The following is a 115,343-nucleotide window of genomic DNA, read 5'->3' as shown; positions in this document are numbered from 1 at the left end:
TTAATGGCATGTAACGCATTATCGCCTGCTTCCTTGATACCGTCACCGATATCTGCTTCCATCTGATAATGATAGAGAGGATATTCCTTACCTTCCAATGTCACACGTCCCACTGTTTCCTCTTTTTTCGGAACAGTAGGGGCCGCATCTTCTGCAACGGAAGATGTAGGCAAGAGAAGAAACAACAGCACTAAACAAAAGCCTAGGCCTTGTTTAAGGGTTTGCATCCAATCCCTCCTTATTTGCAGTTAATGCAGGCTTCCCTGTCAAACTTCTCTGATATATCTTCACGGACGATATCCAAACTATTGCTTTTATCAATTTTCCATTCATCATCTTTTTTTCTAATCAACAATTCGTCTTTAACTGCATTTGCTCCAATAGGACTTTTAAAATCGGTAAAAACATAATACTGCTCTAAACTTTCGTCATAATAAATTTCATACCGGATATTTCCATACTTTAATCCGGAATCCTTTTTATCTCTAGATTTATGAACTTCGAAAGAACCTTCCTCGTAAAGGAGTTCCTGTTCTCTTTCATAGTCAGTATCAAAATAAGCCTTTTCCCATTCGTAAGCTAGTTTCGAAATATCTTCAGAAGTTGATGCGCCTTGATTACAACCGGATAAAAGTGCCATCAAAGCAATATAAGGGATGAATATTCTTTTCACATGAACGCCTCCTCGGTCTCTGCCCTTCCACGATCACTTTCTTTTGTATTGAAGGCGCTGATCCACTCATCAAACAAGACATCCGTCTGAATCTTGGCCGTTCGCCCGTACATATCCTCAATAATGCATTGGCCTTCCGAAAGGTTTTTCAGCATATCCCGGTTGGCCTTGTTATCTTCCATCCCGAGGAATTCAATGATGTTCCCAGCTTCTTCGGTTGTTTTCGCTTTAAAGGCAAACTTCGTGCCTATATTCTCTTTGATCTGTGGTTTGTTATATTCATAGGTGGACTGTGTGACGATATAAACGGCAGAACGTAAGGAACGTCCTGTACGAAGTAATTCATTGATTAGGCGATCCCCGGCACCCGTATTCATGAGCATCCATGCTTCCTCAAACACCGTCATCTTGACGACCGAATCATCCCGCGCGAATTTCGTTGCGAACTTGGCCAGTGGCTGCATGAGGGCAACGGCAATGTGTTCATCCCTCGTAGCCGCCCTTTCGCCTTCGTCCGGAAGATTTAAGTTTTGAATCTGCAAGATATTCACTTGCTCATCAAGACTGATTCCGACAACATCACCTTCTGAAAACATCAGTTTTGCAACCCCGTTTGTTCCAATCTCATAAAGTAGATCTCCCACATTTTTGATGTCTTGATCCTCGACTGCCTGCAAATAACGTACGACTTTCAGAAGGCCTGGCTTCTCTTCCTGTTGAAGGACATGACGAACCCCTTTATAAATGGCCGTTTTCACATTCCTTTCATTCGATTGAAGCTCCGATAAGTATTCAAGCACGCTAACGGCTGCATCCTGCGCCTCTTCCCCTTCAAGGAAGGTAAGTGGATCTAGCTTTCCAGCATCCTTCTTCTCGCTTGATAGAGTGATATAGTTGAAACTCTCAATTAATTCTTGAAAGAAGGGGGCGGTACGCTTCATTTCAGGCGTGAGGGCTTGCTTGAATTTCTTTTCCACCTCGTCCTTCGGGTCCGTCATCAGGACTTTCGCTCCGAAAAAGACGGCATTTAATAAAATATCTTTTAGTAGATATGATTTCCCCATCCCTGTGGGTCCCGAGATGGTCACATGCGGGGAGGAATACTTGGATCCCTTTAAGCCCAAGTGGGCTAGGAACGGATGGTAAAAGACGAGAGAGGGAGAGCTTTCCATACTTTCCCCATCATGCGATAAATTCTTACCAAGATAGAATCCCACGGTATTTCCGATTTTTCGTGTAAGGGAGAAAAGGGATTCGGCAAAGGATTCAGGCGTAAGGATCTGCTCCCAATCCCCTGCTATAATTTTGGCTGCTGGTAACGATTGATGGAATAAAAGGAGTTGGTCGGCAAGTGGCTGCACAAGTTCAATTTGCTGATCCTTAAAATCTGATTTGAGCCTTCTAGCTCGTTTTCGGACTTCTTCTTTGGTTGGACCATATACAACAAAATGGATGTGCGTTCTAAGAAGTGGTTTTCCTTGGTTTTTAATTTCATTTTCAAGTTCATGCAGGAGCTCACGTCCTGTATTGATTAAACTGTCGTCATCCTCATTCGCTTCAATCAATTGAGCGTCCTGATCGCGAAATCTCTTTTTGATGGTATTGGTTTGGTTCTCATCCTCTTTTTTTCTTTTGTAAATGGTCCGCATATTGACTTCTACCGGAAATTGATAGGATTGAAAAAAGTAAGCCCACTCCTTATGGCTTAGATCAACCGGAAATTCTGAAACTGGAAGGAAAGCACACCATGATTCATCATCCAGTTGACTAATATGGAGATACCCGGCTTTCCCTGGGTCGAGAATGCCTTCTGTCAGGCTGTAGACACTTCCGTCACCGTCAGGCTGTTTCTGACCCCTTACGAACTGGTGACGGATGATATAGCGTAATTCCTTTTCTTTCACCCTGAAAGCTCCTAGATAATGATTTAAGGTCGTAAAAGCATCTTCCTCGGATTCCTCGAACATACTGGCTGTAAGATCGTCCACCTCATGCCCTTCAAAACCGGCAAGTTTTTGCAAATAACGGTTCATGCTTTTAAAGGAAGAAGTAAAGGTGCTGATGATCGTTTCATCCAGCTCCCTTTTCTTTAACTTCACGCCTACAAAAAATTTGTACTCGACGATATGTTTAGCTTCTTCACGTAAGATTTCCTTTGCCCGTTCCGCATAATATTTTCCTGTTTCGGCATATTTGCCTTCATATTGTTGTTGCAGGTTGTCCATACGCTTATCAATATCAACGGGTATCGGCACGATTTTATAGTCAATTTCCTCGAAGGCCGCCAATTGCCAAGCGAGCCTTTGAAGACGGTTCACCAGATTATTTTCAGCCTCATGCTCATTCACGCCTACCGTATTTTCATGGAGTCGATAGTAAGACCAAGCCTCCATCTCATGCGTATAGATCACATTGTCTTTATAAGATTGAATCGGAAATTGGATCACGGGATCACCCCCTTATTGGAATCGCTCGTATGACTGTGCTTTCTTCACCTGTGGTTGGTATACGGGTTTATGGCTGCTGTAACTAAATCGTTTCGAATACAAATATCGGAAGTACCCAATAAAGAAACGATCAAGTCGTTTACCATCCAATTTGCTTCGACAGATTGCGCCTGCGATCATCCAAGGCAACACGGCATAAAAAGCCAGCTGCAACGTCGTTGGAAGGACTTGGTTGATGCTCCCTCTGAAAAGAAAGAAGACACTGAAAAGCATGAGGGCAACCATGATTTGCCTAATCTCAATCCCTTTGGAAAAGACGAGGGATTTTTCATTTTTTCCAATTTTCCAAATTTTCAAGGGATATTTAAAGAATTTCCGGTAGCTATAAGCAGCTGACCTCATGAAAGCCCTCCACTTTTCACTTGATTCCAAATGGCATTGGCCATGCTTTCGAATTCACCCGGATTAGAGACAATCACATAGCAAACGACTGCAAAGATGAAGCTAGAGAAGAACATGCCCCAACGTTGGGATATGAAAGCTCGAACAATCATGACAACCATAACAATGAACAAGACCGCCGCTACCTGAGACGACACGTAATCTGTAAGACCTGTAATATCTGGCATGAAAATCATCCTCCTTTAGTGTGTTTTAATTCATGAACATAAAATTTATTATTTTGCTTGCTCACAACCAGGGTAAACGGGTGCTTCGATTGTAGCCCCGTATTCGTCTCTTGTAAGAGGACCAGCGTCTTCACGATGTATTGCCCTTTTTTCTCCCCGTCATAGACCACAAAGCCTTCCAGGCCCTTATACTCGTATAGGTCTTTAAGAGACTCGGGGGTTTCCATGAGATACGACATTTCCTCAGTAGAATTAGTCGTATAAGAAGTGAAAAATTGTGTCGCGAACTGCTGAAGTTCACTCTCTACCTCAGTATTCTTGTCTGCCTTGTCGGTTTTATCAGCAATGGCCGTCAATCGAGTCTCATTCGGAAGAGCTTGATAGTACGGCTGTTCCATTACGTTAAAGAAATTCCCGTCTGTGCCAAGCCGAACGACAATCATTTGCTGTTTCTTTCCTAGCGATTCATCTTTCCTAGTGGTCTTTTCTTCTTTCACGACCTCTACTTTGCCGTTTTTGTTTTTCTTCTTCACTTCCACCTGTTCTTTTTTCTCGACGATCTTGAAAAGTTCATATTCTATACGATACACATAACTGGCCGCTGCTTCCGAAATATCTTTCACATCATATAAACTAGCACTCTTCAAAACTCGTTTCCCTTTAAACTCAGAAAGGTTTTCCAACTGTCCAACTTCTAACCCTTCTGCAAGAAAGCTTTGGAGTGCCTTGGATCGTTCTTCTCGCTGCTTTTCGTCATCGGGTACGTTGATATAAGTATCAATAAACTGTCTGGAATAATCTTCACCAGCTGGTGAATTGGCGAAACCCACTTCATTCAGGCTCGCGATCTGTGCCGCGGCTTTATCTTGGTATCCATTAACCTTCTCGTTCAGGAAGCCTGTCCGGGACCATGATAGAAAGGTCAAAAAGATCACCCCTAAAAGTACAACCCAGAATACAAAGCTAAAGGCCATTCGTCCATTAAATCGCGACGACTTGAGTCGTCTTTCATCTTTCATCACTTTCTTGCGCCCTCGGTCTGCATTATTCTTCACCCCATGCTTGAGCGTATCAAGAAGCTTCATTTGGTGGAATCCCCCCTAACTCTAGTGCGTTTCGAACATAGACTCGTCGGAAATAGGTATCACCCATATCTTCTTCTACCATTTTACGATTGATGAAAATTTCACCGATTTGCAAATTCTTGATCTCGCTCGGATTCGCCTTGAACCGTTCTACATCCCGAACCGTTCCCATCGTTGCTTCATAACGGATCCGGGGATATTTTTTTTCGATCTGCTGCGTTATTTCCTGGTCGGAATACGTACCAAAAACTTGGGCGATCCGTTCGGCGTCTTTGGAGGAATTGACACGGCCTGTTGCGATAATATTGCAGTTGGAAATGATTTGCTCCGGCATGATCGGGTCAATGGCATCAATATCGGACAACGTTTGGGTGGAGATAATGCACTCAAAGCCAGCAGAACGTGATTTATTGACGATATCCACGATCCTGCGGTCACCATAGGCAGAAAACTCATCATACACACCAAAAATCGATTTACGCCCTTGGGCTTGTCTATAAGCTACCAAACTATTTACATCCAAAATGATCATTTTTCCAATCTTTTTAATGTATTCGGCATATCGGCTTCCGGAAATGCTGAAAATGACGACGTCGTTATGATCCGTAATTTTTTGAAGATCAATGCCGTTCTCCCTTTCCACAAATAAATGACCAAGATCGGATTCTAGGAGCTCACCCAGTTGCATTTTCAATCGTGTCAGGCATCCCTCCACAATTTCTTCCGGAAATTCGTCATCTAACACCTTTTTTATACGCTGCATGCCCTCTTCAAGCTTTGTAACATATCGCTTCCGTTTTTCTACCACCATTTTTTTGACCGTTTCTTTCTTTGGTTCCGCATTGGCTATAAAACCGCTTAAATCGTCATCCGTTGTAGATGGCGCCTGCCTTTCGACGATGACTTCTTCCTCTACTTCCACCTCGAACTCTTCTTCGATTTCAACTTGGCTGCTATGTTCCCTGAAAAATTCGCTCATGTATTTATGATTGGTTAATTTCGCAATCGTCTTGATGTCTCTTGGAACCCCTGCCTCATCAATCAACTTGACCACCAATTGCAAATAACGGGAAGCAATATCGGTATAGTAAGCCCCATCCCCTTCATTCGAAAAGCTAAAAAGCGACATGAGCTTATCTCGTGTTTCGGTTGGGGTACCATTCTTGATCGGATTGTACGTGAGATTGTCCATTTCGGAAAATAGATACACTTTCCTGCCATAGGCTTCACACAAGGCCTTAAATTCAAGCATCGACTTCCTTTCGCCCTTCCCATCCATGAAAATAACCGGTTTTTCCTGTTGCAAAGCCGCTTCCATTAGGGAGGCAATCAACGTAGTCTTTCCAGTACCGGTTCCTCCTGTTGCTAGCATGTGATAATTGAGCTCTTTTGAATGAAGCGTTACACGCTCTTTAAAATCGGAGTACCCGACAAACACTTCTTTGGACGGTTTATGTCGATACTGTTTCTGCTTCTTATTCAAAAACTTCACTCGTTTTTTGCGGAAAGCCTTATATTTCTGCTCTTCTTTTTGCTTCTTCACCTCACCAGATTTGGTGGTCACTCGCTTTTTCCAAAAGTATTTGGCGAAGATAAAAAATCCAAATGAGAATAGAAAGGCTAAACCGAGTAAAACAAGATAGGAAGTACTGGTCACGGCAATGGTGTCCCCCTGATTGAGGAATCTTTCCAAAGCATCTGACATATAAGGAATGTTCATGTCTGAAATCAATCCAAAATAACTGAGGAGCCGCCCTGTTTGAAATTGCCAAAACAAAAGGATGACTCCGGCTGCAAGGATAACGTAGGAGATCCAATCCCGCTTAAAGAGGGTAAGGATCGCAAAAATCAGCATTCCAAGCATGGCAGGAAGAAAAAACAAGACTCCAATTATGCCGATTAATCCATAAATCACTAGATCGCCAACGATCTGATCGGTTTCAGTCTGCTTCGGCTCTCCCTGGCTTTCCATCGGTTCCAACCGGCAACACCTCTTCCCAACGTTCTTCCAAAATGATAGAAGGTACATTACGCACAGTAATCTTGCTGGCATTAATTAACCGCTGTTTGGCCTGATTGATCACATTATGAATTTTTACGTCATTCGCAAAATAGATCACCTGATCGTAGGAGTAAAGCTGATGGTCCTGTCGTCCACCGGAAAGCATGTCATCAAACATCTTAAACTTGTAATCATAGCGTTTACGATCTTTCTTGCTCAATTCCAGCTCAACCCAAGTGGTAGTCACATTCCCATCTGTTCCTTTAAAAAAGAAAACGGCATCTGGTATGCGGTCTCGATTATCATTGTAGGCCTTCAATTTACTTCGATTATCTCCTTCTCCTATCATAGAAAAACGAATTTCTCTCTCTGTCCGATATTTAAAGTCAACGGCCTGCTTTTCCGATTGTAGTTCGTAAAAAAGAATCAAGTCGGTAATAAGAAGATCATGCTGCATGGTGTAGATCGTTGCCTTATTTGGAACAGTTACATTGACATTCGTTAATTTCCTGGCCTCAATCGTTCCAAGATATACCCCTACTTTATGTGCAATGCGTTCATGCTTGACAAACTTTTGGCCTTCTAATTTTCGTAGCCTGCGATAAACACGGTGAATGTTCGGCTCCCTGAATTTCAACATGATTTGTTTGGCCGTCACCATACCATTCCTCAAAATAAACGATAAATACTCCAAATCTTTCTCTTTCAACGAAGTGTACTTTAGCATTACCAAAAATATCATCCTCTTCTAGAAAATATAGAAACCACTCTCCCTCTTAAAGTTTACCAAAATAGTTATTATTTTCATAAATAAAACCGCAAGTAAAACCACAACTAATAAAATAAATGATTGAAGTATTTTCAGGCCCAGCCAAAACACTACATCTAAGAAAAATCCATAAAACAGTTAAGCTCTTATTTAGTCAACAACCACAAGAAGAATGGATTAAAAATGTATGTTTATACAATCCTTTAAAATAATATTGCCCTTGTTAAACCCTCTACATTAATCTCCCATTCCTACCATTTCTCCACTTTCTTATTCCCTTGACCTTGAAATAGATCTTGAACTTTTTTATTCTTGAACTTGATATTTGACCTTGAACTAAATCACTTGAACTTAATTCTTATCTCTTCAACTACCTAACCATCACTCCTCCACATTATCTAATAATCTAACCTGACCACCCCCATCACACTTTGAATACCTACGCCTTTAGTTGAGTAGCAGAAGACCTCGGCTATGTTTACGTAGTATGGGCGAGGTCTTCTGCGGGTAACGAGAATGAACAGGGGGTGTTCGCCCCTTGTGTGATTGGGGTGGTCGTCGTTTTAAGACCACAAATAATAAAGACATTCATTACCCTTCCATTTACGTATAGGAATCTATATTATTTGCTATTTTTTTACTTATTTTCAGTCTACTAGACGTACATTTGTTTGGCAATGATTGTAAAGAGAATTGATTAAAAATTACCATATTTTTGGATGTTAACTTGTGTAGTATCACCTACACGGACTTAAAATCTAATACTAAAATCACCTACTCATAAAACACAATAAGGACTAAAGATACCTAGTTTAAGTTTCTTGATGAAAACAACTAAAGGATACTGAAGATGTAAGATCATCTTTTTAGATCCCAAGAAAACCCACAAACTAAGCACCCTAATATGCAGTAAATAATGAATAAAAATAAATAATTAACAGTTAACCAAGCGTCTACTACTCTCCCCACAAAATTCATTTTCTAACCATGCAAACACCATTACATGCCCTGAATAAAATTAAGTAAACAAGATTGATCATCAAAACTTTAACACCCCAGCCCCAAAACACGACAAGTATAAGAAACAGCAGTAGTTCTTAGAAAACCAAGAAGAAGGATACTATAGATATGTAATGGCAGACTGGCTTATTATTTTCAAGAAGTCATCTTATCCGGCGGAGAAGCCCCGGAACTATACATTATGTCCACTTCATGCGTCAGCAATTCGGCTTCCAATGTGGGTATTGGAAGGGCTGCAGTAAATTGATTCGGATGGGGCAGCAATTCGGCAAACGTCAGCTGGGATTGGCGAATGTGATTTCTACGTAACAGCAACAAGCTCCTGAATAGCATGGAACGGCTGGCCAGTTTAGTGACTGCCCCGCGTCCGCGGCCTATCGTAAACTTTTTGAGTTTACTAGATTGCTTGCAGACCTCTTTAAGCGTGGATAGGGGCATCCCAAAGATTTCAGCAAGGTTTTTCAAAGACGCCCCCAAAAATGGCCTTTCAGGGCTTGTGTGAGTCTCCAGATAGGCTATGATATCCTCTTCCCACTCCTTATAATGGGAACGTACACGTTCTTCACGTGGCTTTTTGAATTTATACCACCCTTCCTTTCCCTTGAATTTAGCTTGTCCATCTGTCCAAAGGTCCAATAAGCCTTCCACATATGAACGTTTTACGCCCTTATATTTGCCTGAATACGCACTCTTCAGGATACGTTCGAATTCTCTTTTATTAAGTGGTTGTTTCAGGTTACTGTTGAATTGATCAAGTTCATCATAAGCTTCTTCGATTGCCTTACCACTCGCATAATTGGCAAGTGCAAGTGTCATGAGCGCATTATTACGGCTGGAGCCATAATGCCCCTTCTCGATGTGTGTAGCACAAATAAGCGCACGATACCAGTCCGAGGATGTTTGATCGATTGCTGTTGTATTCTTGTTGTAGACAACACGCAGGAAGTTCCTATTCTCCTGCTCTTCATACTTTTTGGACCAGGTAAGCAATAGGCTTGTATTGGCAGGTTGGTCATAGAAGTCCAGTACATTATCTTCTCTAGGGATGCGGTAGAAGCCGAAAGGGATACATCCAGTATCGACCGGTACATATTTCTTAAGCGCCTTTCGAATATTTTCCGACAGGCGCTCGGCCACTCTTAAAGCCTTGTAATCGTGTTTTTTGTTTATGTGGAAGGGAGTTTCCAGGACAAAGAAGACCTGGAATCCCCTTGGCGTTTCCAGCAGAAGATTTGGCCTTGGCAATCCCAATTCTTCACATCCAAGATAAAGGGCGTACAAATCCACTTCCTTCGAATCTATATCAAGTCCTATGACATGGATTTGTTTAAGGTTTTCACGCTGATGCCCCTTGATGATGCGGTTTTTAAAATCATAGTATGTACCACCTCGGTAGGTATTGGGTGTCCAGTGTGACAGGGTTTGATACTTTTCCTGTAGCGTTTCATAAGAGGTCACGACGTAGCCTTTTCCCTCCACAAGTTCGGCCTTGGATGGCGATACAAAGACCACGCCTTTATGATTCTTGGATTCGCTTATAGATTTCTCGTATGCAACCACCCTGCTTATAGGCTGGCGGGTACCCTTTTTTTTGTATAGAAGCAATCCATCATGGGTCATAAATTGTATGATGTCAACGATTGAATGGAGACCTCTTTTATGATTTTCTGCCAATGGAGTTCCCATGATTCGCACCTTCCTCCTAATACTTGAATACAAACAGCCAAAGTTAATATAAATTGCACCGATTTCCACTTCTTGCATGGAACTTTTTGTTGAATAAAGTATATCGAACTCGACTTTTGAAAAAGGGTGCTCTCTAAGGGAAATGCACCAAAAATAAAAATGCCCCTGAGACCTAGAGCCCCAAGGGATAGAAAAAAATATTAAATTTTTTTATTATGCAGGTTCCGCTCGCTTTTTGCACCAAAAAGGCCGATAATGGACCAATTGTGCACATATATCAAATTGAATGGGTTACTGAAAAAGCCTGTCATATCGAACTTTATTAACGTTGAGCCAAAAGTGATGCCAAACAGGTTCCGCTCACCTTTGTGGGCTTGTGGTGCATTTTTGATATACAGGTTCCGCTCAATCTCTAAATATTTCATCAAAAGTTGAGTGCAATTTTAAGATAACAAAAGTAAATCGATGCTGAATGGTTGTTTCACCAACGTTTGACCCTCCTACACAGGTTCCGCTCACTTCGTCTCCGAAAATATAAGTTTGGTGCATTTCTTTCATAAGATAGTACACAGGTTCCGCTCGAATTCAGTGAATTGGTGCATATTTTACTCAACTTCCCTAAAGCGATTTCAAAATAGAATTTTTCTAAGAATTCATATTCACTAAAAATGTGCCACATATAGGGTATATGTGGTGCATTTATTCTATAAATGGTACACAGGTTCCGCTCACAGCTAGAATAATGGTGCATTTCTTTGAATGCTGAAGTTCATTTGAAAAATAAAAAAGTGATAATAATGAAGAGGCAAACTATTATCACTTTTTCTTTAAAGCGTTCAGCTAGGGAATTCCTTATTAATTGAGGTGTTTAGTTAATTAGACTGTAACTGGTGCATTTGCACCATTATTTCGAAACCTGTGTAGTAAATGGTGCATTTACTCTTCGAAATGTGGTCCACTCTTGTTATAATGATAAGAAAGTGGTGCATTTTAGATGAAAAGGTTCTAATCTTTCCACCCAAGGATTCCTGCAATAGAGAGGATGGGGTTGTTGTTGAGGTATCACGATATACATGATCGTATGATTTTAAACTATGAGTTTCTGAAAATTTCTATTTTCGAAGAAACCAAGATTTTGTTTGAAGATCGTCCTTATATTTTGGATAAATGGAAACAGGAAGCCTATCGTATGACGGAGGAAGAGGTAAAAAATCAGGTTCCGGGCTTTACCATGGGACCAAGTTTCCGAGCCTTATTTTCCTTGTTCACTCAAACGTTATACTTCGAAAAACTTATAACAAAAGAAATGATAAAAAAGGCCGTGGACAGTTATCAGGATACAATCAAGGTTATCTTGGCCGGCCATTTCATACATGAATTTCCGATGGATGAGATAAAACGCAGTACCAATGAAGAGAAAATAAGCGAAGCCTTGAGCCGCCACTATATCTATTCAAGCATGGATATTGATTATCATTTAATGAGAGACATCGTGACAAAGAAAAAGGACTTTAAAAAAGGAGAGGCTGGTCTCTTGGCAACCGAGATTATAGACAATCGTGGACAGGTTAGGGGATTGGCTGAAATAAGGCCCCCAGAATCACAGAAAGCTGAGCTAGCCTCCGATCAACAGGAAATGTGGCTTGAACTGATAGAATCTACTATAAATTCATTGGATGAAATGACCGCCGACCTCTTTGACTTAATTACATATTTATGGATGGTCTCGCCCAAGTCCGTTGACGGGTATATTGAATTCCATAGCAATGATGCCTTACAGCTTAGGAACCTGAAGAAAAGGACAGCACAAGGACGGGAACTGGACTTCCGCGAGGAAGATCGCTTCAATATCATGAAACGGGTTGCTGCACTTTCAAGCATTTGGATCTCTCTGGGCAATCAACAGGTAAAAGTGATCAACACCCAGGATATCCAGGACAATGAACTTTATGAATTCAAGGATTTCCAGAGAATGTTCGAAATCGGGAAAATCCGTGTTGCTTATGATAAAAAGACCGGGGAAGCGAAAGGGATATATGCGGTACAGGTAAAGCCATCCCCTGTTCTTACCCCTTACTTAGATGGACCCAATCGCACACTTGGCTTGTTGGATTTAAAGGTGTTTCAGTATAGCCACTACACACAGCGCGAACACAAGCGATTGACCCGCTACCTAAATCTACAGTGGAAAATCAGGACCATTAGAAGGTCCTTGCATCAGCCGTTTAAGGTCTCTACCCTATTGAAAATAATGGACATATCCAGTCGATATAATGGAGTGCAAAAAAGGGATAAGTTTGAAAACGTTTTGGATGAATTGCAAAAGGACAGCGTGATCAGTAGCTGGAGCTACACCGAGGAGATCGATGAGGAACAAGTTGGAAAAAAAGGATGGTTCCAAGGCTATTGGACCAAGTTGAACGTGCTTATTCTACCAACGGACATAGTCGTTAAAGAGAACCAGAAAAAAATGATGATAGATTCAAACCGCTTGGTGAATGAGGAAATTATTGAACGGATGAATCAGATAAGTCACGAAAATTCGATTTCAGAAGACCTTTTTTTCTCCCAGGACTTTTCACTAAATGAGTTGGCTCCGACACTTGAAATAGAAGACTCCTTTGAGGTTCCGTCCAAAGTGACCTCCGTGATCACCAGTAGCATTCCGAAGACAGAGCAGCAGGCGTTTCATTTTGGACCGGAAAAGGAATTGGCGCTTTCTCCTGAGACGATGAGAGAGATGATGGACTCCCAAAATATGAGTATCCGACAGACAGCAGAGGAAATCGGCATTTCCCACTCTACCCTTTCGCGATACCTCAGAAAGGAAAATAAGCGTCAAAACAACAAGAACGATGAAAAAATGCTCAATTGGATAAAAGAAAAATCCAAACGACAAAACTCTAATTGATTAATCGTTAGAGTTTTGTCGTTTTGTTTACTCCCTACGTGGAACAGGGAATTTTCAATTGCATGCAATTTGCATTCAAATTTGACAGTTGCATACAAAAAGCATACAATGAGATTAGATTTCAATGAAAATAAATGAAACCGAGGAGGAATTTATTAAAAATGGCTAGATTTGTATCAGTTGATGTTGGTAATGATGCGGTTAAAGGATTCTTGGGAAGTATTGAAAATCGTGTATACATACCAAACGTCATTGCAGAAGTGCAGGACCGGGAAATTGTGGAGATGGAAAAAAACATATTGAATGGATTACATGTGGAGATTACTTCATCCGCCTTAAAAAATAAAAACGGAAGTTTTGCAGTCGGAAAGTTAGCATCCAAGTATCCAAATAATGACGAATTAACGCCAGATCAAGATAAATCCGAGAGTGACCAACCTGTCATCATGCTATTGACAACCCTTGCTTATGATGCCGTGGAACAATTTCCTGAAGAAGATGGTGTTATTGAAGCAACTTATTACTTATCAACAGGATTGCCCTTGGATGAAACTAAACAAGGAAAAGCTAAAGACTTCCGAAAAAAATTAAAAAACTCCCAACATGAAGTAAAATTCTTAAAAACCCCTTCTCTAGAAGGTAAAATAGTTCGGATTAAATTCGAGCAAATCCTTGTGAATACGGAAGGATTCGCAGCATTTGTGGATTTAACAACAAATAATGACGGTTCTACCAAAAACGAAGAACTCATGGGAAAAACAATCCTCATCAACGATATTGGGGGCTTATCAACAGACTCAGCCATCATTACCGATGAAGCTGAAGTGGATAATGAATACAGCAATGGAATAAAAAGAGGTGTATCCACCTATTTGGATAATATTATCAAGAAAGTGTATTCCAAATACAAATACACTATTAAAAGTAGACGCACACTCGTAGAAATCATCACGAATGAACAGCCTGATGAACAATATCATATCTGGGTTAATGGGAATAGAGTCTCCATAAAAGATATTATTGATGAAGAATTATCCGTTTTAGCCAAAGAAGAATATAAATTAATTAAAGATATGTGGCGGAATGTACCAGACATAAGGCTGGCATATCAAATTGGTGGCGGATCCTTGGTGTTAAAACCTTACTTGAATACCCTGAATCAAGCTGACAAAAACTACCCTCTCCGTTTCGTTTCGGAAGATGATAGCGTATGGATGATTACACGAGCCTATTTTAAAATTCTGCTTATGTATTTACAAAGTAAAGGGATATCTACACAAGACGTGGCAGCTGCAAAAGAGTGATATAAATCCATGGAACAATTTGAACCTGGAAAAACCATCTCTTTTCGCTTACCCTCTGACACCCCTTTACATGTCAGTGAGTATTTAATAAACAGGAAAAAGAAATTAGGCAGGAAATTCAGTAGTGAAATAGCTCCGATCTTTGTTAAGGCGATTTCGCAAAAAGCATTGGGGAATACAGATAGTGATCAAATCACCATTAGTCTGCCCGAAGGTTTGACAGATGAACAAAAGGAATGGATGAACCATCCTAATACAAGGGCATTGATTAGTCAACTTCTTTATCAGGTAGTGACCAAGTCTAATAAAGCCTTTGAATTTAATCAGACTCCTGAAAATAAGCAAGAAGAAAAAAACGCCTTTAAAGCAAATGCAGCCATTCAAAAATTTGCACAAAAAACATTCTTAGATTTTGACGACGACGACTAACCCTATCCTTTGATGGGGTTTTTCCTGTTATAGACAAAATCAGTCAAAATCAGAGAAAGGACATTGCTTATATAAAGTCAAATACATATAGAAAGCTTTATAGAGCACAAACAACCTGTATTCTTTTAGAATGTTACTCCTCCCCCAAGGTTGCACCAAACGAATCACTTTATATAGACCACTTGTGTTCTGTAAACTATATATAGTCTATAAATTTAACTGGATTTAAGCTACAGATGGTCGATTTAAAGGAACTATCTACCCTCTGCTCCCTAACTGGCTATGACTTTAAATAAGATCAAATGAAAAATAATAATTCAAAGTTGGCCATCTTATAATTCTTTTTTATTTTGTTATTCGTTACTAGTCTTGTATAATATTATTATTCATGTGGTCCATTTGTATTTTGTGTTCCATATATAGTCTATAATTTAGAGGCTACATTTAGCCCATATATTTACTAAATCTAGATAGATAGTTTTCAAGTTTTAAAACAATATTTCTTATCTAACTTATTATAGAGCACATATACTCTATAATCTACAAATGGTCTATAAACTATTACTATATATAGCCTACATAAACTTGGATCCATAACTAGACCATTTTTTTAATCTTATTCTTTCTACTGTTTAACTGCTACTGTAAATGTAACACTTACTAATGTAGACCATTTATGTTTTGCATTCTACATATAGGCTATAATATAGAGGCCATATCTATACCTTATATTCCTTGTTTCTAACTTAAAAAAGGGTTCATAGAGGGCACATATACTCTATAATCCATAAATGGTCTATAAAGCATCAATATATATAGCCTACATGAATCTGGAACTTCAGCTAGGTAATTATATTAACCTTTTTTATTACTGTTATTTAACTGCTACTTCAATTATAACAGTTACTAATGTAGACTATTTGTGTTTTGTATTCTACATATAGACTATAAACCAGAGGCTACATTTCAATACTAAAAACCAATTTCCAGGCATGAGTTTTCGAGTCTACGATCAACGGTCATTTTCTTACTTAATTAGAAAAAGGATATAGAGCACACATACTCTATACTCCATAAATAGTCTACATAAACAGAGCATCTTATTATTCTTGCTATACTACCGGTAAAACCGTTATATATGTAGACCATTTGTGCTTTGTGTTCTACATATAGTTCATTATTTAGAGACTTTTAATAAATAAGACAAAAAAATAAATTTAGGAGGTTCAAAAATGTCAGAAGAAACCTTTTGGAAAATTAGCGATTTTGTAGAAACGTTAAAAACTCATCTGAACAATCAAAATATACATATTAATACAGTGGACGGTTGGTTTAAACGGTTAGAGAAAGAACGCCTTCATTATATTAATCGTACTCTAGAAACCAATGAAAAAGTGTACGATGAATTAGATTTAAAAATTGCAATGTTTATAAAGAAGAGAAGGGAAGAAAAGTGGGCCTTATCAGCGATTTCAAATGATCTCTCAAACTTTTTTGAGTTAAGAGCATTCCCTGTAAAAAAAGAGAAACCTGCTCCATATGTAGACAATATGGAGACTTTGAAAAAACAGATAACAGAAGAAGTGAAGAAAACTTTTGAAGAAATGGCTACCGCAAAAGTCGAAGAGTTGAAAAGCCAATATGAACTGTTACTAAACGGCTTGCCCAAACCACCATCTATAGAAGAAAGAAAGAACCAAAGCTTTCAAGCGATGGTGATCCAGAGAAAGATTGAAAGTTCACTGGAAGAGGAGGCGAACCAGGCATGGTCCAACTTGCCTGAGGATCAACGCCTTAAGAGGGTGGGGTTTTTTAGAAAAGACATCGATTTGGAGAAAAAGGACCAGTTTGTCCGTACTTATATCAATGAACGTTTTGTGGATCGGTTGAAAAAAGAAATGGAACTTGATAAGTGAGTCATGGAAGGCCTTTTAATATCTAGCCCCAAAAATCAACCCTGGATGGATTCGGCCTATTTTTGGCGAATCCATCCAGGGTTGATTTCTTAGTTTTAATAAAGGGGGTTGTAAACTAGCTGTTTCTAAAAATGACCGTACATAACCATAATTTAATGGTAAGAATATTTTCATTCTCTAATCCAACAGATCCACTTAATATAACAGTAAATACTACAGTTTTCCAATAATATTTCATGGTTTCAATTATGGACGTAAAGAAATGGAGGGGCTTAATTGAAAGACGTCTTAGAGAATATAGCAAGACATGAAAACCGATTATCGCTGGAAACGTTAAGGGATCATTCCCGTTTTTTTAATTAGAGAGTACTTAAATCAATCACAATCATTGAGACCTAAATAAGGTCTTTTTTTATTACAATTACTTTACTTAAAGGGTTATCCTAGTCTTTTGATAACCTCGTTGCCCTCCAAATCTCGTCATACGGTTTGCTAGGGGAATTATAGAAGTGCAACTGTTATATAGTAGCACCTTACTTTACAAAGTTAATCTTGGACATCAATTAAGGGCTCTAATTCGAGATGATAGTTTACATTGATTTTCATATTACTCCATTTTTCAAACCATTTTTCTTCACTCATCGGTTTAGTGAAGGGCGTGAACGTTTTAGTTCCAATCTGTAGTGGATCAACGTTCCACTCCTGATTCTTGTAAAAATGCCTTTGTTTTGGTTTAAACGGAAAATCAAAATTCACCTCATTAAGAGGAGGAAGATTATGCGGATTTGTGAATTATGCGGCAGTGAGCAGGAAATGGAAACAGAAGAAACTGAATCAAAAAGAATCAGAATTCTTCATGTTTGTGAAAACTGTCAGAATGACAGAGCTTTCGACTATTTTGACAATTAAAAGAAGACGTGAGAAAAGGGAATCCGATTGTGGAATTCCCTTTTTTATAGCAAGGCGGAGCAAGCAATTAGAAACACAACGATTTACGACTTTCTTTTACTTTCTGATAAGCACTTACAGCTCTCCAATTTTTTCTCGCAGTACAAAAGAAGGTGTCTTTCAGCTATGGATTCCGTTGGGTTTTATATTAGGTTTCTTTTACTTGTTACGCAGTAAAAGAAACCATCCATCTAAAATGAAAGCGTGTATTTTAGGACTTTGCATAGCCTTATATCAGTTAATTCTTCAATATGTTAGGTAGTTTTTGGTATTTCACTATCGGGTGCTTTAGCTGAAGATCGGAGTTGTCTTTAAGGCAGCTTTTTTGTATGAAAGCACATTAGTAAAAAAGCCATGCTAAAATAAACCCTCCATATTCTCATTTTTTTGATGGGGGTAAATGTACTAGTTCGTTATTTTAACTGGTTATGCAGTTTGTTGTTCAGATGGAGCGATTGTATAGCCTTACTTTTTTAGGTATTCGATCATTTTTAATTCTTTGTTATTTTGTTTTTCTTCAAGGTGATTTGAGCCTAGTTCATGATAAGGTTCTCCTGTTTTTAAGATGTTGTAAGCAATCGTTACTAGTAAATGGGCAGAAGCGATTCGTCCCTTCATTTTTCCTTGCCGTTTGGTAATCCTTTTTCGTTGTGAAGCCATTCGATTATTTTGCCTTGATGTCGCTAATACACATTCTATGGCCATCGTTTTTAAAGCTTTATTTCCTGGTGTGGTTTTACTCGTTTTTTTTTACCAGCACTTTCGTAATTTCCAGGACTCACACCAGCTCAAGAGGCAAGATGTTTAGCTGACTTAAATACGGACATATCTACACCCATCTCCGCAATAAAAGTAGCTGCGGCAGCTTTGATCACACCAGTATACCATCCCATAATTCTACTTCCTTGCGATAAGGGGACAGGAGTTGATCGATTTGTTTTTCCAATTCTTATATGGTTTGTTCTAAATAACCTATATGCTCCCAATGGTAACGCGCAACATATCACGATGATGACGGCGAATACGGCCATTAATTGCATTGGTAATGTCAGTAATACTTGCTTTTGTTCGCCAATCCACCATTTTTCGAAGACCATCGGTCTCTATTTTTTCACCGTTTAGAATCGCTTCAAGGATACGGCGTCCCGATACACCGAAAATATCTGATAGAACGGATGTTAGCTTGATATTAAGCATCTTGAAGAATTTTGTGAATGCGATTCTGCTCTGAGGTGCGATGATGAATCAATTTTTTTAGATAACGAGTAAGATCTCGTAAATCACGAATATCCTCTGGTGGGACAAAATTGCTTTCAATAAGTCCGCATCTTAGAAGCTTGGCAAGCCATTCGGCATCTTTCACATCAGTTTTACGCCCTGGAACATTTTTGACATGTCTGGCATTGGCCAGAACAAGGTGAAAAGAACCTTCAAGTATATTCCATATTGGTCAACAGCCTAATCTTATATAGGAGTTGTTTTTATGTTTGGTATTGTCTTGATATTGCTTATAGCTTCTGCTGGGGGAGTTATTGCTATTACCGGCTTCTTCGTTATATTAGATTGTGGGGAGCATTAAAATTTAAACTCCATTCGATGATTTAAGAGAGCCTTTTGGCTCTTTTTATTTTGAAAAAGTTTTAACTTTGTAAATTTGTGTTTTGCTGTCCGAACCTACCCCTACAGGGATTATTTCTTTAGGATCATGGTCCTTTGCTTACTCTAAGCTATATTTATATTATGTAAACTGGAGAGGATAAAGTTTTCACTTATTATAAAACGGATTTACATAAATATGGGGATGCCTTCACATAATATAGAAGGATTTAAATTCCTTAGTAATAGGGAGGTGATTAGATGTTCTTCAAAAAACGAAAGATTAGAAATAATAAAGACAAACAGGCCGTGACTGAGAATTCACAAGATATTGGCCAGCTGTTTGCTAAGGCTAAAAAATCCAGTGATTTTAAACAATTTCCACTTACGGATGAATCGGGACATTTAATCATTTCTTACTACAATACACTGGTCGATCAACAACAACTCCAACTGAAAATTTTACTGATTTTCCGAGAGACTCCTTTTAAACTAGACAGGCTAGAGAAAATTGATGACATAAAGAAAATCATCGCAATAGAAGATATTGTAATAACGGATAATGGGAACGAAGCTGAATCAAAGTTACTTAAAGGGTATGCGATACTTCAAATGAAGGAAAATGATCAAAGGGTTGCTTTAATTCTCTTATCTAATGATAAAGCTGGATTGCGTGAACAAAATAACGTTGAAAATGAGTTTAGTGTGGTGGGTCCACAAATTGGGTTTCTAGAGAATATTGATGTAAATATACATTTATTAAGACAACAAATAAATACAACTGATCTAATTACGAAGGAAGTAAACATTGGTTCTACTTCAAATACTCGAGTTATTATTGCTCATATTGATGGGATTACGAGTGAGCAGCATGTTAATACCATGACCCAACGGCTTCAAGATATTGATTTTGATGTCATTTTTGATACTTCTCAGCTGCATCAATTTATAGAAGATAATTCCCTTACACCGTTTCCTTTGCTTCTTCCAACTGAACGTGTGGATAGGGCGGTTCAATCTCTTATTAACGGACAAGTAGCTGTTTTAAGTAGTGGGTCGCCATATGTCATTACAGGTCCTTCTACGATCATTGATTATTTTATTTCACCTGAAGATTACTTTCTCCCATGGATTCTTGGATCTTTTTTTCGTTTAATACGGATATGCAGTGTCCTTTTCTCCATTTTTGGAACATCTATTTATATAGCCGTTATCACTTACCATTACGAGATGATTCCAAACGATTTATTCGGTTCACTTAGTGTTTCTCGTTATAATGTCCCGTTTCCACCGGTATTAGAGGTGATTTTTCTGGAATTCACGATTGAACTATTACGTGAAGCGGGAGTCCGGTTACCTACAAAAGTAGGACAAACATTGGGAATAGTGGGCGGTATTGTTATCGGCCAAGCGTCAGTTGAGGCGGCCCTTACAAGTAATGTCTTACTCATTATAGTCGCCTTATCTGCCTTAGCTTCCTTTACTACCCCCATTTATAAAATGTCGAACACTATACGTTTTTTACGTTTTCCTTTAATTCTCTTCGCATCTATTTGGGGGGGACTAGGTATCGTTATCGGGATTGCCTTTTTAATCACTCACCTTACACGGTTAGAATCTTTAGGAACACCCTATACCGTTCCATTTTATCCTTTTAGGCCAGAGGATTTAACGGACAGCCTGATCCGTTCCTCTTATAGTAAAACATCCAAAAGGCCAAATTATTTACGTCCTAAATCAATTTGGAGATACCACCCAGATAATCACAAAAAAAAGAAAAGTGATTTTGATGAATAATCAGGAAAGGGTCATAAAGGTGAAGTAAATGAAATTATGTTTTCTGTTAACTTTTAGCTTAACTTTCTTTTTATCAGGGTGTGGTATACATGAGAGGATCATTGATGAAGTTCAGATAATTGAAGCTCTAGGATATGATCGGGAAGAAGGCAAAGTTAAAGGAATTGCTCTTTACCCTACTTTCGCAGAACAGGGAAATATCAAATTGAAGATTTATAAAACGGTGTCTGATTCATATGAAGACATACTCCCGAGACTGAATGCAAAATCAGCCTATCCTATTGAGACAGGAAAATTAGATTTTGTATTGTTCGGCAAGGAATATGCCACACAAGGGATCGAAGATGTTATCACTAATTTTGCCCGAAATCCAAATACGGCGAGTCGAATGCAGTTGGGCATTGCTGAAAACACAGCCGAAGATATACTTCAATCCAGTAAACATGTGAATCTTTCATTCCATTTAAGTGAAAAAATCAATCAAAACATTGAAAGTGGTAATTTGCCAAAAATGAATCTGCACATGTTTTTGAACAATTTTCATCAAGAAGGGAGGGATCAAATTTTACCTTACTTTATCCTAGAGGAAAATCAAATTAAAATTGACGGGTTAGCCTTATTAAAAAACGGGAAGTACATAAATCATATTAATTTAAGACAGTCCTTAATTCTAAAAACATTAATTGATGGGTCTCAAAATGGACAATATAAAACCAAAATCACGCAAAATAAAAAGGAAGGTTTTATTCTCTTGAAAAACCTGGATGCAAAAACTACATATACGGTTGAGAAAAGCGAAGACATTCCGAGTATATTCATCGATTTAACCATCCATGCAGAGATTGAAAAAGCATCATCCTGGTTTGATTTGAAAAAAGATAAAGATATTGTAAAATTGGAACGAATTTTAAATGCACACTTTAAGGAAGAGGTCCAACGTTTAATTTCACTGGCACAAGGATACAATGTTGATCCCATTGGGTTGGGAGAAAAGGTTAGAGCCACCTCAAGAAATTGGGACTATCAACGGTTTATGGAGATATACCCAGAAGTAAAAACCACTGTACACACAAATATTGACATCCTAAATACAGGTATTGAAGAGTAAGTCTGCATGATAAGAGGAGGAACCACGTGAAATCATTACTAGACGAACGACATTTAGTATCTTCCTTTTACGTTTTCTTTCTGATCTACACGAATATTATTGGCATAGGAATCATGAGTTTTCAACGAGAAATAACGAAGGACGCAGGTTATGATGCATGGATTTCCATCATTTTATCAAGTATAAGCATTCATATACTAGTTTGGATGGTCTATCGTATTCTTGGAATTGCTAAAAATGATGTCATACATGTTCACAAATTTTGCTTTGGAAAATGGATTGGCGGACTGTTCAACATTTTTGTGATTTTCTACTTTCTTATATTAGCGTTAATTGTTTTCCGTGTTTATGTTGAAGTTGTTCAAGTTTGGCTGTTTCCCTTAATGAAGACCTGGCAAATAAGCCTCATTCTTCTAGTCCTCATTTATTACGTTGTATCCGGTGGATTCCGCGTGATTACTGGAATGTGTTTCTGGGGAACTATCATACCCTTTATTATCCTGTTTCCCCTTAATTTTTTTTCATTGGAATTTGCCAATTTTCACAATTTATTACCCGTCTTTAACCACTCTGTGAAGGAAATCGTATCATCCTCTAAAGCTATGTTGTTTCAGTATGTTGGCTTTGAGACCTTATTCATGTTCTACCCATTCATAAAAAATCCAGACAAATCACAAAAATGGGCCCATTTTGGACTTTTGTTCTCAAGCTTACTTTATCTAATAGTAGCACTCATCACATTTGTTTTCTTTAGTGAAGGACAATTAAACCATACAATATGGCCAACATTAGCTCAAATGAAAATTGCGAAATTCCCTCTAATAGAAAGAGTCGAATTTATCGTTGTTTCGATTTGGTTACTTCTCGTATTACCCAATATCAGTGTGAAAATATGGGCAGGTTGTCGTGCTATTAAGAAAGTAATAAATGTGAAACAACGTATAAGTCTGTTCATTGTACTGGTCCTATTCTTTATTATAGCTAATGTGCTCAAAGAGAGGAGTCAAATAGAGCGATTGAATGAAATGTATTCAAACATTGCTTTTTACTTTGTGTATCTATATATCCCTTTTCTCTTTTTGTACATTCATATTAAGCATAAAATAACTAAGTAGGATAGAAAGCTTCTAGAAACTTATAATACAATCTGGGCAGATCGTTTTGTAAGGATTCAACAGAAAAGGTCAGCAGTTACATTGGGGAAGGTGAACCATTCCAAATCACAGAAATTACAATGGATGATCCTAAACTAAGTGAGGTTTTAGTTCGCCTTATTGCGTCGGGGGTTTGTCACACTGATGTGGAGTTAGTATAGTTTCATGGACACATTTTAGTTAAGTCCTTACAATGATTTTTGAGAGGATGTGTCCGTCTTGGAACGTAAGAATACAGGTGAAAAATATAATAATGAATTCAAGAAGACTATTGTAGATCTTGGGTAATTCGGTCAAAGAATTAAGCGGCGAATATGGCGTATCAGAAGTTACCATTTATAAATGGGTTAAAGAATTTATCCCTATCGGTTTAGGGAAAGAGTCTATGACTCCAAAGGAATTAGCTGCCATACAGAAGGAAAACCTTCGGTTAAAGCAAGAAGTTGAAATCTTAAAAAAGGCTATGGCCATATTCGCGAAAAAGTAACCGAGACAGATCTTACCGAATTTATTGAGGAAGACAAGAAACAATATCCCATACAGAAGATGTGTGAAATACTAGAAATCCCAAGAAGCAGCCATTATCAGTCTCCTCAACTTGTCGTATCCAATCGCGAACAGGAAAACCAAGAGCTAACGCAGAAAATTCATCTCATCTACTTAGAAAGCAAGGGACCTTAGGGTGCTCCCAAGATACATAAAATCTTATTAACCAAAGGGTTTTCCCTAAGTCTAAAGCGTGTTCAACGCCTAATGAACAAAGCGAGTATTCGTTCTATCAGGAAGAAAAAATACCGTCCTTATCCATCAAAAGAAAAGATTATTCAGTTAGATAATTTGCTTAAACGAGACTTTACTACCCAGACCATTAATGAGAAATGGGTAGCTGATATTACGTATATCCACACGTTAAAAGACGGATGGTGTTATTTAGCTTCTGTATTGGATCTTCATTCTAAGGAAATAGTAGGGTATTCCTTTTCACGTTCTATGGCGACAGAACTGGTCATAAAAGCTTTCGATAACGCTCACTCTTCACAAAAGCCATCGGAGGGCTTAGTTCTTCATACGAATCTTGGCTCACAATATACAAGCAGTGAGTTTACTCAACATACCCAGAATCATCATATTAAGCGAACCTTTAGCCAGAAGGGTTGCCCGTACGATAATGCAGTATTGAATCTTTTCATGCGATATTAAAGAAGGAAGAAGTCAACCATGTACAGTATCTAGACTACCAAACAGCTAAATTAGCGATATTCCAATTTATTGAAGGTTGGTAAACCGAAAAAGAATTCACAGCAGCTTAGGATATAAAAATCCACAAGCCATTGAAGATCAAATTACAAATACAGCTTAAGATTTAACTTTTTTGTGTCCAAAATATTGACTCAAATCCATGGCTTTGGTAAATCTTTAAAGTATTTAATAATTATTTATTAGGGATTTCTTAAGAATCAACTTGTCTAGCTTTTCACTATATTCAAGTGTTTCCTGATGATTTAGACCTTTCTTAACACCAGTTTCTATAAGTAATTTTCTTAGGCTCTTTATATTTAATTCTAACTCTCTATACATTTTTATTTCGCACATTTTGAATACTCCTTTGTGGGTAACTAATTTCTATTTTAGGATTATATTACAATTATGTAATTATTAAAATGTTTTTTCTTAAACTTGCTAATAAGTAGGGAAATCGACATAAAATTATACTGCAATACGTCACAGTAGAAACAAAGAAAATCGTGAATGGTTGCAAGGTCTTCGAAAGAATTTTTCCCTACAGCTTGAAGGTCATAACCTGTGTGAACGCAGATATAATCTACTCCAAGTTTATCCAGTTCTTTCGCACGACCTTCAATGTCTTTAACTGCGATCATATCAGCAAGGATTTGTTTACCTTGTTTTTTTGCTTCTTCTACAGCACCTTTAATGGACTCGTCTTCAGCTGTACCAAGAATGGTGATGATGTCAGCGCCTGCTGCAGATGCTTGGCTAACTTCATATCAGCTGCATCCATGATTTTAAGATCAGCTAAATGATAGCTATTTACTAACGGTACGATACTCAGTATACTGGGTATGTTACTAAATTGAAAGTATGCACTATTTTATCATATAGTAACAAAAAGTATACTATGGGACATAATAAGAGTTGGAGGTGAAATAAATGCCGAATCTTGGGGAAAAAGTGTTTAATTGTGAAAAAGAATTGACTCTTTCGATTATTGGCGGAAAATGGAAAATGTTGGTATTGTGGCATCTAGGAAAAGAAGGAACCAAACGTTTTGGTGAACTAAAGGCCCTCATGCCTGGTATCACTCAAAGAATGCTTGTTAATCAATTGCGTGAACTTGAAGACCATTTGATTGTTCATCGTGAAGTCTATCCTGTCGTTCCGCCAAAAGTTGAATATTCACTCACTGAGTATGGAAGAAGTCTGATGCCTATTCTGGATGCTATGTATGACTGGGGTAAAGATTATATTGAGAATGTATTAGAAAAAGAAACAGAAAACAAATCGTCTATTCAGTAAAAAAGAGTTTCTCCTAGGGGTTCGAAAAGTGTAAAAAAGTTCATATACTAACAAACCACGGTTAGCTATCTTAATAAAGATGCTGTCCGTGGTTTTTTTTGTATCTCTACGTATTTAAAAGGTTGAAAAAACACAACATATAATAAAGGAATCAGTTACTTGGTATTGGATTCATGTTTATAGTGTTATTTTTAACACTATGTTATACCAATGTATCTATATGTTAATAAAGAACGTACTTTCAAAAGTATAACTTACGTAATATACTGATTTTGCTCAAGTAATAGCGAGCTTAAAGAATACTACCAAACCTTAAGAGAATACTACTACAAGCATGGTGAGATGAAGTGAAACTTCATTTAATAATTTATACATGTTGTTGCTTTTGACGAAAGGAGAGATCCGCATGGGAAAGTTCAAAACTAAGCAGCGAAAAGTTTGTGAAAGATGTCTAACCATCACCATAAATAATGAAACCTGTCCAAAATGTGGACATTCTCAATTAAGAGATATCATTATTACCGGACAAGCTGGGAGAAACAAACGAATCTTACATCCAAAAGTAGGATAACGCAATAGCGAAAACCCTTGTTGTTTTTGTAGGGAAAACGAAGAAAATCAGACATTTTTCTATTTGAAAATGTGGAGGAATGAAAAGTGGATTCTATGACGTTTGTCTTATTTGGGGCAACTGGGGATTTAGCTAAGCGGAAAATCTACCCTGCCTTGTTTAATTTATATTTGAATCAAAAATTACCAGATTCTTTTTTGATCATTGGTGTAGGAATAGACGAAATGTCTGATGTTGATTTTCAAAACCATGTAACAGACTCGCTATACACTTTTTCTAGACACTTGATAAATGATAAATCCGAAAAACAAGAATTTGTAAAGGCATTTCGTTATTGCCAGTTAGATTTCACGAATACTGAAGGGTATAAGAAGTTAGTTGAATTCGTTCAACAAAATGAAAAAGACCAGATTATTGAAGAGAATAGAATGTTCTATCTTTCTGTTGCTCCTGAATTCTTTGATGTAATTGCTTTAAACATAAAGAAGAGTGGCTTAGGTTCGACAAAGGGATGGAAACGATTGATTATCGAAAAACCATTTGGGTATGACTTAAAATCTGCTGAAGATTTAAACGAAAAATTAAGCAAAGCTTTTGAAGAAAACGAAATTTTTCGGATTGACCATTATCTCGGAAAACCAATGGTTCAAAACCTTGAAGCCTTGGAATTTGCCAATCCTGTTCTGCAATCACTTTGGAACAATCGGTTTATTGCCAATGTGCAAATTACGGCTAGTGAAACGGTTGGTGTAGAAGAGAGGGCTGGTTATTATGACCAAGCAGGCGCTATTCGTGATATGGTTCAAAATCATATGCTACAGCTGTTGATGATGACAGCCATGCATCTCCCAAAACAGATTAGTGCAAAAGATATCCGTAATGAGAAAAGAAAAGTTATGGAATCTCTGCGACCATTACAGAAAAATACTGTAGGTATCCACGTCGTTCGTGGCCAATATGGATCAGGTGAAATAAACAGTACACCAGTAGTCAGATACTTAGAAGAACCTGGCGTTGATGCTTCTTCTAAAAACGATACATTCATTGCCGCTCGTCTTTGGATTGATAATTCCTTCTGGGACGGGGTCCCATTCTATATCCGGACAGGAAAAAGAATGACGGAAAAATTAACGCGGATTGTGATTGAATTCAAAAACCCATTAAAGAATTTGTATACCAATGAAATCCAAAATGCTGAACCCAATCTATTAGTTATTAATGTAAGTCCTAATGAAGGTGTTTCGTTGCAGTTAAATAGTAAAAACCCGATAAATGGAAAGTTAGAACCTATTGTTGTTGATTTTTCAGCGAGTAAAAAAGACGTGCCCGAAGCATATGAACTCTTAATATTTGATGCTCTGCGTGGAGATTCTACCTTCTTTGCTCATTGGAACGAAGTGAAATTATCTTGGAAATGGGTACAGCCTATTTTAGAGACATTTGAGGAAAATATTGTTCCACTTCATTCGTATCAATCTGGATCGATGGGACCAGAAGCTGCTCATCAATTATTGGAACAGGATGGTTATAGATGGTGGTAAAAGAAAGATTATGATTATACTTTGAATCCATTCTGCTATAGATGAAAAACTCAAAAAATATAGAAATACTCAAGGAGGATTAATGATGAAGGTCGGATTAATTGGATTAGGAAAAATGGGGCTAAACTTAGGAAAGAACCTAATTGACCATAAACATGATGTAGTAGCATTTGATCTAAATACAAATACTATTGAAGAAATTAAAAAATACGGAGTTGAAGGAGCATCCAGTTTACAAGATCTTGTTCAATCATTAGAAAAGCCACGAGTTGTTTGGATAATGGTCCCACACTCCGTCGTTGATTCAGTTATTAGTGAAATCACACCATTTCTAAGTGAAGGAGATGTCGTCATTGAAGCTGGTAATTCGCATTATAAGGAATCCATTCGTCGTTACGAACAGTTGAAGAAAGTTGGAGTGAGCTTTATGGATGCCGGTACTTCTGGGGGGATGGAAGGTGCCCGCTATGGTGCTTGTTATATGATTGGTGGAGATCCTGAAGCATGGAGCATTGTCGAGCCGATTTTTAGAGATACAGCTGTAGATAATGGGTATTTATATGCTGGGAAATCTGGTAGTGGCCACTTCTTAAAAATGGTCCACAATGGAATAGAATACGGAATGATGGCCGCCATTGGTGAAGGATTCGAAGTCCTGGAAAAAAGCGATTTCGATTTTGACTATGAAAAAGTGGCACGGGTGTGGAATAACGGTTCTGTCATCCGCTCATGGCTCATGGGATTGACAGAACGCGCATTTTCTAAAGATGCAAAATTAGATGAAATTAAGGGCATTATGCATTCTTCTGGGGAAGGGAAATGGACAGTTGAAACCGCTTTGGATCTTCAAACAGCTACCCCTGTTATCGCTATGTCTTTACTAATGCGTTACCGTTCATTAGACAATGATACATTTACAGGTAAAGTGGTAGCTTCCCTTCGTAATGAATTTGGCGGACATGCTGTGGAAAAATCATAAAGCCATCTGCTGTATATGTCTTTCGTTAAAATGAGCCGGAAATTCATTGGATTTTTAGTTTGGTATATCCCCAAAATTGGTATATTTACTTAAGTCGTTGATAGTGCTAACTATGTTAATTGAAGCGGAAGGAGCGAGACTCCTCGAAAATGCATTCACATTTTCTCGTGCGGTGCCTATTCACGGATGATGATTCAACGTCCTGCGGGAAAAACAGGACAAGGGAGACCCCGCAGCCGCACAGCGCCGAGGAGGCTCCCGGCTCGCCCGCGGAAAGCGAGCACCTGGAGCCAACAGACAAGTTTAACAGAGCAAAAAAATAAAACAATAATATTGAGGTGTGACATCATGAACATATTTGATGCAAAAATCATTAACACACAATATGGTTTAGAAACCTATTTAGACATGGTGAAGAATATCGAAGTAAAAGAACTCCATTCTCCATCAGATAATGAGCCCTTTTATGAAATAGTATTAGGGATAGAGTATTTTCTTCTAAGGGACGGAAAATATTATGATAGTGAAAGGAATTATTTTCGGATTCAAATGAGCGAAGATTTTAATTCAATTACGTTAAGAGAGACAGATACCGAAAGTTTATTTGCTGTCAAAACCGAACACGAGAGAGACTCAACTAAGCTACTGGTTGGAGAATGGCTTATAAAAACCAATGCTTTCAAGCAAGTAATAAGTGAACTGATCCAACAAAAGAAAATGGAGAATGTTCAAAATGAGGGAGACACTCGAAAAGTATTAGGAACGATAAGATTCTTGGAAATATTACTTGAAATCAAAACAGAAGACATACTAAGTGCCAATGTAGTGAGGGACCATTGAGTTTTCTTAATACTAACTATCTTTTAATGTACGCTATTGATAATTACACGGTCCCACTAAGGATTTTTCAAAATTGAAAAGGGGGAGTTTAAATGTGTTTTTAAAAACTCCCTTATATACTGTAGAAAAGGAGAATGCACTAACATGAAACGTTTTACTATGCCGAGAGACCTTTTTTAGGGAAAAGGATCTCCGATTGAAGCAGCTAAGCTAAATTTGATTGAAAGGGGAAGTAATGTATGACTATTTCGTTTGATTACTCCAATGCATTAGCATTTATGAAAAAGAGTGAAGTAGATAATCTAAGTGAATTTGTAAAAGTGGCTCATAAAATGCTACATGAAAAAACAGGCCCCGGCTCTGATTATCTTGGTTGGGTCCATTTGCCACTAAACTATGATAAGAGTGAATTTGAAAGAATTAAACAAGCTGCTGAAAGAATCAAGAAACATTCAGACGCAATGGTTGTAATTGGTATTGGTGGTTCGTATTTGGGTGCAAGATCAGCTATAGAAGCTTTGTCCCATAGCTTTCATAACCAAATGAACGATAAGACAAAAGTGTATTTTGCCGGTCACAATATCAGTTCTACTTATATATCTCATTTATTTGAACTATTAGAGGGGAAAGATATCTCTGTTAACGTCATTTCCAAATCAGGAACAACGACAGAGCCAGCCCTTGCTTTCCGTATTTTTCGTGACTATATGGAGAAAAAATACGGAAAAGAAGAGGCGAGAAAACGTATTTTTGCCACTACAGATCAGGAAAAAGGAGTATTAAAAAAGCTCGCGGACAAAGAAGGATATGAAACGTTTGTTATTCCGGATGATGTAGGTGGAAGGTATTCTATGCTAACAGCAGTTGGTCTCTTACCAATTGCCGTAGCAGGACTTGATATTGATCATATGATGGAAGGGGCAGCAGCAGCAGCCCGTAAATACAACAATTCTGATTTATTGACAAATGAGAGCTATCAGTATGCTGCGGTCCGAAATGTACTCTACAATAAGGGAAAAGCAATTGAAGTGCTTGTTAACTATGAGCCCTCCCTTCACTACGTATCGGAATGGTGGAAGCAGCTGTTTGGGGAAAGTGAAGGAAAAGATCAAAAGGGGCTATTCCCTGCTTCCGTTGATTTTTCAACGGATTTGCATTCCATGGGGCAATATGTACAAGAAGGTCGACGAAACCTTTTAGAAACGGTTTTACAGATTAAGAAACCTCGAATTGAAGTGACTATTCAGGAGGATCCAGAAAATATTGATGGATTAAACTTCCTGGCAGGTAAGACGATGGATGAAGTCAACAAAAGTGCATTTCAGGGTACCCTTATGGCCCATATAGATGGAGAAGTACCTAATCTCGTGATTGAACTGGATGAAATGAATGAATACACTTACGGTGAGATGGTTTACTTTTTTGAGAAGGCATGTGGGATTAGTGGCCATCTATTAGGAGTTAACCCATTTGACCAGCCTGGAGTCGAAGCATACAAGAAGAATATGTTTGCTTTACTTGACAAACCTGGTTTTGAAGCAGAAAAAGCTACTCTCATGGAGCGTTTATCAAAATAATGATTGGTTTTGTATTAATAAAAATATTGTTACCAAAAACCATATTTTTTGTAACAATATTTATGAGAAATACTGATGCTTGATTTTACTAATTTTATAGGTTACCAAAAATAATTACCAAAAGTTTTACCAAATACTTTGCAAAAATGATGTCTCTTGTACAATTAGATTATTAAATTGTGCAGGAAGCTTCTTTATGATAATCGGTTATGCTCGAGTTTCGACAGTTGACAAAATTTAGACCGACAAATTATATTACTTTCCGAGTGCGGCTGTAAAAAAATGGTTCAAGAGAAATTTACTGGGACTACAAAGGAGAGAGATGGACTTTACTCTTTGCTAGATGTAATAAGTCGTCTGGATGCTTGTTCCCCCTTTTAATCTCATGACTATGTATACTTTAAAAATTTGTGGTAAATCTTTTCGTATTGTTTCTCGCGTTACGTTTAACTCTCTGCTTAGTTCCAAAATTTTGACTGTTTTAAATTCATGTAGTTGTTTCATGATTTCACTTTGTCTATCTTGTGGAAGCATTTCTCCACCTCCAAATTTTAACCTTACTTTTCACTCGTGAAATTTGGTTCTGGTGCAAAAATAATGAAATAGAACATAATAGTAATATCCTGTTAACTTTGGGATTAAGCAGCTACTCCGAACAACTTATGAATGAATTCAACCTCATTTTGGGCAGAATTTGCCCGTTGATGAGGTTGATCTTTTTTAACCATATGCATAGCTTCGATACCACTCAAAATATAGGTGGCTGTTCGAAACGATTTCAATCTTAACATGGAACGGACCCGTTTTTTTATAAAACGATGATCTTGTTCCACAATGTTGTTCAGATACCGTATTTGTCGTACTCGTATGCCTTCTGGCATACTTTTTTCTTCTTTTAACTCTTGAATCGCTACAGGATAAACTGGGTTCTTATCAACCGTAATCACACGTGGAGTTGTAGAATGGCAAGTAGCCAAGGCTTTCTTAAAAAAGCGCTTGGATGCTTGTTTATCTCTTAATTCACTTAGATAAAAATCAATCGTATTCCCTTCTGAATCAACTGCACGATACAAATACATCCATTTTCCTTTTACTTTTTTGTATGTTTCATCTACTCTCCACGAGTCATTGGTCTGCTTGAGATGCCGACGAATTCTCTTATCTAAATCAGGGCCATATTGATGTACCCAACGCATAATCGTTGCACCAGGGTTTTTTGGATCTGTATTCTAATGAGGTTATGTAATTAAGCTTTTGACCATTTCGATTTAAGTTCAACCCCAGCAGCCTTCAAGGTTGTATAAAGCGGACAGCGGGAATCGGTAATTCTCTGTAATTCAGCTATCCTTTCTTCAGTTTCACTTGTTTGTACTTTGGTATCAATAGTCACCTTTTCGAAATAAGGCTTAACGTTTGGATCCCCCATAAATCCCCTTCGATCGACAACGCCACGAATATCAAATTCAATTCCTTGAAGGTCAAACTTTAGTTCCTTAGCCACTACATTTGCAACGACATTTTCACAGCCAGACAAAGCGCATAGGAAAGTAGTTAATGGGTCGGGACCTGTATCCTCCCCTCCCATTGCAGGTGGCTCATCAATAGTGATTGTATGTTGGTCAGATTTTGCAATAGTTTGCATTCCCTTAGATTTTCCAGTTACATGAAAGTTTAATTTATTTTCCAAAAAAATCATCCTTCCTTTACGCTCATTTTGGAACAGACTTATTCTGTCCCAAATAGAATATAGATATTCACGTATAGGAAAAAAAGATGACCTCAATAAGAGAGTCCTGTAAAAAGTCCCGATTTCTCAAAGGCAGTATTAAAAAGAGCACCCAATGAATGTTTTTATATTTATTATGTGCTCTTTTTTCTTATTTTACTTTCAAAGCCTCCTCCAGGTTACTGGGAGGCCTTTTTCACATTGACCGTGATGCAGTCAGGCAAGTTTGTATTCGCATGCCAAATAAACTTTGCCCTGGTTAAACCATGAACCCTTTTCATTTCCGCATTCTTATGTTCAATTAGCAAGCGCACCTTTTTCCGTTCCTTGTAGTCATCCGATTCAAGGAATTTCATCTGCCTTTTATGTTCTTCGGATTTAATTGAAATCGAATAGGTTTTGCTTTTTCCCCGTTCTTGCCTTTCTGGTGGTCCACTGTCCGGCTGGACATTGAACCTGGTCTTTTTCCTTATCGTACCTAAAAGAGGCCTCTTCACGTGTTCCATAAACAGATAGATTCAATGGGATATAGGCTTTTATCTTTTCCTGAATAGGCTGTATCTGCCGAATACATTTTCAATTTCAAGGGAATGTTTCTGGCTTGCTTCTACCAGGGATTTGAACTATTTCCCATCATCTTCTATTTCCAGGCGTTCAGTTACACCCCGTAATCATTTCTTCTTCAGTCAAAGCGAGATGGCTTTTATATCCCGTGAAATTTTTGGTGGTGGATTTCCAGGCAAAGCGGGCATCGGGATCCACGGCAGACTGAATTCCCTTTTTCGCTAATAGGCATTCGTCTTCCACAATTTGTTTGGCAATTGTCATCTTTTCGTTTATGGCGCCTTTGGCGTAAGGAATTTTTTCTTCGACCATTTCGACGAGTTCAGCCAGATAATGAAGCATTTCTTTGGCAAGTGTTTCATCGGAAGCTTCTTCGAGCTTGGGTAAAGTAGGCAATTCCTGATATACCTTTTTATTTTTCTTTTTAACAGCTCGTATTAACCTGTTCGCTGCTTCGTCAATACTTTGATTCGCTTTTGCTTGGATGCATTCATAAGAATGGGTGGAATCTAGGATGATAGACTTTGATTTAATCAGCCCTTTATCAATACATTGATTTATTATGGCGTCTACAACCTTTACTACATTATCGGCTCCAAGCCGGTGATTTCTAAACCGGCTTAATTGGGAAGGGTCGGAGGACATCCTCCGGATTTAATCTAAGAAACCATTTATAAGCAAGATTAACCCGGGCGTTCTCTATCACTGTATCATCAGACAGTCTATAAAGCGCCTGAAGAAAGAGCAGGATAAAAAGTAGTTCATGAAATAGAACAAAAAAACACATTTATTTTGTATGAAAGATGGTAGTATTAGAATGGCAAACCCCTTTATAAATCATTACTTGCATAGGGTATACTGTTTAGGAAAGGATGTGGTTTATCATGGATACAATGAAGGCGGTAGGACTTACCCGGTACCTTCCAATTGGAAATCCAAAAAGCCTGGTAGACGTAGTTATAGAGAAACCAAGAGCGACGGGTCGTGACATTTTGGTTAAAGTAGTCGCCATATCGGTCAATCCGGTTGACACCAAGGTGCGGGCGCCTAAAGACAAAGTTGAAGAAGTTTCTAAAATTTTAGGTTGGGATGTAGCAGGAATTGTTGAAGAGGCGGGACCGGATTGCTCGTTGTTCCGTCCAGGTGATGAAGTTTTTTATGCTGGTAGTATTGCACGACAAGGCGGAAACAGTGAATATCATCTGGTTGACGAACGAATCGTTGGACGCAAGCCCGCTTCCTTGAATTTCGCGGAAGCAGCAGCCCTTCCTCTAACCTCTATCACAGCTTGGGAAGCGTTATTTACCCGAATGTTAATTTCCCAAGATCCGCGTGCCAATGAAGGAAAGTCCCTGCTGATCATTGGGGCAGCCGGGGGTGTAGGGTCCATTGCCACTCAGCTTGCAAAACAAGCGGGGCTTACTGTAATCGGGACTGCTTCCCGGCCGGAAACTGTCAATTGGGTTAGATCAATGGGCGCCGACTATACCATCGATCACCATGACCCGCTACTTCCGCAGCTTCAAGCAATTGGGTTTCCAAACGTACCGTACATTTTCTGCCTGAATGCTTTGGAGAAACACTGGGCCGGCATCAGCGAAGCCGTTTCTCCCCAAGGGGTTGTATGCGCAATTGATGATCCGACCTCTCCGCTTGACCTCAAACTGCTCAAGCAAAAAAGCGTCACCTTCGTGTGGGAGTTTATGTTTACGCGCTCGCTTTATGAAACGGACGATATGATTGAGCAGCACCTGTTGCTTAATCGGATCGCTGATGCAGTGGACCATCAAAAATTGAAGACAACGCTCGCCGAAGTGCTTGAACCCATTTCAGCAGAGAATCTTCGTAAAGCCCACAAGTTATTGGAGAGCAATAGGACGATTGGCAAAGTTGTTCTAGAGGGTTTTGTTTAAAAACCTGTTCGTGGAAAGTACAAAATAATAGAATTCCGTTGCCCGATAAATCGGTGATACGATTATAAGCAATGGGAAATAAATAAAAGGCCGACTGCTGTGAACTACACCCCAATTGCTAGACTTAACTAACAATTGGAGGTGCAGTTCACAGCTAAGTGGAAAGCACCGGCAAGAATTTTATCAAAAGTATTTTTAGTTACAAAAGTAACGCCAAGCAGCGTTGCTTTTGTAACTCTTGCACCCGTTCGTAATATAAGGTTAGCCAGATTTTTCTGGTTGACCTTTTTTCATATGGTCTTAATATAACGGTAGTCGGGGTAGAACGTCGCACCCGTGGGATTTAATCCCGTCAGCTAAACTGTTTACCCCCTACTTGTATAACCATGTTTCAGGCTGGTTGGGACAACGATCCCGTTTAACAAGCGAACCTATGACATTACAAAAAGCCCTAGGGGATACAGACTAATATTGTATTTCTAGGAGGAGATAAAGTATGAATTCAGTCATTGGTCTGGATGTATCAAAAGGAGAAAGTCAGGTACAGGATTTTTATATAAGGGTAAACCATATCGTAAGAGCATTAGTATTAAACACGATCTTGAAGGTTTAGGGACATGAGGTGGAGAGAGCAGCTGGCGGTTATCAACCTTCGGTTGTTTTAGAATCAACTGGGCACTATCATACTCCCGTTATTCAGTTTTTAGAGGAACAAAAATATGTTTATATTATTGTTAATCCCCTTATCTCACACAGGGGTAGCGTCAGGAAAATGCGGATTTACAACGTTAAGCCGATTTTCCTGACAATTACCTGGTTTTTAACAACGTTAAGTAATTATTAATGGTCTTAATGAATCTGCCGAGACAAATTTTTCTGATTTAAAATGGTATTCTCCTAGTAAATTTATGTGTTCCCATCCTAAAGGAGACATTTGGTGTAACAAGTCTTCATTAAAATCTCCTAATTCCTTTTTATGTTCCACTGCTTTAGTAAGGTGTAGGGTATTCCAAACACTTATAGCATTGATAATAATATTTAACGCACTGGCTCTTTGTAGTTGATGCTGTATCGTTCGGTCCCTAAGTTCCCTTTGTTTTCCAAAGAAAATAGCTCTTGCGAGTCTATTCATAGCTTCTCCTTTGTTTAAGCCTTTTTGAATCTTTCGTCTTAAAGATTCACTAGTTAGGTAATTAAGAATAAAAATCGTCTTTTCGATCCTTCCCATCTCAAGTAAGGCTGTAGCTAAACTGTTTTGCCTCGAGTAAGAGCCTAACTTTCCCATAATAAGTGATGCTGAAACAGTTCCTTCTCTTATAGAATGAGCTAATCGTAAAACATCCTCATAATTTTCTTTAATAATTTTTATATTGATTTGACCGCGTAAAAAGGACTCTAATTTTGGATACTCGTTTGCCTTTTCTAATGTAAAAAGTTTTGAATCTGAAAAATCTCGTATTCTTGGGGCGAATTTAAAGCCTAATAGGTGCGTTAATCCAAAAATTTGATCTGTATAGCCAGCTGTGTCAGTGAATTGCTCTTCTATATTTAAGTCGGTCTCATGATGCAATAAACCATCTAGAACATGAATAGCATCTCTTGAATTGGTATGAATAATTTTTGTGTAATACGATGAGAACTGGTCACTGGTAAATCGATAAATTGTAGTTCCTTTTCCTGTTCCGTAATGAGGATTTGCGTCTGCGTGCAAGGATGAAACTCCAACCTGCATTCTCATTCCATCTGACGAAGAAGTTGTACCGTCACCCCAATAGGAAGACAAATTTAGCTTGTGATGAAAATTCACTAATACGGCTTGCGCCTTATTCATGGCATCTTCATGCATTCTCCATTGAGATACATATCCCTCACATAACAATTGGTCCTGATGGTCAATGGCTAAATATAGTTGAATATTGAATCATTTCTTAATGAACTACCATGAAAATAGATTTCTGGAATTTAGGGGAAAAGGCAATACTTAAGAAGACGCGAAGGGGCTTGGTAAGGGCAGACCAAGAACAGCTCCGAAGGATCCAGAAGAAAAAATCAGACGTTTAGAGGCGGAGAACGACATGCTAAAAAAGCTCTTAAAGATGTAAAAGGGGGAATGAAGGCAGTAACGACAAGGAAAAAGTATGAGGTAATTAGGGAAATGTCCAAGGAACACTATCCTATTCAGTTATTATGCGAAATTGCACATATATCAAGAAGCGGATATTACAAATGGTTAAAACGTAAAATATCCCCTTCTGAAAAGCAACTGGATGATGTAGAGATTAAGAAAAAAATTATAGGATGCTACAATAAACTCAAAGGAATCTATGGGTATCGAAGAGGAAAATGTATGGCTGGATTAAACCTACGGTTTAAACCTGAACCACAAGCGTGTCCAGCGTCTTATGCGGGAGCTAGAGTTAAAGTCCCTTTTCCGAAAAGGAAACCTTATTACGGGAAGAAAGAAGCATATGTCATTTCTAAAAACCTTTTAATAGGGATTTTCATGCATCCAGATTTAATGAGAAATGGGTAACTGACATTACATATTTGATTTTTAATAGACAGAGACTTTTCCTATCCACCATAAAAGACCTCTATAACAATGAAATCATTTCTTACCAAGTCAGCCGGAGAAACGACTTAAAACTTGTAATAGTAACAATAAAAAAAGCAAAGAAAAAACGGAATGTTAAAGGAACTCTTCCGCATTGCGACCAGGGGTACCAATACACTTCCCACCAATACAATAACCTATTTGAAAAAATATAAAATGCAATCCAGTATGTCAAGAAAGGGAAACTGCTGGGATAACGCTTGTATGGAGAATTTCTTCAGCCACTTTAAATCGGAGTGTTTCTATATGAACTCTTTCGGTACCTCTGAAGAGGTTCGAGGTGCTGTAAGTATGTATATTCGATTCTATAACCATCATCGCTTCCAGAAAAAATTAAACAACCTGAGTCCATATCAATATAGAACACAGGTTGCTTAATTGGTCTTTTTTATTTCTGTCTATTTGACTGGGGTCTCTCCACAATACAGAGATCATCTTCTTTAGGCTGCCTAATCCCTTTTTTAAAAATGTCCTTTACAAAGGGTACACTTTACAACTAGCCTACTTCTTAACCAATATAGACAAGAAGAGACGATCGCTTCTCAATTAAGGATTAGTTGACCATAATCCTGAAGTCTTTACTAGGACTCTTGGATGAAGCTTTAACCCGGCTACAAGCAGCTCTGCTAAATCCTCTGGTTGCATAACATTTTCAGGATTTCCACTAATAAGATTGGTTTCAATGGCCAAATCAGTTGCAACTGTACTTGGTGTTAATGCCGTTACACGGATATTATGCTTTCTTACCTCTAGCATGAGTGATTCCGTTAGTCCTAAAACAGCAAATTTAGAAGCGCTGTAAGCACTTGTAACAGGTGCTCCTTTTTGGCCCGCAGTAGAGGAGATATTCACAATATCTCCTGATTTTCTTTCAATCATATCAGGTAAAACGGCTCTTGTTACATTATATACACCCATCAAGTTTACTCGGATGATGTTTTCCCATTCTTCAGGAGTTAAATCAAGAAAACCGCCAAATTTAGCTATACCTGCATTGTTGATTAAAATATCAATAGAACCTAGGTCTGATTTGATGTGTTCAACAGCTTGATGAACTGCTTCAAGATCGGCTACATCTGCTGTTGCTGCTGAAACGTTCACATCATATTGCTCTAGTTCCGCAGTTACCTTTTCAAGATTTGACATCGTTAATCCAATCAATCCTAAATGAACTCCTTCTTTTGCTAAAGCAATCGCAGTAGCACGCCCGATTCCTCTGCCTGCCCCAGTAATTAAAGCAGTTTTTCCTTTTAATGAAATCATGCTATCATTCCTTTTTAAAAAATTTTAGAATAATTGTTAATAATAACAAAATAATGTTTTAAAGACTAACCAAAAGACCGCAAAGTTTCTTTAGTATGTCTGCGGTCTTTTGGTTATTACATTCTTAGGACTATGTTTTATTCAAGATTGGCATGTCTGCCATACATCTTATTGGTATCTAATCCCTTTTTCTCCATGAATCTCAAGATGACGGCATCATAAAAAAGTAAAAGGGTCTGCTCAAATAGTGAGCCCATTGGTTGGATGGTTTTATAATCGCCCTCTGATTGGTCTTTCGGGGATCCAGGCAATTTAATGGTGATATCTGCAAACTGTCCAATAGTGGAATCAGGGAATATCGTGACAGTTGCAATTTTACCACCAATGCTTTTTGCTTTTTCAGCCATGGAGACTAAGCTTTTCGTTTCCCCGGATCCGGATCCGATGATTAAGATATCCTCTTTTTCAAAGTTGGGAGTTACAGTTTCACCGATTACATAAGAATCAATTCCCATATGCATCATCCGCATGGCGAAGGATTTGGCCATGAATCCTGATCTGCCTGCACCGGCGACAAAAACCTTTTTCGATTCAAGTATCCCGTTGACGAGTTTTTCAGCTTCTTCATCTGCGATTAAGTCAGCTGAATGATTAAGCTCTTTTAAGATTTCTGCTAAATATTGAGTCGTCTGCATTTTAGGATTGACCTGCTGTAACCGTTTGTTCTTTGATCATTTGTTGCATTTTGGCAGCAGCAGCTTTTTTATCAGCTTGTCCAGTAATCCCGCCGCCTACAATGACAAGGTCTGGATTTACTTTAATGACTTCTGGAAGTGTTTCTAATTTAATGCCGCCTGCGATGGCCGTTTTAGCATTTTTAACCACACTTTTGATGGTTTGTAGATCTTCAAAAGAATTTTTTCCGACTGCTTGAAGATCGTAGCCCGTGTGAACACAAATATAATCCACGCCCATAGTATCCACTTCTTTAGCACGTCCAGCAAGGTCTTTTACCGCAATCATATCGACAAGGACTTTTTTACCCTGTTTTTTCGCTTCTTCTACAGCACCTTTAATCGACATATCTTCAGCCGTTCCAAGAATAGTGATGATATCAGCACCTGCTTCGGAAGCTTTCATCACTTCATATCCAGCAGCATCCATAATTTTCAGGTCTGCTAATACTTTTAAGTTAGGGAATGCTTCTTTTACTGCCTTTACAGCATGGAGACCTTCGTTGATCACAACCGGTGTTCCGATTTCTACGATATCAATATGCTCCTCTACTTCTTTTATCAATTCGATTGCTTCTGGAATGTTGACTAAATCTAATGCTAATTGTAATTCCATCTATGTTTCACTCCTCATAATTTTTTAAGTTTGTTGCACAGTAGTAATTATGCCCATTACTCACTTTCATTTCTCCTGGCAACCGTAACCAATGCTCTTGTTAACAATGGTACAGTGTAAGTATAATGTGTATATTAAAAGTGTGAAAGTACGCACTTTTAATATACATAGTGTTAAAAAGTATACTATTAGTTATTCTATATAGAAGTGGAGGTGAAACAAATGTCACGTATTCAGGAAAAAATGTTTAACTGTGAAAAAGAATTAACGCTTTATGTTATTGGTAGTAAATGGAAAATATTGATTTTGTGGCATTTAAGAAAAGAGGGAACGAAGCGATTTGGTGAGCTGAAGGCTCTTATGCCGGGCATTACTCAACGATGCTTGTTAACCAATTACGCGAGCTAGAAGAAACCTCATTGTTGAACGAAAAGTCTATCCTGTTGTTCCGCAAAAAAGTGGAATATTCATTGACCGAACAAGGAAAAAGCTTAATGCCAATACTCGATTCCATGTATGAATGGGGTAAAAATTATATGGAGAATGTGATGGATACTCCTGCCAATAAAAGTGCGTCTATTAAATAGCAATCGTTCTAAAAAGAGGGGATTTAAAAAAAACCACAAGTAGACTTTTAATAAGTCAAGACTTGTGGTCTTTTTATTTGCAATGATCCAGTGCATAAAGGAAATAAAGGAATACAATCTGGAAAAAGGTAAATAATAATCCTGTAAAGGATTTTAGCTGAACTGTTTTATAGTAAGGAAACATGAATAATACATATTTTCAGGTGAGATGATGAAAAAATTTGTTGAGTATGTTTTTTTAACTTTGGGGGCGTCAATCGTTGCTATGGGATTAGAAACGATGTTAGCACCAAACGGGCTAGTAGATGGTGGTGTAACAGCGTTATCGATTATGGCCAATGCTTTATGGGGAATCCCAATTTATGCTGTATTTTTGGGCTTAAATATTCCTATCTTAATTTTTACAGCTAAAGAAGTGGGTAAAACCTTTGTAATTAGAACTCTATATGCAAATATCATTACTACCGTTGGTTTAGTACTATTTAAATCGATTCCTCCTATTACTAAATCTGAAGTTCTAATTGTTTTATACGGTGGGGTAATCTTAGGAGTTGGGATAGGAATCGTTGTAAAATTTGGCGGTGCAATAGATGGCACTGAAATGCTGGCGATTTGGTTTAACCAACACTATCGATTTCCGATTGCCTCATTTTTATTAGTCGTAAATGCTTTCATATTTACGATTGCGGCGGTTGTCTATACATTGGAACAGGCCATGCTTTCTCTAGCAGTTTTTTATATAGTGACGAAAATGATTAATTATGTTTTAGATGGATTAAATCATGGAAAATCTGTCATGATCATTTCAGAAAAACCTGATGAAGTTGGAGATAGTATTATCAATCATTTAAATATCAGCATCACATTTTTATATGGAGAAGGCGGTTTTTTAGGGGAAAGAAAGAAGGTTATTTATTGTATTACGAACAGGTTTCTTTTTTCCAAATTAAAAAGTGTCGTTTTAGCAGCAGATCCATCAGCTATTATGGAGGCGTCCTATGTTTGTGAAACATCTGGTATAGATAGGTCGCTTATACAACCGAAAGCAAATCCTTCTAAATAATAAAGCTTAATATTTGCTTATATTAATTAGCCTCATGTCGATACTTGTGTATATCGCCCGTTATAAACCAATCCTCAAAGCTTTGATAAATGAATGTGCAAACGACAAGGGCAAAGAGTCAGCAGTAAGCAAAACATTACAACGAGTCGTGAACCCAAGGATATTCCTTTATTTATCATGAGTCGATAAAACTATTATTTAAATAATGACTCCAAGGTAATTTTGAAAGATCTTCGTAAATAACGAAGATTTTTTTATTTTAAATCCTCTAATTGAAAATCTCACAACACCATATGGTATATAAAAGTATACTAAGTATATTTTTAAACATTATATAATAAAAAAGTGCGTACTTTTAATTATTTGTTGTAGATATTATACTAATATCAATGCAGCAACCAATCTTTTTTAAGCGGCAATTGTTAAGATGAAAAGGGACATATACCATTAGGCCTTTTAACAGGGGAATGAAGAATTCTCCTTTGTATTTTGAAAATAAAATCGGATTTAGGATAAATCTAATCTTTCTAAACTGTAACAACTTCCAATACAGTTGTTAGGTGGAAGTTATACGCATTATTAATGAATGCAGAAAGGAATGAAACGATAAGTGGAAGGAAAAAAGCAAAACATCGAAAAGTTTGCGAAAGATGTTTAACGATCACTACAAATGATTAATGTCCTCAATGTGGCTATGACCATTTCCGGAAAGTCATTTTCATGGTGCAAGTTGGGTGAAATAATCAAGTGTATAAAGCGGATGCAGGGTAGCGAAAGTCTTCAAACATTTAGATCGTAAAAAATTTGATGTGCCTTATATGGTTACCATAACCAACAATTAATCAAGTATTAGAGTAGGTACCTACCTTTTCTATTGCAAAATGTTTTGAAAAATGGAGGAATGAAAAGTGGATTCTATGACCTTTGTTTTGTTTGGAGCAACGGGTGATTTGGCCAAAAGAAAAATTTATCCGGCTCTTTTTAATTTGTTTTTAGATAAAAAGATGCCCCAGTCATTTTCAATTATTGGGTTAGGCAGGAGAGAACTATCGGATGGTACATTTCAAACAAATGTAGAACATTCATTAAGAACATTTTCTAGACGCTTTATCGAAGATAAAGCTAAATTAAAAGAATTTATCGACGCGTTTCGTTACAGCCAATTAGATGTAACGGATGTGGAAGGGTATCAAGAACTGCTTAATTTGGTTCAGAGGCGTGAACGGGAGTTAAACATTCCTGAAAATCGATTATTCTATCTGTCTGTTGCACCCGAGTTTTTCGATGTAATCGCCTCTAATATTAAAGAAAGCGGATTGGGAACGACCAATGGATGGAAACGCCTGATTATTGAAAAGCCGTTTGGGCATGATATGGTTTCCGCCCAAGATTTAAATCAAAGGCTACGCAAATCTTTTAGCGAAGAGGAAATTTACCGGATAGACCATTATCTTGGCAAAACAATGGTTCAAAACCTCGAAGCATTGGCATTTACCAATCCTGTACTTCAATCCTTATGGAATAATCAGCACATAGCCAATATACAAATAACGGCTAGTGAAACGGTTGGAGTAGAAGATAGAGCGGGCTACTATGATCAAGCCGGAGCCATCCGGGATATGTTCCAGAATCATATGCTGCAAATGTTGATGATGACGGCCATGCATTTACCAAAAACGACAAGTGCGGCAGATATCCGGAATGAAAAGAGAAAGGTGATGGAATCATTGCGGCCTTTGCAGAAAGAGGATGTCGGTTCTCAAGTTGTCCGTGGCCAATATAGTGCCGGAGAAATGAATCATGAGCCAGTGGTTGGATACAGGGAGGAACCTGGGATTGATTCTTCCTCTGTCAATGATACTTTTGTTTCCGCCCGTTTATGGATTGATAATGATTTTTGGGGTGGAGTTCCTTTCTATATCCGTACAGGAAAGAGAATGAAGGAAAAGTCGACACGTATCGTCATAGAGTTTAAAAATCCAGTGAAGGAATTGTATGGATCCAATCAACAAACGGAACCAAATCTATTAATTGTCAATATCAATCCCAATGAAGGGATATCGTTGCAATTAAATAGTAAGAATCCGCTAAAAAACGGGAAAATTGAGCCTATTTCAATTGACTTCTCAACAGGAGCAAAAGACATACCCGAAGCTTATGAACTCTTAATCTTTGATGCATTACGCGGTGACTCGACATTCTTTGCCCACTGGAATGAAGTGGAATTATCGTGGAATTGGGTGCAGCCAGTTTTAGAAGCGTTTGAGGAAAACACAGTCCCCTTACATTTGTATCGTTCAGGTTCGATGGGGCCGGGTGCTTCGGATGAACTTTTAAAAGAGGATGGGTTTTATTGGTGGGAATACCAAGGGTCTAAGTATAAGATGATTTCAAAAGATCAATCAGTAAAAGCATTAAAAATACCATAACAACACGAATAGTACAGGAGGACAAGAGGATGCAAGTTGGATTAATCGGCTTAGGGAAAATGGGGTTAAACTTAGGGAAAAATCTAATTGACCACAACTACGAAGTAGCCGCCTTCGATTTAAATGTTAATGCTGTAGAAGAAATCAGTAAGTACGGTGCTATAGAAACATCGAGTTTTACGGAACTTATTAAAATCCTGGACGGACCCAGAATTATCTGGATCATGGTTCCGCACGCTGTTGTCGATTCAGTTATAAATGAGATCACTCCATACTTGAGTAAAGGCGATATCATAATCGAAGCTGGTAATTCTCATTATAAGGACTCCATTCGCCGCTACGGCCAGCTAAAGCAAGTTGGTGTAAGCTTTATGGATGTTGGTACATCCGGGGGAATGGAAGGAGCGCGTAACGGAGCTTGTTACATGGTCGGCGGGGATGCAGAAGTTTGGAGTATGGTTGAACCCATATTTCGAGACACAGCGGTAGAAAAAGGATATTTATATGCTGGTCCAGCAGGCAGCGGCCATTTCTTAAAAATGGTCCACAACGGAATCGAGTATGGGATGATGGCTGCGATTGGCGAAGGATTTGAAGTACTGGAGAAAAGTGAGTTTGATTTTGACTATGAAAAAGTGGCAAGAGTATGGAATAACGGTTCAGTCATTCGTTCATGGCTCATCGACTTAACAGAACGTGCATTTTCTAAAGATGCAAACTTAGAACAAATCAAAGGAACCATGCATTCTTCAGGAGAAGGAAAGTGGACAGTGGAGACGGCCTTGGATCTGCAGGCAGCTACTCCAGTGATCGCCATGTCTCTTTTGATGCGCTACCGTTCTTTAGATCATGACACCTTTACAGGGAAAGTGGTTGCTGCCCTTCGGAACGAGTTTGGTGGCCATGCAGTTGAAAAAAGCAATTAGGTTAATATGGGATGGATTTTAGTAAACAAGATGATTATATATTAAAACAATCCGCAAGGTGAAAAAGGGAGTGAAATCATGAACGTAATGGATGCAAAAATCATTAGTACCAAATATGGTTTGGAGACGTATTTAGACGTTGTCAAAAGTGTTGATGTAAGAGAACTACATTATCCTACAGAGACAGAACCCTTTTTTGAAATCACAGTAGGGATAGAGTATTTTCTATTAAAAGAAGAAAGATATTATGACAGTAGAAAGAATTATTTTCGCATCCGTATGGATTCCGATTTTGGTTCCGTAACGCTCGTAGAAACAAAAACGGAAAGTTTATTTGCAGTGAAAAATGCAGGCGAGAAAGACGCAACAAAGAACCTTGTTGGAGAATGGCTTATAAAGACCCAGGCTTTCAAACAAGTTATAAATGAACTGATTGTTCAAAAGAAAATGGAAGACGTACAAACAGAGGGGGATATTCAAGCAGTATTAGGGACCATAAGGTTCTTGGAGAAATTACTCGAAATCGAAGCAGAAGATATAGTAAGCACCATTGTTGAGGGAGAACCTGAGTTTGTTCATTAGTAACACTTAAGATGATGGGAAACACTTATGACGTACTCAATTTTTAAAAAATGGATAAGGGAATCTTAAAGTTGCTAATTTCACCACAGAAAAGGAGAATTTACACATATGAATCGATTTACTATTCCGAGAGATGTTTATTTTGGAGAAGGATCCCTAGAAGTTTTAAAAACCCTTGAAGGGAAAAAAGCGACGGTTGTTATTGGCGGTCAATCGATTAAAAAATCCGGTTATCTCGATAAAATCCAAACTTATTTACGAGAGGCAGGCATTGAGACGCAACTAATCGATGGTGTTGAAAACGATCCATCTATTACAACCGCTCAAAACGGCGGCAAGAAGATGGAAGAATTCCAGCCGGATTGGATCATTGCTGCCGGCGGCGGATCTCCGCTTGATGCGGCTAAGCTGATGTGGATTTTTTATGAAAACCCCGAACTGCCATTTGACCAAATCAAGGCTCCAAATGTACTGCCAACATTGCGTGAAAAAGCTCGCTTTATTGCCATTTCAACTACTAGCGGAACAGGCAGTGATGTATCTCCATTCTCCGTTATTACGGACTATGATAAGGGAGTGAAGTATCCGGTTTTTGGATATGAAATTACGCCTGACATTGCAATCGTTGATCCTGAACTGACGTATTCCATGCCTGCTTCGATTGTAGCCTATACGGGGATGGATGCATTGACACATGGCATTGAGGCATATGTATCCACCCTGCACAACTCTTTTACTGATCCGCTGGCCATGCAGTCGATAAGGCAAGTGGTAGAAAATATTGAAAAATCCGCAGTAGGTGACAAACAGGCAAGGGCAGAAATGCATTATGCCCAGGCCATAGCCGGCATGGCCTTTTCCAATGGATTTTTAGGAATTGTCCACAGCTTAGCCCATAAGAGCGGAGCCATTTTTGAAATTCCGCACGGTACAGCAAATGCACTCTACTTGCCATATGTGATTGATTATAATAGAAAGGTGGAAAGCTCAAGATATGCGGATATTGCAAGGATGCTTGGTTTAACCGGAAATACGGATGACGAATTGATTGACTCGTTAACAGACCTCATCCGTCGTTTAAACAAATCTTTGGATCTGCCATTAACACTAAAGGAATTTGGTGTGGGAGAAGCAGAATTTGAAAAACACCTGAACCAGATGGCAGCAGGAGCGGTTGAGGATCCTTGTACTCCATCCAATCCACGAGAAGTATCGGTGGAGGATATGAAAAAAATCTATATTGCGGCTTACAACGGAGATAAAATCAACTTCTAATGAAGATAATCAGAACATGGCACAGAAATGAATATTTTTACTTCTGTTTGTCATCGAAAGGAGGTGAATGAGCATGAGTAAAAAAATTGCTACACTTATAACAAACCTATTTGAAGATGTGGAGTACACTGAACCAGCACAAGCCTTTAAAGAAGCTGGTCATGAAGTTATCACGATTGACAAACAATCAGGTAACGAAGTAACTGGTAAAAAAGGCACAACCGTAAAAATTGATAAATCCATTGATGAAGTTCATCCTGCAGACTTTGATGCGTTGCTTATCCCTGGTGGATTCTCTCCCGATTTATTGCGTGAAGACGATCGTTTTGGTGAATTTGCAAAAGCATTTATCCAAGATGGAAAACCTGTTTTTGCCATTTGTCATGGACCACAAGTGTTAATCGATACAGACCTTTTAAAAGGTGTCGACATCACTGGCTATAAATCCATTCGTAACGATTTGAAAAATGCTGGTGCAAATTTTAAAGACGAAGAAGTTGTCATCAGCAAAAATATTGTAACAAGTCGAGAACCAAAAGATATTCCAGCATTCAATCGTGAATCACTAAAACTTTTAGCTAAATAACAATGGTGATGTAAAAACTTAAATATATCTAACTTGCGGATTCTTTAATCAGAATCCGTAAGTTGGTTAAACAAACGTATGAATAAAGGAGGAATTGCGTTGTCATTAAAAGGAAAAAGAGTGGTTGTTTTAGGAGGTACATCTGGTATTGGTTTAGCCGCTGCTAAGGCGTTTATCGATGAATCCGCTCAAGTCATTATTGCTAGCCGTTCTGCTTCAAAATTATCTGACGCAAAAGTGAAGCTTGGTGGTAACGTAGAGGGCTATGAAATCGACTTTCGCAGCGAGGAAAAGGTTGCTGGCTTTTTCAAGAAGGTTGGAAAATTTGATCACCTAGTGGTTACTGCAGGTGAAGGCGCAATGGGTCACTTTAGCGAACTGCCTGTTGCAACAGTAAGAGAGGCTTTTGATAGTAAGTTCTGGGGGCAGTATATTTCGGTTCTTGCTGCTCTTCCATACTTGAATAATGAAAGTTCTATTACATTAACTTCTGGTGTATATGGTGTGCGTCCTCCTCAAGGTGCAACGACTCTAGCTTCCATTAATTCAGCAATCGATGGATTAGTACGAGGACTTTCAGTAGACCTGGCACCTATCAGAGTAAACGTGGTATCACCTGGTATCGTTGACACTCCTCTTTACGGCGGAATGCCAGAAGATGAAAGACAAATTATGTACCATGGGATTGCTAAGCAATTACCTGTTGGACGTGTTGCTAAACCTAAAGATATAGCTGAAACCTATGTTTACTTAGCGAAAAATGGGTTTACAACTGGCACATCGGTTCTTATCGATGGAGGAGCTCATTTGATCTAATCCATTGATATCAAAGTCGATTGATAAATTGATTTAGAATAGAAGTGGTGAGGTTGACTCAAAGTGTCAGACACTTACAGACCATCCTCACTTTCTTTGTTTTTTTGCACAGACGGAAGCAGAAATGGCCATATCATGCAATAAAGAATGGCTTTGTTGGTTACGGAAATTCTAAATATATGCGTAGTTTATACGAAGAGACGTTAACATTCTACTTCTATGATACCCAAATACATAAAAGAAAGGGTCGAGCCTAATGGATGAAAAGAAAAGAGCGGAAATTAAAAATGCATTAGCCAAACACGTGGTAACCCTACCTGACGGCACTTCTTTACCTAGTTTAGGACAAGGAACATGGTACATGGGGGAAAATCCCCAAGTGAGAGACAAAGAAATAAAAGCCTTGCAGCTCGGCGTAGAATTGGGCATGACACTTATTGACACTGCTGAAATGTACGGAAATGGCGATTCTGAACGCTTAGTTGGCGAAGCCATTAAAGGACGCAGAAATGAAGTCTTTTTAGTCTCAAAAGTGTATCCCCATCATGCAGGTTTAGATATGATTTCAAAAGCATGTGAAAACAGCTTAAAACGACTCGGAACAGACCACTTGGACTTATATCTTCTCCACTGGAGAGGACGTGTTCCTTTAGAGGAAACAATTGAAGGAATGGAAAAGCTACGTGAAGAAGGGAAAATTTTAAGATGGGGCGTCTCTAATTTTGACACGGTTAATATGGAAGAGCTATGGAATACCACAAATGGAAAAAATTGTGTAACGAACCAAGTGCTATACCATTTAGGTTCAAGAGGAATCGACTTCGATCTCTTACCATGGCAGCGTGAACATAACATGCCAATCATGGCCTACAGTCCCCTTGCTCAAGGAGGCTCTTTAATAAGACAGCTTTTAAACGATCCAGCTATTCATGATATTGCTGACAAATACAATGTCCAACCATTACAAATCGCTCTTGCTTGGACCATCCGTTCGAATAACGTCATCTCTATTCCAAAAGCGGTTCAAGATGAACATGTTTTAGCAAATGCTGAAGCAGCAACAATTGAGTTTACTGAAGAAGATCTCAGTAGAATTGATCAAGTATTTCCTAAACCTACTAGGAAAATGCCATTGGATATTATTTGAAAATTCACTTTAAAGAGGGAATATTGTTGGAGTTGCTGACAATCTAATAGGAATTTCAAAAAAACTGTGTAGAATTTATTCCATACAGTTTTTTTATCGGGGAAATTTAATACCCTTTTGGACGGCAAAGCCTAATCGGTTGTAGTCCCGCGATGATAATGAATGATTTCCAAATCATGTTGCGAGAAGGTGTAGTAAGTAGCAAGTTCTCTTTCACCATTGGGAGGTACCATCCATTCTAATCGTTGGTCTGTTGTAAGAAGTTCTTTTCCTCGCAAGGTATTTGCCCCTTTCTTTGATTTTCATACTCTTTACACGTCGATAAAAGGTATTTGGCTTTAAATCAAGACGCTTCATTAATTCTGTCGAAGTAATAAATCCAGATTTCCACTCATCATAAACCTGCATGAAATCAGCATTGATCTCGTACTTACGTCTCCCGAATTCACTCCCTTATTCTTTGCTACTTCAATTCCTTCAGCCTGCCGTTGTCTATTTTTAATTTAGGATTAAAAATTCGGAAAATATTTAAATTTTGGTCAATATCGACGATGTGATTTGTAAATAACTACTTTTTGTACCGATTGGTAGGTACAAATTAAAACGTAAAAAATGTTCTTCTTGTCTTTTAACGAAGTGTTTGCGATACCCATCGAGTAAAAGCATACGTGAATAGGCAAGATATATATGCAATTAATATATTGAAGGAGTGTTAATTATGGCTGATATGAAGATAAATGTGAATGCAATTTGGGATGGTGGGGTAACAGGGGATGGAACCCTTAAAGCGGAGTATCTTGATACAAAAATCGCTATTCCAACATCATTAGGAGGTAGTGGTAACGGAGCAAATCCAAAAGAGGTTCTCGTTGCTTCTGTAACAACTTGTTATGCAGCAACACTAACATTTGTGCTTGAAAGCAGAAAACTTCCTGTGGCGGAACTTACAGTGAACTCTGAGGCAAGTATATCTGATAATGAGTTTAAAATTATCCATTATCCTCACATCGTTTTAACTGCTGGCGCGACAGAAGAACAAATTCAATCTGCACAAAGAGCGACAGAAGCAGCAGATAAAGGGTGCGATGTCGGAAATATATTGAAAAAAGCAGATGTTAAAATTGAAGTTCAAGGTAAAGTTTCTGTGAAATGATATGATTCACCCAAAGATGTAGAAATAATCACTTTTTTGTTCAAATTTATCGATCTTCCACAATCGAGGCATTATCTACAGTATGGAAAAAAGCCCAATTTCTCAATTTAATGCTGAGAAATTGGGCATTTTAATATTAGTATTTCCTTAACGTTGTAAATTTGCGTTTTGCTGGTGGTCCCCTTTATAAAAAATAAAAAGGAGCTAGTGTTATGCAGTTACCTGAAGACTTTAAAAATTTTTTAGGCATAAACTTAGCTACTATCCCCATGTGCATCATTCGCATGGCAAAGGATTTACCCATAAGCACGGATCTTCCTGCACCCGCTACAAAAACTTTCTTTGATTCAAGAATCCCATTAACCAGTTTTTCAGCTACTTCGTTAGCTATTAAGTCTACTGAACGATTTTGCTCTTTTATGATTTCAGCTAAATATTGAGAAGTCTGCATGATGGATATTAGCCTTGTTTTACTAATTTTTGTATTTGGGCAGCTGTCCCTTTAATATCAGCTTGTCCAGTGATACCTCCACCAACAATGACAAGGTCAGGTTGTGCTTTAATGACTTCCGGAAGTGTATCTAATTTTATGCCGCCTGCTACAGCAGTTTTTGCATTTTTTACAACACGTTTAATGGTTTGAAGGTCCTCAAAAGAATTTTTTCCAACAGCTTGAAGATCGTAGCCAGTGTGCACACAGATGTAGTCGACGCCAAATGCATCCACTTCTTTAGCACGAGTTTCAAGATCTTTCACAGCGATCATATCAACAAGGATTTTTTTGCCTTGATTTCTAGCTTCTTCAACAGCCCCTTTGATGGACATATCTTCAGCTGCACCAAGAATCGTGATGATATCAGCGCCGGCTTCAGATGCTTTCATCACTTCATAACCGGCTGCATCCATAATTTTTAGGTCGGCTAATACTTTCAAAGAAGGGAAAGCTTCTTTCATTTCTTTAACAGCCCTAAGCCCTTCATTAATAACCACTGGTGTACCGATTTCTACGATATCAACATATTCCTCCACTTGTTTAACCAATTCAATACCTTCTTGAATGTTTACTAAATCCAGTGCCAATTGTAATTCCATTTATCCTTCACTCCTAATAGTATGTTTTAGTTTGTTGCACAGTAAGTATGTCCCTCTGGCACTCAATCATTGCACAGCAAGAAATTCATATCTACTGTACAATGTATCGTATACTAAGTATAATATTTTTGTAAGTACGCACTTTAATTTTACATAGTGTTAAAAAGTATACTATGTGATTTAGGATTTATATTTGGAGGTGATTTGAATGACAAGGCTACAGAATAAAACATTCAATTGTGAGAAGGAATTGACCCTTTCTGTTATTGGGGGGAAATGGAAGATGCTTGTTTTATGGCACCTAGGCAAGCAGGGGACCAAGCGTTTTGGTGAACTGAAGGCTCTTATGCCGGGCATCACTCAAAGAATGCTCGTTAACCAGCTTCGAGAGCTGGAAGAAGATCTTATTGTTCATCGCGAAGTCTATCCAATTGTACCTCCCAAAGTGGAATACTCTCTGACAGAACAAGGAGAAAGCCTGATGCCGATTCTTGATTCGATGTATAATTGGGGTAAAAATTATATGGAGAATGTCGATGGGGGCCAAGTAAAAAGAAAAGAGGATATCAAGTAGAAAAACTATCCCTTCTTTCTTATTCAAAGATGTTTTCTCCTTTTTCTTTACCTTGATATGGTCACGTATCAAATTAAGGTAGAGAAAAGCACAACATTTAATAATCAGTTATTAAAAGCCAAGGTTAGCGATTTTTGTATAGTCGCTGACCTTGGCTTTTTCACATGCACCCGGCATTGGTGCAATTCTCTAGCCATGGTGGTGTACGGTTAGCTTAATGAAGGAGTGTCTACTCAGAGGGGAAAACCTTTTCGTTTTTGGGGATATTATACAAAGACCCGGTAATTAGTATACTTTATTACACTATGTATTTTATTGATACTATTTAATTATAAAGTGCGTACTTACACAAAAAATATACGTAATATACTAATTTAGCACAAAGAATTGTAAGTTAAGGGAAGGCTATAACAAGCATGAAAAACAAACTCATGAGAACATCAAAAGTCTGTCAATGGTGATAGATCTTTAAATAAATCAGTATCTCCATAATTAACTTCTATAATGAAATGAAAATAGATGAATCTTAATAAAAGGGCTTGGAGCAAAAGGTACTGTTACATGAAGTGATTAATTTTCATGTACTTAATTTTGTATGCTGTTGCGTTAACAAAACTTATAAAGAAAGGAGGTACCCATGGAAATGTTCAAAACAAATCAACGAAGGGTTTGTGAAAGATGTTTAACAATCACTACAGATTAATGAAAAATGTCCAAAATGTGGCCATGCTCAATTAAGGGCTGTCATCTTTACCCTACAAGCTGGGAGAATTAAACTAGTCTTACATTCAAAAGTAGGATAATGCATATAGGGGTTCCGGTAGCAAAACGCGGAAAACATACCCTAAGCAAAATTCGACATCAAAAAAGCCGATTTTCCTACTCTAAGGAAGTTCGGCTGTTACTTTTGGATTTACCGTTATATATTGCTTGATATAATCTGGTTACGCCTTCTTTTATTTCTTCATTTTTTGATGCCCAAACCCTAAAATAATTCGATTAGGATGTTTCCCTTTTTCTATAGTATGATTTTCTACTGGATAAATTTTAACTCCAAACTTTTCGATTTCTTCTAGTAACTCTTTTAAAAAATGGGAATCTTTCCATTCAACAATTAGGTGTAAACCTGTTATATAACCGAAAATATTAACCTTATTCGAAAACGTTGTTTTTAAACAGTGAATAAGGAAGTTTCTTCGTTTTTTATAAATCTTCTTCATCTTTGTAATATGTCGCTCCAAATAACCTTCATCAATAAAACGGGTAAGTGTAAGCTGGTCCAAGGAGGGGGTATATAGATCCGAAAACCATTTTAGCCTGCGACATTTTTCAATAAGGTGTGAAGGAAGAATTAAATACCCCATTTTGAGGGCTGGTGATAGGATTTTACTAAACGAACCAATATATATAACACACGTTCTGGCTCTAATCCCTGTAATGAACTAACAGGTGGACCTTCATAAACCCACTGTCACAATCATCCTCAACAAGATAGCAATTTTTTTCGTGAGTAGTTAATCAATTGAATCCGTCGTTGAATCGGTAACGTTCCTCCTAACGGGAACTGATGGGAAGGGGTAAACTTCGGATTTTTATTTAATGGCAGCTGAGATGTCTTTAGGAAAATATAACCTTTTTACTTTTCTTGTTCGTTATAAATCCGTACTTACCTGACGGTACCCCAACATGAAAAGCTTTTGCCCTAGACTCCTGCTAAACCCGAAATTACTCATATCACTAATGAACGATAATTTTGTACAGAAAGTCAATACTTTTTTCCTGCCCTGTTCCAGCACATAATTTATGTGGAACCTCATCACTTTCCTCTATAAATTCCTGTGCACTTCTACACTTGTTAATCTATTTTACAATATCATCCTGAGAGGGTTTACTCTTTGACTCAATAAAGACTGCTTCAAAACGTTGTTTACAAGGATCCCAAACGAAGCAACAGAATCCATCTACATTGTATCGTCATCTATAACATCATTTTCATCAGAAGTTTCTTCACCTATCCTTTTAAAGTCTTGATTTTCAAAGCTATATACCAACCCAAACCATTTAAAAGATGGGCAAAATAATCCTCATCTCTTTGCCACCTGTTCTCTAAGCTAATTTGTGTAGTTCCTTTAAAGCCGTTTCCTAGCCCTGTCTAAAGCATAAAATTTGATTTTGGGTATAAAAGAAAATAATATAGAGATATCGCAAATTATCAATTTCCTTTTGTTCGATTAGTTTATACGCATTCCAAGCAAAATAGATTTTAATAAGATCAGAAAGGGGCGGGCACCGTTGAATCGGGAATCAAATATGATAAATGACGAACAGGCAGTTGAAATTTTCAAGGCTTTGTCAAATCAAATAAGAGTAAATATTCTGCAAATGTTGAAAGAACCTGATAATAACTTTTCCCCGCAGGCCCATGTCATCAAAGAAAAAAGCTTTGATGGCGGGGTTTGTGTTAGTGATATTCGCAGCAAAGTAGGACTATCACAGTCCACTACCTCCCAGTATTTATCTATCCTATTGCAAAGCGGTCTGGTGGAAATGAAACGAATCGGACAATGGACTTATTATCGACGCAATGAGGAAACCATTAAACAGTTTGAAAAGTATATAGGCTTAAAAATATAACCTTTTAAGGAGGACCAAGAGTGAGTTTTCAAAATCATCGTGCCTATAACAGCATGTACCAGAAAGACAAAATGACACTCGGATTTATCCTCCCGACTGCCAGGATGTCTAAAAATCCGATTATGGAGAATCAGCTGGAGCTTGCCCGTAAAATTGAGGAATATGGCTTTGCTTCATTATGGCTCCGTGATATTACGATGCAGAATTTGAATATTGATGATAACGGCCAAAAGTTCGATTTATGGATTTATTTGACGTATCTTGCTGCCTATACGAAGCACATTGCGTTAGTGACAGGAAGTGTAGTTCTCCCTTTGCGCCACCCCGTCAGGGTAGCCAAGGAAGCTGCATCAATCGATCAATTGTTTCCAGGTCGATTGATTATGGGAGTGGCATCAGGGGACAGGGAAAAAGACTTTACAGCTTTAGGGATATCTAAGCAAGAAAGCGGTCCGTTATTTAAAGAAAATTTCGAAATTCTCGACCGGCTGTTAAAAGAGGATCAGCCGACAATCCACAGCAACGCCGGGCTGATCGATGGTACAGATATGAGGTTAATCCCAAAGCCTGTATCTCCAATTCCGACCATGGTGACTGGATTTAGCAATCAGTCTATCAATTGGATAGCCAGGAATGGGGATGGGTGGCTTCAATACCCAAGAAGCTTTATTCAACAGGCGCAGCTTATCCAGGATTATCGTGCTTTAACTGAAGTTCATGCTCCAGGAGATTTTAAACCCTTCTCTCAAAGCTTGTTCATCAATTTATTGGAAAATCCCGATGAAATGCCTGTACCCATACCCTTAGGCTATTCCGTGGGAAGAAACCGTTTAGTTGATCTACTTCATCAATTTCAAGCGATTGGTGTCAACCATTTGGCGTTTGTTCTGTATTTTTCCAAGCGCCCTCCAGAGGAAGTAATCCAGGAACTTGGAGAATTTGTTTTACCTTACTTTCCAACCCATAAAGGTACAGGCCAGCTTTAATAAATTTAATTGTATAAAAGGAGGAAGAATTATGACAAAGAAAATAGAACTTTCAGTGCTAGATCCCTCCCCAATTGTCGAGGGAGGATCAGCCGAACTTTCCCTTCAAAACACGCTTGATCTAGCAAAGAAAACAGAGCAGTGGGGATATAAACGGTTTTGGCTTGCTGAACATCATAATTGGGCAGGAATGGCGAGTTCAGCATCCCCGATCGTAATTGGACGAGTAGCCTCTGTCACGGAAAAAATGCGTATTGGATCAGGCGCAATGCTACTTTCCCATTATTCTCCTCTTTCCGTGGCTGAGCAATTTGGAACATTAGAAACCTTCTTCCCTGGCCGAATCGACCTTGGATTGGGGCGGGCACCTGGCACCGACCAATATACAGCAAATGTATTGCGGCAGCGGGTTGCTGGTGAACCTGAATTTGATGCCCGGCTTGAGGAGCTTATCGCATATCTTTATGGTACAGGAACAGCCACTAAGAATGGTTCATTTAGCATTCACGCCATTCCCGGCGAAAAAAAAAATGTGCCAATTTGGCTGTTAGGTTCAGGGTTTTATAGTGCACAATTGTCTGGAATACTTGGGTTACCATTCTCTTTCGCGGGACATTTTGCTCCAGGTAACATGATGGAGGCCATAAAACTGTACCGGGATTATTTTCGTCCGTCTCAATTTTTGGAGGAGCCTTATGTACTGTTAGCCGTACAAGTGGTGGCTGCTGATGAGAAACAGGAGGCACAAAGGCTTGCCACTTCGATGTATCAAAAATTTCTTTTGTTAACCCGTGGACAGCCTTCGCCCATTTTGCCACCAGTTGATAATATGGACAAGCTTTGGAACGATAATGAACGCAGGGCGGTTGAAGAACAGCTTTTCACTTCCATCATCGGGGACCCTGCAGGTGTGAAGCAGCAGCTCCATGAGTTAATAGAAAAGACTGACGCTGATGAAATTATGGCTCATACAGAGATTTTTGATCATAAGGCACGGCTGCGCTCTTATGAAATTTTGGCTCAGGCTGCAGTAAATTAAACATTGTCTAGTCTAATAAAGGATGTATTTTCTGCAGATATTAAATCAGTTAAATTAATGTGATTTAGATTGAAGCAGTAAAAGAAGACAAAGAATACAACCTGTAAATTCTTTTATAGGTTTGAAACGAAATTTTTAAAGAAAGAAGATGAGCATATGCCTGAAAATGATACAAAACAAATTACGGATATTCCATTCTCGGTCCTGGATCTCTCTCCAATTGCAGATGGAAGGACGCCGGCTGATTCTTTTCGCAATACTTTGGAGCTGGCCCGGCTCGCTGAAAAGCTGGGGTATAACCGATATTGGCTCGCTGAGCATCATAATATGCCATTTATCGCCAGCTCTGCAACATCGGTAGTCATTTCCCATGTTGCAGCAGGTACATCAAAAATCCGGGTAGGTTCAGGCGGCATTATGCTGCCGAATCATGCACCCCTTGTTATTGCTGAGCAATTTGGTACTCTGGAATCATTATATCCAGGACGTATTGATCTTGGCTTGGGCCGTGCACCAGGCACTGATCAGCTTACCGCACGTGCATTAAGACGTGACTTGAGAAGTTCAGGGGAAGATTTCCCTGAGCAGCTGGCTGAGCTCCGGAATTACTTTGACCCTTCCCTGGCACAAGGATATAGTCATGTTAAAGCAATTCCGGGTGAGGGATTAAACATACCTATTTGGCTGTTAGGTTCGAGCGGATACAGTGCCCAGCTGGCAGGAGAGCTTGGACTGCCGTTTGCATTTGCGAGCCATTTCTCGCCGCATAACACACTGCCGGCTATCCAGCTGTACCGCCGTTCCTTTAAGCCTTCTAAAGTACTGGACAAGCCGCATGCAATGGTAGGGCTAAACATCATTGCGGCCGATACAGATCAAGAAGCTGAGCGGCTCGCTACAACATTGCAGCAGCAGTTCTTGAATTTGATGCGCGGGAAGGAAGTCCCATTGCAGCCGCCAGTGGATAATATTAATGATATAGCGAGCGACTATGAAATAGCTGCCCTTGAGAATCAATTAGGAACTTCGATTGTCGGCAGTCCTCAAATCGTAAAAGAAAAGCTGGAAAAGGTTCTGGATGAAAGTCAAGCCGATGAAATTATGGCAATCGCCCAGGTTTACGATCATAAGGCCCGCCTCCATTCCTATGAAATATTGGCAGAAATTACTCAGCTAAAATAGGTCAAAACTGGCATCACCATGGAAGAAACGTTGCAATTAGTGGACAAGTTAGCGGACCAGGACCTGGATTATCTCCATATTTCTGTCGGCGGCTTTTGGAACGGATCAATCTGTGATGATAACAATCAGACATCCCGAGTTGTTATGATCCATGAGCGTGTCGGCGATCGTGTTCCTGTGATTGGTGTTGGGATGCTGCGGACACCCGATGAAGTGATGAAAGCATTTGAAATAGGTGTACCTTTAATCGCTTTAGGGAGGGAATTGATAATGGAACCTCAGTGGGTACAAAAATACAAGCCGGTGAAGAAGACAAAATCCGTACAACATTATCTAAAAAAGATCAAAAAGAACTGGCTATTTCTGATAAAATGTGGGAGTACTATACTGGCATCCCTGGCTGGCTTCCTATTGTATAAGGAGTTCACTTATCTCATTCCATCTCTGCTTCCTTGAATTGTTCAACAAAAAATGGGAATCGTGATGATAATTGTCCTTGCTCAGCAAGTATAAGAATATACCTTATACTAACTAAACAAGACGGAACATTTTAGAGGGAAACCCATCTTAGTGGTTTCCCTCCTTTATTGAGTATTAGAGCAAAAAATCAGCCATAGTCCATTTGTTTATGACTAGAAATTATTGTTAATATATAATCAACAATAGACGCCCATAGAAAGGATTGGATCTAAAGTGAACCTGGGATTAAAAGATAAAAAAGCACTCGTGACAGGCGGCAGTAAAGGTATTGGAAAAGCAATTGCTGTCGCGTTTGCCAAGGAAAGCACCAACCAATGTTGTAATTTGTGGCCGTGGTGAAGAAGCATTAAAAGAAGCAGCAGCAGAAATTGAAAAGCTGGGAGGCAATAGGTTTTAATATGGAGAATGGGTGAATCTTTCGATTCCAAGCGATCAAAGGCTTTATCCAGCATTTTGGAAACGAGGATAAACATGCCGAGATTCGATATTATAGGCGATGATTTCTCCATTAAACAGGTCAAGAATAGTCGATAAGTATAGTTTTTCCCCAGCTAGATGGAATTCCGTGACGTCTGTCACCCATTTTTCATTGGACTTTGCCGCCTTGAAATCACGTGCTAGAATGTTGGGCGCAATCTTGGCGAGTTTCCCTTTGTACGAACGGTATTTCTTCATGCGAAACCAATGACTTCAATCCTAGTTCATTCATTAATCGGAGAACTATTTTATGATTGATGTGAGCACCTCGGTTACGTAATTCTAGGGTAATACGCCGATACCCATAACGCCCTTTATGCGTATGGAAAATCTCTTTGATAAGGGATTTAATTTCTGTGTATTTATCCTCACGCTCGAAGGCGTTTACCCAATAATAGTACGTACTCCGTGCCATTTTAGAAATGGATAGAAGCAGACTTAAATCAAATTGTTTCCTTAGTTCATGGACTACTTTCGCGCTTTTTCAGGCTTCCTTTTCTTGAACTAAGGCATTCAACTTTTTTAGATAGGCATTCTCCGCACATAAGTATTCTAATTCAGCAATAAGTGCTTCTTGAGAACCATTAGCTGGTGATTTTTTCTTAGTATCTTTTTTCATGGATAGACGCCCCTTTTTCTTTGGTTTAAGGGCGTCTATACCTCCTTCCTTAAACTGATTTGCCCAGTTCAAAAGTATAGAATCGGAAGGTAGGTTATAGTGTACAGCGGTCTCGTTGATTGATGTACCATATTCGTTCATATATTTTAGTACCTCTAGTTTAAAGGGCAGAGTGTAATTTGTATAGGATGAAACAAGTCCTTCCATCCCATTTTTTAGATAGCGACCCATCTTTTCAAAGGGGATAAAACCTACATTTCTTTCTTGAGCAATGGATTTATACGTTTTTCCCCTTCTAAGTACTCTAAAACTGCATTTGATTTTTAATCTATCGTATATTTAATCAAAAAAACTGCACCTCCAATTGTTCGATGTTGTCTAACAATTGGGGTGCAGTTCAGTATCATGGTGCTCTTTGAAGTGGAAATTCTACAGTTCATCATTTACTTCAGAAAATATATATAATTTTTTCCCTTTAAGAAATAGTGTTAACTATACTGATAATTTTTAATTATCAGATCATTTGTGAAATAAGGAATAAAAACGGCAGAACTTATAATTTTCCCAATAAACACACTGAAATCAAGAAAGGATATCCAGGCTTTTCATTATCCATTGTTATTAGATAAACCTTCATTTTTAGTATTCCGCCCGAGCTTTCTATAAATTGTGCTTCTATGAATGCCTAGTTTTTTAGCAGCCGCTGTAACATTGCCATTTGCCTCATTAAGTACCATAAGAATCATATGCAATTCTTGCTGCTTTAAAGAGGTTGGATAATTCACTGATTCTTCGTGGGATGAGGATGGATTAGTAAGTATTAATGGCTGTTCTTTATTATTCAATTTTTGATGTGAATGATCTGTCGCTGAATAATTTATTATCCTTTTAGATAGTCCGATTTCTTTTGGGAAATCACTGTTTGTGATTACATTGCCATTTGCCTTTATGGCCACTTTGTAGGCAAAATTCCTTAATTCACGTACATTCCCAGGCCATTCATACTGCTCTAAGACAAACAAGTCTTGGTCGCCTATTTTAAGTGGTGGTCTCCTAATTTCTTCACAGGTTTTTGTCAAAAAATGATTTAATAGTAAGGGGACATCCCCTGTTCTTTCGCGCAGTGGGGGGACTTGCAAGGAAAGGATATTAAGCCTGTAGTAAAGGTCTTTACGAAAAGTGCCTTCCTCGCAGGCTTTTTTTAAATTACAATTTGTTGCCGCAATTACCCGTACATTTAATTTTATCGGTTCTCTTCCACCCATTCGCACAATTTCTCCTTCTTCAAGCACGCGCAAAAACATGGTCTGTATATCTAGTGGCATCTCGCCAACTTCATCTAAAAAAATTGTTCCTCCTTCAGCCTGTTGGAATTTTCCGGCACGGCCACCTTTTATACTTCCTGTAAAAGTGCCTTCCTCATAACCGAATAATTCGCTTGCTGCAAGTTCTTTTGGAATTGCCCCGCAATTAACAGCTACAAAAGCAGCTTCAGATCGATGGCTATAAGCGTGTATGGATTGGGCGAATAACTCTTTGCCAGTACCGCTCTCTCCCTCAATTAAAACGGGTAAATCCAGATTGGCCATTGTATGCGCCTCATCGATAACAGATTGGAATTCTGGAGATTTCCCAATCATATTTATGAAGGAGTACTTTGTACTAAATCTCGTTTTATTCAAAGGTTTGACTTTTGAAATCGCATGTATCATAAAACCAATAGGGAATCCTTGATTATAGAAAGGGACTGACTCAAAAATCCAGCCGTCTTTCATGCCTTCTGTGCCACTGCAATCTGATAACGAAATTATTAATCGGTTATTGTAATCAATCCAACCTTTGTCATACCATTGGGTGGAGGCTTTGATGACTTGATGTCCACGATCGAGCACAGCCACTATTTTACTGGGGGTTTTACGAGTTGTTTCAATATAATGTTCAAGTAGCAAAAAGTGCTCAAATTTGAGCTGGCTTTTGAGCTTTTCTTCGATTGTTTGAGTGATAGAAACAACAGCGGATAGAGAGAGGGGATGTACCACGTCCCAAATACCCGTTAAGTTGACCGCTCCAAGAACCTTTTGTGTTGCAGGATCTTTAATCGGCGAGGCTGAGCATACCCAATTGTGAACAGGTTGGCAAAAATGTTCTCCCGCGAAGACTTGCATGGGGACTCCTGTAGCCAAAGAAGTGCCCATAGCATTTGTCCCTACATAGCTCTCTGACCATGAAGTCCCTGCTGTAAAATTCATATTTTCGGCTTTCCTTTTGAGAGAGGCATCTCCATCTAGATATAATAATTCTCCTTTATGATTACAAATCACAATTAAGTGACCTGAATCTATTGCTGATTCTTTAAGTTTTGGTAGAAGGGATTCTGAAATAGAAAAGAACGTGTGGGTTGTTTGATATTCTTGTATTTCATCTTGTGACAGAACCAGTGGGGCTCTCCCTTTGGTGGGGTGTACTCCATGACGAATAGAGCGCTCCCAAGATTGATAAGTTAAGGATCTCACTTCAGATACTAAATTTTGGCCTGATATAAAATTCTCCCAGGCTCTTTCGATTCTATCTTTTTCAGTCTTCGGTGAAGAGGAAATATCCAACGAAATATATGGGTTCTTCATACCGGTACCTTCCTTTTAATGTAAGTACGTGCCATGTTTCTGAAATCACCCTGACCTTTCAGTAAACGCTTACAATATTTTTAAGTGATTGATAATAAAAAGTTCTCTATCACGTTGGAAATATAGTTACACATATTATATACCAATTATCTGAATTATCAATATTGTTAATCTCCTCTATGCTGTCCCACTCTCAAATATAATCTACTATTCTATATTTAATCAAACTTATAAGTTAGGTGTGTCGCACTTTGCTTAATTACGATCGTCACTTTTAGATACAGTGTCGCTTTATGCACCATATATCATTAGAATTAAAAATACAGAACTTTCAATATTTTTATTTAAATCTATAGTTATCATTCCAAATTTCCAATTATATAGAGCCTGATAAATATCGGAATAGAGGCACTCTTGCTTGTATTAAAGAAACATTTAATAATTTTTGATAGTAAAGAAGGAAGTTTTGGCACAGTATTTGCAATGAAGTAAAGAGAAAGGCGAAACTTGAAGGGGTGATAATGTTGTATAAAACGAAAAGCGGGGAAGAAATTTTTGTTATTGATTCTCATGTGGCAATTTGGGATGGAAGCAAGGAAAACCAGCTAAACATACATGGTGAACAGTTTATTAGTTGTTTCTATGATTATCATAAGAACTTGAGTCCTGAAGAATATTTTTGGCCAAGGGAAAAATTCGAGAAATATGGCTCGGAAACGTTGGTACAGGATGTCATTGTAAAAGGATATGCTGATATGGCTATTTTTCAACCGGTATATCTTAAGGAGTTTTACAAAAACGGGTTTGGAGATTTTGATGTGAATGATGCCCTTTCAAAAAAATATCCAAATCGTTTTATATGTAATGGGACGCTTGATCCTCGACATGGTGAGCGCGGGTTAGAAAATCTAGAAGCGATGAAATTGAAATACGGTTGGCAAGGTATAAAACTTTATACTGCTGATTGGTATGGCGATTCTAAAGGGTATAAGCTGTCTGATCCGTGGTCTCAGCATTATCTGCAAAAATGCCTTGATCTGGGAATAAAAAATATTCATATCCATAAAGGTCCAACGGTCACACCGCTTAATCGCGACGCTTTTGATGTAGCTGACGTTGATGATGCTGCAAGTACTTTTCCAGAACTGAATTTTATCGTAGAGCATGTTGGGTTGCCTAGACTGGAAGATTTTTGTTGGATTGCAACACAAGAGAAAAATGTATACGGGGGATTAGCTGTAGCCATATCACTTATCCATCAACGTCCTCGTTATTTTGCAGAAATCATAAGTGAGTTATTGTACTGGCTGGATGAGGATCGCATCCTTTTCGGGAGTGATTATGGAATATGGGAACCAAAATGGCTTATCGAAAAATTCGTAGATTTTGAGCTTCCTGAAGATATCCAACAGGAAACAGGCGTAACTTTTGATTTGAATGTAAAAAAGAAAATTTTAGGTGGTAATGCAGCCAGACTCTATAATATTGATATCGAGGCTCAAAAAGCGAAGTTGCAAAAGTGCGAATTAGCTTCACATATAATGGTTTAATCTCAATCAATAGATTGTTGAGTCGTGTTAAAGTTTTGTATCAATCATTGAAAAAGAGAGGTGCATCGAACTTTATGAACAAAGAAAAACAGGTTTATAGCATGCTTGATAAAGTTTATGATCCAGAATTGGATCAGCCTTTAACTGAATTAGGATTTATCGATCACACGGTAATAAAAGAAAACGATGTCGAAGTAGTTTTTCGATTACCAACTTACTGGTGTTCACCTAACTTCGCATATATCATGGCCGAAGATATACTGAAGTATGTGGCTGAATTAGACTGGGTAAATGAAGTTAAAGTAACTTTATTAGATCACTGTGCTTCGGATGAAATCAACCAAGGAGCAACTTCGGGTAAATCCTTTAGCGAATCCTTTAGTGGTTTATCTGATGGAGATCTTGATGAATTACGTAAGACTTTCCAGATAAAAGCTTTCTATGCCAGGCAAGAGAAACTTATAAGATATTTACTTCAAAATGGCATGTCAAAGAAAGAAATCATCAATTTATCTATCCAAGAGCTATATGAACTGCCTTTATCTGTAGAAGGGAAGTTACTTAGAGAAAAATACCTGGAAAAGAAAAAAACGTCGAATTACTTAAATCTATTAGCCATAACCACTCCTGAAGATAAAGAGATAACTGAAGAAGGGTTTGATGATTATCTGCGAGGTGCCAAAGGATCACGAATGAATATGGAGTTTAATGCTCATTATTGTCGCGGTTTATTAGAGGCTCGATATAATTTGCCTTCCGCTGATGAAAGTACATTGGCGAAAATATAATTTTAAGGATGCTTATGAATTTTAAAAAAATTTCAGAAAAGGAATGTGATGAAAATGAGTAAAAACGTTCTTATTATAACTGGTGACGCTGTAGAGGCATTGGAAGTATTTTATCCATATTATAGATGTATCGAAGAAAATATTAATTGCACAATTGCCTCACCTGTGAAGAAAAGTCTCCAGACAGTTGTTCATGATTTTTTACCTGAAATGGAAACGTTTACAGAAAAATGGGGATATAAAATTGAATCTCATGCCTCGGTTGATGAGATTGAACCTACTGATTATGACGCACTTATTATTCCTGGGGGCCGTGCTCCTGAATATATTCGTATGAATAAAAAAGTACAAGATATAACCGCCCATTTTTTAAAAGAAAATAAACCACTTGGAGTTATCTGTCACGGACAACTGGTATTAACAACGATAAGAGAATATATAAAGGGCAGGGAGATGACAGCTTATACGGCATGTAGACCCGAAATAGAAGCTGCAGGAGCTACATACGTGGAAGAAATGCTTCATGTTGATGGCAATATCGTGTCAGGGCATGCTTGGCCAGATCTCCCAGGTTTTATGAAAGAATTCTTTAAATTACTAAATGTTAAAAAAGAAGCTTCTGTTTAAATAAGTCAAAAGGACTGAAACATTTCCTCCATTATTTTCAAGCTAATATGAGTAAGAATACTTATTGAGAAAAAAGGGTTGCCACTGGCAATCCTTTTTATCTTTTTGAATTTATCATTATCATTCATTTTATTAACTGGTTATTAGATGTTCAAGAAGTTTTTCATTGATAAAATTACCATGGCTCAAATTCCTTAGTGAGTATATATTAAAAAATGACATAATAGAAATCCTATTTTGTTTTGAACATACAGATATGAGGAGAAATATCTTTTTTTAATCTGGACAATTTTTCATATCTTCAATCTTTAAACCATTTTCGAAATGGATCTTTTAAGAGAGCGCCATTCAATTGAGCCCCAAATTTAGCAAAACCTTCTCTAATTATGACGACTTTCTTCTATTATATATACTCCCCGAACACATCTGATTTCCACAAATGAATCGCATGGCGTTCTTTTTCAAAAACCTTCTCCAAATAAATTTCTGTAGTGGAGAGCTGCTCGTGGCCCAGACTCTTCATAATCTGATAAACATCCACTCCATTTAAGTGAGAAATGATGGCAAAAGCATGCCTGAAAGTATGAGGACCAATGGAAGAGGAACGAAACTTCAAAAAAGGCAATCCACTCTCCTTAATGGCTTTTGTTATGTATTGAGACAAATATGAGGGAGAGTAGGCACGGCCGGTATTGGTCGTAAAGAGCGGGTCTTCTCCTTCTGCTGCATCTATATCGTCGAGCCCTCTAGCTGAACGGAACATGCGAATGCTATTCATTCCTTTTTCTTTCAGTGGGATTTGCCTTCTTTTATTTCCTTTACCTAGTACCTCTAAAAAATACGTGCTGGTAATGGAATCGTATTGAAGATTCTTGACTCGGAGTCTTGTAAACTCTTCATTGCGCATGCCTGTCATCGTGAGGATATGAATGATCGAAAAAACGATGGGGTGGTTGATTTCCCTGAAGTAATCAAGTAGATGAATGACTTCCTTTGGTCCCAAATCACGGTTCGGCCGATCATCTTTACGAATATTGATCTTAAAGAACCCTTCATGAATGGGTTCCGTGATATAGCCTGATTCGAACAGGAATTTCAAAAAACTCTTGATGATGGTTGTCTTTCTGGATAATGTGGAAACGGAATACGCTCCTTTTGTTACGACATAGGGGCTTTTTTCTGATAACCATTCCTGATATCTTCTAATGTGCCGGGTAGATAAAGATTTAAGGAGGGAACTGCCCACAACTTTTTCCAAGTCTACATTGATTTCCACCGAATAAGTGAGCATTTGTTCAATAAATTGAAGAAGTTCCCGCTCATAGGCTTGGACGGTGCGGGTTGCCTTTTCATGTTGCCGATTTAAATGTTCTCGTCGTTGAAGAAACCACTGAAGCATGTCTACATCGCTAAAATCGGAAAAAGGATGATGTCCATTCTTTTCTGTCGTATCTAATCGTTCTTGTAACGTGTGGATCGAAATGTCTGAAAGACTTTTTTTCCATGCGCTGCTCTGAATCTCTTTCGTTTTATTTATCAGTTCATGCATACCTGTATCCCTCACTTTTATAATCCACCTACCAATAATATAAAGTATATATTTATTATTTTTCTTTTTTATAGTTACTTATTTGATTATATCAAACAACAAGAGTTAATTAATTATGGAAAACCTAAATAAATCTTCCATTTATTTAGGTATACTATAATTAGTAAATAATTAGATTCTAGAATTATAATAATATTTTTAGATGCAATAATTAATTATATAATGGTTATATAAGAGGAGTTTAGAATTATACTTATTTAGTACAATACTATATATTATAATAGATATATGAATTAAATAGTTCACTATAAGATAAATAGACATATAACAATAAAAGATAAAAGGGTGAATAGACAAATCATGAATAAACTAAACCATGAAAAAAACATTCAGGATGTATCTTATGAAATGGGGGAAACGGTTTATGTTCTCCCAACATGTACGGAAGCAGAAGACCCCGAGAGTTTTTACTACTTTAAACAATTTGAAAAAAAAGAAGGCGTGATTTTGGAAGTGATCGAACACCCACGTCTCCAATATCGTGTAAAATTTGGCCAGGCGGAAGCCGTCTTGTATCATGAGGAATTGACGAATGGGAACCAACGGGATGTTCCCACAACAGGAACGGATCATCAAGAAGGATGGGAGGGGGATAAAGTGGAATGGTATACACAAAAAGAAGTCGCTGATTTACTCGGAGTATCCAAGGCAACGGTCTACCATTATGGAAAGCAGAAGAAAATCATGAAGATTCTGGACCCACATCGATTACATAAAGAGGCCCGTTATGAAAAAGCGGAAGTGGATCGATTAGTGGATGAAAAGCAATCTTTCCCTACAGGTATGAGCCCCAATGAGGTTGCAAAGAAATTGGGGTTATCTGTACAAAGTGTTTATAAGTATATACAAGGTGGTTCCATAAAAGCTAAAGCCGTCCCTTATGGGGATGAAAGAATCACGTATGTAATTTCGGAAACAGCCTATCAGGAAGCAGAGAAATCACTCAAACCAACTGAAACACAGCGACCAAAAAAATATGAATATTATGATTCGAAAAATGACATTGCTTTGTATCAAAGATTTCATTCATCTAAAATACCAGAGGCACGTGTGGTTCGTAATGAAGAAAATGTATTTGGTTTCTACCTACCCAATATCCAAAAGTGGTTGACGTATGAAGAAGGAATGAAAACTTATTCTTTAAAACCATCATACTCGATCCACCAACCTCCTTTGGATTATAAAGGCTATGTTGAGCTTCAGGTACAAAAAAACGAAGTTGTATTTTATCCCTTCATTGACTATTTATATAAAACCTGGGGTTTGGAAAACATAAGAATGAGAGAACAAGGCAGTTCGATTTTACTCTTCATTCGGGCAGGGGAAAAGTCGTTTAAATCTGAGGTGTTTGGAATTGCTGATATCTTACCGTATTTAACCAATGGAGAAATGCATCATGAAGATGATACTTTGATATTACGTAGTCCAAATAGAAAAACAAGTTTTGAATTACCTATCGAATTGTTAGAAGCAATTTCAGATTTAGCTGAAAAAGAAGGAATTAGTATCAGTAAATGGGTTGAGCAAAAATTATCGTCGATAATAGAATAACTTATAAAATTTTTTATAGGATTTGGGGACGTTCTAAAATCTTAGCTGGTAATGAAAAGAGAAATTTGTAATAATTAAATTATTGAAAAAAATTTATTAATCAGGTGATATAGTTTATAGCTATAATAGACAATATGATCCTGTACCTGATGTTGGTTATTATTTCTGACAATGTTTATGAGTTAGTGTAACCGATATTCTTTGGATAATGATAGGCCTACATGTTAAAAGGACCATCTCAGATGGTCCTTTTAAACTTTAATAATCAAGGTTCATGATTTAGACTAACATTATTTTTACAAATAGATTTGGCTATTAGTTTCATCGTTTCCATCCCGAGTGGTTATTTATCTTGTCGTTGACCTCAGTAGCCGATTTGAATTTACAATCGTAGTTGTCAAACATTTGGAGCATTTTGTAAAGGTCCAAGACGGAACGGGTGAGGCGGTCTAAACGATAGACCAGGACACAATCAATATCACCATTTTAATATCTTGCAGCATTTGTTGTAGTTGAGGTAGTTTTCCTTTGCAGATATACCTTCATCGACATAGAATGCTACGATATCCCAATCTTGTGCGATACAATATGCTTTTAGTCGTTGTTTTTGTGCGGATATAGAATAACCTTCGGTGGCTTGCTCCTCGGTTGAAACCCTTATATATATTGCCACTTTCATAATAACCTCTCCGAAAGGAAATGTATGTTCGTTGTTGGGAGGAAAAAAAATCTCTTAATTAAAAGAGATAAAAATGAAAAGTTTGAGTTAACCGAAATTATTATTCTTTAATATTAGAAAAATGATACCTGATTTAAAGAATCTGATTCATTTCTAAGATATTTATAGGATTGAGGAGCACTAAAATTATTATTAGTAACTTTTGGATCAATCGGATTTTCATATTCAATAAATTCTTTTATTTTTATTGCAAATCCATTACTTCGTCCTGAGAAGTAATCATGGAAGGAAGCTTTTGAGATACCCGAATAATCACATGTTTTATTCCACAGCTCTGTAGGTGAGTCATTTAAAATTTTTTCGATTTTAAATTCACCTACAATTTTCCCTACAGGCATAGTTGAATAGATAACAACAGATTCTACACTTTCTTTAAATATACGCTTTCTATATTCAAACTTTTTATTTCCGTTAATTATTTCTTGAACATACTCTGGTTTAATCGATAATAATACCTTCACTTACTCCACCTTCTTCTGAAATACGAGTAAACTGTTCATCTGTTAATTTCATAAAACCCCAATATCCTGACCTTTCTAATCCTATCTCTTCGATGAGTTTTTTACGGATCAGTCTCTTACTTAGGGCTGCATTATAAGTCATTTTAACCGCATAGCATCCACCACGATCATACCAATATTTTAAATCATTTTGTTCAAAAATACTATAGGCCGTTGCATAGTTAAAGAAATCATTAAAGTTAGTAAATTCATCTTGTCCTCTCACTTCTTCAACTACACAAACTGATGTTACCACCGAGGTATATTCAGCCTTCATACCTTCCGTCGCTGTTCGGTAGATAATAAAAATATCCCCAGGAAATGCCCGATTAACCTTCATTCTTGTTACATAAGTTTTATGGATGCTATTAGTTATAGCTACATCTTTTAGGATGTCTACGCTTTCGTTTTTAAGGATTGAATCAGGGAACATTATAGAGTGATATTTTGGGTAAATTCCTAACAAATATTTTTGTCTATCTTTTGTACTAATCAAGGGATAGTCTTGTAATATATCATTCTTTAGCTTTTTCATGTTCTTAACTAGCACTAATTCATCACCATTTTTTTTCCCTTGAATACTGAAGCCGTATTTTAAAAATAATTTAACAAGCGCAGTATGTTTTTCGAATATCGTTACATAACAGACTTCAACTTCACCTGTAATAGCATAATCAAGGGCCTTTTTAATGAAACGCTCTCCTAAACGTGTACCATGAGGATTTATTTTTAAAGTTCCAATTTTTAATGTCTTTCCACAGTTAATAACTGGTTGAACATCTTTAATAGGACCGGTTTCATATTTTATATAAAGAAAACCTTGTATTAAATTATTTTCTTTTTTTATAAATGCCTCTTCATCTTCTTTCTTTTTAAACCACGTTTCGAAACCAGAATAATCTGCTTTTAGTGTATCAAAAAAAGGATCATCTAAATTTATATGTTTAAATTTATTTTTCACTAAATATTCGTTCAAATTTAATCACTCCTGAAAATTATTATGGTGTTTTTGTATGGTTAACTCTCAATATTCCTTTTTTAGAATGGATTTCAAATTTCTATTTAAAATTTCTAAAGAGTTTCCCATTTTATATACATGTAAAGGAATATCGAGTTTTTCAGATATCACTGTTGCATATTCCAACTCTTCTTTTTGAAACCTCTTTAAAAAATCAAAATCATATTCCCGATTATCACGTTCGATAAGTCTAAGCGCGATAGACTCAACTGAATCTGTTAGTAAAATAATGACGTTTGGATTTAATTTGTGAAATGTTTCTTCTGGAATTTTTATTATTTTTTCTTCTTTATTAAGTAGACAAAAGTGTCCATCCAATAGGAAATGCTCCTCAGTGAGCTCCAGAATTTCTAATGCATCCAATAAAAAATCTTGATTTTTATTTACACTTTTAATCATTTTATTAGAACTATACTGTTCTTTTTTTTGTTTTGATATAAGCTCACTGGATGAAAAATGAAGTATTTCAAATTCTCTTGAGAAGCTGTTGCAGAAATATGATTTCCCAACACCATGAATACCACCAACAAATATCATGCCCATCGCCATTTCACTCCTTAACAATTGCATTTTGTGTAATACCATTCTATTAATATTTGAAAAATTAGAATAAAGTAATCTTACCACCAAAATGTTCCAAAAGGTACCGAAATTTCCAGGATGGTAACAGTTAATAAACACACAGCGCTACTGGTACCTAAGGTTTAACTCATAAAAATGAAATACTCAAGTAACAGTTATTGTGCTAATCTTCACATTGCAAATACAAGAAATCCCATATTAATCTTGAATCGATAGATAAATAAAATATGTGAGAACTACTGGGTATTCTTCTACCTGGCAGCGGAATGGAGAGAATCTTTCTAAAACGGTTTGCTATTCGGATGAGGAAGAAAAGTTGGCATTAGAACGTTTTCATACAGCTGATGATTTTTATAGCAACTATGACCAGGCTATTGTGAATTACAGAGAGAACATTTTTGAGTATGATCATATAAATCAGCATAGAAAGAGAGCTTGAAGGTGATACAACAAAAGTACGGCAATAAGAAACCTAAGAAACGTAACAATTATGCATGTAGCATCCTTTCGAGGGAGCTTTTTATATTTTTTAACTGAGGAAATAAAACATGATGGTCCTAATTATTGATATAATTCAAGTATATTAATTAGGAGGGAAAAGTAATGATATGGATTAATATTGGGATTAGTGTAGGGACGATTCTTGTCTCTGCTTTAACACTTTATTTTACAATATCTAATTCCAAAAAAACCCGAAGAATTACAGTGTTATTATCCGAAAAACAAAAAAGACACGAAGAAGTATTTAAACATATTACTAGTATTTTAGATTTAGGAAGAAAAAGTTATGATGTCGAGGAAATTGAAGATAGACCTAAGATGAAATATGAATTTTTAAATCATAAAGTGCTTATTTGGGTATATCTCAACAAGGAAAATAAGTATGCTAAAGAAATGCGAGGATACTGCAATGATTATGTATTTGCATGTGTATCTATCTTAGAAAAAGATACTAAAGAAGAAAGACAAAATTACCTACTTTCGGCTAATAAATACGCTCAACATATTTGGTTACTAATAGATAAGTATATCGAGGAAGAAGATAAATTAAGAAGTAAATTAATTTAAGTCACTTAAAATTAGTGGCTTTTTATTTTGGAGAAAGAAGGAGGAGATGGTCTAGTATTTTCAGATCGAATTTCTATTTTCTTAACAAAGATTTTAAATCAAGTGAGATAAATGAAATTAATGGTAAGGATTTGATTTTATATATAGCAAATGTAATTAACGCTTTTGGATGGAGCACAATTGATGGTCTCTATTTAGTCTTACAAGCAGCTTCGGGAAATCATGAGCTATTTGAATAATTAATGGAATTTCTTCAGAAGTAAACGATTATTGGAAATTGCAGGCTATTCCAAGTGAATCTCCGTTTTATATACTGGGTATGTTTTCTATAATAGAAACGTTATTAGTTTATGGAGATGAAAAGGTTGGTCGCCAGCTAAGAACAAAGCTAAGTAAAATAAATGATCATTTGGAACGTCCGATGAATTTCTCGGAATTTTTTGGGAAGGAAAAATTCAAAACGATTATTTTTAAGTTATACAAATATCGTAGTGATATTGCTCATGGGTGATTTTTCGGATTTTAATGAAGAGTTAAGGGTTTTAGTTAAGCCCGATACCGCTTCAATCGTGATTCGTAAGATTTTAAAGGAGACATTAAAACTAGCCCTTAAGGAACCGCAATACATTAAAGATTTAAAGAATGAGTATGAGTAACAAGTGCGTGAAAAGATACTTGAAATAAGAAGAAGTAAAGAGCTTGGAGATGAAGTGAACCCAAAAAAAGGCATGATCCGGGTTCATGCCCTCTCACAGTTCATCTTAAAGTAGAAACCCCTGCTATGACTGGTTTTTGAGCATTTCCTAAACTTTTGACAGTATGCAGCAGTAATGCAGTACCCGCACAATAATAGAGTAGGGGCTTTAAGGCTCTTTTATTATTAAACATTTTTCTAGTTTACATAACCTATATTATAGGCCACCATTTATTTAGCCTTACCAAGTGACAGAAGCAGAATGGTATCTTATGTTTTCATTTCTTCACACACACAAAAAAAGAAGACTAGAAAATCTTCTATTTTTCATTTAATCCTTTTCACGATAATTAGTTCTTCTCTCTCCCAGTTGTTTCGCATCCCTTTTAGCCTTCTCCTGCTCTGGGTTAGTATATAGGGCGGCAGTTGTAGTTGAAGTATGACCAAGTTGAGTCATCAGCAAATGGATGTCTCCTGACTGCTCCATTAAGTTCGTCCCATAGGTATGCCTAAGTTTGTGTGGGGACATCGATTTATTGGAATTAAATGCCTTCGTGTATTTCTTTACTAGCGCCTTGATAATATGAGTAGTGTGGTATAGTGCATCCATTCAATGGATGCCTGCAGAATGGATACATTAGCTCTGATACGACTTGGTTTTCTGCACGTGATTAATATCATTGAAAGATGGGCAAAATGTAACACAAATGTATTTTATTTTGTGTCTAGGTAGAGTGAATATTTTAGCAGGAATATAGTCCCTTATTGTCGAAAACTATGATAAAAGGGGGATAATAATGAATATTAATGATAGGTCTAATTTGATATATAGGATTAGTAATCTGAAGGAAGAGCAATTAAAGGAAATAGATTTAACTTTTTATTTGGTTAGAAAACAAAAAGAGGCTGATGATTTATATCAATCCATTGAAGATACTCTTGCTGAAGATGTGAACCATTGGTTGAAAGCTCACATCATTAAAGCTTTAAATGATATGAAACAAAATGATTTAGGTAAAGAAGATACTTTTCATGTAGGTGATTATAATCATGAAATTGAAAGAAAAGATCAAATTGCAAGGTATAATATCGGATTGTCTAGTTCTTTATTAAGCAAAAAGAATAAACTCATCAAATCGTTTAACAACTTGGATGGGGAGTTTTCGGACAGACAAATTAATTTTCAACTAGTAAAATTAACCTATAATAAAGAAAATGCATATTTTTGTTTTTATAGAGGCGTTAAGAAAAATACATCAAAAAAGAAATTTGCTTTGCGTAATTCAAATCAGTTAAGGTTTATAGAAGAAACCATTATAGATATTGGCGGCAACATTGATTTTTTCTTTGTAGAAGATTTTATTTTTATCTCAAATGTAACTTCATTTGAAAATGCATTTGATTATAGGGATCATATTAATGAATTAAGAGATAATAATTTATCTCAGATTATTTCCATGCCATTTTTTGATGACGAAAGATCGAATAAAGAACTGTTTGAAAAGAAATGTAAAACATTTATTTTTTCAAGGAGTTTGGCACAGATTTCACCGAAAACGTTAAGCGCACTGCAAACTGAATTTGAGTCAAGATGTGATGAATTATCTGTAATTAAACGAAATGAACCTCGAGATGAAAAGGAAAAAATTATATATAGAGAAAAGTTTAGTACACTATGGGGATTGTTTGAATATATTGATGTTGCGTCATATAAAGTTGTATTTAATGATGATGCTCTACCAACTCCATTAATCCACTTTTTTTCAGATAAAATTGTAAAATCATTTTTAACTAAAGATTTTAAACTCGCTACAAGTTATGAGTAATTCTTTTTATTTACCTTTCTAGCAAGGAAGGAGACATAAATATGTGGGGGAAAAATGAACAAAAATTATTATGGGGTACAGCCTATTTACCCTTATTTTTATTAATGATTTATCGGTTTATAGAAAGTAATAATTTTTTTCCGAGTAAAGTTAAAAACCTAATCGAAAAAATAGGCAAAGAAAATTTTGATCTTATTAACATTATACTTATTCTTTTTCTATCCTTTATTTTATATAAGGGTGTTATAAACTGGCTTTTTTCAGGTAATGATGACAAGCTAAAACAAAAGAAAATAGGTAAAGACTTCTTTATAAGAAAATATGAGAAGTTAAGTGTGAATGACTATTCTTTTTTTCTAATGACACTACTTTTGCCGCTTATTTCCTTGGATTACAAATCAATAATTAATTTAATTGTATCCTTGTTAATAATTTTATTTATCATATCAGTGTATGTTAAAACTGATTCTATCAGTGTATGTCCACTTTTTTTCGTGTCTGGAAGGCAAGTGTTCAAAGCTGTAATGTCTGAATACACCAAAGAAGAAGAAAACCGTGATCCTTCACTCAGGAAAGAGGTAATTATTATAACTCTTGAAAAGAACCTAGATCTCAATGGGAATTTCCGAGCTCAAAGGCTTGTCAATAACGTTTTTTATGTCGCTGTTAAAGAATAATGTAATTAATGAGAGCACCCAATTGGTGCTTTTTTTATTGCAACAAAAAAAGCAGCTAATGGCCAAGGGAATGGAGCCATGCAAAGGGGAATGCTTGATAAAATCGATAAAGCAGTATTAATTAAAAAAATTCAGCAAGTTCACCAAGAGAATATTAAGCAAACAGAAAAAACATCATAATCACTTGGAGATGGATCATTTAGAAAATGAAACCTTACAAAAAGTATTAATTTTTACAACTATATTGGCTCCAATTATTGCGGCCATGGTTCAAGACTGGCCTCCCACCCCTTGGATAAACATGACGAAGGAATGAGAAGATATATTTTATGACCCGTTGAGACATGGGAGGGAAATCTTTAGGTTTTCGAAAAATACTATTAGAGTATTGTCGGGGTTTGATACTCCGAAATCACGTACTCTCCACCACTGGTCATTTAGTTTCGCATTTGGGTGAAAAATACCCATTGGTGTATATGTTGATACAGTTCATCAACACCCTTAAGAGCAACTACTTTAATTTCATGAAAGGAGGTCTTGAAGCTGAAAAGCTAGCCTAGCATTAAGTTAAAACGTTCTTGAGGATTGTCGATATCAATTCGTAAAATGTCTTTAATTTCTGCTAATCTTTAAAGCAAAGTACTTTGATGGATGTATAAGGAGTCGGCAGTTTCTTTAATATTGCCGTTATGCCATAAAAACATTCGAAGGGTTTTTTCTAAATCTCTCTCTTTCTACATCATATTGGATTATTGAGTCTAAAGTAATCTCTGTATACAAGGCTGCAACTTCCAAATCAGCGATTTGATAAAGGACTGTGTAAGAACCAAGATCTGAAAAGGTTTAACTCCCTATTGGCAAGTACATTGAGCGTTTTAGAAGCCAGTCGGTAGCTTAACTGGTATTTATAGATACTATTTAAGGTGTTCATTGCCTTATAAAAAATAAAATAAATGAGTTTTCTGGACTTTTCAGGTAGCTCCTTTTCATAGTCATGCTTCACGAATTCAAGAAACCGCGCATCCTCATTATTGTGGAAAATCTTTGTCGAAATTCTGGAAGCACGCGCCCCCAAAGTCTCCTTCACTTTATTCACTTCAATTTTCAACATGACATTCCGATAGAAGTAAGGTTCGCCGTCATCATTTTCTGTCTGAGTCGTTAAATACTTGAAAAAGGAACGTAATGCTGAAATTTTCCGATTGACTGATACCTTTTCGGCTTTTTTTGTTTCCTTTTTATTTATAGGGATATTTCTCCGTTCCAAAAATTTAATAAAGGATTGGGCTTCGATCAACTTCAACTTTTCCAGCACTGAAAGGGGGATATCCTTAATATGCTCCTGCTCCGCAATGCCTTCGGCTATCAGCCACTCCAAGAATAATTTATAATCAAGAATGTAATTCAAGAGGGTGGAAGAAGACCGAATATCCAATTTATTGTCAACATATTCAACGATGTAGAAAGGAATAGACTTAACCAGCTGTTCCAATTTCTGCTCATGGACTTGATGTTGTCTGGTATTGGCCATTGGTTGACTCCTTTTTAAAGTTGATTTATGCGTAAAATTCAGTTTTTACGAAAAGTTGTTTACATAATTTTATTCATCGGCCGACGTAGCAGCCAAAGTATTGCAGGGAAGTGGTCTGAACTAATTGTTTTTCACAGGGACTTTCTCATACGATATTTTCCGGGTACTTGAGTTCCAGTTTTCAATAGCAGCTTCAGTAGCATCTTTAGATTCAAAAACCTCGTCTAGCTTCATTGCTTCTTCATTTGTTTGGAGATGATAAACTCGGATTTTGTATTTCATCATAAAACCCCTTTATCAAAATTTCAGCATCTGTTTTGTATAGTCTGTAAAATCTCCAAGGTGACTTTCAACAATTTACTTCAAAATGTCTATATTCACCGTCTGATAAACATGAACAGCTACATTCCTGAAGCCCACCATGGCTTTTAGGCGCTTGACTGTATTATCGCCAATAATCAGAGCTGCGTGAAGCATATCAAACGCATCTCTGCTGGTTTGAGGCAATCCCCAATCTTTGTTCAGCTACAATATGCATAGCTAAATCGATTGAAGCTTCACAGGCCCTCTGGATATTATGTTTGGTAAAGTCTTTTAGGATTCCAGCATCGTTGGCATAAACGTCTTGAACGCGGTTTATACATCGATCAATCACGCTGAAATTATTTAAAATCACATCATTTTTCATAAATAGTCCCACTTTCATCAATATTGTTAATACTATCCTCGCGTTCTTCATTTAACTTTGCATACATGCTGAGGTAGCAGCCACTACGCAGACTTGTCATTAAACCAGTAGAAGATACTAGGGAGTATTTTCTATATTTTCAGGATTCTTTATAATGTGATCAATCCGAGGCAGTCTCATCCTAGCCGTTACTTTTAAATTCCTCCGATTAATGGAATATCGATTTTATTAGTTATGTTGGATAGGCAAGATTTAGTGGACTGACGAATAGGGAAAAAGGATGGCAAAAGAGTTCATAGGGATACCTATAATATTGCGGATTTATAGAACAAGAAGCTTGTGGCCCAGACGAACTATAGTTTGACTACTATTAGTCTTTATTTCAAACATATTCAAAAATATTAACTAATCTGAGACAGCTACTTTAGTGACAGTGCCTTTTTTTGTTTATTTTATTGGTGAAATAATCTTAAATAACTTTTAAATTGGGCAGTGATTTTGAATGAAAAGCAGAGTATATCCGGTTTAAATGTTTAATAAGGAAAATATTCCTTGTATATGTAAAAATGTGTATTTATAATAGTATTTAGGTAATGGTATATTAGTAACTTTAAGATACAGGAGGAATAACTATGCCTTAAACTTTAATAATCTGCACAATGCAAAATAATTATGCCATTATTAATGGCCCTGTTAATGATTATTCTTTAGTCTTTCAACCGCCCTGTAATGTAAATAATATCATTTTAGAATATCCTACTTATAAAGTTATTGGCGATTATAGCTTAGCTTAAATGGAAACAGCTTGTCGCATGGAGATATAATTGATGATATAGAGAGGTATATCCTATTATTTCCAGTTAATATGAGATTGAATAAAGCTATAGAACTAAGTAATTTGTTAATGGATATTTTACATAATGGTTTGAATGCAAGAGTGGTTCCTAACTTTAACATAACTATAGATGGCATAAATTATAATGGAAGCCAATTTGTAGAGATTATCTATTGGTTAATAGGGCAAGAAGAAATAAATTACCCTCGTAGTAATGGGAAGATGGGGGTAAGACTACCGATAACTAGATATCATGAAGCTATAATTGCTGCTATTTATGGTTTCTTTACTACAAAAATTGTTAAACAAAGAGCGAATATTAGAAATAGAAGACCGCCACTTTGTTTACATGAAATTATTACACCCCAACAGAATAACCAGATAAATAACTACTTATTAAAGAATATTAATTTAATATAAATAAGGAGTGGGGGAATAAATATGATTAATTACCAGTTTTATCCTAAGAATAATAAGTTGCCAGATTTTTTATCACAAGTGGTTCAAGTATTCTCTGAAATGAATATTAGAATTTCGAGTACAAATAGAAAATATAAAAGTAATGATATATTGGCGGAATGTAGAGATGGCCTAATAAGCATAGGTTATAAAGTAGAAGGTAGTCATAATACTGATGGTAATTTTATCGAAGTACCTGTTTTATTTGGTAGAAACAATGTATTAGAAAAGTCTTTTCGTGCAGACGCTTTTAATGGAGAGATTAAATCTGTTATTGAAGTAGAAGCTGGTCGAGGAGTTTTAAACAATCAGTTTTTAAAAGACCTATTTCAAGCTTGTATGATGCAAAATGTCGATTATTTAACTATAGCGGTTCTTAATGAATATAGAACTAAAAATAAATCGAATAATAATTTTGATGAAGTATGTAAATTTTTTGATGCTTTATATGCAACTGATAGGTTAAAACTTCCACTTAAAGGTATTCTGGTAATTGGATATGATACGCCTATTGTTCAAGAAATCGAGGAATTTTTTGGAGAAGTTGTAGATGAACTTGAATCAAATGAAGAATAGTATTCTTCTAAGCCTTTAATAAGATTTAGTGGATTAGAATAGAATTTATTCCTTTGATATTCGTAAATATGTAATACACACCCTAGCCGAGAAATTTGTTATAAATAGAAATATGAAAATGACTCAATAAGATGTAAATAGCTCCCAATACTTTTTAATGTAGATTTCCGAATGTTATTGAGAAGTGGGTACTTCAGACCCAGGGCAAATTCCAATTTTCCACATTCCTTCAGAGTTTCTCCGTATGAGGATTTTATTGAAGGCTTGCGTTCCGACGGAAAAGGAGGCTTTAGGTCGATAGACGGAACCTTAAAACGGATTGCGATCGAGGCCCTTTATGAAGGGGTGAAAAAGAAGGAAAGCCATGAGAATTATTTTTCCCGGAAGCATGGAGTATTAAAGGCCTTTAATGAATATGATGCTTTTGACTTTACGGCGGCACCTCGATACGTGCTGGTCATTGATGAGATCAACCGTGCCAATATGTCAAAAGTATTTGGGGAATTGATTATATTGCTTGAGGAGCAGCTTCCTTATTCGCGGGAACCGTTTATCCTTCCTCCGAATCTTTACATCATTGGAACGATGAATACGGCTGACCGTTCGATTAACTAGAAAAGCTGGGAGGGGATGAAGTGATTGAACCATTATGATATATTAATAAGGTGATAACACGACATCTCTTTAGAATAGTTTAGGTGAAAATTTATAAACATTTTACTTCTTCAATAATCAAGCGCTTTAATTTATAAGAATCACTGAATTATTCAAAACTTTTATAAAGAATGATTTCAATGAATATATTAGGGGCGTGTTTTGATATCTTTTTTCAAAACACGTTTTTTCTATTTGCTCTTGTATCAAGGCTTATAACATTAATCAAACTCTATTTCAAATCTATAGTACCTTCATTGATGCCTTTTTTATTTTCATGGCTGCGGGGCGTTTTGGGACCTTGAGTATGTGTAAACCTCACCTGTTTATATTACGATATTACTTTTTTTTTCTGAAGGGTAGGCGGTAGAGTTGATCAAAAAAGGAAGGTGCTAACACAAAGCAGTTCGTCCTTTGATAATTCCCATTTCAATTGTTCCCGTATGATTCGAATATTTTTAAAATATAATTAAAAGCAAATAAACATAAGTTAATGTCGGATTTCAATTTTTTACAATCTTTTAATTGTTTAATCACATTTGAAATGTTTTCTGAATGCCTTCTACTATAACTTTTTAAGCTTGAGAGTCTTCTTTTTGCTTGAGATTCCTCAATAAGTAATTACATGCTAAAATTTTTATTGTATCGGGTTTAGTAAGATGTAACGGGGACTGTTTGTTTATTTATGTCCCCAAGTTGTCCTTAATTTGCGTCCCCAAAGATAAAGGGAGAGATAAGAAAATTAACAATTAATGTAATGTTATAAGTAGTTTTAGTACCATTACTATATAACCTATATTACTCAGGATAGACTGGAAATATTAACTTCTACTCTTTTAAAAAGTTCTTAGTCTTAGGATAGTTATATAGGTATTTGTCCCTAAGTTCATTTTTACCTAACACTTGACCAAATTCAAGAATCGATTAAGCTTTTTTTATAGAATCTTCTACTAATTCTTTTGTTACTTCAAGGAAGAATCTATTTGTATTGTAGCTTCTTCTATATTCTCTAACAATACAATTGGCCATTGCAGAATACTCTGCTTTAGGCGATAGAAAACTATTAAGCTCTTCAATCTTTTTATCTATTCGTCGCATTAGCTTAGCTGGCTGTGATTGAAATTCATCTATATCCTCTAGAATATCTTTCAATCTACTACAAATTATACTGTTAGCAGTAAACCTTCTACGATCTTCAAGGTGTTCTCTGTCTAAACCATAAACTTCTATTGATTTATTGCCTTCATCCGTCACTCCTGTAATTTTCCCATTGCAGGTGAAATTTAGATGTAGTTCTGGATCATCTGTACAAGGATTAATCAATAAAGGTACTTCAAGTTTATAAATATCATCATTACTTAGTCTGGCATGTTTAGAACCCACTTTTAGGGGGAATTTATTTAGCTTATAGGAACTATTACATACTCCACACGATAAAAGAAGATTATCCCAGTCTGCTGCTAACCAATAGTAACCTTTATGATCGCTATCCTCAGTAACCTTTCCTTTCGGTCTCCAATGTTCTATATGGGGATGCTCAATATGTGGTAAGAAACTTTCACAATAGGCGCATTTATTATTGAACATCGTCCAAAGTGCAGTCTTTATATAACCTCTACTATAAACGTTAAACTCAAATTTTTTGGGGTTGTTAAGAACCTCAAAGTGTTCTATAGCTAGGTTTTTTTCGTCAATTCCTTCTTGTTTTAATTTTGTTGGAGGGCTAGGTCTTTTAACCTGAATCATTCATCTTCCTCCCTATAATCATTCCAAAGTTTAATTAACTTTTCTTGTGTTACTTCATCTATTTCGTGGTAAGATTGATTTTTATTTTTTCTTTCAGCAATGTATTTATCAATTACCTTATAAAGTAGACGCTCCCTATTAGTAGCACCAAGATAGTTAAATGTATCTAACTGTTTTTTTAATACAGTTAGATCTTCTTCGTGAATTTTCGAAGAAGAGGCTAAAAGAGATTCATATTCAGATATTAATTCATCATATCTGACATCAATAGTACTATTCATCCCAAATAGATCTGATGTTAGTATTTGATCAATACGAAGACCGCTAGGGTCCGGTAAGTCACTAAGTATTTCAATACTTCCTTTATTTTCTATCATTACAGCTATCTCATTGCTTTTTACTCCGCGTAAACACAGTGGGTCATGACTGGTAACAAGGAACTGTACATAAGGAAATGCTTTACGTAGACTACCAACGATTCGCATTTTCCAAGTGGGGTGTAAGTGAGCATCTATTTCATCAATTAAGACTACACCTTCTGCAAGATGCCCATTCTCTTGGGTTGTTTCATAAATGGAACGCATTATATCAGCCGTAATCGCAATAACGTTCTGATAACCGCTACTTAGTTGGTCTAATGGAACTTCTTTGTCTCCTCTAATTAAATAAACATTACTCTTTTTAAGTACTAAATCTACTGTTTCATCCTCACTAAAAGGCAGAACATCAAGTATAACGGTAGCTACAGCTTTACCTAAGTTTTTATCTTTTAATAATTTTTTAGGGTGTTCTAAAAAATAATCACTTCGATTTGAAACAAACAAATTTCTCATATTATTAGTTTTAGTTTTTTTTCTACCTACTTTTGAAATTAGACGGACTGCACCATATGCAATTGTGGGAACTTGGTGGCCTTTATAGTGATACTCCACATTTCCTTGACGAAACAAGATCTCGATAGGAAAATCATAATCAGTTATTTTTACTCTGATAAATCCTTCTTCATTAGGGGGGACAAAAGATTTAGGTTCTATTTTAATTCCGTTCCAGTCACCAGCCAAGGCCAATGCGATTGCTTGTAATACAGTAGTTTTCCCTGTACCATTTTCACCTAATAACATAAGCCATGCTCCACTATTATCTTTGGTATTAAACTTATGTTTAAAATGTATTCCTCTTATGTTGGATATTTCGATATACTCAATTGATTGTCTTTTATAGTTGATATTTGAAGAGCGTAAATCCGATTCGCAATGTGTAAAAGGCCTAATATTGTCCATAAACTCTTTTATTGTATTAAAACGACCAAATATATTACTTAAAATAATTTTGTTATATTTATTAGTCAAGAATTCTAATTGTTCATCGCTATTAAGTTCCTTGTATATCCAGCGTGCTAAATAAAATTTCTTTGCGGCTAGGTATGGATTAGAGTGAGTAAATAAATTTTCAATTGATCTAAGTAATTCAATTGATCTAAGTAAATTGTAATACTCATGATTGGCGTTCCCGTATAATCTATAATCATCAAGAAGATTCCTAAGGGTATCTATTACCCGTTTGCGTTCATTAATCAAGGATTCTCGGTTAAGCTTTAGCAGTTCAAGTGTGTAATCTCCTTTTTCAGTCTTAGCAATTATAAGCCCGGTTTTACTAATAAATATATGATTTTCTGGGCGGTCATAACATGGATCAATGAGTAAAGGTTGCTCATATCGGACGCTTTGATTAAATCTAGCTCTACCGGATTTAACAGGAAAGTAATTAGCTTTATTAGAATTACACACTTGGCATGTCCAATGTAAGTTACTCCAATCATAACTTAACCAAACATAATGAAAACTGTACATATCATTACTTTTTTCAATATTTTCCTCTTTGATGCCTGTTACTGGCCGGAAATGCTCAATAAAACCGTATCCATTATGTGTAATTTCGCTCTCGCAGTATGCACATTTATTATTGAACTGCTCTCTTAGATGCTGTACCCATATCTTATCTAGCTTCGCAATAGACTTGTGATGAAAACGATTGGTGAAATATCCATTTTTAGAGTCTGATTGCAGAATTGTTAGAACATGTTGTACATATTCCTTTAGTCTTTGCTTCTCAGCGGATATCATTTCCCCTACTTTAGGTTCTGGTAGTCTTTTAACAAAAATCATCTTATCCTCCTTAGGATATAAGTATTGGAAACAGCAACATCACTTGCGAATTTCATAGGTATCTTTACTTATTAGTACTTTAGATGAAGAAGTAATTAGTTTACTTAAGATACACAAAAGACATCCAAAAGGAATAGGATTGTTGACTTGAACACACTACAATAAATTCTTTTTATTCACAGTTTGATGTAGTGTAGCTTGCTTGTATCATTCTCACAGAGATTACATATCCGGCGATATCATTAAACAAGGCCCAGCTATTATTTTTTGGAGCTTTTTAATTATTAAATCGAGGATAGATAATAATCTAGATAAGTATACAAATTTAATAAACCTAGGAAAATTATAGAATTATTTATAGGTATTTGCTAGATTTAATTGGGTTAATAAATTAATAATTCTACTGAGGGGTATTTTAAAGTTGAAGAAACTAGCTATCGAAGTTAAATGGGACTCAGGACTATTGATCTCGACTTCGAGGATGCCTTGACGATGTTTTTAAAGGATGGCGAAATACGAAATTTTCGCGAGCATACAATTCGAGATTATCGGAATGAACTTTCGTCACTTATAAGGATACTTGGGGAGCAGGACGTGACGACATACACTGGCGAAATTACGAAGGATATCATTCAAGAAAACGTTATCCTTTATATGAACGATAAGGCGGGTTTAAAAACGACTTCTATTAATACGAGGCTTCGGGCGACCCGTGCTTTCTTTAATTATTTATATAAAAACGACTATATTCCGGAGAATCCCGTAAAGGCTCTGAGCTTAGTACGCGATAGGAAAGAGGTAATCGCAACTTTCTCGACGAAGCAACTTAACGACATACTTGGCAAGCCATCGGGCATAAAAGACGTACAATGCAGCCCGCGTACTTTTCGACATACCTTTACGAAGATGAGCGTAAAGAATGGCGCGGGTATACAAAGAGATTTTCCATATAAAGGGCGTTATCGGTATCGGCGTACCACCCTAGAATTACGTAACCGAGGTGCTCGCATCAATCATAAAACAGTTCTCCGATTGATGAATGAACTAGGATTGAAGTCATTGGTTTGCATGAAGAAATACCGTTCGTACAAAGGGGACATCGGCAAGATTGCGCCCAACATTCTAGCACGTGATTTCAAGGCGGCAAAGTCCAATGAAAAGTGGGTGACAGACGTCACGGAATTCCATCTAGCTGGGGAGAGAAACTATACTTATCGGCCTTTCTTGATTTGTTTAATGGAGAAATTATCGCCTATAATATCGAATCTCGGCCTTTTTATCCGCTCGTTTCCAAAATGCTGGATAAAGCCTTTGATCGCTTGGAATCGAATGATTCACCCATTCTTCATTCAGATCAGGGCTGGCATTATCAGATGAAACAATACTCGCATCATTTGAAAAGACATAACATTACACAAAGCATGTCCCGCAAAGGAAATTGTCTCGATAATGCGGTTATTGAAAACTTCTTTGGCATATTAAAATCCGAATTACTTTATCTTCAAGAATTTGAAAGCATGGAGCATTTCAAACAAGAACTAGAAGAATATATCCATTACTACAATCATCAACGAATCAAGGTACAATTAAAAGGCATGAGTCCGGTAGATTACCGGGTTCATGCCCTCAAGGCTGCCTAATTAAATAAAGTGTCTAACTTTTTGGGTTCACTTAGCTCGGTCCTTTTTGTTCACAATGTCGTCACATTTCCCGCTTTAAAAAACATATGTTCTGGATATGACAGTATTGTAAACAAAACAATACTGGAGGTAAGAAGAATGAAAAAACAGATTAATGAGTTAAAAAAAGAGCTAAGAATTGTGTCACGATTTATGAATCGAAAAAAAGATGCGCCAAGGAATTTTAAAGATGAATTTGCAGAATACGTTCTAACAGAGTTGGAATTCAATTTTCAAAAGTATAAGGCTGACTATATAGACAAAAATTTTGACTTTGTGATAGAGAAAGATAGGGCTTATATACATGTGTTTGATTAATAAATAAATGTTGAGGTGAGATTCAAAATGTAAAAAAGAATTGTTTTTATATCCGACTATTTTCTCACCTCTCAATTTTTGCTCCAGTTCATATAAGATGTATCCTCGGATTTCCTTATTAGCTCTGCATCACCGGGTCGATAATTATTACCGCATGACTTACCTTCTTTTTAAAGTATTCGGCCATTATACGGATTCGATCGGATTTATCACGTTTGATACTTCGTAATAGGTATTCGGTATTAGAGATCTAGCTCCTTTCTTAAAGGCAAACAACACAAGATCCTTCGGGTTAAAGATGGCAAAACGCAAAAAATCCACGACATGTATATCGCGGATTGCTTCGAAGAGGTCTATGCGTACTCCAAAAACGTCCAGAATCCCTTTTTATTCCCGTACAAGAAGGGAGAACACCCCCCATTACCCCCAAACACAAGCCTACAGGCAGCTAAACAAGGCGGCAGAGTTCGCTGGCGTGGAGCATGTCGGCAACCATACTTTACGGAAAACGTTTGGCTACTGGTTTTATAAGGCCACAAAGGATATTGCCATGTTGAAACGGATCCTGAATCATCAATCCTTCCGTTACCCTGAAAAAGAAATTCAAAAGGCTAATAAAGAAGTGGAGAAACATGGCAAGGAGATTGAAAAAGTGAAACTTAAACTGAGGCTGCTGAACCAATGATAAAAGAAGGGGTGGATGCAATAGATATCACTATAGATAAAGCAGATACACCATCAACAGAAGATTTACATTAAGAAGATATCAATTAGTGTATAATTTCTTTTTTGTCTCAAAATATAAGAATACTAGTGGCAATGAGATACTAATAAAAACAACCTCTAAGATATACCTAGAGGTTGTTTCTTTCTACGAAGTCCTGGAAAAACCGTAAATGAAGTTTCCCCAATTATACATGACAATAAAAGAAATTGATTCAAGAGAAAGATACCTTATTTGTACTGTAGCATTAATGACTGGGATATACACAGGTGATATAATTAATATATACTACATAAAGTAATTTCAATTATTATAAATATAGGAGAATATACATATGAATCAGAATAAAGAGTTGGTCGTTTCTTCTCAAATTGAGATAGATAATAAAATATCTAAGTATAAAGGAATGAAAGTTTCGGAGTTAAAAGAGAGTTTGTCTATGCCACTGAAGGATAATAAAGCCTCATTTGTACAGTTAGCTAGGAAGATGATGGGGATAACAAATAATAAATTTGGTTTATGTGATAATAGAGTTGATGCTGTTTTAAAGACAGTTCGCTTAACAGGTATGGAAACTCCCGCAGAAGCCATGTCATTCATGCCAGTGGACTTCAAAGAATGGTCAGAAGCATTGTCTTGGGAAAGTAGCTCTCTATATAGGTATTTTAATGAAAAGACACTATTGCTATTTATTTTTCAGCAATATCCCACTGGAAAGCGTGTTGACGATAGTGAAATGACTTTTTTAGATGCTAAGGTTTGGAAGATGTCAGAATATGATTTAAACCATGGTCTTAAAGAAGTGTGGGAACGAGTTCGATATTTAATCAATGCAGATAAATTAGAAATCACTCCTGTGAAACAAAAAAACGGGAAAATTATCAATAAAAATAATTTACCATCTGGTCAATTCAACACACTAGGTCACTTGAGACCTGGTGCGATAAATGGTGATGATAAAGTACTGTTGTCGACGGGGCAAAGAATTGTAAAACAGAGATTTTGGTTTAATAATGAATACGTAAAAGAAATAATAGATTTATAGGAGATGGAAAAAATGGAGAATATCAATTTGTTTGATTTGTTTAAGGAAGGCTTTGTTAAAGAGGGCGGCCATAATGTTAATGTTCCAATCAAAAAGGCAAGTGGAGAAAAATATGATGGTAGAACTTACGCGATTCCACTAAAGTACCTGTATTATAATGAGCAGAATGGAAGAATAGGAGTTTCGCTTTCTGATTACGAAAGTACTAGTGGTAAATTAATACCAGGTCATAATGAAGAATACAATATGGTTATCCAAAATATGTTAGCTGACGATGCTGACGATATGACTAGAAAAGAAATGGAAAAGTTGAAGAGAGATATCGCCATGAAAGATCAAGATGAACCTGGTTATGTTTTAAGTGATGGACGAGTAATTGATGGGAATCGTCGGTTTACAGCAAAGCGATTACTTGAACAAGACCCTTCAATAACAGAGCAGCAATATTTTGAAGCAGTTATCTTAGATGATTTATCGGTACAAAATCATGATGATCAAAAGAAAATTAAGTCACTTGAATTGCAAATCCAATTCGGCAAACTTGGTAAAGTTGATTATAATCCAATTGACAGAGCTATTGATGCTTATAAAACGATTGTTAAAAATAATATTATGAGTGTCGCAGAATATACTAAATTTGCTGGACTGACATCGAACGAAGTTAACAAACGGATATTGGAAGCTGAACTAATTATTAAATTTTTGGAGTTTGCGAACACGAATCCGGATAACTATGCTTTAGCAAAACAATTAGATTTGGATGGACCGCTCCAAGATATGATTCCTCAATATAAAAAAATTAAAGACTCAGATAATTTAGATCAATTATTAAATAGTTTATTTGCTAAAATCATACAAATGCGCTCATCCAAAGAAGATTTCAAGGCTGAGTTTAGACAAATAGTCAAAAATGTTGTCGGTACAAAAAATGAAGAAAAATTTATTGAAGAGATGGAAGATGCAACAGATTCGATAGTAGAAGCACTAGATAAAGAAGATGTTATAAAGAATAATGTAGATTTATTTGCCACATTACAAAATAATCAGGAAGCCGTACAGGCTCTGGCAAAAGTTCAAACAATCTCTACTAATCATTCTGAAAAGGCGAAGAACTATAAAGAACAAAATATGCCAGTCAAACTCGCTGAAAAAGCAATTAGTAGTATTGAGGCTATTGATAAAAGAATTGTTACAGGGTTACCTAAAAGTGAAAAGGCTAAATTACTGAGTAGTTTTGAGAAGTTAAAAGTAAAAATTGATGATCTTCTTTCTGAGGAGGGATAAGTTTTGTTAAAAAGTTTTCAAGGCCGACTCAAATCTAGTTATAATTCAATGATTCAAAATGTAGCAGAGGAGTTCTATAATCCAGTATTGAGTGAATCCATTAGCTATAAACGAGTCAGTGGCTATTTTTCATGTAAGGCACTTTCGATATACGCTGAGGGATTAGATAGAATTGCAGAAAATAACGGATATATTCAATTCATTATTTCTCAAAATATTTCAGAAAAAGATTTTGAAGACATTAAGACGGGGTATCGTGAGCGCTCGAAAGGAGAAACCTTAACGCAAAGTGATAAACAGCGCTTAGGAAATTTGGCTTATTTAATCAGGCAAGGTAAAGCAGATGTGAAATTTGGCTTAGTAAAGAATGGATTGTTCCATACTAAGTGGGGCTTGTTTGAAGATAGACAAAAAGATGTTGTTTATTTTAATGGATCTCTAAATGAGACAGCAAATGCCATAGAGAATAATTTTGACTCATTTGATGTTGATTTCTCATGGGATGTAAGCGTCAATGTCCGCCAGCGTGTTGAGCAAAAAAAAGAAGAGTTTTCCCGTTTGTGGAATGATGATTATCCTGGTGTTCAAGTAGTTGATGCTACAGAGATTATTTATCCTTTACTTCAAGAATTTGATATGGGTAGGATACAAAAGATACCAAATCCGGAGCAAAATTCAGTTATCTTTGATATGGATGAGGAGCATTTCTTTTTTATCGATAAAAGCGATGAAGAAGTAACCTCGAAAAAAACGTATAAAAATAAATTTAGTTTTTATGTAGATGAAGATAAGGGATATCCTTTTTTTAGAGGAGACTTAACATATCGGGAGATTGAAAAAATTATTGAGTTAGCTAATAAGCAGGCGATTAAACGTCAATTTAACTTTATAGTCTCTTCACGCGTCGATAATTTTATTAATGCTCAGAAGTATTCAATTGAAGAATATCGGAAATCTGGATTGACACTAAAGAATCGAGATAGTCGCTGGGAAGAAGAGTTTATAGAGTTTAAGAAAGTTGTTGAAGAGGAAGTTGCTCGTCCACTTAAGCCTTTACAACTTCAATCTGCCATGTACATGCTCACTCAAAAAAGAGCTGCGAACTTTTCTGTTCCAGGAGCTGGAAAAACAGCTATGTTATTGGGTGTCTTTGCTTATCTAAACAGTAAGCAAAAAGGAGAGCCAATAAAGCGAATATTAGTAGTGAGTCCGATTAATGCATTTTTATCTTGGAAAGATGAATTTCAGGCAGTGTTTCAAGCAAAAAAAGAGCTAAGGATACTTAGTATTCATGATCAGTCCATAAATGGTAATAAATATGCCTTTGAAGCTCAATGGTCAGCAGCTAATTTGATTTTAATTAACTATGAATCATTGCCTAAGTTTAAAGAGTCAATAATTAAATGCCTATCGAATAATTCAGATACAATGCTAGTTTATGATGAAGTACACCGTGTAAAGGGTGTACAAGCAAAGCGTGCGATTGCTGCTTTAGAAATAGCGGACAAAGTTGATTATCGTTATGTTTTAACAGGAACACCTATTCCTAATGGATACTTAGATATTTACAATTTCTTGCATATTTTATTTAAAAAGGAATATAGCGCTTATTTTGGATTTGAGCAAAACATGTTGAAAAATCCAGATGGATGGCAAGTTGAAGAAATCAATGAAAAATTAGCTCCATATTTTTGGAGGACTAGCAAGGAAGATTTAGGGGTTCCACCAGCTGACTTAGACAATATTATAAGGGTTTTTCCTTCTGAAGAACAACTCCGCCTTGCAGAAATAATTTATACCACAGCCCAAAATCCATTAGCAACCTTGATAAGAATGATTCAATTATCGACTAATCCAGAAATTATAAATCAAGCGATAAATTATAGCGATTTGGGATTTAGTGAATTTGACAGTGATAATGATTCTTATGACCAGGTTAGCGCCAAGTTAAGAAAAGAGCTAGAGGATAGTATTCATGCTGCAGCCATTGGTGAGGTAAGCGAATGGGATTTAGCTAATGTAAACTCTCCTAAGTTTGATGCAGGAATTAAACTTGTAATTGATATAGTGAAAAAACATGGGAAAGTTGTAGTCTGGGGATTATTTGTTAACACTTTAAATAAGATTACTTGTGTATTAAATGAAAATGGAATTAATGCAAAAGTTATCTATGGTGGTACACCTCGTGATAAAAGAGAGGATATCATCAATACATTTAAAGAGAACACACATGAAATACAGGTATTAGTATCTAACCCGAATACTCTAGGAGAGTCAGTATCCCTTCATACTATTGCTCATGATGCCATTTATTTTGAATATAATTATAATCTCACTTTTATGCTACAGTCTCGAGACAGAATTCATCGACTTGGTTTACCGGAAAGTCAAAGTACGAGGTATTACTATTTAATGACAGTCAGTGATAGGGAGATTTATAATTTTATTGATCAAAAGATTTATGATAAATTAGCTGAAAAAGAAAAGAGAATGAAGGAAGCTATTGATGGTGATTGTCTTGTTCCTGAGTTTGTTGATGATGAGATTGAGGAAATGAAGCGAATTATTGAATCGGAACGTATGTTTTAATAGTTGCTGAATCGGCTAACAAAACTGTTTACAAACTTTTTTTAGTTGAACCATAAGCCATTTAATCTCAGAAATTAATCTTTTTTGATAACAAAAAGGACTCGATTATGAGTCCTTTTGCTTGTTGTATTTGTGTATTATTACTTGAAAAGCAAACATTATTAACTTAAACTTCTATTTCTACTGTATTGTACTCACGTACGATTTCTCCTAACTCAATTCCTATACGTTCAACGATTCCTGTAACTAAGGCATTCCCCATAAAGAACAAACGCATACGGTCTGAAACCTCATGGACATTTTCAAGACTATCTTTTTTGAATTTTGTCCAGTCTGGTGGGAAATCTTGCAATAATTCAGCTTCAATCGGTGTAAGCAGTCGGTATTTTCCATCGACTTTAAGCAAATGTGTTGAACGGTTTACAGAACCTTCACTTGTAAGCATCGTGCGTCCCGGCATGTCGAGAGAATCATACGGACTCATCCCACCTTCACTAAATATATATTTATGACCGTTATCAGCTACGCGCTCAATTTTTTTAGGACCTCGTAAGTATTCAAATTTTTTAAGCTTTGGATCGTCATCGTCCAACTGATAATTTGCGATGTATTGGTTGTACTCTTCTTCACCATGTTCACGCACATAATATTCTTTCGCTTCCCGAATGATTTCACCCAATGTCTTTGGTGCTTCCTTAACTGGTTCCGTATCAATAGTAAAGTATTGACCGTAACGCATAATACCAGTATTCCAAATAGTACCTGTAAAATTGTCAGAAATGTCTACGATGTACTCTTCGTTGAGGATGTCTTTATCAGACAAGGTATCTGAGTAGTGCCGTTTCTTGTATGCCTCTTGTTCAATAGGAAATTGACGAGCGAACAATCCATCTTGAAAGATGTAGTTATCGAAAGTAGCTTCATCACATGTCATAATATTTTTCTCTTTCTTAGGCTTGCCATACTTTTCATCCATTGCCAAGGCAAATGATGTGTCATTCCGATACACGTAAAAGAACACACGGCGGCGACGTTGAGCGCGCCCATATTCTGCAGCGTTAATCACACGCCATTCAACAGAGTAACCAAGTTGAGCAAATGCCCCAAGCATAATTGCAAGGTCTCGTCCACGTTGTGAAGATGGTGATTTTAATAATCGATCAACATTTTCTAAAATCAAATATTCAGGTTTGATATGGTTAACCGCACGAATGATTTCCCAAAAGAGAACACCTTTCTTCCCTTCGATACCCAATTCATGTTTTTTAGAACGAGCAACAGAATAGTCTTGGCAAGGGAACCCACCAACTATCATGTTTACACCCTGAGCTTTCATTTCTTCGAAATATTTATTTGAGACCTGCATGATATCAACATTACTGTGTTGAATATGCGGATAATTATAGACACCTACTTCAAAGGCATCTTGTGATTTGCGAGATGGTTCAAATTGATTAGTGTTTGTTGTTTCAAAGAACGGTTCTTTGAGTGTTAAGTTGGCGTTATAAAGACCTACCACGAAGCCTCCAACCCCGTCAAACATTGAAAATACTCTATACTTAGACATTCACTTTTTCCTCAACTTTCTCAAAGAATTCGTTGTAATCGGTAATTTCCAAACAGTCCATCACCTTCTCGAGTTGTTCTAAGTTCACTGTAGAACGGATACCTCGAACCATATCACTAATAGAACTTTCACGAAGCCCACTAGCTTTCGCTAAGTCCTTTTGGCGCATTTCTCTCTCCTTGAGAATTTCATTCAAGCGTAGTTTAATCATACCTTTAGCTCCCCTCAAAAAATACGGGATATTGTATCAACGAATTATTATAACCTATACAGACAAAAAGTTGAAGGTAATTTATAATAAAGTTGCACCGAAGATTAAGATTTTCCATTAAGGAGATGGCAATGGATAGAGAATATAAAACAATCCGAGAAATAAAAGAACGTGGTGAAGCTGCTGTTGGTAAAATGATAAAGGAGCTTGTCACACAGGAGAATGTCGATAAGTGGTACGCTAGCCCAAGAAATAAAGGTTGGCTTGGGAATGCAGTTGAAAAAGATTGGTTCGGGCTAGCGAATAACAGTCGACCTGAGGCTGATTTCAATAATCTAGGTGTAGAACTCAAATGTGCTGGGCTTAAATTTTTCAAAAAAGAAAATTCCTGGGGTGCCAAAGAAAGACTAGTTCTTAACACTTTTGATTTTAGTGAAGAATATAAGAGGAATTTTAAAAATTCTTCCTTTTTAAAAAAGTCAAAGCTTGTAAAACTCATGTTGTATAAATATGATCCAGTTGATTTTTTTCAATTCGAAGAAAAGGAATACCCAATCTATCCAGATTTCTTAATGACCCATGCTATTCTTTTTAATTTGAACGACTTATTAGATGATGATTGGGCAATCATTGAAAATGATTGGAACATTATAATGGATATGATTCGTCAGGGGAGGGCAGAGGACATTTCCGAAGGTATGACACAATACCTTGGAGCAGTGACAAAAGGAAGTAAAACTACAGAGAACAAAACTACACAACCGTTCAGTGATAAGAAAGCACCTAGACGAGCTTTTTCTTTAAGACCAACGTACATGAAGGAAATTACGAAGCAAATTGTACAGGGCGAATTAAAGAGTTCAATTACTTACGCTTCTTATCAAAATGACTATCCTGAATTACATAAAAAAATCGATGCAAAGCAAATTGGTACTCAAGAGCATATCATAAAAGATTTATCCGAGTTAAAACATAAAACGTTTGAACAAATCATTCTCGATCAGTTTAAACCGTTCTACAATATAGATAAAAAAGTCTTAGCAGAAAAATTTGATGTTAGAATCAAAGAAAAGAATGACAAAGCAAGTACACGGCTAATTGCCCAGAAGATGTTTAATCTAAAAGGTGATTTAGAAGAAACAGATGAGTTTAAGAAGGCTGGAATTGCTGTAAAAACAGTTACCGTAAAATCTAATCAGAGAAAAAAAACATCCGAAAGAAGAATCACAACTGAAGGATTTAAACTTGAATCGGATGTTAGCTTCATTAAAGATATTAGTAACCTTGATTGGGAAGATACTCGAGTGTATGACTATCTTTCCACAACAAAATTCTTATTAGTCGTTTACGAGGAAACACCAGAAGGAGAGATATTTAAGGGTGCAAAATTTTGGTATATGCCAGAAGACGAACTCATGGGTACAGTCAAAAAAACATGGGAAACAATTAAACAAACTCTCATTAATGGTGTCGAGTTAACGTTTAAACGTGTTAAGATAAGTGCCTCTAATAAGAAGGGTTACAAAATAGAGAACAATCTGCCTAGCCAAGTAAGTGGTCCTCAAATTCTTCACATTCGACCTTCTGCTGACCAGTCGGATTATCATGAAAGTAACAATTCAGATCGGCTACCCTGTCCTGCAATTTGGAAGTATAGACCTGAGGATATGAAAGATATTTTGACAGATAATTATATGGTTAAGCAAGCGCTCTGGTTAAATAAAAATTATATGTACCAACAAGTAAAAGAATTTTTCGAATGAGATTACTTGATTTGTACTAATACACCGATTTCAGAAACCAATAAAGAATCCAAAAGGTGTTTTGGAACAGACTAGGGATTGGAGTGCCAAAAAGTACATAATAGAGAAACAATTGTGGCGTTGTTAGCTAATAGTTGACAACTTAAACTTATGAAACTTGCAAAAGGTATAAAAGACGTGATACTTAAAAAGGGGAGATATGCCGAAATGTCTTATAAGATAAGCTGGGATTGCTTTTGTTATGTAGCTCTACCCCTTTGGGTTTATTATGGTAAATAATTTCTATGAATTATTATAGAAATCCTTTTTCAGCTAGCCTGCCGAGATAGTTCCATAAGAAAATCAACATTGTTCATTAACAGAGCTAAATAATTTAATGAGAAATTGAAACGACACCTTAAGGTGTCTCTGTAAATGTAATAAGCGTTCTTTCTTCCCTGAATTATCTGATTTGTGCTAAGAGTAGTTTGGCTGAAAGTTAAAAATTGTTGTTGTAATTAGGTCATAGGATGGGCGAAATGGTTTTCAAGTTACGGAGGATGAAGATAGGCAACATATGCAGAAAGTTCTATCAGCCCCACCATTAATTATAGATAATCAAATTATTAATGTAACAGAGGCTGCATTAATAATTTATTTTAAACCTAAATATAACGTTGATTTTGTGAATAACTTCCCAGATGTCAAGCATAAAGGTTACACATTCTACTATAACTATGACTACAATTGTATTACGGTAGAATTAGACCCATCTGTGTGAATATAAAAATTCATTCTGAACTTACAGGATATAATCAATTTTCCCCTGTTAAGTATTTGCTAAGTTCAGAAGAAAAAAGACAATCTATGTTTGTATTTTAGACGCAATAAAAGAGACCACGATATGAACTGCACCCCAATTGTTAGACACCATCTAACAATTGGAGGTGCTTTTTTTTATGACAAAATATCATTAGAGTTGAAATTAAAAGCTGTCCTTGCTTATTTAGAAGGAATGGACTCATTCAGCTAACCACCAGGCCACTAAGAATCAGCTGGCCATCAAAACAGCTGAATATGACGCAAAGGTTAAAGAGCTTGCTGCAGCTAACAATACAATTAAAAACTTGAATCCTACACTTAAATATGCGGAAGAAAAGGCCAAACAAGCTGATAAATTAGTCGCTGAACTTGAAAAAGAAATTGAAAAGGCTAATAAAGAAGTGGAGAAACATGGCAAAGAGGTTGAAAAAGTGAAAACTAAATCTGAGGCTGCTGAACCAATGACTAAAGAAGAAGTAGATGCAATAGATATCACTATAGATAAAGCGGATACACAAATAACTGAAGAAGTACAAAAATAAGAATATCAATTAGTGAGAATTTCTCTTTTGTCTCAAAACATAAGAATACTAGTGGCAATGAGATACTAATAAAAAAACCTCTAAGATATACCTAGAGGTTTTTTCTGTCTACGGAGTCCTGGAAAAACCGTAAATGGAGTTTCCTCAATTATACATGACAATAAAAGAAAATGATTCAAGAAAATATAAATGTATTTTTACTTTTTTATTCCGTCTCACTACAACAAGATTACTTGTCATTTTGCGACGGTATTTTTTACGCAATATCAACTTCCTATAATTTATCTTATGTAAACTAGATAAATTGAAAACTATAAAGAACCATAACTATTCTCCCTCACCTCTATAATAGTAGCATTAATTTAAAGAGGTGTATTATGAAGTGGTTAAAAAAGAACGAAGATAAAAAGGGACAATTTCTTTTTGGTGATTATATTTATGAATATGCCCTCATACTTTTATTATTTGCTTTTGTGTCCCCTATCTTTGGAATTTTCATAGTTAAAGTGCTTAAACTAGGTGATGCCTTTGCAGACTTAGGTGTTTACGGTGACTTCTTGGGTGGATCCACCCTCCCATTTTTAACTATAGTTACAATTGCATTTGTATATAAAACATTTAAACTCCAAAAGGAACAGCTCAAGACTCAAAAAGAAGAAATGAGAATGACCAGAGAAACATTAGAAGAGCAAAATAAAACCGCTAGAATGCAGAGGTTTGAAAATTCCTTCTTTAAGCATCTTGAGGAGATAAGGTCTGATAAGGAAATCAACTTTGGCGACCAAATTACGAAAATAAGTATGGGCGACGTCCTATATGGTTCTTTAACGTCATACAAAAAGGCAATGATTGCTTACCAGGATGAGTATTCAAGTCATTTTGCAATTCCAGATCAAAGTGAATATCAATATTTTTTTGGTAATTATGAATCTCTTGCTGATGCTTCATTAAGTAAATCAGGATTTTATGATAAAAGAGTTTACTCCTTTGCCCTGAAAATAAATAGAGTTTTTGACATAATAAATCAATACAGAAGTAGCATGGAGGAATCGGAGGTTGAATTTTACTTAGATTATTTATCTGCTGAAATTGATTTCTCTACTTGGTCTTTGGTATTACTTCAAAATTGTATTATGACACAAAGAACACAAATCATAAATGAATTGAAACTCGATAACTGGATTCACCCGTCGTTGGATGCTGGCCTTAGTGAACTTGATATTCATTATATTTCTTACATAGTACATGGAGATCCTTTTTATAGTTATGAGCAATAAGAGCAAAACCGCTATGTCTTCAGCAGCTCCCCTTTTCAGTGTATGAATATTTACTTTAAAATTGGGGTATGTTATCCTTATATTAACATAAACTAAAAACACCCCCATGCTGGACACATGAGGGTGACAACTAGCAAGAGTGGTTGGTCACAACTAATAACTCTTAATCAGAAGAATCAGAAGAAGAACCATTTCCATCTTGGAGGGCGGAGTGGTTCTTTTTCTTTTTCTTACTGAACGCAGATATGATGAGACTGGTTGCTACAGCAACTATAATGTCTTTACCAATATCTGTTACAATGTTCAATAGAAAATGTATCATGCGGTCACCTCCCTTCCCATCTATCATTAGATGGCAAAGGTGAAACTGTGACCTCCCACTCTATCCTCAGTTGTTCCTCTATTTTATCATATCTTTCCCATTCTAGTAATTTTATGTAGAAAAAGTCTAGTAATTAATTTAAGAAAAAAAAGGGTGTATTCGCCCCCCTTCAGTTTACCAATTAATTCTCATATTCATTGCACATTTTAGAACCTTATAATGCTTTTCGTCTAAGCTGTTCATACAATCATATAAATTAAACGCTTATATCCATTCCACATATTCAACGAAAATTTCCCTAATTGGACCATTGATCCTGTTAAGTCATAAGGAACATCCTGTGGCTCTCCACTGTCCTTATAATCCGGTAATTTTGATAAAGTGTATTTATACTCCCAGAACCATATCCAGTCAATAGGCGTCTCAATTGAACCTAAATATCTCTCTACTTTTTGAAATATCATAGGTACCGATAAAATATAGCAAGCTGTTCTTTGTTCCGTATCATTATCACTTACATTCCATCGCAGCAACGTTTCTTTGAAGTTTACATTATGCTGCTTATCAATAAAAAAGATGGACTCCGACACTTTAACCATAAAACAACCCCCTCCTATTTATCCCTTATCCCTATCATTTCCTTATTTATCCTCATCTATAACGTATCCTGATTATATCATCTGGTATATACTTATACACATTTTTACATTTTAAAGAAATATTGAATAATCTATATTTATTACTATAAAAATCTAGAGAAAATGTTTAGTATTGATTACTTTTTTTCTATTGGAGGGAAAATAATGAAGGAAGATAATGAAAATATCTATACTAATAACATTGAACAAAAATACGTGCCGTATACTCTTGCAGCTGTTATTACATCCCCTATTATCGGGTGGATATTAGTTAAGGAGAAGGGGTATAATTTTGGCGAATTAGGAACATTCGGATATTTTTTAGGAGGATCGACCGTTCCATTATTAACATTTATAACGATTCTTCTTTTAATACGAACAATTAGGATTCAAAACAATCAGCTCGAAATTCAAAATAATCAGCTCGTGATTCAAAAAGACGAATATACATTACTTAGAAAAGAAATGGAAGACACTAAAAAAGTACTCCAGGAACAAGGCAAAACAGCCAGAATGCAGTGAAACATTCATGTTAATTGAACAAATCATTCGTAGATATAGTCTTACGAATATGGTTTCATATTTTTGTGAAATGGCAGAAGTTAGCCGCAGTGGATATTATGCTTGGCAACAGGCTGAAAGCATTCGATTTACTCTCGAAGAGAAAGATTGGCAGGATTATGAACTCATTCATAAAGTATTTGAGGGAAAGAAGAAGAAGGCTGACGCCCTCACCATCAAAATGATTGTAGAGAACGACTTTTTTGTCACGATGAACCATAAAAAGATTCGGCGTTTTATGAATAAGTTCAACCTGAAGGCAAGAATTCGCCAAGCGAATCCCTATAAGAAAATGGCTAAAGCCACCCATGAGCATAAAGTCGTTCCAAACCTCTTAAACAGGAAATTTAACCAAGGAGAACCTAGGAAAACTTTTCTTACGGATATCACTTACGTCAATTATGGTTCTGGACAGCCAGCTTATCTTTCTTGTGTCAAAGACGCTGTTACACGGGAAATCGTTGCCTATCACTTATCTAGAAGCCTCAAGATGGACATCGTCTATCGGACATTGGAAAAACTCGCCGATTCACTAGATGAACTGCTTCATCCTGAAGCGATGATTCATTCAGATCAAGCCGTTCATTATACACACCCTGAGTTTCAACGGCGAGTAAAGAAACTAGGACTCATACAATCTATGTCCCGGAAGGGAAATTGTTGGGATAATGCCCCCATGGAATCATTCTTTGGCCATTTTAAAGATGAAATGGATTATTCAGTGTGTCAAACATTTGAGGAGTTACACCTCATCATTGAAGAATACATAGAGGAATACAATACAAATCGTTACCAATGGAGCCTAAATAGAATGACTCCCGCACAATACGGGAGCCATCGGTTAGCTGTATAAACTATAGGTCTTTTTTTAGACTGTCCATTTTATAGAGCACAGTTCAGGAAATTAGAATGGATGTGTTTTGGCTTTGAATTAATGAATTCTACAATACGATATTAAACATTCACTACTGTATAGTTTTATCGGCAGGCTCGATTTTATATTAATATTATTATCTATTACCAAGGTGTACCGATAAGAACGAAAATCAACCAGGCTAGTCCTGGTCCAACTACAATGAAGAGACCAGCAATCATTAATAGCTTCCTGAAGAATAGACGCTCATTTACCCCTTGTACGTTTGCCATAATTAGCGCCCCGTTTGTAGAGAAAGGACTAATGTCAACTACACTGGCAGCTACAGCAAGTGCTGAAACTACACCGATGGATGACATGGTAGGATCCTGTAAGATTGGCGCTGAAAGTGGAATAACCGCGGTCAGGAAACCTGCTGTAGAAGCAAATGCCGAGACGATACCTCCAACATATGAAGCCATAAGAGCTGCGAGTACAGGGTTCCCTACATTTGCAATCTGTTCAGTCATGTAATCCATCGTTCCAACCTTTTCCATAACACCTACATATGTCATGATACCCGTTACCATGATCATTACAGACCATGGCATTTGCTTTAAAATTTGGGTTTGTTTAGAAGGTTCCATTAGCCCAAGAACCAGACCAATCATCAATGCCCCAAAGCCCATGTTCATTTGGAATGCAAGGGCCATTGTGATAAGAAGACCGATACCGAAAAGTGTCGCGATTTGATACCATAAAGCTCCTTGGTCTTCTTTTTCGTTAGGAACACTTACATCATTGCCATCAATTGTGGCGGCCATCTCCAATTGGGCGCTTGTAGTGTGCTTGAGTAAACGAATTCCCCCGAAAGCTATAAAAATTACGATTGAAATGAGTACATAAAAAACAAAAGTGTTGAAGAAAAGCATGATAGGTGAATGTGGGATTTTCTCCGAACTCATGATACCGTTTACAACCAAGCCGAAGATATTGAGTGGTGAGAAGGAACCCGCATACATTCCAGTAGAAATCAAAGTGCCCATCAGGATTGGATTAATCTTATGCTGGTGAGCTAACCGTAAAGCGATTGGGAATAAAATAGGGCCCACTGCAACTGTTGAAGCCCCAACTGCCGATAACATCGCTGCAAGTGAAAATAATACCCAAGGCAGGAGGCCAACGTTACCTTTAACCAATTTGAGTCCCCCGGAAATAATTAAGTCAAGGGTACCGTTGTTTAATGCGATTGCAAACAAGTAGCTAACCCCTGTGAGGAGAATAAACATGTCAATGGGAAAAGCGGCATAGATATCCTCTATCGCTAAACCACTAACATAGGTGCCGACAACAAAAGCAGCAACCATTCCTAAGATACCCATGTTGACAGAAACAAAGGAACCGATAATAAACATGGCTAAAAGTACAAAAATTGTAATAAGTTCTAGACTCATTTTATTCGCCTCCTAATAAGTGTGCTTATATTGTGGTCGACCAATGTGATAGTGCAACGCAACTTTTCAAGACTCAATATAGAAACTGCCTAAAGATCGCCTTCAGGGAACAGTAAATTTACACATTGAAATTTTATGTAATTCTTATCATCACTCTATTTGACCAGTCTCTGCACAGGATTCATAACATTCATGCATCTTTCGATTGGTATAAAACGCTTACATAAATAGCGAAATAATCTCAACGTGACCGGAAAAACTATACGATCGTAACTAAGGAATTAGACTTCTCTTTACTGCTAGGTTTCTTATATCTCAGCAGCAAACTATTACAGATTCCTAAAACTTTATAGCTTGTATTCCTCAAATCCCTCCTCTTTTTTAAATTTTAAATATTCTATTTAATTAACATATAATATCAGTCGTTTACCGTCAACAGTCAACAAAATGAACTTTAAGATCTTTAACAGACCCTTTTTAGCTAGGCAGGATTTTCACAGGGCTATAAACGAAAATCCACCTAAGCCTTATACCTGTTTGTATCACTCACTTTAGCTTTCTTTGTGAAACATATGATTGTTGCCACTCCATTACTAAAACAGTATTAAAGCAATAACTCCATCCCCTTGAAAATGAAGCCAGGAATAGCCCTAAACTCCTGTTAGCTAAAGAATGACCTTATTTCAGCCACCATTAATAGTTTAGAATTAAATGCTATAAATTATAGAGTAGGTTGAACAGTCGAATTATTACTAGTGTGAGAATCTTGGATTCGATCTATAACTCTAGCACCAACTTGAGAGGTGCTAGAAGTCCCGCCCATATCTGGTGTCAATACGTCTGCTTCGATCATTACTTTTTCTATGGCACTTAAAACCCTTTTACCCCAATCCTTGTGACCGAAGAAATCTAACATCTGACTAGCGGACCATATTGTAGCCAATGGGTTAGCTATTCCTTTTCCTGCGATATCCGGTGCCGAACCATGAATTGGCTCGAACATGGACGGGTACTCTCGTTCAGGATTGATATTTGCACCCGCAGCAAGACCTAGTCCCCCTGCAATGGCGGCTCCTAAATCAGTAATGATGTCTCCAAATAAATTGGAAGTGACCACCACTTCAAATCGCCATGGTTGCTTTACGAAGAACATGGCAGCTGCGTCAACTAGATATGAATAAGTTTTCACATCAGGATACTCTTTGGCTACTTCGTTAAAAACCTCATCCCAAAATACCATAGAATAATTTAATGCATTCCCTTTACTAATGCTCGTCAAAGATCTTGCCTGTTTTCTTGCTTCTTCGAAGGCATATCGAATAATCCGTTCAGTGCCTATTCGAGAAAATATACCAGTCTGCAAGACCACTTCATTTGGTTGCCCTTTAAATAACCAATCACCGGCCCCTGCATATTCGCCTTCACTATTTTCACGGATGACCAACATATCAATTTTTTCACGACTTACATCCTTTAAGGGACAGGGCGCTCCTTCTAGAAGTATAATCGGGCGGATATTTACATACTGATTAAAGCCTTTGCGAATTTTTAGTAATAGGTCCCATAAGGAAATATGATCAGGAACACCTGGATACCCGACTGCTCCTAAATAAATGGCATCATAAGCCTTTAGCTGTTCTAATCCACCTTCCTCCATCATTTTTCCATGCTCAAGGTAATATTCACAGCCCCACGGAAAATAGGTGAATTGAAATTCAAACGATCCGTCCAGTTCTGCTGTTTTGTTTAATACCTTGATTCCTTCGGTCAATACTTCCGGCCCGATTCCATCACCGGCAATAACGGCGATTTTATATGGTCTTTTCATCGTTTTTCCCCTATCTAATTCGATTACTGGAGCCGCCATTTAAGAAAATGGCGGCCAGTTCTACGGGATTCTTACTTTTCTAACGGTTGATTAGTTCTTAATTATTAATACTTCCCTGATAACAAGGCTCCAGCATTCGGAACTTCCGTATTAAGACCTAATTGCTTAAGTATCTTATAAACCGTAGCAACTCCAGCAGATAGAACCGGTACCCCTAAACGATCCTGCACCTCTTGAATGGCTGGAAGAGAAGGCATCTGAACGCATGCCGATAATACCACAGCATCTGCACCTTCAATATTCAAATGATCTGCATGCTCAATCAGGTTCATGGGATTTAAACGGCCAACTTCGAGGTTGTCTGCCACTTCTAAACTTATAGAATCGATGACCTCAATACCAGCCGCATTCAAATATTCAATAACGGTTTTCGTAAGGGGCTTCATATACGGTGTAATGATAGAAACCCTTTTTGCACCTATAGTGTTTAAACCTTCAATTAATGCACCCGCACTGCTGACGATTGGAGCTGCCCCACCATTTTCCTCGGTCGTCTTCCCTAGGCGTTCTTCAGAGATCTCGTGGTATCCAGGACCTTGACACATGATGGCAACCAAACAAGCATATGCCAAAACATCACATCGAGCGTCAGAAAGTTCAACCGCACAACGATCGCTATCCACGTCCATTTTTTTCAACTCTTCTGGATTAACATGCATCATGCGCATACGTGATGAATGGAATGTGAATGTTTCTTCCGGTTCTACCTGCATCCTAGAATGAAGCATGGCTGGAATTTCTGTTTCCATTGTGGTATTTGAACTTGGTACGATAAGACCTACTCGATAATTTTTGCTCATGTTTGTTCCTCCTAAAAAATTTTATATTTGTTGGATCATGCTTTTACTTTGTGGTAATGACCTTTTAATTCACGAGTGGTCAAAGGCTCCACTAATTCTACACAATTAAGGAGGGAAGGAAGATCGATTCCTGTATCAATCCCCATTTCATGTAGCATGCATACTACATCTTCCGTAGCAACATTACCTGCCGCTCCTGGGGCAAAAGGGCATCCACCAAGTCCACCGATGGAAGTGTCAAAACGTGTGACCCCTACTTGAAGAGCCGCTATAATATTCGCCTGGGCAAAGCCATATGTATCATGGAAATGGGCGGTGATCATCGCTTTCGGTTGCCCCTGTGAGATCTGATTGAATAAATCATGAACTTGTGCTGGATTTGCACGGCCGATTGTATCACAAACCACAATTTCATCCACGCCTAAACTGTCAAATTGGCGAATGATTTCCAATACTACATCTGGATGTACCTTTCCTTCAAAAGGGCACCAGAACGAAGTTGCGATATTAAATCGGATAAACATGCCATATGCTTTTGCCTTCTCAATGACACTACTAAATTTAGTGATAGACTCTTCTCTGGTCATTTTGACATTTTTCAAATTAAAGCTGTCACTTGCACCCACTACAATCGAAAGGGCATTTACCCCATTCTCAACCGCCCGGTCATAGCCTTTTTCATTCGGAATCAGGGCCATGTACTGCACATGACTTTCACGTTCCATTCCTCGGAGCACTTCTTTAGCGTCCTTCATTTGGGGCACATACTCCGGATGTACAAAAGATGTCGCTTCCATTCTTTTAATGCCGGTCTTGTTTAACTCATTAATCAGATTAATCTTTTTTTCTGTCGGGATAAAATTCTCCTCATTTTGAAGACCGTCCCTTGGTCCAACTTCGATTATCTCTACGTTCTTAGGTAAATACATGGTTAAATCTCCTTTCTGACTTACGAGATACCTAGTTTATTAGCTAGATAGGGCTCTAAACCGCCAGCCGTCACCATTTCTATTAAATGTTCAGGGAGTTTTGTCCCTTTGTATTCTGCCCCTTGCGTGTGGTTAATGATTTTACCAGCCAATAGATCCACCTCAATCTCATCCCCTTCTTGAATGACAGAGGTGTCCATCATTTCCACGACCGGAAGACCAACATTGATTGAATTGCGATAAAAAATACGTGCGAAGGATTCTGCAATAATTGCTCCGATTTGGAGATGCTTCAAAACCATTTGTGCCGTTTCCCGACTTGAGCCTGAACCGAAATTATTACCTGCTACCAGTATGTCACCAGGCTGAACTTTCTTAGCAAAACCAGGATCAATCGCTTCCATGGCATGTACGGCCTGTTTTTCTACAGGCAAACTCATGTATTGCCCCGGTGAAATGATGTCAGTATTAATGTTGTCCCCATATTTCCATACACGACCTCGAATGATGACTGACATTACGCTCTAACCTCCTTTGGTAAGTATTTACGCGGATCAGCGATTTTCCCCTCGATTGCAGTGGCAGCGACCGTTGCAGGTGACCCTAGGTACACTTCCCCTTTTGGAGAACCCATTCTTCCTCTAAAGTTCCGGTTCGACGATGACATGACCACCTCGCCTGCCCCGATGACTCCGCTGGTGAATCCTCCACAAGCGCCGCAAGAAGGCATGTTTACAAAGCAGCCCGCTTCCGTCAGAATATCGAGAATTCCTTCTTTATTCGCCTGCATCCAAATGTGCTGTGAGGCTGGTACCACGAGGCAGCGGATATTTTTAGAGATCTTTTTCCCCTTCAGGATTTGGGCAGCAATCCGCAAATCCTCTAATCGACCATTCGTACAGGAACCTAAATATACCTGATCCACTGCTTTTCCTTCTACTGCACTGACAGGGTGAACATTATCGACTTCATGCGGACAGGCTACCTGAGGTTCTAATTCAGAAGCGTTAAAATGTAAGGTTTTGATAAACGATGCATCATCATCACTCTTTATCATATCTAAGTCTTCGAGAACAGCTTTGGAGCGTAAAAAATCAGTAACTGTTTCGTCTGGTTGTATCAGTCCTGTTTTTGCACCTGCTTCAACTACCATATTAGATAAAACCAAGCGTTCATCCATGGACAAGCCTCTAATGGCACTACCTGAAAATTCAATAGTTTGATACGTTGCTCCTGCATGTCCAATCTCTTTGATAGTTTTAAGTACCAGATCTTTGGAGTACACCCCCTGAGGCAAGATTCCATCCCAAACAACTTTGATTGTTTCCGGAACCTTTAACCAGGTTTCGCCCGTCAATAAGACCCCAATCATTTCGGTGGAACCAATACCGGTTGCGAACGCTCCCAGTCCACCCGCCATACATGTATGGGAATCTGTTCCAAGGATCAATCTTCCCGGACGGACATGCCCGTGTTCTACGATCACCTGATGGCAAGGACCTTCATATTCGTAATAATATGGAAGTTCCTGTTGTCGAGCCCAATCCCGAGTGAACTTCAGAATATCTGCTTGCTGAACGGTCGCTGGAGGGGTACAGTGATCAGAAACAACAACAACCTTATCTTTATCAAATAATTTCCCTCCTAGACGACGGAAACCACCGTCTACCAGCCAGGGTCCGAGCAAATCATGCATCATCGCGATATCTACCTTGACCCAAACAATCTCGCCTGCTTTCACGTCAGGCTGTCCAGAGGCTCTTGCCAAGATTTTTTCCGACATAGTCATTCCCAATATCATCCAACCCCCTTTAGATAATTCCTCTTTCCTTCAGGCTTCTGATTTGTTCTTCCGATATACCGATTTTCTCCGATAACACTTCATTCGTGTGCTGACCTAATTTCGGGCCTGCCCATTCGATATTACCAGGAGTTTCACTCATTTTAGGCACGATTCCGGGCATTTTTAATGTCCCTATTTCATCTACATTAACTTCTTGAATCATTTGACGAGCTTGGTAATGCGGATCGTTCACAATGTCCTCAATGGAATAAATCGCACCGGCTGGAACCTTTGCGTCATCTAAATGATTCATGACTTTATCGAAAGGCATACTCCTGGTCCATTCTTCAATTAATGCATCTAAGAAATCCGCATGTTCAGAGCGTTTCGAGTTGTTTTCAAAACGAGTATCCTCCGCTATATCACTGCGCTTCATTGCAAGCATAAGGCGTTTGAATATAGCATCACCGTTAGCTCCAATAACCACATATTTTCCATCACTACATAAATACGTGTTGGATGGAGTAATTCCCGGAAGCGTACTTCCCGTTCTTTCACGAATGACTCCGGCACGGTCAAATTCTGGAAGGGTACTTTCCATCATGCTAAATACAGATTCATACAAGGCAACATCGATCACTTGTCCTTCTCCACTTCCGTTCACATCTCGGTGATGGATGGCCATCAATGCTCCAATGACCGAGTATAGTGCAGATAATGAATCACCAATGCTTATCCCTACACGTGTAGGGGGACGATCAGGATAACCAGTTATGTAACGTAGCCCACCTAGTGCTTCACCGATTGAACCAAATCCAGGCTTATCACGATATGGTCCATCCTGTCCATAGCCTGATACCCGAATCATAATTAGACGCGGATTGATTGCCTTTAACTCTTCATAACCCAACCCCCACTTTTCCATAGTTCCAGGTCGGAAATTTTCTATTAAAATATCAACTTCTTTTACAAGTAAACGAATCAATTGCTGGCCTTCAGGATCACGCAGGTTAATCGTGATTGATTTTTTATTTCGGGATTGAATATACCACCAAAGGCTGGTTCCATTCTCGACTACTCTCCATGTTCGGATCGGGTCGCCTGTCTCAGGAGTTTCGACCTTAATTACCTCTGCTCCAAATTCCCCTAATAGTCTAGATGCGGAAGGCCCAGCTATCAATTGTCCCATTTCTAGAACTCTTAATCCCTCAAGTGCTTTCTTTGCCATATCAAACATCCCCTGAATTAAATATTTTTATTTATGTAAATCTATATTTCTTGTGAATTTCGATACATACGTTCTTATGATTAAATCTTTCATTAAGTAAGCGATTTCATTTCTAAATTCTAACCTCATTATTGTAGACTGTCAACGGTTAACATTAAATTTTCTGACTTTTTATTTTTTTATTTTTTTATTTTTTTATTTTTTTATTTACTTTATTATTAATTCATCTTATTTAATTCCTTCACCTTAGATATTGACATGGTGTGAATGTGTATATCATAGTTATACTGTTCTAGCTTTTGATTTACACATGAAGTATAGTAAACTAATTGTAAGCAAATATTTATGCGAATCGTTAATGCAAAAGCCTTTTACCGTGAAGCATTCAATTAAGAAGTTTACAAGTAGACAAGGGAAAATTCGGGAGCCCTCTAAAATACATAAAAACTTTATCCAGTAAATTTTTCAAATACATTAATTAATGAATCAAAGTATAAGTTAAAGTTATTTTCATATCCTAGGGGGATTGTTGTGAGGGAAATTAAGAAAACTGAACCGCTTCATAGCCAGGTTTATACTATTGTTAAAGAAATGATTTTGGAGGGAAAATACCAGCCCGGTGAACGACTAGTCGAAACCAAGGTGGCAGAATTCATTGGGGTAAGTAGGGGGACAGTTCGCGAAGCGTTTCGAATGCTTACAAAAGATGATATGCTGGTCCAAGATGGTAATGTCTTATTGGTTTATAACCCTACTACTCAAGATATTTTAGATATCTATGAATGCCGGAAAAGTCTTGAATCACTATCAGCAAAGCTAGCGGCAACTAATATCACAGAGGAACAATTAAACGAATTAGAACATATTATTCATGAATCCAAGGAAGCCCTGAATAAAAATGACAAGAAAAAGCTCACACTCTTAAATCAACAATTTCATGATATCATTGCATGTGCATCTCTTAATAAGCAGCTTATTAAATTATTTGAAGTAATTAAAACAAAAGTACTCTATATTCGGAACTGTATCCTTAAGGAACATACCGATAGCTTTCCTGATCTGGTCGACGATCACATCCAAATTTATTTCGCTCTTAAAAATCGAAATCCTTTAAAAACCGAAGAAAAAATGGGTGAGCATATCCAAAGAAGCTTAAAGGTTGCCCATTCAGCATTAAATGAGCAAATGGATTTAAAAAACAAGTAAACTATATTACCTTGGGATCCCATGCTAAATGAAAAGTTATTTCAATGGGAGCAATAATACAAACGAACTCTATTTAAAACTTCGGTCAGTTTTACTCTAATGTAAAGCTGCCTTTTTTGTATGTTTTTATGTTCCACATATTAACTATAAATTAGAATTAACACCCTGCCCTAAAAGGGTGAAACTTTTCATACAATTTGTTTTATAAAACTATTATATTGAGTCTACATAATAACTAAAAAAGATGAATCCACCCCAATACTGTAGCCTTTTCCATCGTTATCCATGTATTCTTAAAAAAAACTTCAAAATTGACCTTGCAATAGAAAGGATTACTTGTTATATTACAGTCAATTAAATATTTTCTTACTTCATACTTTTTGAAGTGAGGATAGAGGAGCAAAGACCATTAGTACACATTTTGAGGAGAATGAGATCCTATGACTATTGTGGAAAGGGGAATTTGCCGAAGCGGAAAGAATCTCATGTTCTTGAAGCTGGTTCTGCTATTGAATAAATACAGGACTGTCATATAGGAAACTATATGGAGGGCTATCTTACGCGCGGAAACATTTTTTTGATAAATATTGTTTCTACTGCAGCAGCGAATCCTCGTTGTTGCTTTTTTGCGTTTATTCCTGAATGGCCCTAACCACCTCTGAATTTTTTTAAAAAATTATACAAAAGGGTGTGAAGTTATGAATTTTGGCCAAGTTTTAACCGCAATGGTTACCCCGTTTGATCATAATAATGAGGTTGATTTTAATGCTACGAGAACTTTAGTAAATTATTTAATTGCTAATGGTTCTGATGGATTAGTTATAGCTGGTACAACTGGAGAGTCTCCTACATTAACTGCAGAGGAGAAAGTAGATTTATTCAAAATTGTTGTAGAAGTTGTTAATGGAAGAGTTCCAGTCATAGCTGGAACTGGCTCAAATAACACGAAAGCTTCTATCAGCTTAACACGGCAAGCAGAGGCAGCAGGCGTTGACGGAATAATGCTCGTTACCCCCTACTATAACAAGCCGTCTCAAGAAGGATTATTTCAACACTTTAATGCTATTGCCCAATCAACATCATTACCGGTAATGCTTTATAATATCCCAGGACGGAGTGTTGTAAACATGTCAGTAGAGACGATTGTTAGTCTCTCAAAAATTAACAATATTGTGGCAGTAAAAGAAGCAAGTGGTGACTTAGATGCCATGGCACAAATCATAAGCAAAACAACTAGTGATTTTACATTGTACAGCGGCGACGATGGGTTAACATTACCGGTTTTAGCCATCGGTGGAACAGGCATTGTTTCGGTTTCTTCACACATAATTGGTAATGAAATGCAAGAAATGATCAATAGCTTTAAAAATGGTGATGTCCATGGTGCCGCTACTACACATCGTAACCTTCTTCCAATTATGAAAGCATTATTTGCTGCACCAAGCCCAGCACCGGTAAAATCAGCATTAAATATGCGGGGTTTAAATGTGGGAGGTGTCCGCTTACCATTGGTCCCTTTAAACTATGAAGAAAAAAGAGCACTACAAATAGCTCTACACCCTAGTAACGTAGAAGCAATTTTGTTAAATAAATAAATAAATGATTCATATAGCGAGTCTTTAATACAGATTTTCTAATTAATAATCATATAAACTGGAGAAATTTTAAAAAGCAGTGCAACTCCGAAAGAAGTGCACTGCTCTGCTTTCTAATCGATGCACGACTCAGGGTTAAAAGCTAGTAGAAATAGTTAGAGATAGCTAGAGATAATAAAGTTAAAGATATTATTACGTCAACTGAACCAACATTAATTATATAGCCTGACCTTTAATTCACCAGGTTTTCCAACAATTTGTACAACGGATAGAGCATCCCGACGCTAGCCCAGTAGGTCCCAAAAATCCCCCGGAAGTTTCAGCAATAGGACACCCAAAAAAAATCTTCCTTAAGTTATAAATAATTCAAAGCACTGTAGGCAAATTAAAATATAGGCGTATATTCTAACGAGGTTTATGGTACATTACAAAAATAGATTTCTTCTTTTGATAGCTTTTTTAAGCTATTCATAAAAAAGAACCCTGAATTTGACTTTTCTTATTTATTCTTATAGATGGAAGCATTTAATCTACTTGAAGGAGACTCTTTTATGTCTATAGAGTGGTATTTATTAAGGTCCCCGTAGCATATCTAAGACCACTTAAATAAAAAAATGAATCAGAAAGAAATTAAGCAGCATTACCTGATCCATTATTCTACTTTTATTTCCTTTATTGAATTCCTTTTATCTTGTTAAATAAAGAATTAAGTTAGGAGTTATATTTTTTATTAAGTTCTGTTTGTTTGCATTTAATGTTGTACGTTTTAATTCATTTGTTAATCGGAAAAACTCTACCTTATTTCGGTTTTTCAATGAGTCATCGATTTGTTTTTCAATTTGGACTTTCCTGTAATCGGCAAGGGCTTTTTTAAGTACATTTCAGCGATCACTTCAGGTTCCAGTAGCGTTTCAGGCAATTGCTTCTCCATAAGAAACCAACTCCTTTACCTTTTTTCTATTATACTGAGTACCTTGAGGATTATTATTATTTTGTAAAGTGCTTGTCTGGCTCCTTTTTCTATTTTCCATCGGAATTATCACACCGGGCAAAAGATCCTTAAAAGGCTAGTTTCACAACTATCCTTTTAAGGACCTTTTTTTGACCGCTTATTAAAAATAATCCTCAAAGTTCAATAAAATGGCCTTCATGGCTTGGCTTGAGTTTCCCTTTTCTTTAATCCTTTTCAGAAAGTCCATGAACAAAATCACCAGTAAATCCTCGACCTTCAACTCTTCATCCATCAAGTATGGGGAAATGTCATGCAGGAATACCTCACCCCGGTAAATCTCCGACTCCTTTATTCGAAGGGTGATCTCTGCTCGTTTTTCTTCTGAGGTCACCTCGATTTCCTCTTCCCTTTGCTCGAAAGAGAAAAGGTTGGTCGTCACCTGCTTCAATACCCTTTTTTCAATCATCGGCCGTTCCAGGAATTTTTTCTTGGAAGAAATCAAAAAGGGACAGATCTGTTCATATTTGGCCCCTTTTTTCACTTGTTCCAAAAAATCAAAGTATAAGAGGGCGATAAGGTGATACAAACTTAGGTTTTGCGGAGCCTCTTCAAACAAATCCTTCATGTCCTCGACGAATACCTCCCCCCTTAAAAATTCATAATAGGGTACCTCGATTTGCAGATATCGATATTTTGGTAAGAAGTAATCAAAAAAACTCTTTTTTTCCTTTGTCCCATAAACCAGCTTGTTCGATAAAAGGTTGAATTGACTATAGGATTTCTTCAATGGAACCCCCTCTTTCTAACCAGGCAACCGTATGATGGATCATGCAAAAGGCAACCCTCCGATCGGAAAGGTCCTTTAAGATGGCGACTTCATGCAATCCTCCCCTTTCGCCGTATTCCGTTTCCAGCAAGTAGGTATGCATATATTCCTTCGTGTCCGCATAGTCCATTGCATAATTCACATCCTTCCATCTAGTCAAACCGAACCTTAGCAATAAGGTATTGCAGGCCGTTTGCGTCAAGGATTTTCCCGTTTTTTGCTTATATATCGGATTTAACGTTTTGCAAAGGGTCCGGAGCTTGACCTTCATGACATAATCGACAGGGAACTTAATGTCATGCTGCTTGTCCTTCCTGACTTTCCTAACCGACGTTATTTGGTACGAAGAACCTTCGGAAGATGTTTTTTGAATAGCTTTTGGTTTTGGATCCTTTTTCTTCATTTCCTCGAAAAAAGGGTTCAATGATGTCATCCCTTCCCTCCTCTCCCCTCTCATTCTGTAAAAATGGGAACATACCTTAGGGTCACTTTGCCAGTTTTCCACTTTACTAACAATATAGTGGGGAAGAGGTCACTTTAGAACCGGGGAATGTATGAGCTTCCTTTACCATGGCGATACTATTTAGCAAGAATATTAAATTGCGAGGGATATATATGATGAAAAAGAACAAAAAGGATACGGAGATAAAGAAGCAGTTTGCGAAATTAATGGAACAGGCGGGTAAAAAGGCCGGAGGAAAAATTGTAAAGGTAAAGATAAAGTAAGAAGAAAGAGAAGGAATAACATTCTGACTTTTATTACAAGCGTAGAATATTTACTCAGCAAATTGTTCCTTCTACCCGAAGGCGCTACTGTAAGTTTTTGAGGTTGCATCAAGCAACCGTCAAGCAGGCTCGATGCCTGCTCTAAATCGAGAAAAAACGGATGTTTTATCTCCATGCGTGAACGCACCAGCTGACGATCCAGCCGGTGTGCCTCCTTTTATTGGTTATTTCCTTCAGTGCTTTTCCAAAGGTACCCAGTCCCTATAAAACAAAAGGGAGAACCATCCCCCTCTTGCTCGTCTTTCTTCTTATTAAAAATACCCCTTTTCTTTTAAGCTAACATACTTACCCGTATGGGAAACAATCAAATGGTCTAAAACTTCAATCCCTATAATTTTCCCTGCTTCCGCCAATCGCTTTGTGACTTCAATGTCTTCCATACTCGGGGTTGGGTCACCCGATGGGTGGAAAAGGACATGTTTCTCCTTGGTAAGTTCGGTTATACCTAACTTATCCATTTTTTGATTGTATTTAAAATAAGTTTGATCAAATTGATATTTAAAAATCTTGGTAAACGAAAAGAAAGAGCGTGTTTTGAGATTGATCAAAACACGCTCTTAATATATTCAGTTGAATGATTCTTTTATAAAATTGTTTGATCATTTTCCATACTTCTTAATG

At 37.0% G+C, this 115,343-nt stretch carries 107 protein-coding genes, 17 pseudogenes and 1 riboswitch (1 of these 125 running past the window's edge); of the genes and pseudogenes, 63 read left to right on the top strand and 61 right to left on the bottom strand.

Going from position 1 to position 115,343, the window contains the following annotated elements; translation table 11 throughout:
* From QUF94_RS25650 to QUF94_RS25605, 10 genes are all read right to left on the bottom strand, one after another.
* A protein-coding gene (locus QUF94_RS25650) for a CD3337/EF1877 family mobilome membrane protein (protein WP_289318580.1) crosses the window boundary here: on the bottom strand, positions 1 to 227 show its 5' end (the start). The gene continues 1,819 nt to the left of window position 1, outside the view; 227 of the gene's 2,046 nt are visible here — the first part of the coding sequence; the start codon lies at positions 225 to 227; its stop codon lies beyond the left edge, outside the window.
* Between the two features lie 11 nt (positions 228 to 238).
* The gene (locus QUF94_RS25645) at positions 239 to 673 is read right to left on the bottom strand and encodes a hypothetical protein (RefSeq protein ID WP_289318579.1); all 435 of its coding nucleotides are present in this window, start codon (positions 671 to 673) and stop codon (positions 239 to 241) included.
* Positions 670 to 3,120, bottom strand: a complete 2,451-nt coding sequence (locus tag QUF94_RS25640) for an ATP-binding protein (RefSeq protein ID WP_289318578.1) — start codon at positions 3,118 to 3,120, stop codon at positions 670 to 672. The genes QUF94_RS25645 and QUF94_RS25640 overlap by 4 nt, the downstream gene beginning before the upstream one ends.
* A gap of 12 nt (positions 3,121 to 3,132) precedes the next feature.
* Positions 3,133 to 3,522 (bottom strand): TcpE family conjugal transfer membrane protein, encoded by a 390-nt coding sequence (locus tag QUF94_RS25635; protein WP_289318577.1) that lies wholly within the window; start codon positions 3,520 to 3,522, stop codon positions 3,133 to 3,135.
* Positions 3,519 to 3,749, bottom strand: a complete 231-nt coding sequence (locus QUF94_RS25630; protein WP_016236199.1) for a TcpD family membrane protein — start codon at positions 3,747 to 3,749, stop codon at positions 3,519 to 3,521. Before QUF94_RS25630 ends, QUF94_RS25635 begins: the two co-directional genes overlap by 4 nt.
* Before the next feature lie 5 nt (positions 3,750 to 3,754).
* Positions 3,755 to 4,834 (bottom strand): conjugal transfer protein, encoded by a 1,080-nt coding sequence (locus QUF94_RS25625; protein ID WP_289318576.1) that lies wholly within the window; start codon positions 4,832 to 4,834, stop codon positions 3,755 to 3,757.
* Positions 4,821 to 6,806 (bottom strand): type IV secretion system DNA-binding domain-containing protein, encoded by a 1,986-nt coding sequence (locus QUF94_RS25620; RefSeq protein WP_289318623.1) that lies wholly within the window; start codon positions 6,804 to 6,806, stop codon positions 4,821 to 4,823. Before QUF94_RS25620 ends, QUF94_RS25625 begins: the two co-directional genes overlap by 14 nt.
* The gene (locus tag QUF94_RS25615) at positions 6,775 to 7,563 is read right to left on the bottom strand and encodes a hypothetical protein (protein WP_289318575.1); all 789 of its coding nucleotides are present in this window, start codon (positions 7,561 to 7,563) and stop codon (positions 6,775 to 6,777) included. Before QUF94_RS25615 ends, QUF94_RS25620 begins: the two co-directional genes overlap by 32 nt.
* A 1,197-nt stretch (positions 7,564 to 8,760) precedes the next feature.
* Positions 8,761 to 10,311 (bottom strand): primase C-terminal domain-containing protein, encoded by a 1,551-nt coding sequence (locus tag QUF94_RS25610; protein WP_289318574.1) that lies wholly within the window; start codon positions 10,309 to 10,311, stop codon positions 8,761 to 8,763.
* A gap of 200 nt (positions 10,312 to 10,511) precedes the next feature.
* Positions 10,512 to 10,736: a hypothetical protein gene (locus QUF94_RS25605; protein ID WP_289318573.1), complete on the bottom strand. Its 225-nt coding sequence runs from the start codon at positions 10,734 to 10,736 to the stop codon at positions 10,512 to 10,514.
* Positions 10,737 to 11,365: 629 nt separating this feature from the next.
* On the opposite strand from QUF94_RS25605, the gene QUF94_RS25600 reads away from it, so the two are divergent.
* The 4 genes from QUF94_RS25600 (at position 11,366) to QUF94_RS25585 (ending at position 16,871) form a co-directional block, all read left to right on the top strand.
* Entirely contained in the window at positions 11,366 to 13,222 is a 1,857-nt protein-coding gene (locus QUF94_RS25600; protein WP_289318572.1) for a helix-turn-helix domain-containing protein, read from the top strand.
* Between the two features lie 161 nt (positions 13,223 to 13,383).
* Positions 13,384 to 14,526 (top strand): ParM/StbA family protein, encoded by a 1,143-nt coding sequence (locus QUF94_RS25595; protein WP_289318571.1) that lies wholly within the window; start codon positions 13,384 to 13,386, stop codon positions 14,524 to 14,526.
* Between the two features lie 9 nt (positions 14,527 to 14,535).
* A complete protein-coding gene (locus QUF94_RS25590) occupies positions 14,536 to 14,955 on the top strand; it encodes a hypothetical protein (protein ID WP_289318570.1) in 420 nt (139 codons plus the stop codon).
* A 1,232-nt stretch (positions 14,956 to 16,187) separates the two neighbouring features.
* A complete protein-coding gene (locus tag QUF94_RS25585; RefSeq protein ID WP_289318569.1) occupies positions 16,188 to 16,871 on the top strand; it encodes a MerR family transcriptional regulator in 684 nt (227 codons plus the stop codon).
* A 546-nt stretch (positions 16,872 to 17,417) separates the two neighbouring features.
* On the opposite strand, the gene QUF94_RS25580 is transcribed toward QUF94_RS25585, so the two are convergent.
* Positions 17,418 to 17,627, bottom strand: a complete 210-nt coding sequence (locus QUF94_RS25580; protein ID WP_289318568.1) for a Ger(x)C family spore germination protein — start codon at positions 17,625 to 17,627, stop codon at positions 17,418 to 17,420.
* A gap of 21 nt (positions 17,628 to 17,648) precedes the next feature.
* Here QUF94_RS25580 and QUF94_RS25575 point away from each other — a divergent pair, with 21 nt between their 5' ends.
* The gene (locus tag QUF94_RS25575) at positions 17,649 to 17,780 is read left to right on the top strand and encodes a hypothetical protein (RefSeq protein ID WP_289318567.1); all 132 of its coding nucleotides are present in this window, start codon (positions 17,649 to 17,651) and stop codon (positions 17,778 to 17,780) included.
* Between the two features lie 504 nt (positions 17,781 to 18,284).
* Here the strand turns inward: QUF94_RS25575 and QUF94_RS25570 are convergent.
* The 3 genes from QUF94_RS25570 to QUF94_RS25560 form a co-directional block, all read right to left on the bottom strand.
* Entirely contained in the window at positions 18,285 to 18,524 is a 240-nt protein-coding gene (locus QUF94_RS25570) for a hypothetical protein (protein WP_289318566.1), read from the bottom strand.
* A 267-nt stretch (positions 18,525 to 18,791) separates the two neighbouring features.
* A complete protein-coding gene (locus QUF94_RS25565) occupies positions 18,792 to 19,016 on the bottom strand; it encodes a hypothetical protein (RefSeq protein WP_289318565.1) in 225 nt (74 codons plus the stop codon).
* On the bottom strand, positions 19,009 to 19,230 hold the full coding sequence (locus QUF94_RS25560) for an IS110 family transposase (protein WP_289318622.1): 222 nt from the start codon (positions 19,228 to 19,230) through the stop codon (positions 19,009 to 19,011). The genes QUF94_RS25565 and QUF94_RS25560 overlap by 8 nt, the downstream gene beginning before the upstream one ends.
* Positions 19,231 to 19,676: 446 nt before the next feature.
* On the opposite strand from QUF94_RS25560, the gene QUF94_RS25555 reads away from it, so the two are divergent.
* The 4 genes and pseudogenes from QUF94_RS25555 (at position 19,677) to QUF94_RS25540 (ending at position 24,834) form a co-directional block, all read left to right on the top strand.
* Positions 19,677 to 21,212, top strand: a complete 1,536-nt coding sequence (locus QUF94_RS25555) for a spore germination protein (protein WP_289318564.1) — start codon at positions 19,677 to 19,679, stop codon at positions 21,210 to 21,212.
* A 28-nt stretch (positions 21,213 to 21,240) separates the two neighbouring features.
* The gene (locus QUF94_RS25550) at positions 21,241 to 22,320 is read left to right on the top strand and encodes a Ger(x)C family spore germination protein (RefSeq protein ID WP_289318563.1); all 1,080 of its coding nucleotides are present in this window, start codon (positions 21,241 to 21,243) and stop codon (positions 22,318 to 22,320) included.
* Positions 22,321 to 22,346: 26 nt separating this feature from the next.
* Positions 22,347 to 23,435, top strand: a complete 1,089-nt coding sequence (locus QUF94_RS25545; RefSeq protein ID WP_289318562.1) for a GerAB/ArcD/ProY family transporter — start codon at positions 22,347 to 22,349, stop codon at positions 23,433 to 23,435.
* A gap of 258 nt (positions 23,436 to 23,693) precedes the next feature.
* Positions 23,694 to 24,834 (top strand): annotated as a pseudogene (locus QUF94_RS25540) (IS3 family transposase).
* 65 nt (positions 24,835 to 24,899) lie between these two features.
* Here QUF94_RS25540 and QUF94_RS25535 read toward each other — a convergent pair.
* Together QUF94_RS25535 and QUF94_RS25530 are read right to left on the bottom strand one after the other, a co-directional pair.
* A complete protein-coding gene (locus tag QUF94_RS25535) occupies positions 24,900 to 25,052 on the bottom strand; it encodes an aspartyl-phosphate phosphatase Spo0E family protein (protein WP_226990407.1) in 153 nt (50 codons plus the stop codon).
* A gap of 170 nt (positions 25,053 to 25,222) precedes the next feature.
* A pseudogene (locus QUF94_RS25530) lies at positions 25,223 to 25,512 on the bottom strand (orotidine 5'-phosphate decarboxylase / HUMPS family protein); the annotation flags it as partial.
* A 131-nt stretch (positions 25,513 to 25,643) separates the two neighbouring features.
* Between QUF94_RS25530 and QUF94_RS25525 the strand changes: the two are divergent.
* The 7 genes and pseudogenes from QUF94_RS25525 to QUF94_RS25495 form a co-directional block, all read left to right on the top strand.
* Positions 25,644 to 26,009: a winged helix-turn-helix transcriptional regulator gene (locus tag QUF94_RS25525; protein ID WP_031538335.1), complete on the top strand. Its 366-nt coding sequence runs from the start codon at positions 25,644 to 25,646 to the stop codon at positions 26,007 to 26,009.
* Positions 26,010 to 26,415: 406 nt separating this feature from the next.
* Positions 26,416 to 26,580 carry a hypothetical protein gene (locus QUF94_RS25520; protein ID WP_153246161.1) on the top strand — a complete coding sequence of 55 codons (165 nt, stop codon included), beginning with the start codon at positions 26,416 to 26,418 and terminating at the stop codon, positions 26,578 to 26,580.
* An 86-nt stretch (positions 26,581 to 26,666) separates the two neighbouring features.
* Entirely contained in the window at positions 26,667 to 28,121 is a 1,455-nt protein-coding gene (gene zwf, locus QUF94_RS25515) for a glucose-6-phosphate dehydrogenase (protein WP_289318561.1), read from the top strand.
* Between the two features lie 85 nt (positions 28,122 to 28,206).
* The gene (gene gnd, locus QUF94_RS25510; protein WP_289318560.1) at positions 28,207 to 29,100 is read left to right on the top strand and encodes a phosphogluconate dehydrogenase (NAD(+)-dependent, decarboxylating); all 894 of its coding nucleotides are present in this window, start codon (positions 28,207 to 28,209) and stop codon (positions 29,098 to 29,100) included.
* A gap of 348 nt (positions 29,101 to 29,448) precedes the next feature.
* Entirely contained in the window at positions 29,449 to 29,940 is a 492-nt protein-coding gene (locus QUF94_RS25505; protein ID WP_202187415.1) for a hypothetical protein, read from the top strand.
* A 239-nt stretch (positions 29,941 to 30,179) separates the two neighbouring features.
* Positions 30,180 to 31,517: a glucose-6-phosphate isomerase gene (locus QUF94_RS25500; RefSeq protein ID WP_289318559.1), complete on the top strand. Its 1,338-nt coding sequence runs from the start codon at positions 30,180 to 30,182 to the stop codon at positions 31,515 to 31,517.
* Positions 31,518 to 31,713: 196 nt separating this feature from the next.
* Positions 31,714 to 31,880, top strand: a pseudogene (locus QUF94_RS25495) (recombinase family protein); the annotation flags it as partial.
* Here QUF94_RS25495 and QUF94_RS28960 read toward each other — a convergent pair.
* From QUF94_RS28960 to QUF94_RS28955, 6 genes and pseudogenes are all read right to left on the bottom strand, one after another.
* A complete protein-coding gene (locus QUF94_RS28960) occupies positions 31,857 to 32,051 on the bottom strand; it encodes a DeoR family transcriptional regulator (protein WP_289336457.1) in 195 nt (64 codons plus the stop codon). The pseudogene QUF94_RS25495 and the gene QUF94_RS28960 overlap by 24 nt on opposite strands.
* A 104-nt stretch (positions 32,052 to 32,155) precedes the next feature.
* Positions 32,156 to 32,719: pseudogene (locus QUF94_RS25490) on the bottom strand (IS6 family transposase); the annotation flags it as partial.
* Positions 32,720 to 32,763: 44 nt separating this feature from the next.
* Positions 32,764 to 33,213 carry an OsmC family protein gene (locus QUF94_RS25485; protein WP_483313700.1) on the bottom strand — a complete coding sequence of 150 codons (450 nt, stop codon included), beginning with the start codon at positions 33,211 to 33,213 and terminating at the stop codon, positions 32,764 to 32,766.
* A gap of 209 nt (positions 33,214 to 33,422) precedes the next feature.
* Positions 33,423 to 33,740: a hypothetical protein gene (locus tag QUF94_RS25480; RefSeq protein WP_289318557.1), complete on the bottom strand. Its 318-nt coding sequence runs from the start codon at positions 33,738 to 33,740 to the stop codon at positions 33,423 to 33,425.
* A gap of 157 nt (positions 33,741 to 33,897) precedes the next feature.
* Complete coding sequence (locus QUF94_RS25475; protein ID WP_289318556.1) at positions 33,898 to 34,452, bottom strand: hypothetical protein; 555 nt, start codon at positions 34,450 to 34,452, stop codon at positions 33,898 to 33,900.
* Positions 34,418 to 34,594 carry a transposase gene (locus QUF94_RS28955; protein WP_353957724.1) on the bottom strand — a complete coding sequence of 59 codons (177 nt, stop codon included), beginning with the start codon at positions 34,592 to 34,594 and terminating at the stop codon, positions 34,418 to 34,420. The genes QUF94_RS25475 and QUF94_RS28955 overlap by 35 nt, the downstream gene beginning before the upstream one ends.
* Positions 34,595 to 34,691: 97 nt before the next feature.
* Between QUF94_RS28955 and QUF94_RS25470 the strand changes: the two genes are divergently transcribed.
* Complete coding sequence (locus QUF94_RS25470) at positions 34,692 to 35,720, top strand: zinc-binding alcohol dehydrogenase family protein (RefSeq protein WP_289318555.1); 1,029 nt, start codon at positions 34,692 to 34,694, stop codon at positions 35,718 to 35,720.
* 496 nt (positions 35,721 to 36,216) lie between these two features.
* Positions 36,217 to 36,498, top strand: a pseudogene (locus tag QUF94_RS25465) (IS110 family transposase); the annotation flags it as partial.
* A 51-nt stretch (positions 36,499 to 36,549) separates the two neighbouring features.
* Here the strand turns inward: QUF94_RS25465 and QUF94_RS25460 are convergent.
* Positions 36,550 to 37,581 (bottom strand): annotated as a pseudogene (locus tag QUF94_RS25460) (transposase); the annotation flags it as partial.
* Positions 37,582 to 37,830: 249 nt separating this feature from the next.
* Here QUF94_RS25460 and QUF94_RS29155 point away from each other — a divergent pair.
* Genes QUF94_RS29155 through QUF94_RS28940 form a run of 3 tightly spaced genes read left to right on the top strand, consistent with a single transcriptional unit; the run spans position 37,831 to position 38,712 of the window.
* Positions 37,831 to 38,253, top strand: coding sequence for a hypothetical protein (locus QUF94_RS29155; RefSeq protein WP_289318554.1), 423 nt, complete (start codon positions 37,831 to 37,833; stop codon positions 38,251 to 38,253).
* Between the two features lie 14 nt (positions 38,254 to 38,267).
* Positions 38,268 to 38,489, top strand: a complete 222-nt coding sequence (locus QUF94_RS28945) for a DDE-type integrase/transposase/recombinase (protein WP_353957723.1) — start codon at positions 38,268 to 38,270, stop codon at positions 38,487 to 38,489.
* Positions 38,407 to 38,712: an IS3 family transposase gene (locus QUF94_RS28940; protein WP_353957722.1), complete on the top strand. Its 306-nt coding sequence runs from the start codon at positions 38,407 to 38,409 to the stop codon at positions 38,710 to 38,712. The genes QUF94_RS28945 and QUF94_RS28940 overlap by 83 nt, the downstream gene beginning before the upstream one ends.
* Before the next feature lie 168 nt (positions 38,713 to 38,880).
* Here QUF94_RS28940 and QUF94_RS25450 read toward each other — a convergent pair whose 3' ends face one another.
* The 3 genes from QUF94_RS25450 to hxlA (QUF94_RS25440) all read right to left on the bottom strand — a co-directional run bounded on the left by QUF94_RS25450 (position 38,881) and on the right by hxlA (QUF94_RS25440) (position 40,947).
* A complete protein-coding gene (locus QUF94_RS25450; RefSeq protein WP_289318553.1) occupies positions 38,881 to 39,597 on the bottom strand; it encodes a 3-ketoacyl-ACP reductase in 717 nt (238 codons plus the stop codon).
* A 137-nt stretch (positions 39,598 to 39,734) separates the two neighbouring features.
* The gene (gene hxlB, locus QUF94_RS25445) at positions 39,735 to 40,292 is read right to left on the bottom strand and encodes a 6-phospho-3-hexuloisomerase (RefSeq protein WP_289318552.1); all 558 of its coding nucleotides are present in this window, start codon (positions 40,290 to 40,292) and stop codon (positions 39,735 to 39,737) included.
* Position 40,293: 1 nt separating this feature from the next.
* Complete coding sequence (gene hxlA / locus QUF94_RS25440; RefSeq protein ID WP_289318551.1) at positions 40,294 to 40,947, bottom strand: 3-hexulose-6-phosphate synthase; 654 nt, start codon at positions 40,945 to 40,947, stop codon at positions 40,294 to 40,296.
* A 222-nt stretch (positions 40,948 to 41,169) separates the two neighbouring features.
* On the opposite strand from hxlA (QUF94_RS25440), the pseudogene QUF94_RS25435 reads away from it, so the two are divergent.
* From QUF94_RS25435 to QUF94_RS25395, 9 genes and pseudogenes are all read left to right on the top strand, one after another.
* Positions 41,170 to 41,432, top strand: a pseudogene (locus QUF94_RS25435) (winged helix-turn-helix transcriptional regulator); the annotation flags it as partial.
* A 313-nt stretch (positions 41,433 to 41,745) separates the two neighbouring features.
* On the top strand, positions 41,746 to 42,597 hold the full coding sequence (locus tag QUF94_RS25430; protein ID WP_289318550.1) for a YitT family protein: 852 nt from the start codon (positions 41,746 to 41,748) through the stop codon (positions 42,595 to 42,597).
* A gap of 908 nt (positions 42,598 to 43,505) precedes the next feature.
* Complete coding sequence (zwf, locus tag QUF94_RS25425) at positions 43,506 to 45,026, top strand: glucose-6-phosphate dehydrogenase (RefSeq protein ID WP_289318549.1); 1,521 nt, start codon at positions 43,506 to 43,508, stop codon at positions 45,024 to 45,026.
* 29 nt (positions 45,027 to 45,055) lie between these two features.
* Positions 45,056 to 45,952, top strand: a complete 897-nt coding sequence (gene gnd, locus QUF94_RS25420; protein ID WP_289318548.1) for a phosphogluconate dehydrogenase (NAD(+)-dependent, decarboxylating) — start codon at positions 45,056 to 45,058, stop codon at positions 45,950 to 45,952.
* 78 nt (positions 45,953 to 46,030) lie between these two features.
* Positions 46,031 to 46,534: a hypothetical protein gene (locus tag QUF94_RS25415; RefSeq protein WP_289318547.1), complete on the top strand. Its 504-nt coding sequence runs from the start codon at positions 46,031 to 46,033 to the stop codon at positions 46,532 to 46,534.
* Positions 46,535 to 46,642: 108 nt separating this feature from the next.
* Positions 46,643 to 47,809, top strand: a complete 1,167-nt coding sequence (locus QUF94_RS25410) for an iron-containing alcohol dehydrogenase (RefSeq protein WP_289318546.1) — start codon at positions 46,643 to 46,645, stop codon at positions 47,807 to 47,809.
* A gap of 73 nt (positions 47,810 to 47,882) precedes the next feature.
* A complete protein-coding gene (locus QUF94_RS25405) occupies positions 47,883 to 48,395 on the top strand; it encodes a type 1 glutamine amidotransferase domain-containing protein (protein ID WP_251540064.1) in 513 nt (170 codons plus the stop codon).
* Positions 48,396 to 48,494: 99 nt separating this feature from the next.
* Positions 48,495 to 49,211 carry an SDR family oxidoreductase gene (locus QUF94_RS25400; RefSeq protein WP_289318545.1) on the top strand — a complete coding sequence of 239 codons (717 nt, stop codon included), beginning with the start codon at positions 48,495 to 48,497 and terminating at the stop codon, positions 49,209 to 49,211.
* A gap of 256 nt (positions 49,212 to 49,467) precedes the next feature.
* On the top strand, positions 49,468 to 50,358 hold the full coding sequence (locus QUF94_RS25395) for an aldo/keto reductase (protein WP_289318544.1): 891 nt from the start codon (positions 49,468 to 49,470) through the stop codon (positions 50,356 to 50,358).
* Positions 50,359 to 50,475: 117 nt separating this feature from the next.
* On the opposite strand, the pseudogene QUF94_RS25390 reads toward QUF94_RS25395, so the two are convergent.
* A pseudogene (locus QUF94_RS25390) lies at positions 50,476 to 50,636 on the bottom strand (DUF4158 domain-containing protein); the annotation flags it as partial.
* A 440-nt stretch (positions 50,637 to 51,076) separates the two neighbouring features.
* Between QUF94_RS25390 and QUF94_RS25385 the strand changes: the two are divergent.
* A complete protein-coding gene (locus QUF94_RS25385; RefSeq protein WP_289318543.1) occupies positions 51,077 to 51,511 on the top strand; it encodes an OsmC family protein in 435 nt (144 codons plus the stop codon).
* Between the two features lie 256 nt (positions 51,512 to 51,767).
* Here the strand turns inward: QUF94_RS25385 and QUF94_RS25380 are convergent.
* Both QUF94_RS25380 and hxlA (QUF94_RS25375) read right to left on the bottom strand, forming a co-directional pair.
* Positions 51,768 to 51,962 (bottom strand): annotated as a pseudogene (locus tag QUF94_RS25380) (6-phospho-3-hexuloisomerase); the annotation flags it as partial.
* An 8-nt stretch (positions 51,963 to 51,970) separates the two neighbouring features.
* Entirely contained in the window at positions 51,971 to 52,603 is a 633-nt protein-coding gene (gene hxlA, locus QUF94_RS25375) for a 3-hexulose-6-phosphate synthase (RefSeq protein WP_289318542.1), read from the bottom strand.
* 208 nt (positions 52,604 to 52,811) lie between these two features.
* Here hxlA (QUF94_RS25375) and hxlR point away from each other — a divergent pair, with 208 nt between their 5' ends.
* Positions 52,812 to 53,177, top strand: a complete 366-nt coding sequence (gene hxlR, locus QUF94_RS25370) for a transcriptional activator HxlR (RefSeq protein WP_252433468.1) — start codon at positions 52,812 to 52,814, stop codon at positions 53,175 to 53,177.
* Between the two features lie 879 nt (positions 53,178 to 54,056).
* Here hxlR and QUF94_RS25365 read toward each other — a convergent pair.
* Positions 54,057 to 54,798: pseudogene (locus QUF94_RS25365) on the bottom strand (aminotransferase-like domain-containing protein); the annotation flags it as partial.
* A 689-nt stretch (positions 54,799 to 55,487) separates the two neighbouring features.
* Between QUF94_RS25365 and QUF94_RS25360 the strand changes: the two are divergent.
* The 6 genes from QUF94_RS25360 to QUF94_RS25335 all read left to right on the top strand — a co-directional run bounded on the left by QUF94_RS25360 (position 55,488) and on the right by QUF94_RS25335 (position 59,895).
* Entirely contained in the window at positions 55,488 to 55,811 is a 324-nt protein-coding gene (locus tag QUF94_RS25360; RefSeq protein ID WP_289318621.1) for an ArsR/SmtB family transcription factor, read from the top strand.
* A 20-nt stretch (positions 55,812 to 55,831) separates the two neighbouring features.
* Entirely contained in the window at positions 55,832 to 56,797 is a 966-nt protein-coding gene (locus tag QUF94_RS25355) for a TIGR03571 family LLM class oxidoreductase (protein ID WP_289318541.1), read from the top strand.
* Positions 56,798 to 56,828: 31 nt separating this feature from the next.
* Positions 56,829 to 57,836, top strand: coding sequence for an LLM class flavin-dependent oxidoreductase (locus tag QUF94_RS25350; RefSeq protein ID WP_289318540.1), 1,008 nt, complete (start codon positions 56,829 to 56,831; stop codon positions 57,834 to 57,836).
* Positions 57,837 to 57,992: 156 nt separating this feature from the next.
* Positions 57,993 to 59,018, top strand: coding sequence for an LLM class flavin-dependent oxidoreductase (locus tag QUF94_RS25345; RefSeq protein WP_040375767.1), 1,026 nt, complete (start codon positions 57,993 to 57,995; stop codon positions 59,016 to 59,018).
* Positions 59,019 to 59,036: 18 nt separating this feature from the next.
* Positions 59,037 to 59,474, top strand: coding sequence for a beta/alpha barrel domain-containing protein (locus tag QUF94_RS25340; protein ID WP_289318539.1), 438 nt, complete (start codon positions 59,037 to 59,039; stop codon positions 59,472 to 59,474).
* A gap of 292 nt (positions 59,475 to 59,766) precedes the next feature.
* Positions 59,767 to 59,895 carry a hypothetical protein gene (locus QUF94_RS25335; RefSeq protein WP_289318538.1) on the top strand — a complete coding sequence of 43 codons (129 nt, stop codon included), beginning with the start codon at positions 59,767 to 59,769 and terminating at the stop codon, positions 59,893 to 59,895.
* 44 nt (positions 59,896 to 59,939) lie between these two features.
* Here the strand turns inward: QUF94_RS25335 and QUF94_RS25330 are convergent, their stop codons facing one another.
* From QUF94_RS25330 to QUF94_RS25320, 4 genes are all read right to left on the bottom strand, one after another.
* Positions 59,940 to 60,173, bottom strand: coding sequence for a DDE-type integrase/transposase/recombinase (locus tag QUF94_RS25330; protein ID WP_289318537.1), 234 nt, complete (start codon positions 60,171 to 60,173; stop codon positions 59,940 to 59,942).
* On the bottom strand, positions 60,109 to 60,390 hold the full coding sequence (locus QUF94_RS28935) for an IS3 family transposase (RefSeq protein WP_353957721.1): 282 nt from the start codon (positions 60,388 to 60,390) through the stop codon (positions 60,109 to 60,111). Before QUF94_RS28935 ends, QUF94_RS25330 begins: the two co-directional genes overlap by 65 nt.
* Before the next feature lie 69 nt (positions 60,391 to 60,459).
* Complete coding sequence (locus QUF94_RS25325) at positions 60,460 to 60,825, bottom strand: helix-turn-helix domain-containing protein (protein ID WP_289318536.1); 366 nt, start codon at positions 60,823 to 60,825, stop codon at positions 60,460 to 60,462.
* Between the two features lie 377 nt (positions 60,826 to 61,202).
* Positions 61,203 to 63,218: a sigma-54-dependent Fis family transcriptional regulator gene (locus QUF94_RS25320; protein ID WP_289318535.1), complete on the bottom strand. Its 2,016-nt coding sequence runs from the start codon at positions 63,216 to 63,218 to the stop codon at positions 61,203 to 61,205.
* A 524-nt stretch (positions 63,219 to 63,742) separates the two neighbouring features.
* Here QUF94_RS25320 and QUF94_RS25315 point away from each other — a divergent pair.
* From QUF94_RS25315 to QUF94_RS25305, 3 genes are all read left to right on the top strand, one after another.
* Complete coding sequence (locus QUF94_RS25315) at positions 63,743 to 64,768, top strand: amidohydrolase family protein (protein WP_289318534.1); 1,026 nt, start codon at positions 63,743 to 63,745, stop codon at positions 64,766 to 64,768.
* Between the two features lie 74 nt (positions 64,769 to 64,842).
* Positions 64,843 to 65,556 (top strand): iron-sulfur cluster assembly protein, encoded by a 714-nt coding sequence (locus tag QUF94_RS25310; RefSeq protein ID WP_289318533.1) that lies wholly within the window; start codon positions 64,843 to 64,845, stop codon positions 65,554 to 65,556.
* 54 nt (positions 65,557 to 65,610) lie between these two features.
* Complete coding sequence (locus QUF94_RS25305) at positions 65,611 to 66,183, top strand: DJ-1/PfpI family protein (RefSeq protein ID WP_056519773.1); 573 nt, start codon at positions 65,611 to 65,613, stop codon at positions 66,181 to 66,183.
* A gap of 403 nt (positions 66,184 to 66,586) precedes the next feature.
* Here the strand turns inward: QUF94_RS25305 and QUF94_RS25300 are convergent, their stop codons facing one another.
* Complete coding sequence (locus QUF94_RS25300; protein WP_289318532.1) at positions 66,587 to 67,747, bottom strand: tyrosine-type recombinase/integrase; 1,161 nt, start codon at positions 67,745 to 67,747, stop codon at positions 66,587 to 66,589.
* 345 nt (positions 67,748 to 68,092) lie between these two features.
* Between QUF94_RS25300 and QUF94_RS25295 the strand changes: the two genes are divergently transcribed.
* Positions 68,093 to 69,343, top strand: a complete 1,251-nt coding sequence (locus tag QUF94_RS25295) for a helix-turn-helix domain-containing protein (protein WP_289318531.1) — start codon at positions 68,093 to 68,095, stop codon at positions 69,341 to 69,343.
* Positions 69,344 to 69,697: 354 nt separating this feature from the next.
* Here the strand turns inward: QUF94_RS25295 and QUF94_RS25290 are convergent.
* The 4 genes and pseudogenes from QUF94_RS25290 to QUF94_RS25275 all read right to left on the bottom strand — a co-directional run.
* Positions 69,698 to 70,022: pseudogene (locus tag QUF94_RS25290) on the bottom strand (recombinase family protein); the annotation flags it as partial.
* A 113-nt stretch (positions 70,023 to 70,135) separates the two neighbouring features.
* Positions 70,136 to 70,543 carry an ASCH domain-containing protein gene (locus QUF94_RS25285; RefSeq protein WP_289318530.1) on the bottom strand — a complete coding sequence of 136 codons (408 nt, stop codon included), beginning with the start codon at positions 70,541 to 70,543 and terminating at the stop codon, positions 70,136 to 70,138.
* Positions 70,521 to 71,558 (bottom strand): N-acetyltransferase, encoded by a 1,038-nt coding sequence (locus QUF94_RS25280; RefSeq protein WP_289318529.1) that lies wholly within the window; start codon positions 71,556 to 71,558, stop codon positions 70,521 to 70,523. The genes QUF94_RS25285 and QUF94_RS25280 overlap by 23 nt, the downstream gene beginning before the upstream one ends.
* Positions 71,559 to 71,606: 48 nt before the next feature.
* A complete protein-coding gene (locus QUF94_RS25275; RefSeq protein ID WP_289318528.1) occupies positions 71,607 to 72,143 on the bottom strand; it encodes an ATP-binding protein in 537 nt (178 codons plus the stop codon).
* 642 nt (positions 72,144 to 72,785) lie between these two features.
* Between QUF94_RS25275 and QUF94_RS25270 the strand changes: the two genes are divergently transcribed.
* Both QUF94_RS25270 and QUF94_RS25265 read left to right on the top strand, forming a co-directional pair.
* A complete protein-coding gene (locus QUF94_RS25270; RefSeq protein ID WP_289318527.1) occupies positions 72,786 to 73,250 on the top strand; it encodes a hypothetical protein in 465 nt (154 codons plus the stop codon).
* A gap of 440 nt (positions 73,251 to 73,690) precedes the next feature.
* A complete protein-coding gene (locus QUF94_RS25265; protein WP_289318526.1) occupies positions 73,691 to 73,906 on the top strand; it encodes a hypothetical protein in 216 nt (71 codons plus the stop codon).
* Between the two features lie 369 nt (positions 73,907 to 74,275).
* Here the strand turns inward: QUF94_RS25265 and QUF94_RS25260 are convergent, their stop codons facing one another.
* Complete coding sequence (locus QUF94_RS25260; RefSeq protein ID WP_289318525.1) at positions 74,276 to 74,554, bottom strand: tyrosine-type recombinase/integrase; 279 nt, start codon at positions 74,552 to 74,554, stop codon at positions 74,276 to 74,278.
* Positions 74,555 to 74,741: 187 nt separating this feature from the next.
* Here QUF94_RS25260 and QUF94_RS25255 point away from each other — a divergent pair, with 187 nt between their 5' ends.
* Together QUF94_RS25255 and QUF94_RS25250 are read left to right on the top strand one after the other, a co-directional pair.
* On the top strand, positions 74,742 to 75,770 hold the full coding sequence (locus QUF94_RS25255; RefSeq protein ID WP_289318524.1) for a Kiwa anti-phage protein KwaB-like domain-containing protein: 1,029 nt from the start codon (positions 74,742 to 74,744) through the stop codon (positions 75,768 to 75,770).
* A 41-nt stretch (positions 75,771 to 75,811) separates the two neighbouring features.
* Positions 75,812 to 76,447: a hypothetical protein gene (locus QUF94_RS25250; protein WP_289318523.1), complete on the top strand. Its 636-nt coding sequence runs from the start codon at positions 75,812 to 75,814 to the stop codon at positions 76,445 to 76,447.
* Between the two features lie 629 nt (positions 76,448 to 77,076).
* Here QUF94_RS25250 and QUF94_RS28930 read toward each other — a convergent pair.
* The 4 genes and pseudogenes from QUF94_RS28930 to hepT form a co-directional block, all read right to left on the bottom strand.
* Positions 77,077 to 77,154: pseudogene (locus QUF94_RS28930) on the bottom strand (helix-turn-helix domain-containing protein); the annotation flags it as partial.
* A gap of 89 nt (positions 77,155 to 77,243) precedes the next feature.
* Positions 77,244 to 77,978 (bottom strand): site-specific integrase, encoded by a 735-nt coding sequence (locus tag QUF94_RS25240; RefSeq protein ID WP_289318522.1) that lies wholly within the window; start codon positions 77,976 to 77,978, stop codon positions 77,244 to 77,246.
* Positions 77,979 to 78,098: 120 nt separating this feature from the next.
* On the bottom strand, positions 78,099 to 78,260 hold the full coding sequence (locus QUF94_RS25235; protein WP_289318521.1) for a hypothetical protein: 162 nt from the start codon (positions 78,258 to 78,260) through the stop codon (positions 78,099 to 78,101).
* A gap of 75 nt (positions 78,261 to 78,335) precedes the next feature.
* Positions 78,336 to 78,666, bottom strand: a pseudogene (hepT, locus tag QUF94_RS25230) (type VII toxin-antitoxin system HepT family RNase toxin).
* An 865-nt stretch (positions 78,667 to 79,531) separates the two neighbouring features.
* On the opposite strand from hepT, the gene QUF94_RS25225 reads away from it, so the two are divergent.
* The 3 genes and pseudogenes from QUF94_RS25225 to QUF94_RS29150 form a co-directional block, all read left to right on the top strand.
* Positions 79,532 to 79,921, top strand: coding sequence for a hypothetical protein (locus tag QUF94_RS25225; RefSeq protein WP_289318520.1), 390 nt, complete (start codon positions 79,532 to 79,534; stop codon positions 79,919 to 79,921).
* Between the two features lie 21 nt (positions 79,922 to 79,942).
* On the top strand, positions 79,943 to 80,536 hold the full coding sequence (locus QUF94_RS25220; RefSeq protein WP_289318519.1) for a hypothetical protein: 594 nt from the start codon (positions 79,943 to 79,945) through the stop codon (positions 80,534 to 80,536).
* A gap of 447 nt (positions 80,537 to 80,983) precedes the next feature.
* Positions 80,984 to 81,145: pseudogene (locus tag QUF94_RS29150) on the top strand (AAA family ATPase); the annotation flags it as partial.
* 969 nt (positions 81,146 to 82,114) lie between these two features.
* Here QUF94_RS29150 and QUF94_RS25210 read toward each other — a convergent pair.
* Both QUF94_RS25210 and QUF94_RS25205 read right to left on the bottom strand, forming a co-directional pair.
* Positions 82,115 to 82,936: an HNH endonuclease family protein gene (locus QUF94_RS25210; RefSeq protein WP_289318518.1), complete on the bottom strand. Its 822-nt coding sequence runs from the start codon at positions 82,934 to 82,936 to the stop codon at positions 82,115 to 82,117.
* Positions 82,933 to 85,101 (bottom strand): AAA family ATPase, encoded by a 2,169-nt coding sequence (locus QUF94_RS25205; RefSeq protein WP_289318517.1) that lies wholly within the window; start codon positions 85,099 to 85,101, stop codon positions 82,933 to 82,935. Before QUF94_RS25205 ends, QUF94_RS25210 begins: the two co-directional genes overlap by 4 nt.
* Before the next feature lie 447 nt (positions 85,102 to 85,548).
* On the opposite strand from QUF94_RS25205, the pseudogene QUF94_RS25200 reads away from it, so the two are divergent.
* From QUF94_RS25200 to QUF94_RS25170, 7 genes and pseudogenes are all read left to right on the top strand, one after another.
* Positions 85,549 to 85,857 (top strand): annotated as a pseudogene (locus QUF94_RS25200) (site-specific integrase); the annotation flags it as partial.
* A gap of 192 nt (positions 85,858 to 86,049) precedes the next feature.
* A pseudogene (locus QUF94_RS25195) lies at positions 86,050 to 86,741 on the top strand (IS3 family transposase); the annotation flags it as partial.
* A gap of 138 nt (positions 86,742 to 86,879) precedes the next feature.
* Positions 86,880 to 87,098, top strand: coding sequence for a hypothetical protein (locus QUF94_RS25190; protein WP_289318516.1), 219 nt, complete (start codon positions 86,880 to 86,882; stop codon positions 87,096 to 87,098).
* Positions 87,099 to 87,453: 355 nt separating this feature from the next.
* Positions 87,454 to 87,783 carry a tyrosine-type recombinase/integrase gene (locus tag QUF94_RS25185; protein WP_289318515.1) on the top strand — a complete coding sequence of 110 codons (330 nt, stop codon included), beginning with the start codon at positions 87,454 to 87,456 and terminating at the stop codon, positions 87,781 to 87,783.
* 373 nt (positions 87,784 to 88,156) lie between these two features.
* Positions 88,157 to 88,867, top strand: coding sequence for a PDDEXK family nuclease (locus QUF94_RS25180; RefSeq protein WP_202187042.1), 711 nt, complete (start codon positions 88,157 to 88,159; stop codon positions 88,865 to 88,867).
* Positions 88,868 to 88,879: 12 nt separating this feature from the next.
* Positions 88,880 to 90,151, top strand: coding sequence for a ParB N-terminal domain-containing protein (locus QUF94_RS25175; RefSeq protein ID WP_289318514.1), 1,272 nt, complete (start codon positions 88,880 to 88,882; stop codon positions 90,149 to 90,151).
* Between the two features lie 3 nt (positions 90,152 to 90,154).
* Positions 90,155 to 92,740, top strand: a complete 2,586-nt coding sequence (locus QUF94_RS25170) for an SNF2-related protein (RefSeq protein ID WP_289318513.1) — start codon at positions 90,155 to 90,157, stop codon at positions 92,738 to 92,740.
* A gap of 166 nt (positions 92,741 to 92,906) precedes the next feature.
* Here the strand turns inward: QUF94_RS25170 and dcm are convergent, their stop codons facing one another.
* Entirely contained in the window at positions 92,907 to 94,307 is a 1,401-nt protein-coding gene (gene dcm, locus QUF94_RS25165; protein WP_289318512.1) for a DNA (cytosine-5-)-methyltransferase, read from the bottom strand.
* Positions 94,300 to 94,518: a helix-turn-helix domain-containing protein gene (locus QUF94_RS25160; protein ID WP_289318511.1), complete on the bottom strand. Its 219-nt coding sequence runs from the start codon at positions 94,516 to 94,518 to the stop codon at positions 94,300 to 94,302. Before QUF94_RS25160 ends, dcm begins: the two co-directional genes overlap by 8 nt.
* A gap of 131 nt (positions 94,519 to 94,649) precedes the next feature.
* On the opposite strand from QUF94_RS25160, the gene QUF94_RS25155 reads away from it, so the two are divergent.
* From QUF94_RS25155 to QUF94_RS25145, 3 genes are all read left to right on the top strand, one after another.
* Positions 94,650 to 96,281 (top strand): MutH/Sau3AI family endonuclease, encoded by a 1,632-nt coding sequence (locus tag QUF94_RS25155; protein WP_289318510.1) that lies wholly within the window; start codon positions 94,650 to 94,652, stop codon positions 96,279 to 96,281.
* Between the two features lie 1,106 nt (positions 96,282 to 97,387).
* Positions 97,388 to 97,624, top strand: coding sequence for a hypothetical protein (locus QUF94_RS25150; RefSeq protein WP_289318509.1), 237 nt, complete (start codon positions 97,388 to 97,390; stop codon positions 97,622 to 97,624).
* A 377-nt stretch (positions 97,625 to 98,001) separates the two neighbouring features.
* Positions 98,002 to 98,901 (top strand): hypothetical protein, encoded by a 900-nt coding sequence (locus QUF94_RS25145; RefSeq protein ID WP_289318508.1) that lies wholly within the window; start codon positions 98,002 to 98,004, stop codon positions 98,899 to 98,901.
* 163 nt (positions 98,902 to 99,064) lie between these two features.
* On the opposite strand, the gene QUF94_RS25140 is transcribed toward QUF94_RS25145, so the two are convergent.
* Both QUF94_RS25140 and QUF94_RS25135 read right to left on the bottom strand, forming a co-directional pair.
* Positions 99,065 to 99,223, bottom strand: coding sequence for a hypothetical protein (locus QUF94_RS25140; RefSeq protein ID WP_289318507.1), 159 nt, complete (start codon positions 99,221 to 99,223; stop codon positions 99,065 to 99,067).
* A 239-nt stretch (positions 99,224 to 99,462) separates the two neighbouring features.
* A complete protein-coding gene (locus tag QUF94_RS25135) occupies positions 99,463 to 99,822 on the bottom strand; it encodes a DUF2538 family protein (protein WP_289318506.1) in 360 nt (119 codons plus the stop codon).
* A gap of 204 nt (positions 99,823 to 100,026) precedes the next feature.
* On the opposite strand from QUF94_RS25135, the gene QUF94_RS25130 reads away from it, so the two are divergent.
* Both QUF94_RS25130 and QUF94_RS25125 read left to right on the top strand, forming a co-directional pair.
* Positions 100,027 to 100,383 carry a hypothetical protein gene (locus QUF94_RS25130; protein WP_289318505.1) on the top strand — a complete coding sequence of 119 codons (357 nt, stop codon included), beginning with the start codon at positions 100,027 to 100,029 and terminating at the stop codon, positions 100,381 to 100,383.
* Positions 100,307 to 101,275 carry an IS3 family transposase gene (locus tag QUF94_RS25125; RefSeq protein WP_289318620.1) on the top strand — a complete coding sequence of 323 codons (969 nt, stop codon included), beginning with the start codon at positions 100,307 to 100,309 and terminating at the stop codon, positions 101,273 to 101,275. Before QUF94_RS25130 ends, QUF94_RS25125 begins: the two co-directional genes overlap by 77 nt.
* 164 nt (positions 101,276 to 101,439) lie before the next feature.
* Here QUF94_RS25125 and QUF94_RS25120 read toward each other — a convergent pair whose 3' ends face one another.
* The 7 genes from QUF94_RS25120 to QUF94_RS25090 form a co-directional block, all read right to left on the bottom strand.
* Positions 101,440 to 102,729 (bottom strand): SLC13 family permease, encoded by a 1,290-nt coding sequence (locus QUF94_RS25120; RefSeq protein WP_289318504.1) that lies wholly within the window; start codon positions 102,727 to 102,729, stop codon positions 101,440 to 101,442.
* Between the two features lie 721 nt (positions 102,730 to 103,450).
* Positions 103,451 to 104,557 (bottom strand): tartrate dehydrogenase, encoded by a 1,107-nt coding sequence (locus QUF94_RS25115; RefSeq protein WP_289318503.1) that lies wholly within the window; start codon positions 104,555 to 104,557, stop codon positions 103,451 to 103,453.
* A gap of 104 nt (positions 104,558 to 104,661) precedes the next feature.
* Positions 104,662 to 105,417 carry a maleate cis-trans isomerase family protein gene (locus QUF94_RS25110; protein ID WP_048684160.1) on the bottom strand — a complete coding sequence of 252 codons (756 nt, stop codon included), beginning with the start codon at positions 105,415 to 105,417 and terminating at the stop codon, positions 104,662 to 104,664.
* A gap of 35 nt (positions 105,418 to 105,452) precedes the next feature.
* A complete protein-coding gene (locus QUF94_RS25105; RefSeq protein ID WP_289318502.1) occupies positions 105,453 to 106,346 on the bottom strand; it encodes a hydroxymethylglutaryl-CoA lyase in 894 nt (297 codons plus the stop codon).
* Between the two features lie 20 nt (positions 106,347 to 106,366).
* A complete protein-coding gene (locus QUF94_RS25100; RefSeq protein WP_289318501.1) occupies positions 106,367 to 106,864 on the bottom strand; it encodes a LeuD/DmdB family oxidoreductase small subunit in 498 nt (165 codons plus the stop codon).
* Positions 106,864 to 108,147: a 3-isopropylmalate dehydratase large subunit gene (locus QUF94_RS25095; RefSeq protein WP_289318500.1), complete on the bottom strand. Its 1,284-nt coding sequence runs from the start codon at positions 108,145 to 108,147 to the stop codon at positions 106,864 to 106,866. The genes QUF94_RS25100 and QUF94_RS25095 overlap by 1 nt, the downstream gene beginning before the upstream one ends.
* A 10-nt stretch (positions 108,148 to 108,157) precedes the next feature.
* On the bottom strand, positions 108,158 to 109,357 hold the full coding sequence (locus QUF94_RS25090) for a CaiB/BaiF CoA transferase family protein (RefSeq protein WP_289318499.1): 1,200 nt from the start codon (positions 109,355 to 109,357) through the stop codon (positions 108,158 to 108,160).
* Between the two features lie 531 nt (positions 109,358 to 109,888).
* Between QUF94_RS25090 and QUF94_RS25085 the strand changes: the two genes are divergently transcribed.
* Complete coding sequence (locus QUF94_RS25085) at positions 109,889 to 110,563, top strand: GntR family transcriptional regulator (RefSeq protein WP_289318498.1); 675 nt, start codon at positions 109,889 to 109,891, stop codon at positions 110,561 to 110,563.
* Positions 110,564 to 110,947: 384 nt separating this feature from the next.
* Positions 110,948 to 111,126, top strand: a riboswitch (Lysine riboswitch).
* Positions 111,127 to 111,261: 135 nt separating this feature from the next.
* Entirely contained in the window at positions 111,262 to 112,158 is an 897-nt protein-coding gene (dapA, locus tag QUF94_RS25080; RefSeq protein ID WP_289318497.1) for a 4-hydroxy-tetrahydrodipicolinate synthase, read from the top strand.
* Between the two features lie 686 nt (positions 112,159 to 112,844).
* On the opposite strand, the gene QUF94_RS25075 is transcribed toward dapA, so the two are convergent.
* From QUF94_RS25075 to QUF94_RS25060, 4 genes and pseudogenes are all read right to left on the bottom strand, one after another.
* Complete coding sequence (locus QUF94_RS25075; RefSeq protein WP_289318619.1) at positions 112,845 to 112,985, bottom strand: IDEAL domain-containing protein; 141 nt, start codon at positions 112,983 to 112,985, stop codon at positions 112,845 to 112,847.
* Positions 112,986 to 113,270: 285 nt separating this feature from the next.
* Complete coding sequence (locus QUF94_RS25070; RefSeq protein WP_289318496.1) at positions 113,271 to 113,897, bottom strand: hypothetical protein; 627 nt, start codon at positions 113,895 to 113,897, stop codon at positions 113,271 to 113,273.
* Complete coding sequence (locus QUF94_RS25065) at positions 113,881 to 114,369, bottom strand: hypothetical protein (RefSeq protein ID WP_289318495.1); 489 nt, start codon at positions 114,367 to 114,369, stop codon at positions 113,881 to 113,883. Before QUF94_RS25065 ends, QUF94_RS25070 begins: the two co-directional genes overlap by 17 nt.
* 604 nt (positions 114,370 to 114,973) lie before the next feature.
* A pseudogene (locus tag QUF94_RS25060) lies at positions 114,974 to 115,129 on the bottom strand (JAB domain-containing protein); the annotation flags it as partial.
* Positions 115,130 to 115,343 lie beyond the last annotated feature (214 nt).

This window comes from Peribacillus sp. NJ4, assembly GCF_030348345.1.
Lineage (GTDB): Bacteria > Bacillota > Bacilli > Bacillales > DSM-1321 > Peribacillus.
Note: the sequence above shows the minus strand (reverse complement) of the source record. Positions and strands in the feature narration are given on the sequence as shown.

Coding starts and splice junctions, on each gene's coding strand:
- QUF94_RS25635 (WP_289318577.1), bottom strand. CDS start 3,522: ATGAGGTCAGCTGCTTATAGCTACCGGAAATTCTTTAAATATCCCTTG.
- QUF94_RS25630 (WP_016236199.1), bottom strand. CDS start 3,749: ATGCCAGATATTACAGGTCTTACAGATTACGTGTCGTCTCAGGTAGCG.
- QUF94_RS25625 (WP_289318576.1), bottom strand. CDS start 4,834: ATGAAGCTTCTTGATACGCTCAAGCATGGGGTGAAGAATAATGCAGAC.
- QUF94_RS25620 (WP_289318623.1), bottom strand. CDS start 6,806: ATGGAAAGCCAGGGAGAGCCGAAGCAGACTGAAACCGATCAGATCGTT.
- QUF94_RS25615 (WP_289318575.1), bottom strand. CDS start 7,563: ATGCTAAAGTACACTTCGTTGAAAGAGAAAGATTTGGAGTATTTATCG.
- QUF94_RS25610 (WP_289318574.1), bottom strand. CDS start 10,311: ATGGGAACTCCATTGGCAGAAAATCATAAAAGAGGTCTCCATTCAATC.
- QUF94_RS25605 (WP_289318573.1), bottom strand. CDS start 10,736: ATGAAATATTTAGAGATTGAGCGGAACCTGTATATCAAAAATGCACCA.
- QUF94_RS25595 (WP_289318571.1), top strand. CDS start 13,384: ATGGCTAGATTTGTATCAGTTGATGTTGGTAATGATGCGGTTAAAGGA.
- QUF94_RS25590 (WP_289318570.1), top strand. CDS start 14,536: ATGGAACAATTTGAACCTGGAAAAACCATCTCTTTTCGCTTACCCTCT.
- QUF94_RS25585 (WP_289318569.1), top strand. CDS start 16,188: ATGTCAGAAGAAACCTTTTGGAAAATTAGCGATTTTGTAGAAACGTTA.
- QUF94_RS25575 (WP_289318567.1), top strand. CDS start 17,649: ATGCGGATTTGTGAATTATGCGGCAGTGAGCAGGAAATGGAAACAGAA.
- QUF94_RS25570 (WP_289318566.1), bottom strand. CDS start 18,524: ATGGCCATAGAATGTGTATTAGCGACATCAAGGCAAAATAATCGAATG.
- QUF94_RS25565 (WP_289318565.1), bottom strand. CDS start 19,016: ATGCTTAATATCAAGCTAACATCCGTTCTATCAGATATTTTCGGTGTA.
- QUF94_RS25555 (WP_289318564.1), top strand. CDS start 19,677: ATGTTCTTCAAAAAACGAAAGATTAGAAATAATAAAGACAAACAGGCC.
- QUF94_RS25550 (WP_289318563.1), top strand. CDS start 21,241: ATGAAATTATGTTTTCTGTTAACTTTTAGCTTAACTTTCTTTTTATCA.
- QUF94_RS25535 (WP_226990407.1), bottom strand. CDS start 25,052: ATGTATAGAGAGTTAGAATTAAATATAAAGAGCCTAAGAAAATTACTT.
- QUF94_RS25525 (WP_031538335.1), top strand. CDS start 25,644: ATGCCGAATCTTGGGGAAAAAGTGTTTAATTGTGAAAAAGAATTGACT.
- QUF94_RS25520 (WP_153246161.1), top strand. CDS start 26,416: ATGGGAAAGTTCAAAACTAAGCAGCGAAAAGTTTGTGAAAGATGTCTA.
- gnd (WP_289318560.1), top strand. CDS start 28,207: ATGAAGGTCGGATTAATTGGATTAGGAAAAATGGGGCTAAACTTAGGA.
- QUF94_RS25505 (WP_202187415.1), top strand. CDS start 29,449: ATGAACATATTTGATGCAAAAATCATTAACACACAATATGGTTTAGAA.
- QUF94_RS25500 (WP_289318559.1), top strand. CDS start 30,180: ATGACTATTTCGTTTGATTACTCCAATGCATTAGCATTTATGAAAAAG.
- QUF94_RS28960 (WP_289336457.1), bottom strand. CDS start 32,051: ATGCTTCCACAAGATAGACAAAGTGAAATCATGAAACAACTACATGAA.
- QUF94_RS25485 (WP_483313700.1), bottom strand. CDS start 33,213: ATGATTTTTTTGGAAAATAAATTAAACTTTCATGTAACTGGAAAATCT.
- QUF94_RS25475 (WP_289318556.1), bottom strand. CDS start 34,452: ATGTCCTCCGACCCTTCCCAATTAAGCCGGTTTAGAAATCACCGGCTT.
- QUF94_RS28955 (WP_353957724.1), bottom strand. CDS start 34,594: ATGTGTTTTTTTGTTCTATTTCATGAACTACTTTTTATCCTGCTCTTT.
- QUF94_RS25470 (WP_289318555.1), top strand. CDS start 34,692: ATGGATACAATGAAGGCGGTAGGACTTACCCGGTACCTTCCAATTGGA.
- QUF94_RS29155 (WP_289318554.1), top strand. CDS start 37,831: ATGAAGGCAGTAACGACAAGGAAAAAGTATGAGGTAATTAGGGAAATG.
- QUF94_RS28940 (WP_353957722.1), top strand. CDS start 38,407: ATGTTAAAGGAACTCTTCCGCATTGCGACCAGGGGTACCAATACACTT.
- QUF94_RS25450 (WP_289318553.1), bottom strand. CDS start 39,597: ATGATTTCATTAAAAGGAAAAACTGCTTTAATTACTGGGGCAGGCAGA.
- hxlB (WP_289318552.1), bottom strand. CDS start 40,292: ATGCAGACGACTCAATATTTAGCAGAAATCTTAAAAGAGCTTAATCAT.
- hxlA (WP_289318551.1), bottom strand. CDS start 40,947: ATGGAATTACAATTAGCATTAGATTTAGTCAACATTCCAGAAGCAATC.
- QUF94_RS25430 (WP_289318550.1), top strand. CDS start 41,746: ATGAAAAAATTTGTTGAGTATGTTTTTTTAACTTTGGGGGCGTCAATC.
- gnd (WP_289318548.1), top strand. CDS start 45,056: ATGCAAGTTGGATTAATCGGCTTAGGGAAAATGGGGTTAAACTTAGGG.
- QUF94_RS25415 (WP_289318547.1), top strand. CDS start 46,031: ATGAACGTAATGGATGCAAAAATCATTAGTACCAAATATGGTTTGGAG.
- QUF94_RS25410 (WP_289318546.1), top strand. CDS start 46,643: ATGAATCGATTTACTATTCCGAGAGATGTTTATTTTGGAGAAGGATCC.
- QUF94_RS25405 (WP_251540064.1), top strand. CDS start 47,883: ATGAGTAAAAAAATTGCTACACTTATAACAAACCTATTTGAAGATGTG.
- QUF94_RS25395 (WP_289318544.1), top strand. CDS start 49,468: ATGGATGAAAAGAAAAGAGCGGAAATTAAAAATGCATTAGCCAAACAC.
- QUF94_RS25385 (WP_289318543.1), top strand. CDS start 51,077: ATGGCTGATATGAAGATAAATGTGAATGCAATTTGGGATGGTGGGGTA.
- hxlA (WP_289318542.1), bottom strand. CDS start 52,603: ATGGAATTACAATTGGCACTGGATTTAGTAAACATTCAAGAAGGTATT.
- hxlR (WP_252433468.1), top strand. CDS start 52,812: ATGACAAGGCTACAGAATAAAACATTCAATTGTGAGAAGGAATTGACC.
- QUF94_RS25360 (WP_289318621.1), top strand. CDS start 55,488: ATGATAAATGACGAACAGGCAGTTGAAATTTTCAAGGCTTTGTCAAAT.
- QUF94_RS25350 (WP_289318540.1), top strand. CDS start 56,829: ATGACAAAGAAAATAGAACTTTCAGTGCTAGATCCCTCCCCAATTGTC.
- QUF94_RS25345 (WP_040375767.1), top strand. CDS start 57,993: ATGCCTGAAAATGATACAAAACAAATTACGGATATTCCATTCTCGGTC.
- QUF94_RS25340 (WP_289318539.1), top strand. CDS start 59,037: ATGGAAGAAACGTTGCAATTAGTGGACAAGTTAGCGGACCAGGACCTG.
- QUF94_RS25330 (WP_289318537.1), bottom strand. CDS start 60,173: ATGAAGAAATACCGTTCGTACAAAGGGAAACTCGCCAAGATTGCGCCC.
- QUF94_RS28935 (WP_353957721.1), bottom strand. CDS start 60,390: ATGGCACGGAGTACGTACTATTATTGGGTAAACGCCTTCGAGCGTGAG.
- QUF94_RS25325 (WP_289318536.1), bottom strand. CDS start 60,825: ATGGGTCGCTATCTAAAAAATGGGATGGAAGGACTTGTTTCATCCTAT.
- QUF94_RS25320 (WP_289318535.1), bottom strand. CDS start 63,218: ATGAAGAACCCATATATTTCGTTGGATATTTCCTCTTCACCGAAGACT.
- QUF94_RS25310 (WP_289318533.1), top strand. CDS start 64,843: ATGAACAAAGAAAAACAGGTTTATAGCATGCTTGATAAAGTTTATGAT.
- QUF94_RS25305 (WP_056519773.1), top strand. CDS start 65,611: ATGAGTAAAAACGTTCTTATTATAACTGGTGACGCTGTAGAGGCATTG.
- QUF94_RS25295 (WP_289318531.1), top strand. CDS start 68,093: ATGAATAAACTAAACCATGAAAAAAACATTCAGGATGTATCTTATGAA.
- QUF94_RS25275 (WP_289318528.1), bottom strand. CDS start 72,143: ATGGGCATGATATTTGTTGGTGGTATTCATGGTGTTGGGAAATCATAT.
- QUF94_RS25270 (WP_289318527.1), top strand. CDS start 72,786: ATGATATGGATTAATATTGGGATTAGTGTAGGGACGATTCTTGTCTCT.
- QUF94_RS25260 (WP_289318525.1), bottom strand. CDS start 74,554: ATGGATGCACTATACCACACTACTCATATTATCAAGGCGCTAGTAAAG.
- QUF94_RS25255 (WP_289318524.1), top strand. CDS start 74,742: ATGAATATTAATGATAGGTCTAATTTGATATATAGGATTAGTAATCTG.
- QUF94_RS25250 (WP_289318523.1), top strand. CDS start 75,812: ATGTGGGGGAAAAATGAACAAAAATTATTATGGGGTACAGCCTATTTA.
- QUF94_RS25240 (WP_289318522.1), bottom strand. CDS start 77,978: ATGGCCAATACCAGACAACATCAAGTCCATGAGCAGAAATTGGAACAG.
- QUF94_RS25235 (WP_289318521.1), bottom strand. CDS start 78,260: ATGAAATACAAAATCCGAGTTTATCATCTCCAAACAAATGAAGAAGCA.
- QUF94_RS25225 (WP_289318520.1), top strand. CDS start 79,532: ATGAGATTGAATAAAGCTATAGAACTAAGTAATTTGTTAATGGATATT.
- QUF94_RS25220 (WP_289318519.1), top strand. CDS start 79,943: ATGATTAATTACCAGTTTTATCCTAAGAATAATAAGTTGCCAGATTTT.
- QUF94_RS25210 (WP_289318518.1), bottom strand. CDS start 82,936: ATGATTCAGGTTAAAAGACCTAGCCCTCCAACAAAATTAAAACAAGAA.
- QUF94_RS25205 (WP_289318517.1), bottom strand. CDS start 85,101: ATGATTTTTGTTAAAAGACTACCAGAACCTAAAGTAGGGGAAATGATA.
- QUF94_RS25190 (WP_289318516.1), top strand. CDS start 86,880: ATGAAAAAACAGATTAATGAGTTAAAAAAAGAGCTAAGAATTGTGTCA.
- QUF94_RS25185 (WP_289318515.1), top strand. CDS start 87,454: ATGCGTACTCCAAAAACGTCCAGAATCCCTTTTTATTCCCGTACAAGA.
- QUF94_RS25180 (WP_202187042.1), top strand. CDS start 88,157: ATGAATCAGAATAAAGAGTTGGTCGTTTCTTCTCAAATTGAGATAGAT.
- QUF94_RS25175 (WP_289318514.1), top strand. CDS start 88,880: ATGGAGAATATCAATTTGTTTGATTTGTTTAAGGAAGGCTTTGTTAAA.
- dcm (WP_289318512.1), bottom strand. CDS start 94,307: ATGTCTAAGTATAGAGTATTTTCAATGTTTGACGGGGTTGGAGGCTTC.
- QUF94_RS25160 (WP_289318511.1), bottom strand. CDS start 94,518: ATGATTAAACTACGCTTGAATGAAATTCTCAAGGAGAGAGAAATGCGC.
- QUF94_RS25155 (WP_289318510.1), top strand. CDS start 94,650: ATGGATAGAGAATATAAAACAATCCGAGAAATAAAAGAACGTGGTGAA.
- QUF94_RS25145 (WP_289318508.1), top strand. CDS start 98,002: ATGAAGTGGTTAAAAAAGAACGAAGATAAAAAGGGACAATTTCTTTTT.
- QUF94_RS25140 (WP_289318507.1), bottom strand. CDS start 99,223: ATGATACATTTTCTATTGAACATTGTAACAGATATTGGTAAAGACATT.
- QUF94_RS25135 (WP_289318506.1), bottom strand. CDS start 99,822: ATGGTTAAAGTGTCGGAGTCCATCTTTTTTATTGATAAGCAGCATAAT.
- QUF94_RS25130 (WP_289318505.1), top strand. CDS start 100,027: ATGAAGGAAGATAATGAAAATATCTATACTAATAACATTGAACAAAAA.
- QUF94_RS25120 (WP_289318504.1), bottom strand. CDS start 102,729: ATGAGTCTAGAACTTATTACAATTTTTGTACTTTTAGCCATGTTTATT.
- QUF94_RS25115 (WP_289318503.1), bottom strand. CDS start 104,557: ATGAAAAGACCATATAAAATCGCCGTTATTGCCGGTGATGGAATCGGG.
- QUF94_RS25110 (WP_048684160.1), bottom strand. CDS start 105,417: ATGAGCAAAAATTATCGAGTAGGTCTTATCGTACCAAGTTCAAATACC.
- QUF94_RS25105 (WP_289318502.1), bottom strand. CDS start 106,346: ATGTATTTACCTAAGAACGTAGAGATAATCGAAGTTGGACCAAGGGAC.
- QUF94_RS25100 (WP_289318501.1), bottom strand. CDS start 106,864: ATGTCAGTCATCATTCGAGGTCGTGTATGGAAATATGGGGACAACATT.
- QUF94_RS25095 (WP_289318500.1), bottom strand. CDS start 108,147: ATGATATTGGGAATGACTATGTCGGAAAAAATCTTGGCAAGAGCCTCT.
- QUF94_RS25090 (WP_289318499.1), bottom strand. CDS start 109,357: ATGGCAAAGAAAGCACTTGAGGGATTAAGAGTTCTAGAAATGGGACAA.
- dapA (WP_289318497.1), top strand. CDS start 111,262: ATGAATTTTGGCCAAGTTTTAACCGCAATGGTTACCCCGTTTGATCAT.
- QUF94_RS25065 (WP_289318495.1), bottom strand. CDS start 114,369: ATGACATCATTGAACCCTTTTTTCGAGGAAATGAAGAAAAAGGATCCA.